The sequence below is a fragment of the Herbiconiux liangxiaofengii genome (assembly GCF_041927335.1).
Taxonomy (GTDB): Bacteria; Actinomycetota; Actinomycetes; order Actinomycetales; family Microbacteriaceae; genus Herbiconiux; species Herbiconiux liangxiaofengii.
In genome coordinates, this window is record NZ_JBHFHD010000015.1 from 55,314 (window position 1) to 168,513 (window position 113,200).

The 113,200-nt window shown below is 69.5% G+C and carries 109 protein-coding genes, 1 tRNA gene and 1 pseudogene (2 of these 111 only partly in view); 62 read left to right on the forward strand and 49 right to left on the reverse strand.

What is annotated here, in order from left to right; translation table 11 throughout:
- The 7 genes from gyrA to dnaA form a co-directional block, all read right to left on the reverse strand.
- A protein-coding gene (gene gyrA, locus ACEXOR_RS15650) for a DNA gyrase subunit A (protein WP_374850653.1) crosses the window boundary here: on the reverse strand, positions 1–1,877 show its 5' portion. The gene continues 649 nt to the left of window position 1, outside the view; the window shows 1,877 of its 2,526 coding nt (coding positions 1–1,877); it begins with the start codon at positions 1,875–1,877; its stop codon lies beyond the left edge, outside the window.
- A gap of 21 nt (positions 1,878–1,898) precedes the next feature.
- Entirely contained in the window at positions 1,899–3,872 is a 1,974-nt protein-coding gene (gene gyrB, locus ACEXOR_RS15655) for a DNA topoisomerase (ATP-hydrolyzing) subunit B (RefSeq protein ID WP_374850654.1), read from the reverse strand.
- Between the two features lie 136 nt (positions 3,873–4,008).
- Complete coding sequence (locus ACEXOR_RS15660) at positions 4,009–4,497, reverse strand: DciA family protein (protein ID WP_374850655.1); 489 nt, start codon at positions 4,495–4,497, stop codon at positions 4,009–4,011.
- A complete protein-coding gene (recF, locus tag ACEXOR_RS15665) occupies positions 4,494–5,663 on the reverse strand; it encodes a DNA replication/repair protein RecF (protein ID WP_374850656.1) in 1,170 nt (389 codons plus the stop codon). The genes ACEXOR_RS15660 and recF overlap by 4 nt, the downstream gene beginning before the upstream one ends.
- 16 nt (positions 5,664–5,679) lie before the next feature.
- Positions 5,680–6,567, reverse strand: coding sequence for a phosphogluconate dehydrogenase (NAD(+)-dependent, decarboxylating) (gene gnd / locus ACEXOR_RS15670; protein WP_374850657.1), 888 nt, complete (start codon positions 6,565–6,567; stop codon positions 5,680–5,682).
- A gap of 71 nt (positions 6,568–6,638) precedes the next feature.
- Positions 6,639–7,784 (reverse strand): DNA polymerase III subunit beta, encoded by a 1,146-nt coding sequence (gene dnaN / locus ACEXOR_RS15675; protein ID WP_374850658.1) that lies wholly within the window; start codon positions 7,782–7,784, stop codon positions 6,639–6,641.
- Between the two features lie 365 nt (positions 7,785–8,149).
- The gene (gene dnaA, locus ACEXOR_RS15680; protein ID WP_374850659.1) at positions 8,150–9,625 is read right to left on the reverse strand and encodes a chromosomal replication initiator protein DnaA; all 1,476 of its coding nucleotides are present in this window, start codon (positions 9,623–9,625) and stop codon (positions 8,150–8,152) included.
- 334 nt (positions 9,626–9,959) lie between these two features.
- Here dnaA and rpmH point away from each other — a divergent pair, with 334 nt between their 5' ends.
- From rpmH to rsmG, 6 genes are read left to right on the forward strand one after another with little or no spacing between them, the layout of a single operon-like run.
- A complete protein-coding gene (gene rpmH / locus ACEXOR_RS15685) occupies positions 9,960–10,097 on the forward strand; it encodes a 50S ribosomal protein L34 (protein ID WP_055810406.1) in 138 nt (45 codons plus the stop codon).
- A gap of 13 nt (positions 10,098–10,110) precedes the next feature.
- Positions 10,111–10,455 carry a ribonuclease P protein component gene (gene rnpA / locus ACEXOR_RS15690; protein WP_374850660.1) on the forward strand — a complete coding sequence of 115 codons (345 nt, stop codon included), beginning with the start codon at positions 10,111–10,113 and terminating at the stop codon, positions 10,453–10,455.
- Positions 10,455–10,763 (forward strand): membrane protein insertion efficiency factor YidD, encoded by a 309-nt coding sequence (gene yidD / locus ACEXOR_RS15695; RefSeq protein ID WP_374850775.1) that lies wholly within the window; start codon positions 10,455–10,457, stop codon positions 10,761–10,763. The genes rnpA and yidD overlap by 1 nt, the downstream gene beginning before the upstream one ends.
- Positions 10,764–10,777: 14 nt before the next feature.
- Positions 10,778–11,740, forward strand: coding sequence for a membrane protein insertase YidC (gene yidC, locus ACEXOR_RS15700; protein WP_374850777.1), 963 nt, complete (start codon positions 10,778–10,780; stop codon positions 11,738–11,740).
- Positions 11,737–12,318 (forward strand): Jag family protein, encoded by a 582-nt coding sequence (locus ACEXOR_RS15705; protein WP_374850661.1) that lies wholly within the window; start codon positions 11,737–11,739, stop codon positions 12,316–12,318. Before yidC ends, ACEXOR_RS15705 begins: the two co-directional genes overlap by 4 nt.
- 33 nt (positions 12,319–12,351) lie before the next feature.
- Positions 12,352–13,089, forward strand: coding sequence for a 16S rRNA (guanine(527)-N(7))-methyltransferase RsmG (rsmG, locus tag ACEXOR_RS15710; RefSeq protein WP_374850662.1), 738 nt, complete (start codon positions 12,352–12,354; stop codon positions 13,087–13,089).
- Between the two features lie 126 nt (positions 13,090–13,215).
- On the opposite strand, the gene ACEXOR_RS15715 is transcribed toward rsmG, so the two are convergent.
- The gene (locus ACEXOR_RS15715) at positions 13,216–13,674 is read right to left on the reverse strand and encodes an SH3 domain-containing protein (protein ID WP_374850663.1); all 459 of its coding nucleotides are present in this window, start codon (positions 13,672–13,674) and stop codon (positions 13,216–13,218) included.
- A gap of 146 nt (positions 13,675–13,820) precedes the next feature.
- Here ACEXOR_RS15715 and ACEXOR_RS15720 point away from each other — a divergent pair, with 146 nt between their 5' ends.
- Both ACEXOR_RS15720 and ACEXOR_RS15725 read left to right on the forward strand, forming a co-directional pair.
- Positions 13,821–14,735, forward strand: coding sequence for a ParA family protein (locus tag ACEXOR_RS15720; RefSeq protein WP_374850664.1), 915 nt, complete (start codon positions 13,821–13,823; stop codon positions 14,733–14,735).
- Positions 14,725–15,717, forward strand: a complete 993-nt coding sequence (locus tag ACEXOR_RS15725; RefSeq protein WP_374850665.1) for a ParB/RepB/Spo0J family partition protein — start codon at positions 14,725–14,727, stop codon at positions 15,715–15,717. The genes ACEXOR_RS15720 and ACEXOR_RS15725 overlap by 11 nt, the downstream gene beginning before the upstream one ends.
- A gap of 90 nt (positions 15,718–15,807) precedes the next feature.
- On the opposite strand, the gene ACEXOR_RS15730 is transcribed toward ACEXOR_RS15725, so the two are convergent.
- From ACEXOR_RS15730 to ACEXOR_RS15755, 6 genes are all read right to left on the reverse strand, one after another.
- Positions 15,808–16,779, reverse strand: a complete 972-nt coding sequence (locus ACEXOR_RS15730) for a D-alanine--D-alanine ligase family protein (protein ID WP_374850666.1) — start codon at positions 16,777–16,779, stop codon at positions 15,808–15,810.
- Positions 16,780–16,783: 4 nt separating this feature from the next.
- Positions 16,784–18,103 carry an aminotransferase-like domain-containing protein gene (locus tag ACEXOR_RS15735; protein WP_374850667.1) on the reverse strand — a complete coding sequence of 440 codons (1,320 nt, stop codon included), beginning with the start codon at positions 18,101–18,103 and terminating at the stop codon, positions 16,784–16,786.
- Positions 18,104–18,225: 122 nt separating this feature from the next.
- Positions 18,226–18,549 carry a thioredoxin gene (trxA, locus tag ACEXOR_RS15740; protein ID WP_374850668.1) on the reverse strand — a complete coding sequence of 108 codons (324 nt, stop codon included), beginning with the start codon at positions 18,547–18,549 and terminating at the stop codon, positions 18,226–18,228.
- 59 nt (positions 18,550–18,608) lie between these two features.
- Complete coding sequence (gene trxB / locus ACEXOR_RS15745) at positions 18,609–19,607, reverse strand: thioredoxin-disulfide reductase (protein WP_374850669.1); 999 nt, start codon at positions 19,605–19,607, stop codon at positions 18,609–18,611.
- A 134-nt stretch (positions 19,608–19,741) separates the two neighbouring features.
- Positions 19,742–21,364, reverse strand: a complete 1,623-nt coding sequence (gene murJ / locus ACEXOR_RS15750) for a murein biosynthesis integral membrane protein MurJ (protein ID WP_374850670.1) — start codon at positions 21,362–21,364, stop codon at positions 19,742–19,744.
- A complete protein-coding gene (locus tag ACEXOR_RS15755; RefSeq protein WP_374850671.1) occupies positions 21,361–23,502 on the reverse strand; it encodes a DUF6049 family protein in 2,142 nt (713 codons plus the stop codon). Before ACEXOR_RS15755 ends, murJ begins: the two co-directional genes overlap by 4 nt.
- A 117-nt stretch (positions 23,503–23,619) precedes the next feature.
- Here ACEXOR_RS15755 and ACEXOR_RS15760 point away from each other — a divergent pair, with 117 nt between their 5' ends.
- Positions 23,620–25,044 (forward strand): CCA tRNA nucleotidyltransferase, encoded by a 1,425-nt coding sequence (locus ACEXOR_RS15760; RefSeq protein ID WP_374850673.1) that lies wholly within the window; start codon positions 23,620–23,622, stop codon positions 25,042–25,044.
- 81 nt (positions 25,045–25,125) lie between these two features.
- Here ACEXOR_RS15760 and ACEXOR_RS15765 read toward each other — a convergent pair whose 3' ends face one another.
- Both ACEXOR_RS15765 and ACEXOR_RS15770 read right to left on the reverse strand, forming a co-directional pair.
- Positions 25,126–26,205, reverse strand: a complete 1,080-nt coding sequence (locus ACEXOR_RS15765; RefSeq protein ID WP_374850674.1) for an inositol-3-phosphate synthase — start codon at positions 26,203–26,205, stop codon at positions 25,126–25,128.
- 76 nt (positions 26,206–26,281) lie between these two features.
- Complete coding sequence (locus ACEXOR_RS15770; RefSeq protein ID WP_374850675.1) at positions 26,282–28,261, reverse strand: glycosyltransferase; 1,980 nt, start codon at positions 28,259–28,261, stop codon at positions 26,282–26,284.
- A 229-nt stretch (positions 28,262–28,490) separates the two neighbouring features.
- Here ACEXOR_RS15770 and rpsF point away from each other — a divergent pair.
- The 5 genes and pseudogenes from rpsF to dnaB form a co-directional block, all read left to right on the forward strand.
- Positions 28,491–28,835: pseudogene (gene rpsF, locus ACEXOR_RS15775) on the forward strand (30S ribosomal protein S6); the annotation flags it as partial.
- A 108-nt stretch (positions 28,836–28,943) separates the two neighbouring features.
- Positions 28,944–29,483: a single-stranded DNA-binding protein gene (locus tag ACEXOR_RS15780; RefSeq protein WP_374850676.1), complete on the forward strand. Its 540-nt coding sequence runs from the start codon at positions 28,944–28,946 to the stop codon at positions 29,481–29,483.
- Between the two features lie 33 nt (positions 29,484–29,516).
- Positions 29,517–29,780, forward strand: a complete 264-nt coding sequence (gene rpsR / locus ACEXOR_RS15785; RefSeq protein ID WP_022895757.1) for a 30S ribosomal protein S18 — start codon at positions 29,517–29,519, stop codon at positions 29,778–29,780.
- An 11-nt stretch (positions 29,781–29,791) separates the two neighbouring features.
- On the forward strand, positions 29,792–30,244 hold the full coding sequence (rplI, locus tag ACEXOR_RS15790; RefSeq protein ID WP_374850677.1) for a 50S ribosomal protein L9: 453 nt from the start codon (positions 29,792–29,794) through the stop codon (positions 30,242–30,244).
- 399 nt (positions 30,245–30,643) lie between these two features.
- On the forward strand, positions 30,644–32,017 hold the full coding sequence (dnaB, locus tag ACEXOR_RS15795; RefSeq protein ID WP_374850678.1) for a replicative DNA helicase: 1,374 nt from the start codon (positions 30,644–30,646) through the stop codon (positions 32,015–32,017).
- A gap of 19 nt (positions 32,018–32,036) precedes the next feature.
- On the opposite strand, the gene ACEXOR_RS15800 is transcribed toward dnaB, so the two are convergent.
- The gene (locus ACEXOR_RS15800; protein ID WP_374850679.1) at positions 32,037–32,540 is read right to left on the reverse strand and encodes a MarR family winged helix-turn-helix transcriptional regulator; all 504 of its coding nucleotides are present in this window, start codon (positions 32,538–32,540) and stop codon (positions 32,037–32,039) included.
- Between the two features lie 77 nt (positions 32,541–32,617).
- Here ACEXOR_RS15800 and ACEXOR_RS15805 point away from each other — a divergent pair, with 77 nt between their 5' ends.
- Genes ACEXOR_RS15805 through ACEXOR_RS15815 form a run of 3 tightly spaced genes read left to right on the forward strand, consistent with a single transcriptional unit; the run spans position 32,618 to position 35,596 of the window.
- Positions 32,618–34,726, forward strand: a complete 2,109-nt coding sequence (locus ACEXOR_RS15805; RefSeq protein ID WP_374850680.1) for an MMPL family transporter — start codon at positions 32,618–32,620, stop codon at positions 34,724–34,726.
- A gap of 34 nt (positions 34,727–34,760) precedes the next feature.
- Complete coding sequence (locus ACEXOR_RS15810) at positions 34,761–35,351, forward strand: hypothetical protein (RefSeq protein WP_374850681.1); 591 nt, start codon at positions 34,761–34,763, stop codon at positions 35,349–35,351.
- Positions 35,348–35,596 carry a hypothetical protein gene (locus ACEXOR_RS15815; protein WP_374850682.1) on the forward strand — a complete coding sequence of 83 codons (249 nt, stop codon included), beginning with the start codon at positions 35,348–35,350 and terminating at the stop codon, positions 35,594–35,596. Before ACEXOR_RS15810 ends, ACEXOR_RS15815 begins: the two co-directional genes overlap by 4 nt.
- A 12-nt stretch (positions 35,597–35,608) precedes the next feature.
- Here ACEXOR_RS15815 and purB read toward each other — a convergent pair whose 3' ends face one another.
- The 3 genes from purB to ACEXOR_RS15830 are packed head-to-tail and all read right to left on the reverse strand — an operon-like array spanning position 35,609 to position 37,998.
- Positions 35,609–37,003: an adenylosuccinate lyase gene (purB, locus tag ACEXOR_RS15820; RefSeq protein WP_374850683.1), complete on the reverse strand. Its 1,395-nt coding sequence runs from the start codon at positions 37,001–37,003 to the stop codon at positions 35,609–35,611.
- 35 nt (positions 37,004–37,038) lie between these two features.
- Positions 37,039–37,578: a low molecular weight protein-tyrosine-phosphatase gene (locus tag ACEXOR_RS15825; RefSeq protein WP_374850685.1), complete on the reverse strand. Its 540-nt coding sequence runs from the start codon at positions 37,576–37,578 to the stop codon at positions 37,039–37,041.
- A gap of 15 nt (positions 37,579–37,593) precedes the next feature.
- Positions 37,594–37,998, reverse strand: a complete 405-nt coding sequence (locus ACEXOR_RS15830; RefSeq protein WP_374850687.1) for a phage holin family protein — start codon at positions 37,996–37,998, stop codon at positions 37,594–37,596.
- A gap of 63 nt (positions 37,999–38,061) precedes the next feature.
- Here ACEXOR_RS15830 and ACEXOR_RS15835 point away from each other — a divergent pair, with 63 nt between their 5' ends.
- The 14 genes from ACEXOR_RS15835 (at position 38,062) to ACEXOR_RS15900 (ending at position 49,962) form a co-directional block, all read left to right on the forward strand.
- Positions 38,062–38,664 (forward strand): GNAT family N-acetyltransferase, encoded by a 603-nt coding sequence (locus ACEXOR_RS15835; protein ID WP_374850688.1) that lies wholly within the window; start codon positions 38,062–38,064, stop codon positions 38,662–38,664.
- Positions 38,665–38,689: 25 nt separating this feature from the next.
- Entirely contained in the window at positions 38,690–39,784 is a 1,095-nt protein-coding gene (locus ACEXOR_RS15840) for a histidinol-phosphate transaminase (protein ID WP_374850689.1), read from the forward strand.
- A complete protein-coding gene (locus tag ACEXOR_RS15845; RefSeq protein ID WP_374850690.1) occupies positions 39,781–40,929 on the forward strand; it encodes a thiamine pyrophosphate-dependent dehydrogenase E1 component subunit alpha in 1,149 nt (382 codons plus the stop codon). The genes ACEXOR_RS15840 and ACEXOR_RS15845 overlap by 4 nt, the downstream gene beginning before the upstream one ends.
- Complete coding sequence (locus ACEXOR_RS15850; RefSeq protein WP_374850691.1) at positions 40,926–41,945, forward strand: alpha-ketoacid dehydrogenase subunit beta; 1,020 nt, start codon at positions 40,926–40,928, stop codon at positions 41,943–41,945. The genes ACEXOR_RS15845 and ACEXOR_RS15850 overlap by 4 nt, the downstream gene beginning before the upstream one ends.
- Before the next feature lie 29 nt (positions 41,946–41,974).
- The gene (locus ACEXOR_RS15855; RefSeq protein WP_374850693.1) at positions 41,975–43,375 is read left to right on the forward strand and encodes a dihydrolipoamide acetyltransferase family protein; all 1,401 of its coding nucleotides are present in this window, start codon (positions 41,975–41,977) and stop codon (positions 43,373–43,375) included.
- Between the two features lie 36 nt (positions 43,376–43,411).
- Positions 43,412–44,350 carry a metal ABC transporter solute-binding protein, Zn/Mn family gene (locus ACEXOR_RS15860; protein WP_374850694.1) on the forward strand — a complete coding sequence of 313 codons (939 nt, stop codon included), beginning with the start codon at positions 43,412–43,414 and terminating at the stop codon, positions 44,348–44,350.
- A gap of 28 nt (positions 44,351–44,378) precedes the next feature.
- Positions 44,379–45,236 carry a metal ABC transporter ATP-binding protein gene (locus ACEXOR_RS15865; protein ID WP_374850696.1) on the forward strand — a complete coding sequence of 286 codons (858 nt, stop codon included), beginning with the start codon at positions 44,379–44,381 and terminating at the stop codon, positions 45,234–45,236.
- Positions 45,233–46,102, forward strand: coding sequence for a metal ABC transporter permease (locus tag ACEXOR_RS15870; protein ID WP_374850697.1), 870 nt, complete (start codon positions 45,233–45,235; stop codon positions 46,100–46,102). The genes ACEXOR_RS15865 and ACEXOR_RS15870 overlap by 4 nt, the downstream gene beginning before the upstream one ends.
- Positions 46,103–46,169: 67 nt before the next feature.
- The gene (locus ACEXOR_RS15875; RefSeq protein ID WP_374850698.1) at positions 46,170–46,556 is read left to right on the forward strand and encodes a Fur family transcriptional regulator; all 387 of its coding nucleotides are present in this window, start codon (positions 46,170–46,172) and stop codon (positions 46,554–46,556) included.
- 161 nt (positions 46,557–46,717) lie between these two features.
- Entirely contained in the window at positions 46,718–46,954 is a 237-nt protein-coding gene (gene rpmB, locus ACEXOR_RS15880) for a 50S ribosomal protein L28 (RefSeq protein WP_374850699.1), read from the forward strand.
- A complete protein-coding gene (gene rpmG / locus ACEXOR_RS15885; RefSeq protein ID WP_022897487.1) occupies positions 46,954–47,121 on the forward strand; it encodes a 50S ribosomal protein L33 in 168 nt (55 codons plus the stop codon). The genes rpmB and rpmG overlap by 1 nt, the downstream gene beginning before the upstream one ends.
- 4 nt (positions 47,122–47,125) lie before the next feature.
- Complete coding sequence (rpsN, locus tag ACEXOR_RS15890; RefSeq protein ID WP_066039862.1) at positions 47,126–47,431, forward strand: 30S ribosomal protein S14; 306 nt, start codon at positions 47,126–47,128, stop codon at positions 47,429–47,431.
- A 104-nt stretch (positions 47,432–47,535) separates the two neighbouring features.
- The gene (locus tag ACEXOR_RS15895) at positions 47,536–47,823 is read left to right on the forward strand and encodes an HU family DNA-binding protein (protein WP_022897485.1); all 288 of its coding nucleotides are present in this window, start codon (positions 47,536–47,538) and stop codon (positions 47,821–47,823) included.
- A 189-nt stretch (positions 47,824–48,012) separates the two neighbouring features.
- Complete coding sequence (locus ACEXOR_RS15900; RefSeq protein WP_374850700.1) at positions 48,013–49,962, forward strand: bifunctional copper resistance protein CopD/cytochrome c oxidase assembly protein; 1,950 nt, start codon at positions 48,013–48,015, stop codon at positions 49,960–49,962.
- A 29-nt stretch (positions 49,963–49,991) separates the two neighbouring features.
- On the opposite strand, the gene ACEXOR_RS15905 is transcribed toward ACEXOR_RS15900, so the two are convergent.
- Positions 49,992–51,023: a hypothetical protein gene (locus tag ACEXOR_RS15905; RefSeq protein ID WP_374850701.1), complete on the reverse strand. Its 1,032-nt coding sequence runs from the start codon at positions 51,021–51,023 to the stop codon at positions 49,992–49,994.
- A 56-nt stretch (positions 51,024–51,079) separates the two neighbouring features.
- On the opposite strand from ACEXOR_RS15905, the gene ACEXOR_RS15910 reads away from it, so the two are divergent.
- The 3 genes from ACEXOR_RS15910 to ACEXOR_RS15920 all read left to right on the forward strand — a co-directional run bounded on the left by ACEXOR_RS15910 (position 51,080) and on the right by ACEXOR_RS15920 (position 57,373).
- Positions 51,080–52,363 (forward strand): ATP-dependent DNA helicase, encoded by a 1,284-nt coding sequence (locus ACEXOR_RS15910; RefSeq protein ID WP_374850702.1) that lies wholly within the window; start codon positions 51,080–51,082, stop codon positions 52,361–52,363.
- A gap of 67 nt (positions 52,364–52,430) precedes the next feature.
- Positions 52,431–55,376 (forward strand): MMPL family transporter, encoded by a 2,946-nt coding sequence (locus tag ACEXOR_RS15915; RefSeq protein ID WP_374850703.1) that lies wholly within the window; start codon positions 52,431–52,433, stop codon positions 55,374–55,376.
- On the forward strand, positions 55,373–57,373 hold the full coding sequence (locus ACEXOR_RS15920; RefSeq protein ID WP_374850704.1) for a YhgE/Pip domain-containing protein: 2,001 nt from the start codon (positions 55,373–55,375) through the stop codon (positions 57,371–57,373). The genes ACEXOR_RS15915 and ACEXOR_RS15920 overlap by 4 nt, the downstream gene beginning before the upstream one ends.
- A gap of 15 nt (positions 57,374–57,388) precedes the next feature.
- On the opposite strand, the gene ACEXOR_RS15925 is transcribed toward ACEXOR_RS15920, so the two are convergent.
- The 7 genes from ACEXOR_RS15925 to ACEXOR_RS15955 form a co-directional block, all read right to left on the reverse strand.
- Positions 57,389–58,042 (reverse strand): biliverdin-producing heme oxygenase, encoded by a 654-nt coding sequence (locus tag ACEXOR_RS15925; RefSeq protein WP_374850705.1) that lies wholly within the window; start codon positions 58,040–58,042, stop codon positions 57,389–57,391.
- Between the two features lie 82 nt (positions 58,043–58,124).
- Positions 58,125–58,427 (reverse strand): DUF2470 domain-containing protein, encoded by a 303-nt coding sequence (locus ACEXOR_RS15930; protein ID WP_374850706.1) that lies wholly within the window; start codon positions 58,425–58,427, stop codon positions 58,125–58,127.
- 20 nt (positions 58,428–58,447) lie between these two features.
- Entirely contained in the window at positions 58,448–59,128 is a 681-nt protein-coding gene (locus tag ACEXOR_RS15935) for a dienelactone hydrolase family protein (RefSeq protein ID WP_374850707.1), read from the reverse strand.
- The gene (locus tag ACEXOR_RS15940) at positions 59,128–60,189 is read right to left on the reverse strand and encodes an MBL fold metallo-hydrolase (RefSeq protein WP_374850708.1); all 1,062 of its coding nucleotides are present in this window, start codon (positions 60,187–60,189) and stop codon (positions 59,128–59,130) included. The genes ACEXOR_RS15935 and ACEXOR_RS15940 overlap by 1 nt, the downstream gene beginning before the upstream one ends.
- Complete coding sequence (locus ACEXOR_RS15945; protein ID WP_374850709.1) at positions 60,186–61,148, reverse strand: nucleoside hydrolase; 963 nt, start codon at positions 61,146–61,148, stop codon at positions 60,186–60,188. The genes ACEXOR_RS15940 and ACEXOR_RS15945 overlap by 4 nt, the downstream gene beginning before the upstream one ends.
- 9 nt (positions 61,149–61,157) lie before the next feature.
- Positions 61,158–61,547 carry a DoxX family protein gene (locus ACEXOR_RS15950; RefSeq protein WP_374850710.1) on the reverse strand — a complete coding sequence of 130 codons (390 nt, stop codon included), beginning with the start codon at positions 61,545–61,547 and terminating at the stop codon, positions 61,158–61,160.
- 22 nt (positions 61,548–61,569) lie between these two features.
- Positions 61,570–61,640: transfer RNA gene (locus tag ACEXOR_RS15955), tRNA-Gly, on the reverse strand.
- Positions 61,641–61,686: 46 nt separating this feature from the next.
- On the opposite strand from ACEXOR_RS15955, the gene dcd reads away from it, so the two are divergent.
- Entirely contained in the window at positions 61,687–62,292 is a 606-nt protein-coding gene (dcd, locus tag ACEXOR_RS15960; RefSeq protein WP_374850711.1) for a dCTP deaminase, read from the forward strand.
- 90 nt (positions 62,293–62,382) lie between these two features.
- Here dcd and ACEXOR_RS15965 read toward each other — a convergent pair whose 3' ends face one another.
- Entirely contained in the window at positions 62,383–63,816 is a 1,434-nt protein-coding gene (locus ACEXOR_RS15965) for an alanine--tRNA ligase-related protein (RefSeq protein ID WP_374850712.1), read from the reverse strand.
- 21 nt (positions 63,817–63,837) lie between these two features.
- A complete protein-coding gene (gene idi, locus ACEXOR_RS15970) occupies positions 63,838–64,371 on the reverse strand; it encodes an isopentenyl-diphosphate Delta-isomerase (RefSeq protein ID WP_374850713.1) in 534 nt (177 codons plus the stop codon).
- Positions 64,372–64,417: 46 nt separating this feature from the next.
- Between idi and ACEXOR_RS15975 the strand changes: the two genes are divergently transcribed.
- The 8 genes from ACEXOR_RS15975 (at position 64,418) to ACEXOR_RS16010 (ending at position 71,963) form a co-directional block, all read left to right on the forward strand.
- Positions 64,418–65,488 (forward strand): polyprenyl synthetase family protein, encoded by a 1,071-nt coding sequence (locus ACEXOR_RS15975; RefSeq protein WP_374850715.1) that lies wholly within the window; start codon positions 64,418–64,420, stop codon positions 65,486–65,488.
- Positions 65,489–65,506: 18 nt separating this feature from the next.
- On the forward strand, positions 65,507–66,442 hold the full coding sequence (locus ACEXOR_RS15980) for a phytoene/squalene synthase family protein (protein ID WP_374850716.1): 936 nt from the start codon (positions 65,507–65,509) through the stop codon (positions 66,440–66,442).
- Positions 66,443–66,470: 28 nt separating this feature from the next.
- Positions 66,471–68,246 (forward strand): phytoene desaturase family protein, encoded by a 1,776-nt coding sequence (gene crtI / locus ACEXOR_RS15985; protein ID WP_374850717.1) that lies wholly within the window; start codon positions 66,471–66,473, stop codon positions 68,244–68,246.
- Between the two features lie 12 nt (positions 68,247–68,258).
- Entirely contained in the window at positions 68,259–68,582 is a 324-nt protein-coding gene (locus tag ACEXOR_RS15990; RefSeq protein WP_374850718.1) for a lycopene cyclase domain-containing protein, read from the forward strand.
- A complete protein-coding gene (locus ACEXOR_RS15995) occupies positions 68,579–68,917 on the forward strand; it encodes a lycopene cyclase domain-containing protein (protein ID WP_374850719.1) in 339 nt (112 codons plus the stop codon). The genes ACEXOR_RS15990 and ACEXOR_RS15995 overlap by 4 nt, the downstream gene beginning before the upstream one ends.
- On the forward strand, positions 68,914–69,774 hold the full coding sequence (locus ACEXOR_RS16000; protein WP_374850720.1) for a prenyltransferase: 861 nt from the start codon (positions 68,914–68,916) through the stop codon (positions 69,772–69,774). Before ACEXOR_RS15995 ends, ACEXOR_RS16000 begins: the two co-directional genes overlap by 4 nt.
- Before the next feature lie 40 nt (positions 69,775–69,814).
- A complete protein-coding gene (locus tag ACEXOR_RS16005; RefSeq protein WP_374850721.1) occupies positions 69,815–71,176 on the forward strand; it encodes an SGNH/GDSL hydrolase family protein in 1,362 nt (453 codons plus the stop codon).
- A 103-nt stretch (positions 71,177–71,279) separates the two neighbouring features.
- Positions 71,280–71,963: a DUF3800 domain-containing protein gene (locus ACEXOR_RS16010; RefSeq protein WP_374850722.1), complete on the forward strand. Its 684-nt coding sequence runs from the start codon at positions 71,280–71,282 to the stop codon at positions 71,961–71,963.
- Positions 71,964–72,043: 80 nt separating this feature from the next.
- Here the strand turns inward: ACEXOR_RS16010 and ACEXOR_RS16015 are convergent, their stop codons facing one another.
- The gene (locus ACEXOR_RS16015; protein WP_374850723.1) at positions 72,044–73,132 is read right to left on the reverse strand and encodes a helix-turn-helix transcriptional regulator; all 1,089 of its coding nucleotides are present in this window, start codon (positions 73,130–73,132) and stop codon (positions 72,044–72,046) included.
- Between the two features lie 107 nt (positions 73,133–73,239).
- On the opposite strand from ACEXOR_RS16015, the gene ACEXOR_RS16020 reads away from it, so the two are divergent.
- The 3 genes from ACEXOR_RS16020 to ACEXOR_RS16030 all read left to right on the forward strand — a co-directional run bounded on the left by ACEXOR_RS16020 (position 73,240) and on the right by ACEXOR_RS16030 (position 76,758).
- Positions 73,240–73,686, forward strand: a complete 447-nt coding sequence (locus ACEXOR_RS16020; protein ID WP_374850724.1) for a VOC family protein — start codon at positions 73,240–73,242, stop codon at positions 73,684–73,686.
- A gap of 73 nt (positions 73,687–73,759) precedes the next feature.
- Positions 73,760–75,109 carry an APC family permease gene (locus ACEXOR_RS16025; protein WP_374850725.1) on the forward strand — a complete coding sequence of 450 codons (1,350 nt, stop codon included), beginning with the start codon at positions 73,760–73,762 and terminating at the stop codon, positions 75,107–75,109.
- A gap of 293 nt (positions 75,110–75,402) precedes the next feature.
- The gene (locus ACEXOR_RS16030; protein WP_374850726.1) at positions 75,403–76,758 is read left to right on the forward strand and encodes an HNH endonuclease signature motif containing protein; all 1,356 of its coding nucleotides are present in this window, start codon (positions 75,403–75,405) and stop codon (positions 76,756–76,758) included.
- 247 nt (positions 76,759–77,005) lie between these two features.
- Here the strand turns inward: ACEXOR_RS16030 and ACEXOR_RS16035 are convergent, their stop codons facing one another.
- The 3 genes from ACEXOR_RS16035 to ACEXOR_RS16045 form a co-directional block, all read right to left on the reverse strand.
- Positions 77,006–78,721, reverse strand: coding sequence for a beta strand repeat-containing protein (locus ACEXOR_RS16035; RefSeq protein ID WP_374850727.1), 1,716 nt, complete (start codon positions 78,719–78,721; stop codon positions 77,006–77,008).
- Positions 78,722–78,812: 91 nt separating this feature from the next.
- Positions 78,813–80,147 (reverse strand): hypothetical protein, encoded by a 1,335-nt coding sequence (locus ACEXOR_RS16040; RefSeq protein ID WP_374850728.1) that lies wholly within the window; start codon positions 80,145–80,147, stop codon positions 78,813–78,815.
- Positions 80,148–80,482: 335 nt separating this feature from the next.
- Entirely contained in the window at positions 80,483–81,457 is a 975-nt protein-coding gene (locus tag ACEXOR_RS16045) for a sigma-70 family RNA polymerase sigma factor (RefSeq protein ID WP_374850729.1), read from the reverse strand.
- A 295-nt stretch (positions 81,458–81,752) separates the two neighbouring features.
- On the opposite strand from ACEXOR_RS16045, the gene ACEXOR_RS16050 reads away from it, so the two are divergent.
- From ACEXOR_RS16050 to crcB, 5 genes are all read left to right on the forward strand, one after another.
- Positions 81,753–82,445 (forward strand): hypothetical protein, encoded by a 693-nt coding sequence (locus ACEXOR_RS16050; RefSeq protein WP_374850731.1) that lies wholly within the window; start codon positions 81,753–81,755, stop codon positions 82,443–82,445.
- Positions 82,446–82,532: 87 nt separating this feature from the next.
- Positions 82,533–83,333 carry a YcnI family copper-binding membrane protein gene (locus ACEXOR_RS16055; protein ID WP_374850732.1) on the forward strand — a complete coding sequence of 267 codons (801 nt, stop codon included), beginning with the start codon at positions 82,533–82,535 and terminating at the stop codon, positions 83,331–83,333.
- On the forward strand, positions 83,330–84,025 hold the full coding sequence (locus tag ACEXOR_RS16060) for a copper resistance CopC family protein (RefSeq protein ID WP_374850734.1): 696 nt from the start codon (positions 83,330–83,332) through the stop codon (positions 84,023–84,025). The genes ACEXOR_RS16055 and ACEXOR_RS16060 overlap by 4 nt, the downstream gene beginning before the upstream one ends.
- 67 nt (positions 84,026–84,092) lie before the next feature.
- Positions 84,093–84,569, forward strand: a complete 477-nt coding sequence (locus tag ACEXOR_RS16065; protein ID WP_374850735.1) for a fluoride efflux transporter FluC — start codon at positions 84,093–84,095, stop codon at positions 84,567–84,569.
- Entirely contained in the window at positions 84,566–84,946 is a 381-nt protein-coding gene (gene crcB, locus ACEXOR_RS16070) for a fluoride efflux transporter CrcB (RefSeq protein ID WP_374850736.1), read from the forward strand. The genes ACEXOR_RS16065 and crcB overlap by 4 nt, the downstream gene beginning before the upstream one ends.
- A 30-nt stretch (positions 84,947–84,976) precedes the next feature.
- On the opposite strand, the gene ACEXOR_RS16075 is transcribed toward crcB, so the two are convergent.
- Positions 84,977–86,338: an MFS transporter gene (locus ACEXOR_RS16075; protein WP_374850779.1), complete on the reverse strand. Its 1,362-nt coding sequence runs from the start codon at positions 86,336–86,338 to the stop codon at positions 84,977–84,979.
- A gap of 179 nt (positions 86,339–86,517) precedes the next feature.
- Here ACEXOR_RS16075 and ACEXOR_RS16080 point away from each other — a divergent pair, with 179 nt between their 5' ends.
- The 7 genes from ACEXOR_RS16080 (at position 86,518) to ACEXOR_RS16110 (ending at position 93,863) form a co-directional block, all read left to right on the forward strand.
- The gene (locus tag ACEXOR_RS16080) at positions 86,518–87,858 is read left to right on the forward strand and encodes a S1C family serine protease (protein WP_374850737.1); all 1,341 of its coding nucleotides are present in this window, start codon (positions 86,518–86,520) and stop codon (positions 87,856–87,858) included.
- Positions 87,859–88,040: 182 nt separating this feature from the next.
- Positions 88,041–89,912 carry a molecular chaperone DnaK gene (gene dnaK, locus ACEXOR_RS16085; protein ID WP_374850738.1) on the forward strand — a complete coding sequence of 624 codons (1,872 nt, stop codon included), beginning with the start codon at positions 88,041–88,043 and terminating at the stop codon, positions 89,910–89,912.
- 3 nt (positions 89,913–89,915) lie between these two features.
- Complete coding sequence (locus ACEXOR_RS16090; protein WP_374850739.1) at positions 89,916–90,533, forward strand: nucleotide exchange factor GrpE; 618 nt, start codon at positions 89,916–89,918, stop codon at positions 90,531–90,533.
- The gene (locus ACEXOR_RS16095; protein WP_374850740.1) at positions 90,526–91,518 is read left to right on the forward strand and encodes a DnaJ C-terminal domain-containing protein; all 993 of its coding nucleotides are present in this window, start codon (positions 90,526–90,528) and stop codon (positions 91,516–91,518) included. The genes ACEXOR_RS16090 and ACEXOR_RS16095 overlap by 8 nt, the downstream gene beginning before the upstream one ends.
- Before the next feature lie 111 nt (positions 91,519–91,629).
- Positions 91,630–92,067 carry a heat shock protein transcriptional repressor HspR gene (locus ACEXOR_RS16100; protein WP_374850741.1) on the forward strand — a complete coding sequence of 146 codons (438 nt, stop codon included), beginning with the start codon at positions 91,630–91,632 and terminating at the stop codon, positions 92,065–92,067.
- Positions 92,068–92,112: 45 nt separating this feature from the next.
- Positions 92,113–92,670 (forward strand): hypothetical protein, encoded by a 558-nt coding sequence (locus ACEXOR_RS16105; RefSeq protein WP_374850742.1) that lies wholly within the window; start codon positions 92,113–92,115, stop codon positions 92,668–92,670.
- Between the two features lie 29 nt (positions 92,671–92,699).
- Entirely contained in the window at positions 92,700–93,863 is a 1,164-nt protein-coding gene (locus tag ACEXOR_RS16110) for a class I SAM-dependent methyltransferase (RefSeq protein ID WP_374850743.1), read from the forward strand.
- A 54-nt stretch (positions 93,864–93,917) separates the two neighbouring features.
- On the opposite strand, the gene mptB is transcribed toward ACEXOR_RS16110, so the two are convergent.
- The gene (gene mptB / locus ACEXOR_RS16115) at positions 93,918–95,426 is read right to left on the reverse strand and encodes a polyprenol phosphomannose-dependent alpha 1,6 mannosyltransferase MptB (RefSeq protein WP_374850744.1); all 1,509 of its coding nucleotides are present in this window, start codon (positions 95,424–95,426) and stop codon (positions 93,918–93,920) included.
- A gap of 174 nt (positions 95,427–95,600) precedes the next feature.
- Between mptB and ACEXOR_RS16120 the strand changes: the two genes are divergently transcribed.
- Positions 95,601–97,778, forward strand: a complete 2,178-nt coding sequence (locus ACEXOR_RS16120) for an ATP-dependent Clp protease ATP-binding subunit (protein WP_374850745.1) — start codon at positions 95,601–95,603, stop codon at positions 97,776–97,778.
- Positions 97,779–97,902: 124 nt separating this feature from the next.
- Here ACEXOR_RS16120 and ACEXOR_RS16125 read toward each other — a convergent pair whose 3' ends face one another.
- From ACEXOR_RS16125 to ACEXOR_RS16145, 5 genes are all read right to left on the reverse strand, one after another.
- Positions 97,903–98,511 (reverse strand): nitroreductase family protein, encoded by a 609-nt coding sequence (locus ACEXOR_RS16125; RefSeq protein WP_374850746.1) that lies wholly within the window; start codon positions 98,509–98,511, stop codon positions 97,903–97,905.
- A gap of 76 nt (positions 98,512–98,587) precedes the next feature.
- Complete coding sequence (locus ACEXOR_RS16130; RefSeq protein ID WP_374850748.1) at positions 98,588–99,850, reverse strand: DUF418 domain-containing protein; 1,263 nt, start codon at positions 99,848–99,850, stop codon at positions 98,588–98,590.
- Positions 99,851–99,916: 66 nt separating this feature from the next.
- The gene (locus ACEXOR_RS16135) at positions 99,917–100,618 is read right to left on the reverse strand and encodes a DedA family protein (RefSeq protein WP_374850749.1); all 702 of its coding nucleotides are present in this window, start codon (positions 100,616–100,618) and stop codon (positions 99,917–99,919) included.
- Positions 100,619–100,719: 101 nt separating this feature from the next.
- Positions 100,720–101,019 (reverse strand): metal-sensitive transcriptional regulator, encoded by a 300-nt coding sequence (locus ACEXOR_RS16140; protein ID WP_374850751.1) that lies wholly within the window; start codon positions 101,017–101,019, stop codon positions 100,720–100,722.
- A gap of 2 nt (positions 101,020–101,021) precedes the next feature.
- Positions 101,022–103,313 carry a heavy metal translocating P-type ATPase gene (locus ACEXOR_RS16145; RefSeq protein WP_374850752.1) on the reverse strand — a complete coding sequence of 764 codons (2,292 nt, stop codon included), beginning with the start codon at positions 103,311–103,313 and terminating at the stop codon, positions 101,022–101,024.
- 64 nt (positions 103,314–103,377) lie between these two features.
- Between ACEXOR_RS16145 and ACEXOR_RS16150 the strand changes: the two genes are divergently transcribed.
- The gene (locus ACEXOR_RS16150; RefSeq protein WP_374850754.1) at positions 103,378–103,947 is read left to right on the forward strand and encodes a hypothetical protein; all 570 of its coding nucleotides are present in this window, start codon (positions 103,378–103,380) and stop codon (positions 103,945–103,947) included.
- 24 nt (positions 103,948–103,971) lie between these two features.
- Here the strand turns inward: ACEXOR_RS16150 and ACEXOR_RS16155 are convergent, their stop codons facing one another.
- The 6 genes from ACEXOR_RS16155 to ACEXOR_RS16180 form a co-directional block, all read right to left on the reverse strand.
- Positions 103,972–105,027, reverse strand: a complete 1,056-nt coding sequence (locus tag ACEXOR_RS16155; protein WP_374850755.1) for a threonine aldolase family protein — start codon at positions 105,025–105,027, stop codon at positions 103,972–103,974.
- Between the two features lie 93 nt (positions 105,028–105,120).
- Positions 105,121–106,278, reverse strand: a complete 1,158-nt coding sequence (locus tag ACEXOR_RS16160) for an ABC transporter permease (protein ID WP_374850756.1) — start codon at positions 106,276–106,278, stop codon at positions 105,121–105,123.
- Positions 106,275–107,171, reverse strand: a complete 897-nt coding sequence (locus ACEXOR_RS16165; protein WP_374850757.1) for an ABC transporter ATP-binding protein — start codon at positions 107,169–107,171, stop codon at positions 106,275–106,277. Before ACEXOR_RS16165 ends, ACEXOR_RS16160 begins: the two co-directional genes overlap by 4 nt.
- Before the next feature lie 261 nt (positions 107,172–107,432).
- On the reverse strand, positions 107,433–108,128 hold the full coding sequence (locus tag ACEXOR_RS16170) for a response regulator (protein WP_374850758.1): 696 nt from the start codon (positions 108,126–108,128) through the stop codon (positions 107,433–107,435).
- Complete coding sequence (locus ACEXOR_RS16175) at positions 108,125–109,558, reverse strand: sensor histidine kinase (RefSeq protein WP_374850759.1); 1,434 nt, start codon at positions 109,556–109,558, stop codon at positions 108,125–108,127. Before ACEXOR_RS16175 ends, ACEXOR_RS16170 begins: the two co-directional genes overlap by 4 nt.
- A gap of 109 nt (positions 109,559–109,667) precedes the next feature.
- Positions 109,668–110,267: a TetR/AcrR family transcriptional regulator gene (locus ACEXOR_RS16180; protein ID WP_374850760.1), complete on the reverse strand. Its 600-nt coding sequence runs from the start codon at positions 110,265–110,267 to the stop codon at positions 109,668–109,670.
- Positions 110,268–110,439: 172 nt separating this feature from the next.
- Between ACEXOR_RS16180 and ACEXOR_RS16185 the strand changes: the two genes are divergently transcribed.
- Together ACEXOR_RS16185 and ACEXOR_RS16190 are read left to right on the forward strand one after the other, a co-directional pair.
- Entirely contained in the window at positions 110,440–111,195 is a 756-nt protein-coding gene (locus ACEXOR_RS16185; RefSeq protein WP_374850761.1) for an SDR family NAD(P)-dependent oxidoreductase, read from the forward strand.
- 116 nt (positions 111,196–111,311) lie between these two features.
- Positions 111,312–111,449, forward strand: coding sequence for a hypothetical protein (locus ACEXOR_RS16190; RefSeq protein ID WP_374850763.1), 138 nt, complete (start codon positions 111,312–111,314; stop codon positions 111,447–111,449).
- 6 nt (positions 111,450–111,455) lie between these two features.
- Here the strand turns inward: ACEXOR_RS16190 and ACEXOR_RS16195 are convergent, their stop codons facing one another.
- Both ACEXOR_RS16195 and ACEXOR_RS16200 read right to left on the reverse strand, forming a co-directional pair.
- A complete protein-coding gene (locus ACEXOR_RS16195; protein WP_374850764.1) occupies positions 111,456–112,166 on the reverse strand; it encodes an SDR family NAD(P)-dependent oxidoreductase in 711 nt (236 codons plus the stop codon).
- Positions 112,167–112,195: 29 nt separating this feature from the next.
- Positions 112,196–113,200: the 3' portion of a DUF6421 family protein gene (locus tag ACEXOR_RS16200; RefSeq protein WP_374850766.1), read on the reverse strand. It continues 420 nt past the right edge of the window; 1,005 of the gene's 1,425 nt are visible here — the last part of the coding sequence; its start codon lies off the right edge, out of view; it ends in the stop codon at positions 112,196–112,198.

The window sequence follows — 113,200 nt, forward strand, 5'->3', positions numbered from 1 at the left end:
TTGGTGGCGAGCACGAGGTACTGCGCCGCCTTGTAGTCGCGGATGTCGAGGATCTGAGTGATCTGCTCGTCGGGCGCGAGCGCCAGCAGGTTGGCCACGTGCTGGCCCTTGGCGTCGCGGCCGGCCTCCTGCAGCTCGTAGGCCTTCGCGCGGTACACCCGGCCCCGGTTGGTGAAGAACAGCAGCCAGTGGTGGGTGGTGGTCACGAAGAAGTGCTCCACCACGTCATCCGCCCGCAGCTGCGCGCCCTTCACACCCTTGCCGCCCCGGTGCTGGCTGCGGTAGTTGTCGCTCCGGGTGCGCTTGACGTAGCCGCCACGGGTGACCGTGACCACCATCTCCTCTTCGGGGATGAGGTCTTCGATGTTCATGTCGCCGTCGAAGCCGAACATGATCTCGGTGCGGCGGTCGTCGCCGAACTTGTCGACGATCTCGCCGAGCTCCTCGGTGATGATCTCGCGCTGCCGAACGGGGCTGCCGAGGATGACGTTGTACTCGTCGATCTTGAGCTGCAGCGCCTCGGCTTCCTCGTGGATCTTCTGGCGCTCCAGGGCGGCGAGACGGCGCAGCTGCAGTTCCAGGATGGCGCGCGACTGCAGCTCGTCGATCGAGAGCAGCTCCATCAGGCCGTCGCGGGCCTCCTCCACGGTGGGCGAGCGACGGATGAGCGCGATCACCTCGTCGAGCGCGTCGAGGGCCGCCAGGTAGCCGCGCAGGATGTGCATGCGGGCTTCGGCCTCGCGCAGGCGGAACCGCGTGCGCCGCACGATGACGCCGATCTGGTGCGCGACCCACTCCGTGATGAAGCCGTCCAGCGGCAGCGTGCGCGGGATGCCGTCGACGATCGCGAGCATGTTCGCGCCGAAGTTCTCCTGCAGCGAGGTGTGCTTGTAGAGGTTGTTCAGCACCACCTTGGCCACGGCGTCGCGCTTGAGCACGATCACCAGGCGCTGACCGGTGCGGCCCGAGGTCTCGTCGCGGATGTCGGCGATACCGGCGAGCCGGCCGTCTTTCACGAGGTCGGCGATCTTCACCGCGAGGTTGTCGGGGTTCACCTGGTACGGCAGCTCCGTCACCACGAGGCAGGTGCGGCCCTGCAGCTCCTCCACGTTCACGACGGCGCGCATCGTGATCGATCCGCGGCCGGTGCGGTACGCGTCATGGATGCCCTTGACGCCGAGGATCTGGGCGCCGGTGGGGAAGTCGGGGCCCTTGATTCGCTGCATCAGGGCTTCGAGGAGCTCCTCGCGCGTCGCATCCGGGTTCTGCAGGTACCAGATGGCGCCCGAGGCGACCTCACGCAGGTTGTGCGGCGGGATGTTGGTGGCCATGCCCACTGCGATGCCCACCGACCCGTTCACCAGCAGGTTCGGGAAGCGGCTCGGCAGCACGACGGGCTCGAGGGTGCGGCCGTCGTAGTTGTCCTGGAAGTCGACGGTCTCTTCCTGGATGTCGCGCACCATCTCGAGGGCGAGAGGCGCCATCTTCGTCTCGGTGTACCGCGGCGCCGCGGCGCCGTCGTTGCCGGCCGAGCCGAAGTTGCCCTGGCCGAGGGCGAGCGGATACCGCAGGCTCCAGGGCTGGATCAGCCGCACCAGGGCGTCGTAGATCGACGAGTCGCCGTGCGGGTGGAACTGGCCCATCACCTCGCCGACGACGCGCGCCGACTTGGAGAAGGCACGATCGGGGCGGTAACCGCCGTCGTACATCGCGTAGATCACGCGGCGGTGCACGGGCTTCAGGCCGTCTCTCACGTCGGGCAGGGCGCGCCCCACGATCACGCTCATCGCGTAGTCGAGGTAGGAGCGCTGCATCTCCAGTTGGAGGTCGACCTGCTCGATGCGGTCGCCGGCGGGCGGAGTTGTCTCGTCAGTCATGTGTCAGTCTCGATCTCGAGGTCAGATGTCCAGGAAACGCACGTCTTTGGCGTTCTTCTGGATGAAGTTGCGGCGGGACTCGACGTCTTCGCCCATCAGGGTGGAGAAGATCTCGTCGGCCGCGGCCGCGTCGTCGAGGGTGATCTGGCGGAGGGTGCGGGTGTCCGGGTCCATCGTGGTGTCCCAGAGCTCGCGGTAGTCCATCTCGCCGAGGCCCTTGTAGCGCTGGATGCCGTTCTCCTTGGGCATCCGCTTGCCGGCCGCCTGGCCGTCGACGAGGAGCGCGTCGCGCTCCGCATCCGTGTAGACGTACTCGTCGGGCGAGTTCGACCACTTCAGGCGATAGAGCGGCGGCATCGCGAGGTAGACGTAGCCGAGCTCGATCAGCGGCCGCATGTAGCGGAACACCAGGGTGAGCAACAGGGTGGTGATGTGCTGGCCGTCGACATCGGCATCCGCCATCAGCACGATCTTGTGGTACCGGGCCTTCTCGGGGTTGAAGTCCTCGCCGATGCCGGCGCCGAACGCGGTGATCATCGCCTGCACCTCCGCATTGCCGAGCGCGCGGTCGAGCCGGGCCTTCTCGACGTTCAGGATCTTTCCGCGCAAGGGCAGGATGGCCTGGGTCTCGGGGTTGCGGCCCTGGATGGCCGAACCGCCGGCCGAGTCGCCCTCCACGATGAAGATCTCGCTCTTCGCGGGGTCGCGGCTGGAGCAGTCCTTCAGCTTGCCGGGCATCCCACCGCCCTCGAGCAGGCCCTTGCGACGGGTCTGCTCACGGGCCTTGCGGGCGGCCAATCGGGCCTGCGAGGCCTGGATGGCCTTACGGATGATGTCGCGCGCCTGAACCGGGTTGCGATCGAACCAGTCGGTGAGCTCGGTGCCTACCACGCGCTGCACGAAGGCCTTCGCCTCGGTGTTGCCGAGCTTGGTCTTCGTCTGGCCTTCGAACTGCGGCTCGGCGAGCTTGATCGAGATCACGGCGGTGAGGCCTTCACGCACGTCGTCGCCGGAGAGGTTGTCGTCCTTCTCCTTGATGATGTTCTTCTCGCGCGCGTACTTGTTCACCAGCGTGGTGAGCGCGGCGCGGAAACCCTCTTCGTGGGTGCCGCCCTCGTGGGTGTTGATGGTGTTGGCGTAGGTGTGGACGCTCTCGGTGTAGCCCGTCGTCCACTGCATGGCCACTTCGAGCGCGATCTTGCGCTCGGTGTCCTCCTGCTCGAACGAGATGATCTCCTCGTTCACGAGATCGGCCTTCTTCGAGCGGTTGAGGTACTCGACGTAGTCCTTCAGGCCGTTCTCGTAGAGGTAGGTGACCGTGGTCTCCTCCTCCTCGCCCGACTCGCCGCCGCGCTCGTCGGTGAGCTTGATGGCGAGGCCCTTGTTCAGGAAGGCCATCTGCTGGAACCGCGCGCGGAGCGTCTCGTAGTCGAACTCGACGGTCTCGAAGATGTCGGTGCTCGGCCAGAACGTGATGCGCGTTCCGGTCTCGGTGGTCGACTCGCCCTTCTCCAGCGGAGCCTGCGGCACGCCGATCTTGTAGCTCTGCCGGTACACGCTGCCCTGGCGGCGCACCTCGACGTCGAGCTCGCGACTCAGCGCGTTGACGACGGATGAGCCCACGCCGTGCAGACCGCCCGAGACCGCATAGCCGCCACCGCCGAACTTTCCACCGGCGTGCAGAATCGTCAGCACCACCTCCACGGTCGACTTCTTCTCGACCGGGTGGATGTCGACGGGGATGCCGCGACCGTTGTCGGTGACGGTGATGCCGCCGTCTTTCCGCATGACGACTTCGATGTGCGTGGCGTAGCCGGCGAGTGCCTCGTCGACCGAGTTGTCGACGATCTCGTAGACCAGATGATGCAGACCGCGCGGACCCGTCGAGCCGATGTACATGCCGGGGCGCTTGCGCACCGCTTCGAGGCCCTCGAGAACCTGGATCTGGTCGGCGCCGTACTCGTTGTCAGGGTGGACCTTGTCCGATTCAGACATATGGAAATGGGCTCCTCAGTGTGTCGACCCAACGGCCGGGCAGACGACCCTTAATTCTATCAAATCGAGGATGGGAATAAAGCGTCAGACGCCCCGTAGACGAGATTTCTCTGAGGGCATGACCATATTTGCCTTCTCAACCGTAGGTATCGCGAGGGCCCCGCCCTGGAATCGATCTGGAGCCTCGTTTCCAGGATGGAGCGTGGGGGGCCTCAAACCGGATCGACTCGATGCCCGCTTCCGGAAACCTCTGGGCGATCGTCGTCATGATGAGCACCCGCATGTGCCGGAGCTGCGTGGCCCAGGCCGTCGAGTCGCACTGCACCGTGAGCACGGAGTCGGTGATGCCGATGGGCCGGCTGTGCTCCGCGGTCTCGGGCCCGGCGATCTCGGTCCAGGCGAGCAGCAGGTCGGACTTCGCCAGCGACGAGCTCCAGCCCAGCTCGTTCGACAGGCCCGACATCACGTCTCCGAGGCCTTTCGGATCGCGACCGACGCCGTAGGGCACGCTCGCCTCGTCGTCGCCGCGGTTCCGCGTCTTCTTCTCGCGCCAGCGCGCCGCCCGCGAGCTCGGATCGCCGAATGCCGCCTTGAGGCGGAGGTAGACGTCCTGCGACTCGGTCATGCCGCCGGCTCCACGATGGTGCCGGCCTCGATGCGCACGGTGTGGGCGGTGAGTTCGGCGGGGATATCCTCGAACACGGCGGCGGTGATCAAAACCTGCTCGTAGTCCTTCACCGCATCCGCCAATCGCCCCCGGCGGCGCTGGTCGAGTTCGGCGAACACGTCGTCGAGGATCACGACGGGATCGCCGGTCGACGAGTCGGCCCGCAGCAGTTCGGCACAGGCCAGCTTCAGGGCGAGGGCGAACGACCACGACTCGCCGTGGCTGGCGTACCCCTTGGCGGGCAACGCGTTCAGGCGGAAGAGCACGTCGTCGCGGTGGGGCCCGCAGAGCGTGATGCCGCGATCGCGCTCGGCCCGGGCGACGCGCTCCAGGGCCGCCCGGAACGCATCCGCCAGCTGCTCACGGCCGAGGTCGGCGGTGGGGGCACGGTCGGGCTGCTCGTCACCGTCGGCATCGGGATGCTCGGCCAGGACACTCAGCACCACGTCGAGCGTCGGCTCCTGATCCGAGCCCGCCACCGCCTGGTACGCCTCCCGCACGAACGGGCCGAGGGCCGCCACGATGGCGAGGCGCTCGAGCATGATCTCCGAGCCCAGCTCCACGAGCCGCTCGTTCCACAGCTCGAGCGTGCTCAGCTTGGCGTCCTTCAAGCCCGAGGCCCTGGCCGACTTGAGCAGCGCGTTGCGCTGCTTGAGCACGCGCTCGTAGTCGCTGAACACGCCCAGCAGGCGCGGGGTCTTCGCGCCGAGGAGCGCATCCACGAATCGACGCCGAGTGGAGGGTTCCCCTCGGATCAGCGCCAGGTCCTCGGGAGCGAACAGCACGGTCGAAATGTAGCGCGGCAGTTCGCGCGGCTTGATGGCTGCGCGGTTCACCTGCGCCCGGTTCGCGCCCGATCGATTGAGCTGCAGTTCGACGAGGAGTTCCCGGCCGTCGTGCTCCAACCGGGCCCGCACGATCGCGGCATCCTCACCCGCGCGGATGAGGGCCTGATCGGTCGAGACCCGGTGGGAGCCGAGCGTGCTGAGGTACGCCAGCGACTCGACGAGGTTGGTCTTGCCCTGCCCGTTCCGGCCCACGAACAGGTTCGCACCCGGTTCGAGCGCGACCTCCGCGGTGCGGTAGTTGCGGAAGTCGGTGAGGCTGAGGTGTCGAACGAACAAGACCGGTGGTGTCAGCTCAGTCGAGCTCTTTGACCGCGTGGCCGCCGAACTGGTTGCGCAGGGCGGCGACGGCCTTCATCGAGGGCGAGTCCTCCTGGCGCGAGACGAAGCGGGCGAAGATGGCCGCGCTGATGGCAGGCATGGGCACGGCGTTCTCGATGGCCTCTTCAAGGGTCCAGCGTCCCTCGCCCGAGTCCTGCACGTAGCCCTGGATGTCCTTGAACTCCGGGTCGGCCTCGAGGGCGCGCACGAGGAGGTCGAGCAGCCAGGAGCGCACGACCGTTCCGCGCTGCCAGGCCTTGAAGGTGCCCGTGACGTCTTTGATGATGTCCTTCTTGGCGTCGAGCAGCTCGTAGCCCTCGGCGTAGGCCTGCATCATCCCGTACTCGATGCCGTTGTGCACCATCTTGGCGTAGTGGCCGGCGCCGACCTCGCCCACGTGCACGAAGCCCTCGTCGCGCGGGCCCTCGGGGCGGAGTGCGTCGAAGACGGGCATGGCGCGCTCGACCATCTCGGTCGTGCCGCCCACCATCAGGCCGTAGCCGTTCTCGAGGCCCCAGACGCCGCCCGAGACTCCGACGTCCATGAACTGGATGCCCTTCGGGGTGAGCAGCTCGGAGTGCTTGAAGTCCTCGGTCCACTTGGAGTTGCCGCCGTCGATGATGAGGTCGCCCTCGTCGAGAACCGCAGCGAGGTCGTTGATGACCGAATCGGTGATCGCGCCGGCCGGCACCATCACCCACACCACGCGAGGGGCCGGCAGAGCGGCGGCGAGCGCGGCCAGGTCGGGCACGTCGCTCACGGCGGGGTTGGTGTCGTAGCCCACGACGCCAACGCCGCCCTTCTTCAGGCGGGCACGCATGTTGTTGCCCATCTTGCCGAGTCCGATGAGGCCGATCTCCATGGCCGTCTCCTTCTGTGTCTGCGGTGAAGCGTTCGTGGTGGTGGCTGTCTGAGCCGGATGCTGCGGCGCGATCAGCGCAGCAGCAGATTGGGCTGCAGCAGGTACTTGTAGTCGTCGGAACCCGGCTGGTCCTTCGACGACTGGCTCGTGATGAGCACCGGGCCCGGCTTGTTCGGGTTGTCGGTCTTGGTGAACGAGATGCGCACGAACTCCGAGTGCACCGCGCTCAGCCCGTCGAGCAGGAATTGGGGCTTCAGCGAGACGACCGTGTCGCTGCCGGTGAGCAGCGCGTCGATCGATTCGGAGGCCTGAGCCTGCTCCGAGCCGATGGCCTCGAGGGTGACGCCGTCGATCGTGAAGGTGAAGCGGAGCGCGGCCTCGCGCTCGAGTACGAGGCTCACGCGCTTGGTGGCCTCGATCAGGTCGGCGGTGTTGATCACCGCGTAGTTGTCGACGCTTTCGGGGAACAGGCGCTTCACCGGGGGGAAATTACCCTTGATGAGCAACGTGGTCACGGTCTTCTTGTCGCTCTTGAACGCGATGAGCTCACGGTCGTCGGAGTTGGTGATCGCCACGGAGATGGTGCCGGCGTTACCGAAGGTCTTGCCCACCTCCTGCAGGGTGCGAGCCGGAACGAGGGCGGTCGCCGTGGTGGTGCCCGAGTCGTTGGAATCCCAGTCGATGTTGCGCACGGCCACGCGGTAACGGTCGGTCGCCACGAGGGAGATGCTGTTCTCGCTCACCTCGAGCTGCACGCCGGTGATCACAGGCGTCACGTCGTCGCGCGAGGCGGCGACGGCCACCTGAGACACGGCCGCGGCGAACTGCTCGGCCGGCAGCAGGCCCGACTCCGCACCCACCTGGGGCAGCGTGGGGTATTCCTCCACGGGCATGCTCAGCAGGGTGAAGCGGGCCGAGCCGCAGCTCACCACGATGCGGGAGTCCTCGGTGCTGAAACGCACGGGGGCATTCGGGAGCCGGTTCGCGATGTCCGAGAGCAGGCGGCCCGACACCAGGATGACGCCCGGTTCTTCGACATCGGCGGTGATCTGCGTCTGTGCAGAGACCTCGTAGTCGAACGAGGAGAGCCGGAGCCCGTCATCCGTCGTCTCGATCAGCACACCGCTCAGGATGGGCAGCGTCGTGCGCTGAGGCAGCAGCTTCACCGCGAACGACACTGCTTCGCTGAAGACGTCTCGGTTTACTTGGAACTTCACGCAGTCACCTCTGTCGGCATAAGAGACCTGGGGTCGCTCAATGCTATCGGGATGGGGCGATGACGGCGGAGACCTGTGATTCGGCCCGGCTGCATCACAAGGTTGTGGGATGTGATTTTCATTAATGAAGGATTCTTAACAGTCTTAACGTCTGTGGATATGTGGATAAGTCTGTTTAAAGCGCGTGATGCAGGCGAACTACACGCATGTGACTTGTCAGCGGAGTGTGAATGACATGTTCATCGCAATGACCGCGGTCTGAACCGGATGCGAACGATTCCACACACGACCGCGATCGATCAACATCGTGGGGGCGGTTCTCCACACCCATTTCACAATCTGTGGAGAACTCGGCCAGGTCACCCTCAGGCGCTCTTGTAGCGCTGCTGGTGTTTGATGCGGTTGGAGATCTCGGTGACCTGGTTGTAGATCGACCGCTTCTCCGTCATGAGCTTGCCGATCTTGTTGTTGGCGTACATGACCGTGGTGTGGTCGCGGCCGCCGAAGAGCTGCCCGATCTTCGGCAGGGAGAGGCTCGTCATCTCCCGGCAGAGGTACATCGCGATCTGTCGCGCGGTGGCGATGGCCTGGGAGCGGCTCGAGCCGTACAGGTCGTCGACGGAGAGCTTGAAGTACTCCGCCGTGTGGTTGATGATGTCGACCGGCGCGATGACGTTGTCGTCGTCGAGGGTGATGAGGTCTTTCAAGACGGTCTGCACGAGCTGCATGTCGACCGGGGTGCGGTTCAGGCTCGCGAACGCGGTGACGCGGATGAGGGTGCCCTCGAGTTCGCGCACGTTGCTCGACACCTTGGTGGCCATGAACTCGAGGATGTCGTCGGGCACCCGCAGTCGCTCGCTCTGCGCCTTCTTGCGCAGAATGGCGATGCGCGTCTCGAGGTCGGGCGTCTGCACGTCGGTGATCAGGCCCCACTCGAAGCGGGTGCGCATCCGGTCTTCGAAGCCGGTGAGGTGCTTCGGCGGCAGGTCGGAGGTGATCACGACCTGCTTGTTGTGGTCGTGCAGGGTGTTGAAGGTGTGGAAGAAGGCTTCCTGCGTCTCCGCCTTGCCCTGCAGGAACTGGATGTCGTCGATCAGCAGCAGATCGATGTCGCGGTAGCGCGAGTGGAACGCAGCCCCCCGGTTGTTCGCGATCGAGTTGATGAAGTCGTTGGTGAACTCCTCGGAGCTGACGTACCTCACCCGCACGCCTGGATACAGGCTGATGGCGTAGTGGCCGATGGCATGCAGCAGGTGGGTCTTGCCCAGGCCGGAGTCGCCATAGATGAAGAGCGGGTTGTAGGCCTTGGCCGGCGCCTCGGCCACGGCGACCGCGGCGGCATGGGCGAAGCGGTTCGAGCCCCCGATCACGAAGTTGTCGAAGCTGTACTTCGGGTTCAGGCGCGTGTCGTTGTTCCGAGCCGGGCCGACGGTCTCCTGAACAGCAGGCGGGATCGACTCGGCGTACGCGGAGGTTCCGAGGGGGGTGCCCGCGGTGGCCGGGATGCCGGGAACCTCAGAGCCGGCGGTGGCGCCCGCGGTCTCGCTGTCGTTCTGCGGATAGTCGTCGACGTCGGGGTTCACCACCACCGAGAAGTTCGACACCGCGAGCCGCGCGTCGAGCCTGCCCAGGGCCGAGAGAAGGGAGGGGCGCACCCGCTGCTCGAGCATGTCGCGGGTGAAGTCGTTGGGCACTTCGAGGTAGAAGGAGCCGCCCAGAATCCCCTTCGGGACGACGAGACCGAGGAAACCCTTCAGTTGCGGGGTGATGCGCTCATCCGTCGACAGCGCTTCGAGAACCGTTCGCCAGTTCTCCTCTGTCGAAGCAGCACCGTTTGCCAAGGAAGACTCCTGTCGAACATCGTCATCAGGCCGAACCGTTGTGTTCGACGAGGCCACCGTTGCCGCCCGCTCGGCGCCCCCGCGGCGGCTGTTAGTAACTGTAGGCAACTAAGCTAGCTACTGCCACGATCAAGGGCAAGTTTGCTGTATTGACGGGTCGCGTGTCCTACACAGATTTTGTCCACAGGGTGGGGATAATTGATTCTTTGCCCGCTGCCATTTGACCCGCAGACTTCTAGGTCGTAGATTTAGTCAGTTGACTTGTGTGGTTTGTGCCACACCCCTTACTTCAGTCGGGCGATCACCAGGACGCCCGCCGCACCCGGAGATCATTATGAGCAAGCGAACCTTCCAGCCGAACAACCGTCGTCGCGCCAAGGTGCACGGCTTCCGTCTGCGCATGCGCACCCGTGCCGGCCGATCGATCCTGTCGGCTCGTCGCCGCAAGGGTCGTACCGAACTCTCCGCGTAGTCTCCCCACCGCGGTGCTGGCCAAGGGCAATCGCATCACGCAGGGCGGTGACTACCGCACCACTGTGCGACGCGGCAAGAAGTACGCGGGCCCGAGCACCGTCACCTACATTCGCGCATCCGATGATTCGTCGTCGGATGCGCGTTTCGGCTTCATCGTCGCAAAATCGGTCGGAGTCGCCGTGGTGCGCAACCGTGTGCGCCGCCGCCTCAAGGCAGCCTGCTTCGCTCTGCTGCCCTCGATTCCGGCCGGCACCGACATCGTGATCCGGGCTCTTCCCGAAGCTGCATCCCAGCCTTACGGCGTACTCTTCGAAGAACTATCGCGTTCTCTCACCAAAGGATCAGTACTCGCATGATGTCAGTGGTGACAGCGATAGTACTTCTCCCCCGCAATCTCGCGGTGCTCCTGCTTCGCGGCTACCGTGCGGTGATCTCTCCACTCTATGGAGACGTCTGCCGGTACTACCCGTCGTGCTCCTCCTACACGCTCCAGGCCATCCAGCAGCGAGGGCTCATCGTCGGTTCGGCGATGGGTGTCTATCGCATCGCGCGCTGCCACCCCTGGGCCAAGGGCGGCGTCGATGATGTGCCGCCCGTGCGCCGGCAGCGATACCGGCTCACGTCATTTGGTTTCGTCGTACCAGCTAGCCACGGAAAGGGCTAACGCCACCCATGGAAATCCCCTTCATCGATACCATCCTCTGGCCCATCAAATGGGTCGTGGAGCTGATCCTGGTCGCCTGGCACTGGCTGTGGACCGCCGTGGGCCTCGATCCGGCGGCCGGGCTCACGTGGGTGCTGTCGATCGTCGGTCTCGTGATCGTCGTGCGTGCCGCCCTCATCCCGATCTTCGTGCGTCAGATCAAGAGCCAGCGCAAGATGCTCGAGGTCGCGCCACAGCTCAAGAAGATCCAGGACAAGTACCGCGGCAAGAAAGACCAGTTCTCGCGGGAGGCGATGTCGCGCGAGACGATGGAGCTCTACCGCAAGACCGGCACCAACCCGCTCTCGTCGTGCCTGCCGTTGCTCCTGCAGATGCCCATCTTCTTCAGCCTCTTCTCGGTGCTGAACAACGCCCAGAAGGGTCAGGCCGGCGTCGGCCCGCTCAATGCCGACCTCGGCAAGCAGTTCGGTGACGCCACGCTCTTCGGAGTCGCTCCCCTGCACGACACGTTCATCGGCGCCTTCAACGCGGGTGGCCCGTGGGAGGTCATGCTCATCGCCGGCCTGATGGTGGTTCTGATGACGGCGTCGCAGTTCTACACGCAGCTGCAGATCATGGCGAAGAACCAGTCCCCCGAGGCCAAGGCGAGCCCGATGTACCGCCAGCAGCGGGTTCTGCTCTACATCCTGCCGCTGGTGTTCGTGTTCTCGGGCGTCGCGTTCCCGCTCGGTGTCATGTTCTACTGGCTCACCTCGAACTTCTGGACCATGGGTCAGCAGTTCCTCGTCATCCGCAACATGCCGACCCCGGGCTCTGAAGCGGCGAAGGCCCGCGAGGCCCGCCTGGCCAAGAAGGGCAAGCTCGAGCCCACCAAGGGTGCTCCGGCCATCGAGACGATCCCCGAGGCCCCGAAGACCACGCAACGTCAGCAGCCCGTGAGCAAGAACCGGGCCAAGAAGCAGGGTGACAAGAAATGAGCGATGTGACCGAGACGACTGAGGCACGGGTCGACGGCGACTCCCCCATCGAGCTGCCCCTCGAGGCGGGTGGCGTCACTGCTGCTTCCGATGTCGACCTCGACTCCGATTCCGCCTCGGCTGCTTCGTCGGTCGACGAAGGCGACGTGGCAGCCGACTACATCGAGGAACTCCTCGACATCTGCGACCTCGACGGAGACATCGACATCGAGGTGACCGACGGTCGCGCCTACATCTCGGTGAATGCCTCGGGCGACAGCAACCTGCGCATCCTGTCGAGCCCCGACACGGTGGCTGCGCTCCAGGAGCTCACGCGCCTCGCAGTGCAGACGAAGTCGGGCGAGTTCTCGCGACTCATCCTCGACGTCGGTGGCAGCCGGGAACGTCGTCAGCGTGAACTGGAGACGCTGGTCGACAGCGCTATCGCCCGGATCGAATCCGGTGAGGCTGCAGCACATCTCGAGCCCATGTCGTCATATGAGCGCAAGCTGGTGCACGACATCGTGGCCGACCGTGGGTTCACGTCGGAGTCCGAAGGTGAAGGACGAGACCGGCACACGGTCATCTCGCGCGGCTGACGCGGCAATGGGAATGTTTCACGTGAAACGTCGGTGGTCTACCGACAGGCCGGGCAACGCTTTCGGGTCGCTCATCGCCCTGGTGGAGCGTGCAGCATGACGACCGACCGAGGACAGTCCGCCGCCGGGGTTGAGCCCTCCGCCACTCCCCCACTGCCGGAGGCTGAGCCGCTCGTTGCGGCGCAGGTGTTCGGCGATCGTATCGACCTGGCACGGCTGTACACCGACGATCTCGTTCGCCGAGGAGAAGAGCTCGGTCTCATCGGGCCGGTCGAGCTGACCCGCATCTGGAGTCGCCACGTGGTGAATTGCGGTCTGGTGGCGCCCCTGCTTCGACCGGGCACTGTGGGCGACATCGGTAGCGGCGCCGGTCTCCCGGGGATCGTCTTGGCGATCGCCCGCCCCGACGTCGACTTCGTGCTGATCGAGCCGATGGAGCGCCGAATCTCGTGGCTTGAGGAGCAGAAGGCGCTCCTGGAGCTGTCGAACGTGACGGTGGTGCGCGCTCGGGCGGAGGAGTTCCCGAAGGGCCGACTCGACCAGATCACGGCGCGAGCGGTGAGTGCGTTCAGCAAGCTGGTTCCGATGACTGCTCCCCTCTTGCGCGCCGGCGGCGAGATGGTCTTGATGAAGGGTGCCGGAGCGGCCACCGAGGTCGCTGCGGCCGAGAAGGCGATCCGAAGGTACCGTCTGGTCGATGTCGAAGTGATCGAGCTGGGTACCGACCTCGGAGTCGACGTCACCCGGGTGATTCGCGCGCGAGTGCCGTGAGGGTTTCCGGCAACTAGGACGTTGGTCTGATGTCTCGGGTGGGGCTCCGGTGGGCAGGTCGGGAGAGGCTGGCGAATTAATAGTCGGTGTTCGCGGGGGGCAGTCCGATCCGTGACAGACGGTGCGTCATGCAGGGACCAGCACACAGTGAGGAATCCACCCCTCACTCCCATCAGTGTTTCGACACCAGGACCAGCCGCTGTGCGGATCATCTTCCAGGACGTCGACCTCTTCACCCGAGGACACCGGCAGCTCGGTCGTATCGTATCCGACGCGGACAGTACCAACCGAGCCATCGATATCGAGATGACGCCAGGGAACCCATCCCATCCCCTGCGCTGCTCTAACGAACACGAAGGCAGGCCATTCCGTATCACGTTCGCCAACCTGCACGACGTCGCCGGGACCGAGTTTCAGCGGGGCGCGCGCAGGAATCTCATGATCGGCAATCACCAGGCATCGCACAACGACGATTCTGCTACCAGCGATGTCTCTGCACCACCTCTGGGAGACATCCCTGCTCGAACCCGTCCCGAATCGCACGCGGGTCTCATCGACGGGTGCTCGCGGCCGGCTACTCACCATGTTGATCGTCCACACAACGTTCGGCAGCTCAGGAGTGGGAGCCTCATGGTCAGGAGTGTCAGCGTTGTTCGATACGATCGAAGTCGTCCGTTCGGGCTTCTCGCTCCCCCATGTTTCACGTGAAACATACCGACAGGATTTAGTGAATGACCAGTGATCCCACCGCCTTCGACGCGTCGACGCCGCTGGCCCGAGAACTGGCGAACCTCTCACAGCGCAAACGCGCCCTGGCCGAGCGTGAGTACCCACTCCCCCACCGCACCAGGGTTCTCACCGTTGCGAACCAGAAAGGCGGCGTGGGTAAGACCACCACGACCGTCAACCTGGCCGCCGCCCTGGCCCGTGAGGGCGCGCGAGTACTCGTGATCGATCTCGACCCCCAGGGCAATGCCTCAACCGCACTCGGGGTCGAGCACCGCGGCGACCAGGCGAGCGTCTATGACGTCATCGTGCACGACGGCTCGATGGCTGACATCGTTCAGCAGAGCCCGGAGTCCGAGAACCTCTTCTGCCTGCCGGCAACCATCCATCTTGCCGGCGCGGAGATCGAGCTCGTGCCCATGGTGGCTCGTGAGCAGCGTCTGCGTGGGGCACTCGACCGTTTCCTCGCCGAGATGGAGGAGGCCGGGGAGCCATTCCACTACGTCTTCATCGACTGTCCTCCGTCACTCGGCTTGCTCACCATCAATGCCTTCGTGGCCGCGCGTGAGGTCCTCATCCCGATCCAGTGCGAGTACTACGCGCTCGAGGGGCTGAGCCAGCTGCTCAACAACATCAGCTTGATCGAACGCCACCTGAATCCGACTCTCGCGGTCTCGACGATCCTGCTCACCATGTACGACGGTCGCACGAGGTTGGCCTTCCAGGTGGCCGAGGATGTCCGAAAACACTTCCCTGAGCAGACGCTCGCAGCGATCATCCCCCGATCGGTGCGCATCTCCGAGGCGCCGAGCTATGGTCAGACAGTCATCGGCTTCGATCCTGGTTCACCCGGATCGGTCTCGTACTTCGAGGCCGCCGCCGAAATCGCAGAAAGAGGAGCCCCGAACAGTGGCAACTAAGAAGAGAACCGGCCTCGGTCGCGGCATCGGCGCCTTGATCCCCACGGATGAGCCCCGGGTGGAAGGCTCACGTCCGGTGGACGTCTTCTTCGACGCACCGCGTCGGGATGCGGCGTCGGATGCGTCGGCGCTGGTTCCCGTGCCGGGCGCGCGTCTGGCGCAGCTCGACCCGGCGAGCATCGTGCCGAACGCGAAGCAGCCGCGTAGCGTGTTCGATGCCGCAGATCTCGCAGAGCTTGTTCACTCCGTCAAGGAGATCGGTGTTCTGCAGCCCATCGTGGTTCGTGAACTCCCCCGCGAACCGGGTGCCGAGCAGCAGTACGAGCTCGTCATGGGTGAGCGGCGACTCCGGGCCACCAAGGAGGCGGGCCTCGACACCATCCCCGCGGTGGTCAAGAACACCGCCGATGAGGACATGCTGCGCGATGCGCTCCTGGAGAACCTGCACCGTTCGCAGCTGAACCCGCTGGAAGAAGCCTCGGCGTATCAGCAGATGATCGAGGACTTCGGCATCACGCAGGACCAGCTGGCCGAGCGCATCGGTCGGTCACGCCCACAGATCACGAACACCCTGAGGCTCCTGCGTCTGCCTGAAGCGGTTCAGAACCGCGTGGCGTCGGGGGTGCTGAGCGCCGGACACGCTCGGGCCGTGCTTGCCGTCGGTGATGTCGATGCCATGACCAAGCTGGCCGACAAGATCGTGAACGAAGATCTGTCAGTGCGGGCGGCGGAGGCCTTGGCCTCGTCGGCTCCGAAGCAGGCACGCGCCAAGACCACGGCCGGCCAGAAGCGAGGGCACCTGGATGAGATCGGTGAGCGGTTGGGTGATCGTCTCAACACCAGGGTTCGAGTGAGCCTCGGCCGGTCGAAGGGTCAGATCGTGATCGACTTTGCCACCATCGAAGACCTGAACCGCATCCTCAGTGAGTTGGGTGAAGAGGGTTTCGGGGCGGCTCGGAAGCGCGGCCCGCACTTCGTCTGAGCGATAGAGCCCACCCGGACCGGGCGGTCTGGGCAAAACGAAGGGGACGACGTTTCACGTGAAACATCGTCCCCCTCGTCGTAGGAAGACCTACATCGTCGAAGCGGCCGCCTCGGCGATGGCGACCTCGCTCAGGGTCTCGTACACCGACCCGAGGGTCATGCCCGCGGCCAGGATGCCCTGCGGCACCATCGACGTCTCCGTCAGGCCGGGCAGCACGTTCACTTCGAGGAACCACGGGGTGCCGGCAGCATCGATCATGAGATCGACCCGGGAGATGTGGCGGAGGCCGAGCACCTCGTGAATTCGCAACGCCGCCTCGCCGGCAGCCTGCGCGGTCTCGTCATCCAGCCGGGCCGGCGTGAAGAAGCTGGTCTCGCCGGCGTTGTAGCGGGCCTCGAAGCCGTAGATGCCGGAGCGCGGCTCGATCTCGACGGCGGGGAGTACGACCGGCCCCTCCCCCAGATCGACGACGCCGATGGACACTTCGATGCCGCGGATGCGCTGCTCGATCAACGCGACCTCACCGTAGGTGTAGGCGTCGACCACTGCACGCGGAAGGTCGTCCGCAGACTCGATCACACCGACACCGAGCGCTGAACCGCCATGAGCCGGCTTGACCACGAGGTCGCTGCCGAGAGAGTCCACCACGCGCGAGAGAACCTCGGTGGCTCCCAGTTCGCGGAAGGTGTCCCGGGGCAACGTGATCGACGAGGGCGTGCGGAGGCCCGCTCGTTCCACCAACACCTTGGCGGTCGGCTTGTTCCAGGCCAGCCGCGCCGGATCGGACGTCGACCCCACGTACGGCACGCCGATGACGTCGAGCAACGCGCGGAGGGCGCCGTCTTCGCCGCTCGCACCGTGCAGAGCGGGCCACACGACATCCGGTCGCGTCTCGTCGAGGAACTGCAGGAGGTTTGCGTCAGGATCGCGGAGGACGACGGTGTGACCGCGTTCGGCCAGGCTGTCAGCCACTCGTCGGCCCGAGCGAAGCGAGACATCGCGTTCATGCGAGATGCCGCCTGCCAGCACGACGACGGTTCGAGGAGTCTTTTCGCTCATGAGCTCAATCCAGGTTCGGGGGCGGTGCTGAGAAGTTGCGGTCGCGCGTGGTGGGCAGCGAACCCGTGGCCGAGAACGTCTCGACCAGGTCGATCTCCCCGTTGATGACGGTCTGCAGACGACGGATGCCGGTGCGGATGGTCTCGGGGGTCGGGTAGCAGAACGACAACCTGATGTTGTTGTGCCCGCCGCCGTCGGCGTAGAACGCCGTGCCGGGCGTGTAGGCCACCAGTTCCTTCACGGCGCGCGGCAGCATCTGCTTCGAGTCGAGGTAGGGGGGAAGCGTGAGCCACACGTAGAAACCGCCGTTGGGGTCCGTCCACGTGAGGTTCGGCAGATAGTCGTTCAAAGCGCTGATCATCGCCTCTTTTCGCTCGCGGTAGACGCCGCGGAAGCGATCGACCTGAGCACGCCAGTCGATGGTGTCGAGATACTCCGAGATGATCATCTGATTGAACGAGCTGGGTGAGAGCACAGCTGCCTCATTGGCGAGGATGAGCTTCTCGCGGATGGCGTGCGGTGCCAACGCCCACCCCACCCGGAAGCCGGGCGCGAGCGTCTTGGAGAAGGTGCCGAGGTAGATCACGCCGTCCTGCTCCACCGAGCGCAGCGCGGGGGGCGGCGGCGCGTCGAAGTGCAGGAGGCCGTACGGATTGTCTTCGAGAACGAGGATGCCGTTCTCTTTCGCGATCTGGAGCACCTCGAGACGGCGCTCCCACGACATGGTGACGCCGGCCGGGTTCTGGAACGACGGGATCGTGTAGAGGAACTTGATCTTCTTGCCGGCGGCCCGCAGGCGCGCGATGTTCTCGCGCAACGACTCGGGGATCATTCCGTGCTCGTCCATCGCCACGTGATGGGTCTGCGCCTGGAACGACCGGAAGATCACCACGGCCGTGACGTAGCTCGGGCCCTCGGCCAGAACCACGTCTCCGGGGTCGAGGAAGAGTTTCGACACCAGCTCGAGCGCGTGCTGCGAACCGGTCGTCACCACGACATCGTCGGCGCTCGCCCTGATGCCCTCCATGGCCATCACGTCGAGGATCTGCTCTCGGAGCTTCGGTACGCCCTGACCGGAGCCGTACTGCAGCGCCACGGATCCGTGGTCGCGCATCACCCGGTTCATCGAGTCGATCACCAACTCCTGCGGCAGCGCGGAGACCGCCGGCATTCCGCCGGCGAGGGAGACCACCTCCGGACGGGATGCGACGGCGAACAACGCCCGCACCTCCGAGGCGGCCAGCCCGGCCGTGCGCTCGGCATAGTTGTCGTACCAGGGATCGAGGTTGTTACCCGATTGCTGTGGGGGGTTCTGGCTGCTCACTGACGTCCATTCCGACGTTGACCGAAATTCAATCGTATGACATGCAAAAGTGGCCCGTCGCGCGAACGCGGCGGGCCACTTGGTACGAACTGGCCGTCAGGCCGTTCGGGAGGCGGACGCGATCAGATGAACGCGGCCAGGTCGGCCTCGAGGGCCGCCTTCGGCTTGGCGCCGATGATGGTCTTGACGACCTCGCCGCCCTTGTAGACCTTGAGCGCCGGGATCGAGGTGATCTGGTACTTCATGGCCGTCTGCGGGTTGTCGTCGACGTTGAGCTTGACGATCTCGATCTTGTCGCCGTGCTCCGAGGCGATCTGGTCGAGGATCGGGGCGACGGCGCGACACGGGCCGCACCATTCGGCCCAGAAGTCGACCAGGATGGTCTTCTCGGAGTTCAGGACGTCGGCCTCGAAGCTGGCGTCGGACACGGCCTTGGCGTTGGACATTGTTCCTTCTTTCGTGTGGTTCGTGAGCCGGATGCCCGGGTAGGCGGGCCCGGACGGGTTCAGTCGGCTGCGACCAGGTCCTCGACCTCGGCGGCGACTGCGGCAGCAAGGTCGGCGTGCGACGCTCCCTCGACCTGGTCGAGTGACGCGAGGAACTGCTCGGCGTCGAGCGCCGCCACGGTGCCGGAGGCAGCGGCAGTGACAGCCTGGCGGTAGTGGGGGTCGATCACGTCACCGGCAGCGAAGACACCCGCGACGTTCGTCTTCGACGAGCGGCCTTCGACGGCGATGGTGCCATCGACCGTGAGCGCCAGCTGGCCGTGCACGAGGTGCACCCGCGGGTCGTTGCCGATGGCCACGAACAGACCCTGCACGGGCAGCTGCGACGTGGAGCCGTCGACGGTGTTGCGCAAGGTGAGGCCCTCGACGGCGGTCTCACCCGAGATGCCGACGACCTCGGAGTTCCAGACGAACTCGATCTTGTCGTTCGTGAACGCACGCTCCTGCATGATCTTCGAGGCGCGCAGCGTGTCTTTGCGGTGCACCACGTACACCTTCTCGGCGAAGCGCGTGAGGAAGGTGGCTTCCTCCATCGCGGAGTCGCCGCCACCCACCACGGCGATGGTCTTGGTCTTGAAGAAGAAGCCGTCGCACGTGGCGCACCACGACACTCCGCGGCCCGAGAGGCGCTCCTCGTCGGGCAGGCCGAGCTTGCGGTAGGCCGAACCGGTGGCGAAGATCAGCGAGCGAGCCTCGAAGGTGCCGCTGTACCCGGTGTCGACCCGCTTCACGTCGCCGTGCAGGTGAACCGCGGTCACGTCGTCGAGAACGACCTCGGTGCCGAACTTCTCGGCCTGCTCCTGCAGCTTGATCATGAGCTCAGGGCCCTGGATGCCCTCCGGGAAGCCCGGGAAGTTCTCGACCTCGGTGGTGTTCATCAGCTCGCCGCCGGCCTCGACGCTCGACGCGAGAAGAAGGGGCTTCAGGCCGGCTCGGGCGGCATAGATCGCCGCGGTGAATCCAGCGGGGCCGGAGCCGATGATGATGATCTCGCGCATGTGTTTCTGTCTCCTGTGAGATGGTCGCGGGCACACCGGTGGCGTGCGCGCTGACCGGTACAACACATCCTAACCGTCCGGTATTCCGGGGCGGCGGAGCCGTCAGGGGACTCCCTGAGAGCGCAGCCGGGCGCTCAGCGGCCCCGCGTGAGGCGGGCGCGAACGGGGCCCAGCGCATCCGCCAGTTCAGGCGAGCGCAGCAGCGCGAGACTGCCCAGGTAGACCAGCAGCATCGCAACGCCGAGCACGGCCATCGAGACGATCGGCGTGAGGAACCCGCCCGTGAGGAACTCGTCGCCCAGCGTGCTCCGGATGCCCCAGTAGACGAGAACCCCGGCCACGGCGGTGGGCAGCGCGGCCACGACGAACCGCCCGGTGCTCTTGAGCACCGTCGACCCGCCCACTCCCCCGAGCCGGCGCCGGATGATGACGGCGGCCACCACGGTCTGGACGGCAGTGGCCAGCGACAGGGCGAGGGCCAGCCCGATGGCGATCAGATCGTCGGGCAGCAACGCGCAGCACAGCGACAGCACCGTGAAGATCGAAGCCTGAAGAACCTGCAGGAAGAACGGCGTCTTCGTGTCGCTGAGCGAGTAGAACACGCGCTGCAGCACGAACAGCGCGCTGAACGGCACCAGGCCCACCAGGAAGGCGATCAGCACGTTGCCCATGGCCACGGTGTCGGCGAGATTGCCGGTGAACAGGCTCGTGAACGGGTAGGCGGTCACCATCAGCACCACGGTGCCGAGCACCATGAACAGGGTCGCGATGCGCAGCGCGGCCGACACATCCCGTCGCAACTCGGTGGTCTCGCCTCGGTTGGCGTGTCCGCTCATCTTGGTGAAGTAGGCCGTGACCAGCGACACGGTGATGAGCGAGTGCGGCAGCATGAAGATGAGCCAGGCCGCCTGGATGGCCGCGACCGACGCGGCGTCGCCCGAGGCGATGGCCGCCACGTTCGTCTCCACCAGGCCGGCCGCCTGGGTGACCAGCAGCATGCCGAAGGTCCACCCCGCGAGCTTGCCGGCGGCACCGAGGCCCACACCGCGCCAGCGGAAGTCGGGCCGGTAGCGGATGCCCGCCCGTCGCCAGAACAGGAAGAGCACGAGGGCCTGCGCCGCCACCGCGAGGGTGGTCGAGCCGCCGAGCAGGGCGATCTTGTCGGGCGACCAGTCGGTGACGAACCGCTCCCCGTTCGGGTCGTCACCGAAGAGCGTCATGAACACCACGAGGCCCGCGATCGACACCACGTTGTTCACCGCCGGTGCCCAGGTGAACGGGCCGAACACGTTCTTGGCGTTCAACACCTCGCCGAGAACCGTGTAGAGCCCGTAGAAGAAGATCTGCGGCAGGCACCAGTAGGCGAAGGCGATGGCGAGCGCCCGCTGCTCTCCCGACCAGCTGGCCGCCGAAACCGTCACCAGCACCGGCGCCAACAACGTGGCTGCGAGCGTCGTGACACCCAGGATCACCATCGTGATGGTGAGCAGCTTGTTGATGTAACCCTTGCCGCCGTCGCTGTGCAGCGTCGCTCGCACGATCTGCGGCACCAGCACCGCCGAGAGGGTCCCGCCCGCGATGATGGCGTAGATGTTGTTCGGCAGCTGATTGGCCACGGCGAACGCGTCGGCACTCGCGCTGCCCACGGCGCCGATCGTCTGCAGCAGCACGATCGTGCGCACGAATCCCATGGCGCGCGAGACGATCGTGCCCGAGGCGAGGAACGCGCTGGCGCGCCCGATGCTGGTGCTGGTCACGAGGTCTCCTCCGGCTGCCCCCGCTGCCGGCGACGGCGGAGGATGTTGCGGGTGAGTCCGGCACCGAACAGCAGCACGAGCACCCCGGCACCGATCACGGTTCCCCAGGTCTCCCAGTCGGCGCTCACGTTCACGGCCACGGGCGACGGATTCGAGATCAGCACCCCGGTGGTGCTGGTGAGCTGGAAGCTCAGCACGACCGATCCGTTCGCCACCGCCGTCACCGGGATCTGAGCACCCTTGCGCGAATTCGCCTCGACCGTCACGCCCACGTCGTTCTGAGCGATCAGCAGCCGGCCGTTCGAGGCCGTGACGTGCACGATCACCGACACCGGATACGGCAACTCGTTGCTGATGGTGAGCGGCAGCGGCGCCTGGCTCGAGAGCAGGTTGATGTCGGAGCCCTCGACGATCTGCACGGAGGCCAGCGTGGCGGCGGTATCGGTGCCCGAGGCATCGGAGGTCACGCTCCAGCCGCCCTCGTTGGCCACCCAGCTGTTCGAGAGCAGGGCCAGCAGATCGGCGCGGTGCCGGCCCGAGAGCAGGGCGGGTTCGACGAGCACCGAGGAGAACGCATCCACCTGCGCCGCCTCGCCGAGCAGTTTCGCGATCCGCGCCACCCGCTCCTCCGATTGCGGGGCGTCGACGATGGATACCGTGGTGGTGGGGGCCGTGTTCAGCAGCGTGGTGATGGAATCGGGGGCGCTCCAGGGCAGACCCTCGATCACACCCATCACCTGGTCGATGCTGGTGAGGTTCATCGCCGCGCGGTCGAGCACGGCGAGCACGGGGGCGGGTGACTCCGCGGTTCCACCGGCGGCCGAGGCGGCGACCGCGAGGGCGGCCGAGAGCTCGGCCACCGCCTCGCCGCGGCCGGTCTCAGAACCGGCGGCCACCGCATCCTGTACAGCCTGCGACACCGCGTGGTCGGCCACCAGCAGTGACTGCTCACCCGTGGTGGCGACGGCCGGAACCGCTCCGTTCCCCGTGGCGGCGACCTGCTGCGAATCGACGATGGTGGTGCTGTAGCCGGATGCGGCGAAGAACGGCAGGTCGGCCGCCGTCACCGAGCCGGCGCGCGGCCAGGCGACCGACGTGGCGGTGTAGTTCCACGCGGTGAGCTGCTCGAGGGTGGGGGTGGTCGCCGTTGCGGCGGTGGGCGACGGCGTAGGGGTGGGGCTCGCGGTGGCGGTCGGCTCGATGAGGTCGTCGACGTCGGTGAAATCGGCCGGGTCGAGCGCGTAGGCGAACGACGTGGGCTGCAGCACGGCCGGGGCCCCGGCCTGGCGCTCGCCGGAGATGTCGGAGTCGCCGTAGGTGAGCGGGATGATGGGGTTCGAGGCCGATTCGAGCCGCTCGAGCCACGCCACGGCCGACTCCGGCGCGGTCGAGCCCAGCGCCCGGATCGACACGATGATGCGCGGATCGACCGCGATGGTCACCGGCCGGCCCAGCACGGCGTCAAGTTCGCGGGTGAGCACGCCGGTGTCGTTGGTGAACGCCTCGAGCGCCGGCGCCTGGATGAGGCCGGTGGAGCTCGCCACCGAGGTGATGGGGGCCACCACCGTCACGTCGGCTCGCTGGGTGAGTGATCCGTCGTCGATCACCACGGTCGAGCGGGCGGAGGCCACGTCGGCGCCGTCGACCGTGAGGGTGGCCACGAGCCCGTGAGCGCCCGTGAGGCCCTGCGGCAGCTGGGCTGCGGGCACCACGACCTGCTGGGTCGAGGTCGCCGGAGCAGACACGGCGGATGACGCGACCGTGGCGATCGGGGTGGCCGCCGCCGGCGTGCTGCCGTCGAGCCAGGCCGTGAGCCCGGCCGAATCAGCGAGCTCGGTGCGGTCGATCGCCAGTGAGACGGTGCCCGCGCCGAGGCCGGAGCCGCCGGTGTCGGCGAGCTCGATCGACACCGTCAGGTCGCCGCCGGCCGTGAGAACCCCGTTCGCCGCGGGGGCGACCGAGACGGTGGCGCCCGCAGTGGCGGTGTCGACGGCGGAGGGTGCGGCTGGTGCCGGCGTCGCGCCCGAGAAGGTCGTGGCGGATGCTCCGATCGGGGTCGCGAGCATGGCACCGGCGAGCAGCGCGCTGGCTGCGATCGCGGGCGCAACTCGAGACAATCGACGCGCTGCTGGTTTCATAGGCCGAGTCGAGCGCGCTCGGTGGCGCTCGCATCCGTAGACCCGATTCTAGGAGAGTCGGCCTGGGAGATCGGGCAACCGGCTGGGCGGCACGGGGCGCGCCGCTAAAATAGCTCGGTGCAGTCGGTTCAGCAGTCCCTCGAGTTCCTGGCGACGCTCGCGGGCGACGGCCCCGTGGCGAAGCTCGCCGCCGCCTTCCGTGAGGCCGGGCATGAGCTCGCCCTCGTCGGCGGTCCCGTTCGCGACGCCTTCCTCGGCCGGTCGATCACCGACCTCGACTTCACCACCGACGCGCGGCCCGACGAGATCCTCGCCATCGTGACGCCCATCTCGCAGGCGCAGTGGGACGTGGGGCGGGCGTTCGGAACGATCGCGGCCCGCATCGACGGAGAGAGCGTGGAGATCACCACCTACCGCTCCGACGAGTACGACCACACCAGCCGCAAGCCCGCCGTGGAGTTCGGCGACTCGCTCGAGGGCGATCTTCTGCGACGCGACTTCACCGTGAACGCGATGGCGCTGCGGTTGCCCGAGCTGGTGCTCGTCGACCCCTCGGGCGGCATGGACGACCTCATCGCGGGGGTGCTTCGCACGCCCGGCGCCCCCGAGGTGTCGTTCGGCGACGACCCGCTGCGGATGCTGCGGGCCATCCGTTTCACCGCCCAGCTCGGCTTCACGGTGGCGGTCGACACCGCCGTGGCCATCACCGAGATGAAGGACTCGATCGGCATCGTGTCGATCGAGCGGGTGAACGACGAGCTGTCGAAGCTGCTGAAGACGGATGCGCCACGTCGCGGCGTGGAACTGCTCGTCGAGAGCGGGCTCGCCGAGCTGGTGCTCCCCGAGGTGCCCGCCCTGCAGCTCGAGCGCGACGAGCACCACCACCACAAAGACGTCTACGAGCACAGCCTCACCGTGCTCGACCAGGCCATCGACCTGGAGAAGTCGCGGGGGCGGCTGCGCTCCCCCGACCTCGTGGTGCGGCTCGCCGCGCTGCTGCACGACATCGGCAAGCCCGCGACCAAGCGCAACGAGCCCGGCGGCCAGGTGTCGTTCCACCACCACGACGTGGTGGGCGCCAAGCTCGCACGGAAGCGCCTGCGCGAGCTGCGTTTCGACAACGACACCATCGCGGCGGTCTCACGCCTGATCGAGCTGCACCTGAGGTTCTTCGGCTACACCGACGGAGCGTGGACCGACTCGGCCGTGCGACGCTACGTGCGCGACGCCGGCGACCAGCTCGAGCGCCTGCACATCCTGACCCGGGCCGACGTGACGACGCGCAACCGGCGCAAGGCCGACCAGCTGTCATTCGCCTACGACGACCTCGAGGCCCGCATCGCGGCGCTCGCCGAGCAGGAGGAGCTCGAGTCGGTGCGGCCCGATCTCGACGGCGAGCAGATCATGCGCATCCTCGATCTCAAGCCCGGCCGCGAGGTGGGGCAGGCGCGGGCGTTCCTGCTCGAACTGAGGCTCGACGAGGGCCCCCTGGGTGAGGACGAGGCCACCCGGCGTCTGCTCGAATGGCACGCCTCCCTCTGAGCCGCGCTCACGCCAGACCCGTCACTTTCGGCCCCAAAACGGGGATTTTGGGGCGAAAAGTGACGGATCTGGGGTTCGAGGTCAGGAGGCGGGGGTGTTGGCGGCGATGAACGCCTCGAGCTCGGTGCGCGCCACCTCGTCGGGCAGCTGACGCGGCGGCGACTTCATGAAGTAGGCCGCCGCGGGCTCGACGGGCCCGCCCAGCCCGGCGTCGAGCGCCACCTTCGCCGCGCGCACGGCGTCGATGATGACCCCGGCCGAGTTCGGCGAGTCCCACACCTCGAGCTTGTACTCCAGGCTCATCGGGGCGCCGCCGAAGCCGTGGCCCTCGAGGCGCACGAACGCGAACTTGCGGTCGTTCAGCCACGGCACGTGGTCGCTCGGGCCGATGTGCACGTCGCCCTCGGGCAGGTCGATGTCGATGTTCGAGGTGACCGACTGCGTCTTGGAGATCTTCTTGGAGTTCAGGCGGCGCCGCTCGAGCATGTTCTTGAAGTCCATGTTGCCGCCCACGTTGAGCTGGTACGTGTGGTCGAGCTGGATGCCGCGGCTCTCCAGCAACCGGGCGAGCACGCGGTGCGTGATGGTGGCGCCCACCTGGCTCTTGATGTCATCGCCCACGATCGGCAGGCCGGCGGCGGTGAACTTCGCGGCCCACTCGGGGTCGGAGGCGATGAACACGGGGATGGCGTTGACGAAGCCCACCCCGGCGTCCAGCGCCGCCTGCGCGTAGAACTTCGCGGCCTTCTCCGACCCCACGGGCAGGTAGCACACGAGCACGTCGGCGCCGGATTCGCGCAGGGCCGCGACCACGTCGACGGGCTCGGCGTCGGACTCCTCGATCATCTCGACGTAGTACTCGCCGAGCCCGTCGAGGGTGGGACCGCGCTGCACGGTGACACCGGTGGGGGCCACATCGGCGAACTTCAGGGTGTTGTTCTCGCTCGCCCAGATGGCGTCGGCGAGATCGGCGCCCACCTTCTCGGCGTCGACGTCGAAGGCGGCCACGAACTCGATGTCGCCCACGTGGTACTGACCGAAGCGCACGTGCATCAGGCCGGGCACCGCCTCGGTGTCATCCGCCTCGGCGTAGTACGTCACACCCTGGATGAGAGAGTTCGCGCAGTTGCCCACGCCCGCGATCGCGACCTTGATGCCCATTCCGTCAGCCTTTTTCTCTTGTGTCAAAACTCCACGATCTTATGCCCGCTGGGCTGGACGGAGCATGCGTGCGCCCTCACGGCAGCAGCCGGTACCGCTCGACGCCCGCCACGGGGTGGGTCTGACCCCCGCTCAGCGTGAACTCCGGCGGGTCTCCGGCGATGGTGAGCTGGGTGCGGTGAGCGGCCATCGCACGGGTCTTCGCGGCGAGAGCCTCAGAGTCGAGCGGCACTGCGAGCGTCGCGGCCGAGCCGGCTTCTCCCTCCACCCGCGGCTCCACGATCGCGAGGTAGGGCACCCCGAGCCGCCGGGCCGCCTCCACCCCCGCGTGGTGCATCCGCACGTGGTCGGGGTGGCCGTATCCGCCGAGCGCGTCGTAGCCCACCACCGCGGTGACCCCGTGCGGCGCCAGATTCCGGATGCCCGCGAGCACGTCGAGCACCACGTCCTCGAGAGGGGCGAGGCTCAGCGAGTCCGCGCCGGCCTCGGCGGTCGCCTCGGCGAATCCATCTTCTCCCCACTGCATTCCCGAATCGGAATACTGCCTAGGGGGCCGTCCGTCTGCGCGGGCCGACTCGGAGCCGAGGAAGTGCTGCGGCACCCCGCCGAGCTCGGCCAGCGCGGCGGCGAGCTCGTGCTCGCGGTGCGGGGCGAGCTCGGGTGTGCCCTCGAGCGGGTGCAGCTCGCCCGGCACGACCTCGCCGTACTCGCCGCGCGTTCCGGTGAGGAGCACCGGGGTGCGCCCGGCGGCGATCAGCGCGGCGAGGGTGCCTCCGGTGGAGATCGACTCGTCGTCGGGATGGGCGTGCAGGAAGACCGGGCGGTCACCGAACCCGGCCGTGGGATCGGCGGCGAGCGACCCGGTGAGCCGACCGAGTTCGAGAGCCGTCGCATCCCACCCCCGGGCGGCGCCGTGGGCGGCGGCCGAGGAGGAGAGCCGCTCGAGCGCCACCGGGTCGTTCAGCAGCGACTCGATGGCCTCGGCCCACGCCTCGGGGTCGCGCTCGGGCACGATCACCCCGCTGACCCCGTCGGCCACGGACTCGGCCAGCCCGCCGGCCGGCCCGGCGATCACCGGAGTACCGCTGGCGGCCGCCTCGAGCGCCACGAGCCCGAACGTCTCCGAGTGCGAGGGGATGAGCAGCAGCGCGGCCTCCCGCAGGAGTACGGCCGCCTGCTCCCGGGTGCGCTCGGGCAGGAACTCGATGTCGTCATCGAGCCCGAGCTCGGCGACCCGGCGGCGAAGCCCGTCGGCGTAGGCCTCGTGACCCGGGCTCGTGCCGCCGGCCACGACCAGCCGGGGCCGAACCCGGGATGGCGCACCCGACGGCAGCCCGCCCCGAATGACGCTGCGACCGATCACCCGCGCCACGGCCTCGATCGCGAGCTCGACCCCCTTCAGCGGCTGGATGCGGGCCAGCACCACGAGAGTGGGCCGCGCCGCCTTCTTCCCCACCCCGAACAGCCGGGTGTCGACGCCAGGGGCCACGACGCGCACCCGGTCGGCCGGAGCGCCGTAGGCCTCGAGCACGGCGGCGCGCTCGGCCCGGCTCAGCGTGACGGTGAGCTCGGAGGCCCGCACGAGCATCCGCTCGGTCGACAGCCTCAGCCCGGGCTCTGGGGTGTCACCCGGCGCGAGAGAGGAGTTCTTCAGAGCGGCCACCGTGTGCAGGCTCTGCACGTGCGGAACGCCCCACTCCTGGGCCACCGGCAGGGCGGCAGCACCCGACAACCAGTAGTGGGAGTACACGAGGTCGTAGGGGGGCAGCTCCCTCATCCGCTCGCCGAAGGCCGCGAGGTGGGCCGGCAGCTCGGCCTTGGCGACGGATGCGCGGGGCCCCGCGTCGAGGTGGCGCACGAGGGCGCCGCCCGGCGTGCGGGCGTCGGCGTCGCCCTCATCCCTCGACCGGGTGAGCAGCTCGACCTCATGACCGGCGGCGATGAGCGCGTCGGCGAGGCCCAGCAGCATCACGTTCATGCCGCCCGCGTCGGCCCGGCCGGGGGCATCCAGGGGCGAGGTGTGCAGCGAGACCAGGGCGATGCGGTGGTTCGTCACAGAAGAACCCTGACACAACCGCACCGAGGGCGCGCTCCCGCTGCCGTTCCGGAGGGCCGCCCGCGACCCTGGCCACCGAAGGCCTGCTCTGGTAGGGTGAGGAAGTCGTCCAGCTCCCAGTGGAACTCTCCACGCGGGGGCCGGACAGATGCAGAACCCTCCTGTCACAGACCGTCTGTGGCCGTTCTAGTCCGAAGGAGGTGGGTTTGTGACGCATCAGTACGAACTCATGGTGATCCTCGATCCTGAAATCGACGAGCGCACCGTGGCTCCGAGTCTCGACAAGTTCCTCAACGTCATCCGTACCGCGGGTGGCAGCGTCGACAAGGTCGACATCTGGGGCCGACGTCGCCTGGCTTACGAGATCAACAAGAAGACCGAAGGCATCTACGCCGTGGTGAACCTCACCGCGACCTCCGACGCCACCGTCGAGCTCGACCGTCAGCTGAAGCTCTCCGAAGCCGTCATGCGCACCAAGGTGCTGCGGGCCGAAGAGGGCATCGCGCAGGTCGCCGCCGCGTCGAAGCTCGCCGAGGAGAAGGCCGCCCGCAAGGCCGCCAACCCCAAGGCTGCCGCTCCGGCCGCTGCTGCACCGGCCGCTGCCGCTGCTCCGACCGCCGCCGTCAAGGCTGCGCCGGCTGCGAAGCCCGCTGCCAAGACCGAGGCCGGCGAGTAGTCGACCATGGCCGGCGAAACCGTCATCACCGTGGTGGGCAACCTCACGGCCGATCCTGAACTGCGCTACACGCAGAACGGGCTCGCGGTCGCGAACTTCACGATCGCTTCGACGCCTCGCACCTTCGACCGCGCGTCGAACGACTGGAAGGACGGCGAAGCGCTGTTCCTCCGGGCGTCGGTGTGGCGCGAGTTCGCCGAGCACGTCGCCGGGTCGCTCACGAAGGGCAGCCGCGTCGTCGCGACCGGCCGTCTGCGTCAGCGCTCCTACGAGACGAAAGAGGGCGAGAAGCGCACCTCGATCGAGCTCGAGGTCGACGAGATCGGTCCCTCGCTCCGGTACGCGACCGCCCAGGTGACGCGTGCGTCCAGTGGTGGCGCAGGTGGCGGCGGCGGTGGAGGCAACTTCAACGGCGGCTCGCGTGGCCAGTCGGCCGTCGAAGAGCCCTGGGCAGCCAGCGCGCCTTCGACCGCCTCCTCCAACGGAGGCGGCGGCAACGACGTCTGGAACACCCCCGGCAGCTACGCCGACGACACCCCCTTCTAAACTTCTCTTCTTTCAGAACAGGACAGTAAACCAATGGCTGGAAAGTCAAGCGGCGACCGCCGCAAGCCGCTCCGCGGCGCCAAGGGCGCGAAGAACGCGGCCCCGGCGAAGTCCATCCGCGTCGGAGTCATCGACTACAAAGACGTCGCGACCCTTCGCAAGTTCATCTCGGAGCGTGGAAAGATCCGCGCCCGCCGTATCACGGGAGTCTCCGTCCAGGAGCAGCGCCTCATCGCCCGTGCCGTCAAGAACGCCCGCGAGATGGCACTTCTGCCCTACGCCGGCTCAGGCCGTTAAGGAGCAGCAGCATGTCGAAACTCATTCTCACCCACGAGGTGACCGGTCTCGGTACTCCCGGTGACGTCGTCGAGGTCAAGAACGGCTTCGCCCGTAACTACCTCATCCCCAAGGGCTTCGCCGTGGCATGGAGCCGCGGTGGCGAGAAGCAGGTCGAGCAGATCAAAGCCGCTCGCACCGCTCGCGAGCTCGCAACCGTCGAAGAGGCCCAGCACCTCAAGCAGACGCTCGAGAACGCCGTCGTGAAGCTCACGGTCAAGGCGGGCCAGGGCGGACGCCTGTTCGGTTCGGTGAAGACCTCCGACATCGCCGACGCGGTGGCGGCGGCCGGCATCGGCAGCCTCGACAAGCGCAAGATCGAGATCCCCAACGCCATCAAGGTGACGGGCAACCACGAGGCCACCGTGCGACTGCGCGACGACCTCTCGGCGACGATCTCGCTCCAGGTGGTCGCTGCCAAGTAGCAGCATTCGAGAAGGGGTGTCGCGGGCCGAAAGGCTCGGACACCCCTTTTCCATGCCCGAATTCTCCCCATCTCTATGCACAGGAACACACCGGTTCGCTAACCCTCAAGCGGGAGTCGAAGGAAGTGTGGGTGTGGACGGTGTGGAAACTGGAAAGCCCAGGTCAGAGCGGCTTTTAAACGACCGGTCTCCAGGTTGTCCACACCTGAGTGCACAGGTAGTGCACATGGCGCCCGGCGTTTCGCGCAGATGTTCCACAGAGTTATCCACAGGCCGTGTTGATCCGCACCGAACCCGTTCCTAGTCTTGGGCAGCGCCCCACGGAACGACGATGTCGGTGGCTCGGCGTAGGAAAAGAACACAGTCACGGCCGCCTCGCGCGGCGGAAGCGGAGCAGCAGTGTCGATCGCCCATCTCGGTCTCGCCGGAGAAGAGCGCCAGGGCGCACCGCGTGCGGGAGAGCGCACCCCTCCGCACGACCTGCTCGCCGAGCAGAGCGCGCTGGGCGGCATGCTCCTGTCGAAGGACGCCGTGGCCGACGTGGTCGAGGTGATGCGGGCGGTCGACTTCTACATCCCGAAGCACGAGGTGATCTTCGAGGCCATCCTCAACCTGTACTCGCACGGAGAGCCGACCGACGTCATCGCGGTGACCGACGAGCTCACCAAGACCGGAGAGCTCACCCGCGCCGGTGGGGCCGACTACCTGCACACCCTCACGAGCCTCGTGCCCACGGCGGCGAACGCCGGGTACTACGCCCAGATCGTGAGCGAGAAGGCTGTGCTGCGCCGACTCGTCGAGGCGGGCACCCGCATCGTGCAGATGGGGTACGCCAGCGAAGGCGAGGTGACCGACCTGGTCAACAACGCCCAGGCCGAGGTGTACGCGGTCAACGGCGGCGTCGAGGCCGAAGACTACGTGCCTCTCACCGTCGCCGTCACCGCGGCGATCGACGAGATCGAGGCGGCCGCGGGCAAAGACGGGTCGATGACGGGCGTGCCCACGGGCTTCGCCGACCTCGACAACCTCACCAACGGCTTCCACCCGGGGCAGATGATCATCGTGGCCGCGCGTCCGGCGCTCGGTAAGTCGACGTTGGCGCTCGACTTCTGCCGCGCGGCGTCGATCAAGAACGACATGCCGTCGATCTTCTTCTCGCTCGAGATGGGGCGCTCGGAGATCGCGATGCGCCTGCTCTCGGCCGAGGCATCCGTACCGCTGCAGAGCATGCGCAAGGGCCGCATCGAGGGCCGCGACTGGACGACGCTGGCCTCCACCCGCGGCCGCATCAACGACGCGCCCTTCTACATCGACGACAGCCCGAACATGACCCTGGTCGAGATCCGTGCGAAGTGCCGTCGCCTGAAGCAGAAGGTGGGCCTGAAGCTCGTGGTCATCGACTACCTGCAGCTGATGACGAGCGGCAAGAAGGTGGAGAGCCGCCAGCAGGAGGTGTCGGAGTTCTCGCGAGCGCTGAAGCTCATGGCGAAGGAACTGCAGGTGCCGGTGATCGCCCTCTCGCAGCTGAACCGTGGCCCCGAGCAGCGGGCCGACAAGAAGCCGGCCATCAGCGACCTGCGCGAATCCGGTTCGCTCGAGCAGGATGCCGACATGGTCATCCTGCTGCACCGCGAGGGCGCCTACGAGAAAGACAACCCACGGGCGGGCGAGGCCGACTTCATCGTGGCCAAGCACCGCAACGGGCCCACGGCCACCATCACCGTGGGCTTCCACGGCCACTTCTCCCGCTTCGCGGACATGCCCCCCGCCTGATCGGCGTGGGCCGGGCCGCTCAGGGGGCCGTGACCGCCGCGCGGTAGACGTCGGCGACGCGGGCCAGGAAATCCGAGACCACCGTTCGCTCGGCCTCGCTGAGGTCGTCGACGATGCCCGCGATGCCGTGGATGATCGGCAGCAGCTCCTGCACCGTGCGGTCGACCGACGAGCGCGCGGGCACCACCACGATCTTGCGGCGGTCGTGCTCGTGCGGATGCCGCTCGGCGTGCCCGAGGGCGACCAGACGGTCGACCACGAGGGTCGAGGCCGCGGTGGTGACCTTCAAGCGCGTGGCGAGCTCGCTCGGCGTGAGCGGGCCCTCCTGGATGAGGTGCTCCATCGCCGTGAGGTCGGTCTGGTTCACGGTCAGCACCGAACCGAGGCGTCGCTCGAAGGCGCGCGAGAGGGCGTCGACGTCGCGCAGCTGCTGGGAGATCTGCGACACCATCGGCATGCCGCTCTCGGCCAGGTCGTCGCGCGACCACGGTGCCGTGCTCTCCGGGTTGCGGCCGTCTGTCATGAATGACATGCTAATCCCATAGGTAGCTAAGTTGCTTAGCGAATAGCCCCGCCACGCCGATTCCTAGGAGAGAGAGCATGCGAACAGTCGCGCGATTCGTCAGCGGACGAGGCACCGCCTGGGTGACTCTCGCCCTCACCGCCGTGGCGGTGACCCTGCTGTTCGCCCTGCTCCCGCAGAGCGAGAGCGACGCCTTCCCGCCCTCCGGGCTCCCCGACTCGAGCGAGTCGGCCCGGGTCTCGGCGCTCCTCGAGCAGTTCCCGGATGCCGACACCACCGCGGCGATCGTTGTCTACACGCGGGCCGGCGACGCCCTCACCCAGGCCGACCGCGAGGCTGTCACGGCAGCGGCGACGCGCCTCGCCGCAGACTCGCTCGCGCCCCAGGCGGTAGTGCCGCAGTTCAGCGACGACGGCACCGCCGCCCTCGTGGCCGTTCCGCTGGCGGCCGACCCCGACGGCGACGTCGGAGAACGGGCCGACGGACTGCGGGCCGAGGCGGGCGCCGACCTGCCCGACGGCCTCACGGCCCTGCTCAGCGGCCCGGTCGGCTTCCAGGCCGACATCTCCAACGCCTTCGCGGGAGCCGATTTCCGGCTGCTGCTGGTGACCGTGATCGTGGTCGCCATCCTGCTCATCGTCACCTACCGCTCCCCCGTGCTCTGGATCGTGCCGCTCGCCGTGGTGGGGCTCGCCGACGGCCTCGCGCGGGTGGTGATGACCAGCCTGGCCGAGCCGCTCGGCATCACCATCGACGCCTCGATCGGCGGCATCCTGTCGGTGCTGGTGTTCGGCGCCGGCACGAACTACGCACTCCTGCTGGTGGCCCGCTACCGCGAGGAGCTCACCCACGAGCCCGACCGCCACACCGCCATGCTCACGGCGTGGCGGAGCGCCGGGCCCGCCATCGCGGCCAGCGGCGGAACCGTGGCGCTGAGCCTGCTCACCCTGCTGCTGGCCGAGCTGGGCGGCAACCGCGCCCTGGGCTTGGCCTGCGCGGTGGGCGTGGTGGTCGCCATCCTGTTCGCCCTTCTGGTGCTGCCGGCAGCGCTCGTGGTGTGCGGTCGCGGGCTGTTCTGGCCGTTCGTGCCGCGGGCCGCCGGGCGAACGGATGCGGTCGCCGGGGGCGACCGTGCGCATCCCCACGCCTCGCCTCGCGCCGGCTTCTGGATGCGGCTCGGCCGCGGCGTCGCAAAACGACCGATGTCGGTCGCCCTCGTGGCCGTGCTGGGCATCGGCGTGCTGTCGCTCGGCCTGATCGGCGTGAAGGTGGGTCTCTCGCAGACCGACCAGCTCGTCGGCGAGCCCGACTCGGTGAAGGCCCAGTCGGTGATCGACGAGTCGTTCTCGGCGGGCTTGACCGCCCAGACGATCGTGCTCACCCCGGATGCGGTGACGTCCGACGCGGTGAGCCTCGCCGAGACCGTGCCCGGCGTCGAGGCGGTGCGGCCGGGCGAGAGCGCCGCCGGCGTCACCCGCCTCGACGTGACCCTCGCCGCCGAGCCGGAGAGCGACGGCGCCTTCGACACCGTGACGTCGCTCCGGGCCGCGTACGCCGATGCCGGAGGCGAGCTCGCCGACAGCCTGGTGGGCGGCAACGATGCCACGGCGCTCGACACGAACACGGCCGCGGCCGCGGATCAGGCCCTGATCATCCCGCTCATCCTCGCGATCGTGTTCGTCATCCTGGCGATGCTGCTGCGGTCGCTGGTGGCTCCGGTGCTGTTGATCGCGAGCGTGCTGGCCACCTTCTTCGCGAGCCTCGGCGCGTCGAACGTGCTGTTCCAGAACCTGCTGGGGTTCCCGGCCTTCGACTCGAACGTGGTGCTCTTCGCGTTCTTGTTCCTGGTGGCGCTCGGCGTCGACTACAACATCTTCCTCACCACCCGCGCCCGGGAGGAGGCCGCTCGGCACGGCACCCGGGAAGGAATGGTGCGCGCCCTCAGCTCCACCGGTGGCGTGATCACCAGTGCGGGCATCCTGCTGGCGGCGGTGTTCGCGGTGCTCGGGGTGCTGCCGGTGGTGGCGCTGACGCAGATCGGAGTGATCGTGTGCATCGGCGTGCTGTTGGACACTCTGGTGGTGCGCACCGTGCTCGTGCCCGCTCTCGTCTTCCTCACCGGCGACCGCTTCTGGTGGCCGTCGAACCCGGCACGACGGGCACTCAGCCGGGGCGCAATAAACTAGAGGCACATCTCCACCCGAATCGAGGCCCACGCCAGTGACCGATCCCCGCCGCAGCATCGCGCGGTCGCCCTACTGGGGTGTGCCGGTGGCGCGCGCCGTGCCGTTCATCGTGACGGCGCTGGTGATCACCTTCTCCTCGAACCACTCCGCCCAGGTGGGGTTGTTCGCCTACGGGGTGTTCGCCATCGTCTCCGGCCTGATCCTGGCCGTGCTGTCGTGGCGCACCGTCACCGATCGGGCCACTCGTGTGGTGTTCCTGGTGCACGGCATCTCGGGCGTGGTCTTCGGGGCCTTGGCGCTCGGGTTCAACGACGGCGGTCTGGGCTTCCTGCTCTTCTGCGCCACCATGAACTCCGCGATCGGCGGGTTCCTCGAGCTCTACGCGGGCCTGAAGGCGGGCAAGAACCCGGCCGGCCGCGACTGGGCCGTGGTGGGTGCGCTCACCGTGGCGTTCGCCCTGGTGCTGATCTTCTTCCCCACCGACCCGGTGTTCGCGGTCGGGATGCTCGGGGCGTACTGCGCCGTCGTGGGTCTCTTCCTCGTGATCGGTGGGCTGTCGCTGCGCTGGGGATCCGGCGCACCCGTGACGGCAACCGGGCCTGAACCCACCAGAAGGACATCGTGAACCAACCTACGAGGCGCGACCGGCTGAAGCCGGTCGAACTGATCGTGCTCTCCGCCGTGCTCTCCGTGTTCGTGGGGCTGGTGGTGCTGATGGCGACGCGCGAGTTCCTCCTCGCGGGGGTCTTCTTCGGCATCGCCTTCATCGTCACGCTGGTGGTGATGGCGATGTTCTCGCTCTCCATCAAGCCGAACGACCGCGAGCAGCACGAGATCGACGGCGACGACCAGGGGCCGGCCGGCCACTGACCGTGGCCGGGCCTACTCGGCCGGGGTGACGATGTGGTCGACCAGCCGTGACGCCAGGCCCGTGTACCCGGCGGGCGTGAGCGCGATCAGCCGCTCCTTGGCGGCCTCGCCGATGTCGAGGCCGCGCACGAACTCGATTAATTCGGCCTGGCCGATGCGGCGGCCGCGGGTGAGCTCCTTCAGCAGCGCGTACGGGTCGCTGATCTGCGAGCGCCCGGCCGTGATCTCGGCCCGCACCACGGTCTGGATCGCCTCGCCGAGCACCTCCCAGTTGGCGTCGAGGTCTCGGGCCAGCGCGTCGCTGCTGAGCGCGATCTGACCGAGCCCGCCGAGGATGTTGTCCAGGGCGAGCACCGAGTGGCCGAGCGCCACCCCGATGTTGCGCTGGGCGCTCGAGTCGGTGAGGTCGCGCTGCAGCCGCGAGGTCACCAGGGTCGCCGCGAGCGAGTCGAGCAGCGCGCTGGACAGCTCGAGGTTGGCCTCCGCGTTCTCGAACCGGATGGGGTTCACCTTGTGCGGCATGGTCGAGGAACCGGTGGCACCGGCCACCGGGATCTGGGTGAAGTAGCCGATGGAGATGTAGGTCCAGACATCCGTGCAGAAGTTGTGCAGGATGCGGTTCGCGTGGCTGATGCGCGAGTAGAGCTCGGCCTGCCAGTCGTGCGACTCGATCTGGGTGGTGAGGGGGTTGAACTCCAGGCCCAGCGAGCCCACGAACTCCGCGGCCACGGCCTGCCAGTCGGTGCCGGGATCGGCCACCAGGTCGGCCGCGAACGTGCCGGTGGCGCCACTGAACTTGCCGAGGTACTCGGTGCCCTCGATCTGCGCCTTCACCCGCTCGAGCCGGTGCACGGTGACGGCCAGCTCCTTGCCCATGGTGGTGGGCGTGGCCGGCTGGCCGTGGGTGTGGGCGAGCATCGGTTCGTCGCGGTAGAGCACCGCCTGGCGGCGCAGCTCCTCGATCACGCGGGTGAAGGCCGGCAGCCACACCTCGGTGACGGCCGAGCGGATGGTGAGGGCGTAGGAGAGGTTGTTGATGTCCTCGCTGGTGCAGCCGAAGTGCGTGAGCTCGGCGACGTCGGAGAGCTCGAGCTCGGCGAGCTTCTCGCGCACGTAGTACTCCACGGCCTTCACGTCGTGCCGGGTGGTGGCCTCGAGCTCGGCGATGCGATCGATGTCGGGCTGGCCGAACTGGGCGACGACGTCGCGGAGCTTCCGGGCGAGCTCGGGCCCGAGCGGGGTGGAGCCGAACATCGAGTGGTCGGTGAGGTGCAGCAGCCAGTCGATCTCCACGCGCACCCGGGCGCGGTTGAGGCCGGCCTCGGAGAGGTGCTCTCCGAGCGCGGTGACCGCGGGGCGGTAGCGGCCGTCGAGGGGGCTGATCGGCTGGGGAGGCAGGGAGGGCATGGCAGAACCGGGGCTTTCTTCGGGAGTAGGAGGCGTCAGGGGACGACGGGCTGGGCGGGGGCGGGCGGCCGGAAGGCGGGTTCCAGCTGGCGGAACAGCGCGCGCGAGGCGTGCTCGATCATGGCCAGCACCGAATCGAAGGTGGCGGCGTCGGAGTAGTAGGGGTCGGGAACGTCGGAGTGACCGGCGTAGTCGGAGTCGAAGCCGAGCAGCAGGCGCACCTTCTGCCGGTCGTCGTCGTTGCGGGCCCACGAGCGCAGCACCCGTTCGTGACTGCGGTCCAGCGCCACCACGAGGTCGAGGGAGTCGAACCACTCGGCGTCGAACTGCCGGGCGCGGTGGGCGCGGCCGTCGTAGCCTTTTGCCGCGAGCGAGGCGACGGTGCGCGGGTCGGCCTGTTCGCCGACGTGCCACTCCCCCGTGCCCGCCGAGGTGACGATCACGCGCTCGCCGAGCCCCGACTTCTCAACCAGGTCGCGCAGCACGATCTCGGCCATGGGTGACCGGCAGATGTTGCCGGTGCACACCACGCAGATGCGGAACGCCTGATCCTCAGGATCGTCGGAGTCGCGCATGACCCTATTCTCGCATCAGCGGTCGCGGCGGCCCGCGAGGGGCCGGAGGATCGCGCCGATGATGGCCGAGAGGATGGCGAGCACCAGCGCTCCCAGCACCGCCCACCAGAAGCTCTCCACCACGAGCCCGAAGCCGAACAGCTGCGAGACCCACTCCGCCAGGAGCAGCAGGAGCGCGTTCACGATGAGCGAGATGAGTCCGAGCGTGAGGATGTAGAGCGGGAAGGCCACGACCCGGATGACGCTGCCGATGATGCCGTTCACCACACCGAAGATGAGGGCGACGAACAGGTAGGTGAGCACCGTGGAGACGGCACCGTCGTCGTTGCCGAACGCATCGACCTTCACCCCCGCCACGATCAGGGTGGTGAGCCACAGGGCGATCGCGTTCGCGATCAGGGAGACCAGGAATCTGCGCATGACCCCCACTATCCCAGACCTCCCGGTTTCGCGGATAGGGCCGGAGGGGTGCAGAGTCGAGTCATGGTGAACCTGCCCTGGCTGCCGGAGTACCCGGTTCTGACCGAGCGTCTGGCCCTCCGTCCGCACCGGCAGAGCGACCTCGACGACCTGCTGCGCTACCACTGCGACCCGGAGGTGGTGCGCTACATCCCCTGGCCCGTGCGCACACGCGAGCAGACGGTCACGGCCCTCGACTCGCGCACCCGGCAGACCAGTGTCACCGAGCCCGGTCAGTGGCTGGTGCTCGCCATCCAGCTGCGCGACGACTCAGGTCTCGCCGAGGGCGGCCGGGTGATCGGCGAGGTGCTGCTGAAGTTCGACAGCGAACCGGATGCGCGGGGCGAGCTCGGCTACGCGATCGCCCGTGACGCGGAGGGTCGGGGATACGCCACCGAGGCCGCGCGGGCCGTGCTCGACCTGGCCTTCACCGACTTCGGACTGCACCGCGTGATCGCCCGGCTCGACGCCCGGAACGGTGCATCCGCTGCTCTGCTGGAGCGTCTGGGCCTGCGCCGGGAGGCTCATCACCTCGAGGACGAGTACTTCAAGGGCGAGTGGACCGACACCCTCGTGTACGCCGTTCTGAAGCACGAGTATCGCGCGGAGCATATTCCCGAGTCGTGATGCGGCCGAGAACTACACTGGACGGATGACCTCCGGCCCCGAGATCACCCCTGCCGTGCCCGTGCGCATGCGTCCGGAGATCCTCGCGCTGCCGGCCTATCGCCAGGGCAAGGCGGCGCCCACCGGGTTCAAGCTCTCCTCGAACGAGAATCCGTTCGACCCCCTGCCCGGCGTGCTCGACGCGGTCGACGCCGTCACGCGCCGGATGCACCGCTACCCGAACGCGGCGGCGCCGGAGATCACCGCGCGCCTCGCCGACGAGTGGGGCGTGGCGGAGGACGAGGTGATCGTCGCCGCCGGGTCGGTGGCCCTGCTGATGCAGTTCACGATGGCCGCCGCCGGTCACGGCGACGAGGTGGTCTTCTCCTGGCGCTCGTTCGAGGTGTACCCGTGGATGACGGTGCTGCCGGGCGCCACGGCCGTTCCCGTGCCGGCCACGGCAGACCACCGCCACGACCTCGACGCCATGGCCGCGGCGATCACCGATCGCACCAGACTCGTGCTCGTCTGCACGCCGAACAACCCCACCTCCACCATCGTGACGAAGGAGGAGTTCGCCGCCTTCATGGCGACGGTGCCGAGCGACGTGCTCGTCATCCTCGACGAGGCCTATGCCGAGTTCGTCACCGACCCGTCGGCGGTGAACGGCCGTGAGCTGGTGGGGCGCTACCCCAACCTCGTCGTCCTGCGCACGTTCTCCAAGGCCTACGGCCTGGCCGGGCTGCGCATCGGGTACGGCGTCGGGCCGGCCGCCGTGCTCGCGCCCGCGCGCACCACCATCGTGCCGCTCAGCCTCACCGACCACGCCCAGGTGGCCGCCCTCGCCTCGCTCGACCGCAGCGACGAGCTGCGGAAGCGGGTGGCGCATCTCGCCGCCCGGCGCGACGCCCTCTACGAATCGCTCCTGGAGCAGGGCTGGACGGGCATCCCGAAGCCGCACGGCAACTTCGTCTGGCTGCCGGTGGGCGAGCGCACCCCCGAGGCGCTCGAGATCTTCCAGCGGCACGGCATCATCGCCCGCGGCTACCTGCCCGACGGCGTGCGAGTGACCATCGGCGAGGAGGAATCCGTGCAGGATGTCCTCGACGCCTCCGAAGAGATTGCGAGAATGCTCGGATGACCGGCTCCATCGACCCCTCGGCCGTGCAGTTCCTCTCGGTCGAGGGCGCCTACGCCCCCACGGAGTCGGCCGAGGAGTACGCCCCGTACCTCGACCGGCTCACGAGCGATGACCTGCGGCGCTTCTACCGCAGCATGGTGACGGTGCGCCGCTTCGATGCCGAGGCCACCAACCTGCAGCGCCAGGGCCAGATGGCGCTCTGGCCGCCGAGCCACGGCCAGGAGGGCGCCCAGGTGGGTTCGGCGTACGCCGCCAGGCCGCACGACCACATCTTCCCGAGCTACCGCGAGCACGCCGTCGCCCTCGTGCGCGGGGTCGATCTGGTGGGCATCGTGGAGCTGATGCGCGGCAACACGCACGGCGGCTGGGATGTCACCGACCCCACGAACGGCAACTTCCACGGGTACTGCCTGGTGATCGGTTCGCACTCCCTGCACGCCACCGGCTACGCCATGGGCCTGCAGCGCGACGGTCTGGTGGGCACCGGCGACCCGTCGGTCGACAGTGCCGTGCTCTGCTACTTCGGCGACGGCTCGACGTCGCAGGGAGACGTGAGCGAGGCCTTCGTGTTCTCGGCGTCGAGCCAGACCCCGAACGTCTTCTTCCTGCAGAACAACCAGTGGGCCATCTCGGTGCCGGTGAGCGTGCAGTCGCGCGTGCCGCTGTACCTGCGCTCGCGCGGCTTCGGCATCCCGAGCGTGCAGATCGACGGCAACGACGTGCTCGCCAGCTACGCCGTGACCGCGAAGGCGCTCGACGACGCCCGGGCCGGGGGTGGCCCGCAGTTCATCGAGGCGCTCACGTACCGCATCGGCGCCCACACCACCTCCGACGACCCCAGCAAGTACCGCGAAGACGCGGAGCGGGAGTTCTGGGTGAAGCGCGACCCGATCGTGCGGTTCGAGAAGCATCTGCGCAGCCTCGGGGAGGGCGACGACTTCTTCGAGCAGACCCGCGTCGAGGCCGAGGACTTCGCCGCCGACGTGCGCCGCCGCACCCTCGTGCTCGAAGGGCCGCCGCTCGGCGAGATGTTCGACCACGTGTATTCCGAACCGCATCCCGCGATCACCGAGCAGAAGCTCTGGCTCGAGAGGTACGAGGCGTCGTTCGCCGAGACCGGCGCCGGGCAGGAGGAGCAGGCATGACCACCGTGAACCCGGCCGCACCGGCCGATCTCGACGCTCGCGTCGAGGAACTGCCGATGGCCAGAGCCCTGAACCTCGGACTCCGCCAGGCGCTCGCCGACGACCCCAAGGTGCTGCTGATGGGCGAGGACATCGGCCGCCTCGGCGGCGTCTTCCGCATCACCGAGGGGCTGCAGGCCGAGTTCGGCGCCACGCGCGTGGTCGACACGCCGCTGGCGGAATCGGGCATCATCGGCACGGCCATCGGCCTCGCGATGCGCGGCTACCGGCCGGTCTGCGAGATCCAGTTCGACGGCTTCATCTACCCCGGCTTCGACCAGATCACCAGCCAGCTCGCGAAGCTCACGAACCGCAGCGGCGGTGCCCTCTCGATGCCCGTGGTCATCCGGGTGCCCTACGGCGGACACATCGGGGCCATCGAACACCACCAGGAGAGCCCGGAGGCGTACTTCGCGCACACGGCGGGACTGCGCGTGGTGAGCCCGTCGACTCCGAACGACGCCTACTGGATGATCCAGGAGGCCATCCGCTCGAACGACCCCGTGATGTTCTTCGAGCCCAAGAGCCGTTACTGGCCGAAGGGCCCGGTGGACTTCACCGGCAGCGCGGCGCCCCTGCACGCCAGTCGCGTGGTGCGCACCGGAACCGACGTGACGCTGCTCGGCCACGGCGCCATGGTGAGCGTGCTGATGGCCGCCGCCGAACTCGCCCAGGGCGAGGGGGTGAGCGTGGAGGTGATCGACCTGCGGTCGCTCAGCCCCGTCGACTACGGCCCCATCGTCGACTCCGTCACCAAGACGGGCCGGCTCGTGGTGGCGCAGGAGGCCTCCGGCTTCGTCAGCGTCGGCTCCGAGATCGCGGCCACGGTGGCCGAGCGCACCTTCTACTCGTTGCAGGCCCCGGTGCTCCGGGTGTCGGGCTTCGACGTCCCCTTCCCCCCCGCCAAGCTCGAGACCGTCTTCCTGCCCGACGCCGACCGCGTCCTGGAAGCCGTCGACCGCGTGATGGCCTACTAGGCCCCGCGCCAGGCACCACAGGAGAATCCATGTCGTCGCACTTCAACCTCCCCGACGTCGGCGAGGGCCTGACCGAGGCGGAGATCGTCTCGTGGAAGGTCGCTCCCGGCGACACCATCCAGGTGAACCAGGTCATCGTCGAGATCGAGACCGCCAAGTCGCTCGTCGAGCTGCCGTCGCCCTTCGCGGGAACGGTCGAGGGCATCCTCGTGGCGGAGGGCGACACCGTCGAGGTGGGCACCCCGATCATCTCGGTGTCCAGCGGCCAGGTGTCCGGCACAGGTGCGCCCGCCGCCGGCGCTCCGGCTCCCACGACCCCGGTCGCGGCACCCATCCCCGTGGTGCCCGCCGCCGACCTGAGCGAGACCGAGTCGCTCGTGGCCACGGCGCAGAAGACCGCCACCGAGGAGAAGCCGGGCTCGGTGCTCGTGGGCTACGGCATCAAGGGCAGCGTGGCGAGCCGCCGCGGCTCCCGGCGCAGCACCCAGGCCATCCCCGCCATCGGGGAGAGCCCGGATGCGAAGACCCCGGCCACCCGGCCCGCCCGCGCGCAGCAGCCCATCCCCGGTCTGCCGGTGATCGCGAAGCCGCCCATCCGCAAGCTCGCCAAAGACCTGGGCGTCGATCTCAACGAGGTCACCCCCACCGGTCTGATCGGCGACGTCACGCGCGAGGACGTCATCCGGCACGCCGACCAGGCGAAGGTGTTCCACAACATCGAGACCCCGCAGTGGGCCCCCGATCGCGAGGAGCGCATCCCGGTGAAGGGCATGCGCAAGCAGATCGCCAAGGCGATGGTGGCGAGTGCGTTCACGGCACCGCACGTGAGCCTGTTCGTCGACGTCGACGCCACCCGCACGATGGACTACGTGAAGCGGCTGAAGGCGTCCCCCGACTTCGTGGGCGTGAAGATCTCCCCGCTGCTCATCATGGCGAAGGCCATCATCTGGGCCGTTCAGCGCAACCCCATGGTCAACTCGGCCTTCACCGAGAAGGAGATCATCGTGCGCAACTACGTGAACCTCGGCATCGCCGCGGCCACTCCGCGCGGCCTCCTCGTGCCGAACGTGAAAGACGCCCACGACATGTCGATGCGCCGGCTCGCCGAATCGCTCGAGCAGCTCACCATCACGGCCCGCGAGGGCCGCACCTCACCCGCCGACATGGCCGACGGCACCATCACCATCACCAACATCGGTGTGTTCGGGATGGACACGGGCACCCCGATCCTCAACCCGGGCGAGGTCGCCATCGTCGCCCTCGGCACCATCAAGCAGCGCCCCTGGGTGGTCGACGGCGAGGTGCGGCCGCGCTACGTCACCACCGTCGGCGCGAGCTTCGACCATCGGGTGGTCGACGGCGACGTGGCGAGCCGGTTCGTGGCCGACGTCGCCTCGATCCTCGAGGAGCCTGCGCTTCTCCTGGACTGATTTGGTATTGAAAATCATTATCAATAGACTCGGGGCGTGAAGAGAAAACTGCAGCTCGCCCCTGTCCTCGCCTCCGGCGTCGTGCTCGCCCTCGGTCTGGCCGGTTGCTCCTCAGGCAGCACGGCCGCCGACTCGGCCGGTTCCAGCTCGGCCGCATCCGACGGCATCAGCATCGTCGCCTCCACGAACGTGTACGGCAGCATCGCCGAGGCCGTCGCGGGTGACGCGGCCACCATCACGTCGATCATCGACGACCCCGACAAAGACCCGCACGAGTACCAGGCCGACGGGCAGAACCAGCTCTCGCTCTCGAAGGCCCAGATCGTGATCGAGAACGGCGGCGGCTACGACGACTTCATCGACACCATGCTCTCCGCAGCCGACAACCCGGATGCCGCCGTGCTCAACGTGGCCGAGATCTCCGGGTACGACCAGGAGCCGGCCGAGGGCGAGTTCAACGAGCACCTCTGGTACGACTTCCCCACGGTGAGCAAACTGGTCGACCAGCTCGTGACCGAGCTGTCCGCGCTCGACGCGGGCGACGCATCCGTGTTCGAGAAGAACGGCGAGAGCTTCAAGGCCAAGCTGTCCGACCTCGAGAGCTCGGAGGCGGCCATCTCCTCGGCCCACGCCGGAGCGGGTGTGGCCATCACCGAACCCGTGCCGCTCTACCTGCTCGACGCCGCGGGCCTGAAGAACCTCACCCCGGACGAGTTCAGCGAGGCGATCGAGGAGGACACCGACGTGCCGCCCACGGTGCTGCAGGACACTCTGGCGCTGTTCGACGACAAGTCGGTGAAGGTTCTGGTGTACAACGAGCAGACCGAGGGCCCGCAGACCGAGGCGGTGCTCGACGCGGCGAAGAAGAACGACATCCCGGTGGTGCCCGTCACCGAGACCCTGCCCGACGGCGACGACTACATCGGCTGGATGACCGCCAACCTCGACGCGGTCTCGGCTGCGCTCGGAAATTGACGGTTCTGGGCCGCGTTAGGGTGTGAACGTGACCGATCCGGTGCTGACGCTGCGTGATGCGGCCCTCTCTTTCGGGCCGCGCACGCTGTGGTCGGGCCTCGACCTCGACGTGCAGGCCGGCGAGTTCATCGCCGTGCTGGGGTCGAACGGCTCCGGCAAGTCGAGCCTGCTGAAGGTCATCCTCGGACAGCAGCGACTCTCCTCCGGCACGGTCTCCTTCCTGGGTTCGCCCGGCCGTCGGGGCGACCGCCGCATCGGCTACGTCCCCCAGCAGAAGCTCGCCGACGACGGCACTCCCCTGCGCGCCCGCGACCTCGTGGGGCTCGGGCTGTCGGGTCACCGCTGGGGCGTTCCCCTGCCCTCGGCCCGGCGCCGGCGCGAGGTCGACGAGCTGCTCGCGGCCGTCGGCGCCACCGAGTACGCCGGCGTCGGGGTCTCGACCCTCTCCGGCGGCGAGCAGCAGCGGGTGCGCATCGGCCAGGCCCTCGCCGGCGGCCCGCGCCTGCTGCTCTGCGACGAGCCGCTGCTCTCGCTCGACCTCACCCATCAGCGGGCGGTCAGCGAGCTGATCGACCAGCAGCGGCGCGAACGCGACTTCGGGGTGCTGTTCGTGACCCACGACATCAATCCGATCCTCGACATGGTCGACCGGGTGCTCTACATCGCCGGCGGCGGCTTCCGCATCGGCACCCCCGACGAGGTGCTGCGCTCCGAGGTGCTGAGCGAGCTCTACGGGTCGCAGGTCGACGTCATCCGCACCCAGGGTCGCGTGATCGTGGTGGGCACTCCCGACGGTGCGCACGGGCACCCCGACGACCAGCTCGCCCACCACGACGAGCACCCGCATCCCTCCCCCGGGGCCGGACTGCCGGGAGCGTCGTCGTGAGCGGCGATCTGTGGGGCGAGATCTTCAACTTCGCCAACTACGGCGAGCTCGTGGTGCTGCTGCGCAACTCGATCATCGCGGGTGCCGTGCTGGGCGTCGTGGGCGGGCTGATCGGCGTGTTCGTGATGTCGCGCGACATGGCGTTCGCGGTGCACGGCATCAGCGAGCTGTCGTTCGCGGGGGCCGCGGCGGGGCTGTTGCTGGGCATCGGTGTGGTGGAGGGTTCCATCATCGGCTCGCTGGTGGCCTCGCTGATCATCGGACTGCTGGGCTCGCGGGCGCGTGACCGCAACTCCATCATCGCCGTGCTGATGCCGTTCGGCCTGGGGTTGGGCATCCTGTGCCTGTCGTTGTACCCGGGCAGATCGGCGAACAAGTTCGGCCTGCTCACCGGCCAGATCGTGGCCGTCGACGACCCGAGGCTGAACTCGCTGATCGCCATCTCGATCGTGGTGGTGGTGGGCCTGATGCTCATCTGGCGGCCGCTCACCTTCGCCAGCGTCGACGCCGACGTGGCCTCGGCCCGCGGGGTGCCCGTGCGCGGCCTCTCGATCGCGTTCATGCTGCTGCTCGGTCTGGCCGTGGCGGTGTCGGTGCAGATCGTGGGATCGCTGCTGGTGCTGTCCATCCTCGTCACACCGGCCGCGGCCGCTCTGCGGCTGTCGTCGTCGCCCGTGGTGGTGCCGTTGCTGAGCACCCTGTTCGCCGTGCTGTCGCTCGTGGGCGGCATCATGCTCGCGCTCGGCGCATCCGTGCCGATCAGCCCGTACGTCACCACCATCTCGTTCGCGATCTACGTGGTGTGCCGGGCCGTCTCGTGGGGCAGGGCGCGACGGGGGCACTCGGGCCGGGCGGTGACGGCGTGAACGTGGTGAACACCGCCGGAGTTCAGGATGCGCGGCTAATCTGGGGTGTGGGAAAGGCGGTGCGGTCGTGAAGCGGAACACCTGGCAACGTGAGGCGGTGCGCGGTGCGCTCGACACGCAGATGGGCTTCGTGAGCGCCCAGAGCCTGCACTCGTCGCTGAAGAACTCCGGCTCGCACATCGGGCTCGCCACCGTGTACCGCGCCCTGGCCGATCTCGCCCAGGAGGGCGAAGCCGACTCGCTGCAGTCGCCGGACGGCGAGTCGCTCTACCGCGCCTGCTCCCTGGCGCACCACCACCACCTGATCTGCCGCAGCTGCGGCCTCACGGTGGAGATCGAGGCCGACGAGGTGGAGTCCTGGGCGCAGAAGACGGCGACCCTGCACGGCTTCAGCCGCCCCGAGCACGTCGTCGACATCTTCGGCTTCTGCTCGGCCTGCGTGCCCACCCCCTGACCCGAAGGTTGTTCCGGGGGCCGGAGTGGTCTAAGGTAGTCAGGTTGGGTGGAATCCTCCGCCCATTGTGGGTCGCGCGCAGTCCGAGAGAACGATGCACGGCTCGCCGACAAGTCATCTTGGGTGAAGCACTCGCTTCACGGTAACCAACGGAGGAAACAATGGCAGCAGTGTGCCAGGTGACTGGAGCCGTTCCCGGCTTCGGTCACAACATCTCGCACTCGCACCGGCGCACCAAGCGCCGCTTCGACCCGAACGTGCAGAAGAAGACGTACTACGTCCCCTCGCTCCGTCGCAACGTCACGCTGACGCTGTCGGCTAAGGGCATCAAGGTCATCGATGCCCGTGGCATCGAGGCCGTCGTGAAAGACGTCATGGCTCGGGGGATCAAGCTCTAATGGCTAAGCAGCAGGACGTCCGTCCCATCATCAAGCTCCGCTCGACGGCGGGCACCGGTTACACCTACGTGACCAAGAAGAACCGTCGCAACGACCCCGACCGTCTCGTGCTCAAGAAGTACGACCCCGTCATCCGCAAGCACGTCGACTTCCGAGAGGAGCGGTAACCACATGGCCAAGAAGAGCAAGATCGCCCGCAACGAACAGCGCAAGGTCATCGTGGAGCGGTACGCCGCGAAGCGCCTCGAGCTGAAGAAGGCTCTCGTGAGCCCCACCTCCACCGACGAGGAGCGCGAGGCCGCCCGCCTGGGGCTGCAGAAGCTGCCCCGCAACGCCTCGCCGATCCGCGTGCGCAACCGCGACGCCGTCGACGGCCGCCCCCGCGGTAACCTCTCCAAGTTCGGAATCTCGCGTGTGCGCTTCCGTGACATGGCTCACCGTGGCGAGTTGCCGGGCATTACGAAGTCCAGCTGGTAAATTACCCACGGTCGTACCGACCAACCGCACTGGCCCTGGTGGCCGGGACCGTTCTACGCAAACTGCTACTCCGGTAGCGAAAAGGTCCGAGGAGGACACCTTAAATGGCTGACAAGTCACTCAACAAGACCGAGCTCGTCGCAGCCGTCGCCGCCGCTTCCGGCCAGACGCAGGCTTCCGTCAACGAGGTCCTCGACGCTCTCTTCTCGACGCTGGCCGACTCGGTCGCCTCGGGAACCAAGGTCACCATCCCGGGTTGGCTCGCCGTCGAGCGCACCTCGCGTGCCGCTCGCACCGGCCGCAACCCGCAGACCGGCGCCACCATCGAGATCCCGGCCGGTCACTCGGTCAAGATCTCGGCGGGCTCGAAGCTGAAGGCTGCTGCCAAGTAGTTTGCATTCGGTGGGCCGCACTTTCGGGTGACGGCCATCCGCTCGAAAGGGCGACGACTTCGGTCGTCGCCCTTTTTCGCGTTCCCGGTACGCACGGCCCGGCAGCTGGCACCGGATGCCGGTTGCCCCGCTTTCGACCAAGGCCCAGGCGGGCCCGCGTACAGTAGACGGGTGCTGAGAGTCGTGAGGGTGACCGGCCCCGCCGTGCTGGTGGCGGCCTCGTTCGTCGCACTCCTCGTGGCCCTGGCCGTGGGCGGTGGGGCCGCCCCGCAGCTCCTGGAAGACCCGGGCACCGTGGTGCGCTACGGCCTCCCCATCTCGTCGATGCTCGTGAACCTCGGGGCGGCGGGCATGATCGGCGCCATCGGCCTCGTGCTGTTCGCCATTCCGCCGTCGAGCCCGGCCTGGAACCGATCGCTCGACGTGGCGGCCGGATCGGCCGCCCTCTTCACCGTGGCCGCCGCGCTGACGGCGTTCTTCAACTACCTCAGCGTCACCGCCCGCGCCCTCAGCTTCGACGACACGTTCAGCCAGGGGCTCGGGCAGTTCCTCACCCAGATCGCCCTCGGCCAGGCGTGGTTGCAGACCACGTTGCTCGGCGCCGTGGTGACCGTTCTCTGTTTCGCGGTGCGCAATCACACCGCGCTCGTGCTCGTGGGCCTCGCATCCGTCGTCTGTCTCGTGCCGATGGCCCAGCAGGGTCACGCCGCCGGCACCGACGGCCACGACGTCGCCATCACCGCTCTGGGACTGCACCTCATCTTCGCGGCCGCGTGGCTCGGCGGGCTCGTGGTGATCGCGCTGCTCAGCCGACAGCTCAGCACTCCGGTGCTCGTCGACGTGGTGGCCCGGTATTCCAGCGTCGCGCTGGTGTGTTTCGTGGTGGTGGCCGCGTCGGGCTACGTGAGCGCCGAACTGCGCGTGGGTTCGCTGGACCGGCTGCTCACGCCCTACGGCGTTCTCGTGCTGGTGAAGGTCGGAGCGCTGCTGGCGCTCGGCGTGGTGGGTGCCGTGCACCGCCGGTTCGTGATCGGAAAGCTCGGAAGCACGGAGCGGCGGCGGCACTTCTGGTGGCTGATGGTGGCCGAGCTCGGCTTCATGGGCATCGCCACCGGGTTCGCCGCGGCGCTCGCCCGCACCGCGACCCCGGTTCCCGAGACCGCGCCGGCCGCGCCGACGGCCGCGCAGATCCTCACGGGCGAGCCGCTGCCGCCGGAGCTCACGGTGTCGAACTTCCTCACCCAGTGGAACTTCGACCTCATCTGGGTGCTGGTGTGCGCCTTCGCCGTCTACTTCTACGTGGCCGGCGTGGTGCGGTTGCATCGACGCGGCGACCGGTGGCCCTGGTATCGCACGGTGCTCTGGATCGCGGGCATCCTGCTGCTGTTCTACGTGACCAACGGCGGCCTGAACGTGTACGAGAAGTACCTGTTCAGCGTGCACATGTTCGGCCACATGACCCTGAGCATGATGGTTCCGCTGCTGCTCGTGCCCGCCGCCCCCGTCACCCTGCTGCTGCGCGCCGTGAAGAAGCGCAGCGACGGCAGCCGCGGCATGCGCGAGTGGGTGCTGCTCGCCGTGCACTCCAAGGTGGCCACGGTGATCGCCAATCCGGTGGTGGCCGGGGTGCTCTTCGCCACGAGCCTCGTGACCTTCTACTACACGCCGCTGTTCCGTTGGGCCACCGAGGACCACATCGGGCACGAGTGGATGATCGTGCACTTCCTGATCGTGGGCTACCTGTTCGTGCAGGCGCTGATCGGCGTCGACCCGGTGCCCTACAAGCTGCCGTACCCCTTCCGCCTGCTGCTTCTGCTGGCCACCATGGCGTTCCACGCCTTCTTCGGCCTGGCGCTGATGGAGGGTACCGGGCTGCTGCTCGCCGACTGGTTCGGCGCCACGGGCCGCGACTGGGGGCCGAGTGCCCTGCAGGACCAGCAGAACGGCGGCGGCGTGGCCTGGAGCATCGGTGAGATACCGACGTTCATCCTCGCCCTGGTGGTGGCGGTGCAGTGGAGCCGGGTCGACAAGAAGGAGACCACGCGTCGCGACCGCAACGCCGACCGCACCAACGAGGCCGAGCTCGGCGAGTACAACGCGATGCTCGAGCGCCTGGCCGAGAAGGACGACGCGCGCTGACGCTCAGGTCGTCGTCGCGTCGCGGGCTGTCAGCCGCGGGGTGAGAACTGCACCGAACCGTCGGCCTCGATGGCCAGCGCGAACGTGACGTCGTAGGGGATCGAGCGGTCGATGGTCGACACCGTGCCGTCGAAGAGCGAGCGGATGCTCACCTGCACCCGGGCAGTGCCGGTCGCGTTCGGAACGACCCAGCTGTCCTGCCCGGCGATGATGGTGAGGGCCGGGAAGGCCTCGATCGACCAGGCCGGTTCGGAGTCGATGCGGTCGTCGACCTCGAGGCCGAACGGGCAGCCCGGCGGGTAGAGCAGCGTCTCGGTGGCGCACTCGCGCAGGAAGTCGTGCACCGTGGTCTGCACGTCGTCGAGGAAGGTGGTGGTGGGCTGCACGTCGACCACCGCGCTCACGGCGCTGCCGGTGCTCGTGGCCGCGAGCGAGGTGGGGTACGCCCCGAGGTAGTGCGAGGAGTGGCCGAGCACCGTGAGGCTCGGCACCAGCACGTCATAGCTCCGGCTCGCATGGAAGGCGCCGGGGTCGCCGGCCGAGACCTGCACGGTTCCGGCCGTGAAGGTGCTGGCGTGAGACACGGTCACGGTGGCCCGCGCCGTCGGCGACCGCAGGAACTCCCACTCGGGAAACAGCAGCCAGCTCGTGCCGGTCTGCTGCACGTCGAACTCGGTCTGCCCGTCGATCGACTGGTCGCCGGTGCCCGTGAGCGTGTAGGAGTAGACGATGCGGTGCCGGCCGGGCAGGATCTCGGTGTCGCTCACCTCGGTGATGCGGCTCATGGTGCCGAGCGCATCCGGGGTGACGAGCGCCGCCTCGCCGATGCCGGCCTCGTCGCCGCTGGCCAGTTCGACCCCGGGGGTGGCGAGAACCGCCGGCACGTCGTGCTCGGCGAGGGCGTCGAGGTAGATGCGCACGAAGGTGCTGGCGCTGAACAGTTCGCGGTTCAGGATGCCGACGGCCGAGACGAACGCGGCCACGGTGAGCAGCAGCAGTCCCACCCAGACGATGATGGATCGGTGCAGCCTCTCGTTCTGCTGCACACCCGCCCTGTCCATGTGCACAGTTTAGGCGGGAGCCGGGTCGCCGCCCCGGGCGGCGGTAGATTGGAGGGATGGCACGCCCCACCCTCTCCGCCGAGCAGCAGCGCGTGTTCGAGCTGATCGAGGGCACCCGCAAGCACGTGTTCGTGACCGGGCGGGCCGGTACGGGCAAGTCGACGCTGCTCAACCACCTCTCCTGGAACACGGAGAAGCAGCTCGTCATCTCGGCTCCCACGGGGGTTGCCGCACTCAATGTGGGCGGGCAGACCATCCACTCGCTGTTCCGGCTGCCCATCGGCGTGGTCGCCGACAGCGAGATCGAGCAGAACGCCGAGGTGCGCAAGCTCCTCAACACCATCGACACCCTGGTGATCGACGAGGTCTCGATGGTGAACGCCGATCTGATGGATGCGATGGATCGCAGTCTGCGTCAGGCCCGCAGCCGCAAGGCCGAGCCGTTCGGCGGCGTGCAGGTGGTGCTCTTCGGCGACCCCTACCAGCTGGCACCCGTGCCGGGCGACGGTGAGGAGCGCGCCTACTTCGCCGACCACTACCGCTCGATGTGGTTCTTCGACGCCAAGGTGTGGGAGGAGACCGAGCTCGAGATCGTGGAGCTCACCGAGATCCACCGGCAGCACGACGACGAGTTCAAGTTCATGCTGAACGCCGTGCGCTTCGGCATGGTGACGAAGGAGATCGCCGACGCGCTGAACAGCACGGGCGCACGCTCCCCCGCTCCCGACACGGCCATCACCCTCGCCACCCGCAACGACTCGGTGAACCGCATCAACCAGACGGCGCTCGGTCGGCTGCCGGGCCGGGTGCTCAGTGCGAAGGCCGAGATCAGCGGTGACTTCGGGGGCCGCGCCTATCCCGCCGACCTCAATCTCGAGCTCAAGGTGGGGGCGCAGGTGATGTTCCTGCGCAACGACGCCGAGCAGCGCTGGGTGAACGGCACCGTGGGCACCGTGACCAAGATCGCCTCGACGGTGTGGGTGGAGGTCGACGGCGAGGTGCACGAGGTCGACCCGGTGGCCTGGGAGAAGCACCGCTACTCCTACGCCCCCGAGTCGAAGAAGCTCACCAAGGAGGTGATCGGCGAGTTCACCCAGTTCCCGCTGCGGCTGGCCTGGGCGGTCACCATTCACAAGTCGCAGGGCCAGACCTACGACGAGGCGGTCGTCGACCTCGGCTCCCGCGTGTTCAGCCCCGGGCAGACCTACGTGGCACTCTCACGCCTCACCTCGCTCCAGGGTCTGTATCTCACCCGCCCGCTGCGGCCGAGCGACATCATCGTCGACAGCGCCGTTCAGGCCTTCATGGGTCGTCGGAGAACCCCGGCAGCACCCCTGTAAGGGGGCGGCCCGTGGCCCCTGCGGGAGGGGTCGGTGTCGATAACCTTCTCGAGGAAGAGGGGGTTCCATGGCTACGCTGCTGTACCGCATCGGCCGGTTCGCCGCGCGACGGAGCATCACCGTCATCGTGGGCTGGATCGTGCTGCTCGTCGTGATCGTCGGAGGCGGCCAGCTGCTGAAGGGCACCTTCGCCGCGTCGTTCGAGATTCCGGGCACCGAATCTCAGCAGGCGATCGACATGCTCGACCAGCGTTTTCCGCAGGCAGCGGGTGGATCGGTGCGGGTGATCTACCAGGCGCCCGACGGCACGCCGATCACCGACTTCGAGTCGCAGATCGCCGCCGCCGACGCCGCCCTGCGCGCGGTGCCCACCGTGTCGACCGTGGCGGGGCCCTTCGACGACGGCGTCACAGGCCAGGTCTCGACCACGGGCGAGTACTCCGGCGAGCTGGCCTTCAGCACGGTGCAGCTGTCGGTGGCGAGTTCCGCGCTGACGGAGGCCGACGGCGAGGCGATCAAGGCCGCGGCCGAGACGGCGTCCGCCGACTCGTCGGGCCTCACCGTGGCCTTCTCCGGCCTCACCGACGTGAGCGAATCGGCGGCCGACACCGAGCTGATCGGCCTGGCGGTGGCCTTCGTGGTGCTGCTGATCACCTTCGGCTCGCTGCTGGCGGCGGGCATGCCGCTCATCACCGCGGTGATCGGGGTGGCGATCGCCTACTCGCTGATCGTGCTGTCGACCGGGTTCGCCAGCGTCTCCTCCACCGCTCCCCTGCTGGCGACGATGCTCGGGCTCGCGGTGGGAATCGACTACGCCCTGTTCATCGTCTCCCGCCATCGGGCCCAGGTCATCCGGGGCATGGATCCGAAGGAGTCCGCCGCGGTGGCCACGGCGACCGCTGGCAGCGCCGTGGTCTTCGCCGGTCTCACGGTGGTGATCGCGCTGCTCGGTCTCTCGGTGGTGCAGATCCCGTTCCTCACCGTGATGGGGCTCGGTGCCGCTCTCTCGGTGGTGGTGGCCGTGCTCGTCGCACTCACCCTGCTGCCCGCCATCCTGGGCCTCGTCGGAAGACGGCTGGTGGCCCGGCCGCGCTCGCGAGCCGCCAGGCGTGAGCTCGCCGCGGAGGGCACCCACCGCACGCTCGGTGCGCGATGGGTGACCATCGTCACCGCGAAACCGGTGATCACCGTGGCGGTGGTGGTGATCGGCCTCGTGATCGTGGCGCTGCCGGTCGGCTCCATGCGGCTGACGCTTCCGGATGCGGGCTACAACCCGGAGGGCTCGGTGTCACGCACCGGCTACGACCTGCTGAGTGAGGGCTTCGGCCCCGGCTTCAACGGCCCGCTGCTGGTGACCGCCGACATCTCCTCGACGCTGAAGATCCCCGAGGCACGCACGGCGCTGCAGGACCGGTTCGCCGGGCTGGCGGACGTGGAGTCGGTGAGCCCGGCCATCCCGAATCAGACGGCCGACATGCTGATCGTGTCGATCATCCCCGACTCGGCGCCCGACAGCGAGGCCACGCGGAACCTCGTCACGAGCATCCGTTCGATGGCGCCGGCGTTCAGCGAGGCCAACGGGTTCAGCTACCAGGTGACGGGGCAGACCGCCCTCGGCATCGACGTGTCGGAGCGGCTGGCCGGGGCGCTGGTGCCCTACGGCATCGTGGTGGTGGGGCTGTGCATCGTGCTGCTCACGATCGTGTTCCGCTCGCTCGCGGTGCCCGTGTCGGCCACCATCGGGTACCTGCTGTCGGTCTTCGCGTCGTTCGGCATCGTGACGGCCGTGTTCGAGTGGGGCTGGCTCGCCGACGTGCTCGGGGTGGCCAAGGTGGGGCCGGTGATCAGCTTCTTCCCCATCCTGTTGATGGCCGTGCTGTTCGGCCTGGCCATGGACTACCAGGTGTTCCTGGTGTCGCGGATGCGGGAGGAATTCGTGAAGACCGGCGACCCGCACACCGCGGTGCGGCACGGCTTCATCGGCGCGGCACGGGTGGTGACGGCGGCGGCGCTGATCATGTTCGCGGTGTTCGCCTCGTTCGTGCCCGGCGGCGGAGCCGTGCTGCAGCCGATCGCACTCGGACTGGCCGCGGGTGTGTTCATCGACGCGTTCCTGGTGCGCATGACGTTCATCCCGGCCCTGATGATCCTGCTCGGGCGCTGGGGGTGGGCGCTGCCGGCGGCTCTGGGCCGGGTGCTGCCGAACGTCGACCTCGAGGGCGAGGGGGTGCGCGAGCTGCTCGAAGCCACCGACTGGCGGCCGCTGGATGACGCGGGCCGGCCGTTCGCCGTGGCCGCCTCGGGCGCGGTGGTGGCGGGCGCTCGGGCAGAAGGGTTCGAGCTGAGGGCCGAAGCGGGGTCGCTCGTGGTGGTGACCGGAGCCGCGGAGACGCATCCGGAGGCCGTGGTGGCTGCGTTCGCGGGGCGGCAGCAGCTGCTGGGCGGGTACCTGCGGGTGCTCGATGAGGCCCTGCCGTTTCACGCGGGGGCGTTGCGGCGGAGCTCGGTGCTGGTGCTGCGGGCGTCGGATGCGGGCCGGGCTTCGGTGTCGGGCCGGGCCTCGGATGCCGGCCGGGCTTCGGTGTCGGGCCGCACCGAGGGCGTGCTCGAGCGGCTGCAGCAGGAGCTCGAGCTCGAACTGGGCGGGTTGTGGGGCACCGGAGCCGCCGCCGAGTGGCTCGGTCAGGTCGCCGCAGCCACGGCCAGCGGGGCGCGGCTCGTGGCCGTCGACGCGACGGGCGTGCCGACCGGGCTGCTGCAACGGGCCCTGGCCGTGATCGATCAGGTGCTGCCGCTCGCCACCACCCTCGTGGTCGCCCACCACGGTGCACGGCTGGAGGCCGGAGCCCGGCCGGTTCGCGTGGTGCAGCTCGTTCCGGCCGCGCCCGGGCTGGAGCTCACCGCGCACCTGCCGGCGCGAGAGCTCGTAGCGGTCGGCGCTGAAGAAGACGACGCCGGTGCTCCCGATTCCGATCCGTCCGACCCGAACCCCCGAGAAGAGGTCACCGCATGACGAGCCTGGGCTCCCTCGTGCGCCGGAATGACACCGGCAGCCCGTCACCGATCGGCCGCCGCGTCGCGGTGGTGCTCGCCGTGCTCACTCCGTTGCTGATAGCCGGTGTCGCGGTGACCGCCCTGCAGTCGCCCGCCGCATCCGATTCGGCATCGCCGGCGTCGCCCGGCGACTCCCCCGCCACGGGGCCGCTGCTGCCGGCGGCGGTGGTGAACAACGACGCCGCCGTGACGGTGAAGGGCGCCGACGGCACCGACACCCCGGTGCTGATCGGCAAGCTGCTGACCACCGATCTCGCCGACGGCACCTCGGGCCACGGTTTCAGCTGGACGGTCACCGACGCCGACACGGCCTCGGCCGGGCTGGCCTCCGGCACGTTCTCGGCGGTGGTGACCATCCCCTCCGACTTCACCGCCTCGTACCTCTCGGTCTCCTCGGCCGACCCCGTTCAGGCGACGCTGCAGGTTCAGACGAACGCCGCCACCGGCTACGCCACCGAGCTGCTCGCGACCGCGCTCTCGACCGACCTGCAGTCGGCCGTGGCCGACCAGTCGACGAACGGTTTCGTCACCAAGACGCTCGGCGCCTTCACGACGCTCAACACCGACCTCGGCAAGGCCGCCGATGCCTCCACCCAGATCAGCGGGTTCTTGGGCCAGTCGGTCGACGGCACCAACACGCTCGCCGACGGACTGACCACTCTGGCCGATGAGGGCGGTGCACCCGTGACCACCGTGGCGCAGGCGCTCTCCGGGGGGCTCGACGCCGTGGTGGTGGCCACCGCCGATCTGCCGGTCTACGCCGACGGCCTCGCGGTGGGTTCCCGCGGCATCACCGACGGGATCGGCCTGCTCAAGACCCGTCTCGCCGACGAGACGGCGAAGAGCTACGACATCGACCAGCGGCAGAAAGACCTCGAGGCCGGCATCGCCACGCTCCGCGCGGATGTGCCGACCCTCTCGACCGACCAGGTGCAGCAGCGTCTCGACGCCCTGCAGCTCGAAGCCGCCGGCATCCGGGTCAGCTCGTTCACCGTGACGCTCGGGCTCGGGGTGGATGCGCTCGGCGTGAGCGCGCTGGAGAGCGTGTCGGGCGCGCTGAGCGGGGCGCAGGCCGAGTTCGCCGCCGACATCCCGGCGCTCACCAGCGGTCTCTCGGATGCCGCGAAGGGCGCGGCCGTCGTGGCCGAGGGCACGGCGGGCATCACCACCGGAATCCGGCAGGCGGCGGGAGGCGCGAGCGAGCTGGCCGGCGGACTGCAGAAGATCCAGTCGGCGCAGAGCGCGGTGGCCGGGGGGCTGAGCCAGGCGGTGACCTCCATCCCGACCTACACCGACGACCAGCAGACGCAGCTCGCGACCGTGGTGACCACCCCGATCGTGACCCAGCAGAGCACGACGTCAGCGCTCCCCTCCCCCGCGGCGGCGATCGCCGCGGTGGCCGTGCCGCTGGCCCTGTGGATCGGGGCGTTCGCCGTCTACCTGCTGCTGGCACCGTTCACCCGCGCGGCGATCGTGTCGACCGCGTCGACGGCCTCGGTGGTGCTGCGCTCGCTCCGGCCGGCTGTCGTGCTGGCCGTGGCGCAGGCCGCGGTGGTGGCGGTGGTGCTCTTCGCGGTGGGTGCGCAGCCCGCTCACCTGGCCGCGAGCATCCTGTTCTCGCTGCTCGCCTCGGTGGCGTTCGTCACGCTGCACCAAGGGCTGGTGGCCCTGTTCGGGCAGGCCGGCCGGCTGCTCTCGCTCGCCCTCGTGGTGGTGCAGCTCGCGGCGGCGGCCGTGATCATCCCGAACGGCATCAGTTCGCCCGTGTACTCCGGGCTCGCCACCGTGCTGCCGCTGGCGCAGGCCGTCACGGGCCTGCAGGCGCTGATCGCGGGCGGATCGCTCTCGACCGCGGTGCAGGCGGGCGCGGTGCTGGTGGTGTTCGCCCTGATCGGGCTGGCGCTCAGCCTCGTGGCGGTCTCCCGACAGCGGGGCCGCGACGCCATCCCGGCCTGAGCGGGGTGGGGGCGGTCAGGCGACCTGGGCTGCCTTCGCGTCGGCGAGGTCGAGGAACAGCTCCGTGTTGAACCGGTAGGCCACGAGCACCTCGTCGATCACGCGCTCGCGCTCCTTCGGGCTCCAGTCGACCGCGTCGAGCTGGGTGCGGTAGACCTCCTTGAACTCCTTCGGCTTCGCGATGTCGCCGAAGAGGTAGAAGCCCACGCCGTTGGTCTCGAAGCCGAACTGGCGCTGCATGAGCGTGCGGATGATCTGGCCGCCCGACAGGTCGCCGAGATAGCGCGTGTAGTGGTGGGCGATGAACCCGCCGTTCCAGGTGGCCGCCACCTCGTTGATGCGGCGCACGTAGCGCGCGGTGGTGGGGAGCGGGTCGATCCGGTCGTGCCAGTCGTCGCCGATCAAGAACCGCAGGTCTTCGACGATGGCGGGCAGCCGGGTGAGCTTGGGCGAGATGAACGCCGCCGCCACCGGGTCGCTCTTCATGCGATCCGCCGCCGCTTCGAGGGCCTCGTAGATGAAGAAGTGCTGCGCCACGAGAGCGATGTAGTCATCGCGCGAGCCCTTGCCACTCATCAGGTCGGTCATGAAACCGGCGCCCTCGCTGTCAGAATGTCCGGTCCAGGTGCGCTCCCGGAGCGCTTGCGAGAAGGGGATCACTGCAGCCATGTGCTCATTCCAAGCGGTCGTCAGGTTAGGTTAGGTTGCCCTAACTCTAGCGGTACACCCCTGTCAGAAGTCCAGTGATCGGCTAGGAATGCGGCCTGGGTTCGACTCCGAGCACCGCGCAGGCCTCGTCGTAGAGCGCCACGATCTCACGCCGAACCTCGCCGCGTTCGGTGATGCGGCCGGCCGGCCAGGCGACGGATGCGCGGGTCGTCGCACCCCCGGAGGTCACGTTCCACACTCCCCCGTCGCCGTCCAGGCCCACCATCTCGGCGCGCTCGGCACCGGGATCGACGAAGGCGCGGGCGATCAGCAGGTTGTCGTCGGAGTGGTCGCCGTTCATGTGGCGGAGGATCGCCTCGACGATCTCAGGAGCGAAAGCGGTCATGGCAGGCAAGGCTAGCGCGGTCAGTCGAGCAGCTGTGCCTGCAAGAAGTACGTCGACCGGGCGAAGGCGAGGGCGGCGGCGTTCTTGTCGAGCAGGTCCAGCAGGGTGGCGTTGGCGAACCCCTCCCGGGCGGCATAGCGGTGCTGCGTCACCGGGGTGCCGTGCTCCTTGAGGCGGCCGACGAAGTCATCCGGGTCGACTCCCCCGGTCCAGTCCCCGTCGTCGCTGCGATGCAGCAGCACGGAGCACGGGATGACGCCGCCCTCGTCGTCGCCCAGCAGCGCGTAGTAGGCGACCACCGCATCCGCCGCCCCGCTCTGGGCCACGCGCAACGCGAACCGTCCGCCGAGACCGAGGCCGATCAGGCCCACGCGCACCGAGTCGCCGGCCGGGCCGGCCGAGTCGGGTGCCGGGCCGTCGGGAGTCCGGGCCAGGGCGACGGCGTCGTCGAGCGCGGCCATCGCGAAGCCGGGGTCGAGTGCCGCCTGCAGCTCGGCCGCACCGGCCTCGTCGACGGTGGCGACCCCGCCGAAGAGGTCGGGCAGCACGACGAAGAAGCCCTGGCCGGCCAGCGCCCGGCCGTAGGCCTCGAGATAGGGCAACCGGCCGTAGGCGTCGTGCACGATCACGATGCCCGGGCGGCCGGGTTCGCCGAACTGCAGCGGCCAGCCGGGGGAGGGGATCTCGATGAACTCGGGCATCAGGGCCTCGCCGTCGGGTGAGTCACGCGCAGGTGGTCGATGTGCATGGCGGTCTGGGCGAGGGCGGAGAACCGGTGGAACGGCCGCAGCGCCGACCAGCCGGCAGGCCAGCGGATGCGCTCTGCGACCTGCCAGACCGTCGCCTCCGGATCGGCGTCCAGCACCGCCGCGACCTCGGCCGAACGCCGCAGATGGTGCGCGCGGGTGACCCGGATGCGCTCGCCGAGGCCCGTGAACCGGAACCCGTGGCCGGGCAGCACCTCGTAGGCGGCGGGGTCGCCGGCCGGTGCCGACCCCAGTTGTTCGAGGGCATCGAGCGAGGCGAGGTGGTCGCCGACGGGGTCGTCGGCCGGCCCACCGAGCCCGATTCCGCCGAAGATCGACGGCAGCAGATGGTCTCCGGTGAACACGAGCCGCCCGCCGCGATCGACGACCGCGATGTGGCCCGGCGTGTGCCCGGGGGTGTGGATGACCTCGAGCGAGCGGCCGGGGATGGCCAGCAGGTCGCCGTGCTGCACGAGCGCATCCGCCTGAGATGCCGACGCGGTGGCTTCGACGGACATGCCTTCAAGGGCATCGAGGAAGGCCTGGGGTACACCCCAGGCGATGAGAGACGCCCGCCGGTCGGTATCGGTGCGGGTGCGCTCCGCCTCGGCCAGGAGATCGATCGATCGTTGTTCGGCGGCGTGCAGCACCACCCTCGCCCCGGACTCATCCCGCAGCCAGTCGGCGAGACCCAGGTGGTCACGGTGCAGGTGCGTCGACACGCTGCTGACCACCCGATCGAGCCCGGCGTCGAGCTCGGCGAGCAGATCGAGCAGGCGGCGACGGTTCTCCGGGGAGTCCCAACCCGGGTCGATCACGTGTATGCCCCCATCGGCATCTACGATCAGGTAGCTCAGGGTGTACCGGGGCGAATGCCGGGAGGGCAAGGACTGGGGCAGCACCAGCAGCCAGCTCCGGATGCGCGCTGCCGGCGGCAGCCCCTCACCGCTCGTCTCGGCCCGGTACTCCGCCTCGCTCACGGCGATGATCGACTCCGGCGCCTCGGGCCCGCTCACGGCAGGCGGCTGATCGTCTCGAGGAAGAGCTCGGCGTAGCGGTGGCGGTCGACATCCAGGGCCACGTCGACCCAGTGGGCGGTGGCCGCACCCGTCGCGTGCACGGCGTCCTCGCCCATTCGGCGCCGGCGGTCGACCACGGTCTGCCCGCGGCTGGCGCCCTCCAGCTCGATCCGCACCGGGAGACGTTCGACCCGGAGTGCTCCGGGGTCGACCAGAGCGCAGACCGCGCCGGCATCCCCGATGTGCCCGCCGAAGGAGCCAGGGTCATCCGTCGACTCCGGATCGGCCATCTGGTAGTGCAGTAGAGCGCCGGCCAGTCGGCCCGAACCGCTCTCGCCCTCGACGAGAGCGGTCGCCCTGGCCTCGTCGACCGTGACCTGGTTGAACACGTCGAGGCCGTACATGAAGGTGGGCACGCCGGAGTCGATCACCACGGCGGCCGCCTCGGGGTCGTGCCAGACGTTGAACTCCGCAACCGCCGTGGCGTTGCCGCCCGACGCCGAGCCGCCCATGAACAGCACGCGCTCGATCTTCGGCACGACCTCCGGGTACAGCCTGAGCAGCAGAGCGAGGTTGGTCTGGGGCGCAAGGGCCACGATGGTGACGGGCCGGTCGGAGGCCAGCAGGAGGTCGCGGGCGAGATCGACGGCGGGACGCGCATCCGGAACCCGCTTCGACACGGGCAGACCGAGGTCGCCCAGACCGTCGGAGCCGTGCACATGGGAGGCCCGGGAGGCCTCGATGAGCGGCCGCCGCGCGCCGGCCGCCACCGGGAGGTCGGGTGCTCCGGCGATGTCGAGCACCTTCAAGGTGTTCGCCAGCACGTTCTCGAGCGATGTATTGCCGGCGACGCATGTGATGCCCACGAGGTCGATCTCGGGATGGGCCACGGCGAAGAGGATGGCCAGGGCGTCGTCGACCCCCGTGTCGACGTCGAGCAGAACGCGGTGGGTCACGCCCTCAACCTAGCGCGGAGTGCGCGTCGACCAGAGAGCCCACGCCACGAGCACGGGCTGGAACACCAGGCGCACCGCACGCTTGCGGTCGGTGTCGAGGCCGAAGGCGCTGCGGCCGTGCAACCACTGCGACACGTTGCCCGGGAAGATCGCGGTGAAGAACACCGCGGCGACGTTTCCGACGGCCCGCTTGTGGCGGGGGAGGGCGATGAGGGAGGCGCCGAGAGCGATCTCGGCCACGCCCGAGGCGAGCACGACGGTGTCGATGTCGACCGGAACGAACTCGGGCACCTGGGCCTGGAAGTCTTTACGGGCGAACGTGAGGTGACTGGTGCCGGCGAAGACGAGGGCGGCACCGAGAGCCACGCGGGCGACGGTTCGGAAAACGGAGGATGCCATGCCTCAATGATGCGCTCCCGAGAGCGGATGACGGGAATCGAACCCGCGCTATCAGCTTGGGAAGCTGAAGTTCTACCATTGAACTACATCCGCGAAACGCTCGTATCGAGCGATGGCGACCAGTCTATACACTGACTGCGTGCTCCTCTCCGACCGCGACATCCGCACCCAGCTCCGCGAGAACCGCGTCAGTCTCGAGCCCTACGACCCCTCGATGGTGCAGCCCTCGTCGGTCGACGTGCGGCTCGACCGGTACTTCCGGCTGTTCGACAACCACAAGTACCCGTTCATCGACCCGGCGGCCGACCAGCCAGAGCTCACCAGGCTCATCGAAGCCAAGCCGGATGAGCCGTTCATCCTGCACCCCGGCGAGTTCGTGCTCGGCGCCACCTTCGAGCGTGTGAGCCTGCCCGACGACCTGGCCGCGCGGCTCGAGGGCAAGAGTTCGCTCGGCCGGCTGGGGCTGCTCACCCACTCGACCGCCGGGTTCATCGACCCCGGTTTCTCGGGGCACGTCACGCTCGAGCTCAGCAACGTCGCCACCCTGCCGATCAAGCTCTGGCCGGGCATGAAGATCGGCCAGCTCTGCTTCTTCCAGCTCTCCAGCCCGGCCGAGAAGCCCTACGGCTCGGCGGAGTACAGCTCGCGCTACCAGGGCCAGCGCGGCCCCACGGCCTCGCGCTCGCACCTGAACTTCCACCGCACCGACGTGTCGAGCGTCACCGACGGCAGCCTCGGCGGCTGACGCGCGCCGACCCGTCGCAAACAGCCCTTTGAGGGCCGTTCAGGGGCGGATTGCGACGGCTCGACGGGCGGGCGGGGTGGGCGGGCGTGGTCAGGGGGCGGGGGTGCCGCCGGGGAGGCCGGCCGCGCCGAGACGGGTGGCCCCGCGCGACCGGGCGCGCTGCTCCTCGAGGGCGGCGCCGAACTCGGCCTCCCAGTCGTCGGCCACCGCGATGCCGAGGCGTCGGGCCTCCTCCACCGAGAGCTCCTTCGGGAAACCGTGCGTGTCCGAGAGCCGGAACACGTCGCCACCGGTGAGCGTCTGCCCCTCGTAGAGTGCCAGCGCTGCCAGCCCACCCTCCAGCGTGCGGCGGAAGGAGTTCTCCTCCTTCACCAGCACGGCCACGACCTCGTCGCGTGAGGCCGCGACCTCGGGGTAGTCGGCGGCGTAGAGGTCGGCGATCACCGGCACCACCTCGGCGAAGAAGTTCTCGGCGAGGCCGAGCGAGAGGGCCAGGCGGATGGCGCGGCGGAGCAGTCGCCGCATCACGTAGCCCTGCTCCTTGTTCGAGGGCCGCACGCCGTCGACCGCCAGGAAGGTGGCGCCGCGCAGGTGGTCGGCGATGATGCGCATGGCGGCCGTCTCGTCGTCGTAGCTCCGGCCGGTCAGCTCCTCCAGCTTCGCCACGATCGGCCACAGCAGCGAGATGCGGAACACGTCGTCCGACCCGAGCGACGCCGCGGCGATGCGCTCCAGGCCGCCGCCGAAGTCGACGTTTCGGCGGGCCAGCTCCTCGAACGACCCGTCGTCCAGGCGCCGGTACTGCATGAACACCTGGTTGCCGATCTCCATGAACTGGCCGCCGTCGCTGGCCGGATGGGCGAGGCCGTAGGCGGCATCCTGATGCTCGGGGCCGAAGTCGTAGAACACCTCGCTGTCGGGCCCGCACGGGTCGCCGATGGGGGTCGCCTCGAGCGAGCCGCCGCGCGACCACCAGTTCTCGCCGCCGTCATAGAAGAAGATGCGCTCGCCGGGCTTCACACCGCGCGCGTCGCCGTCGGCCTGCGAGCCGATCTCGGCGATGCCGTTCGAGACACCGTGCTCGGCGAACACGGCCGCCCAGATCGAGGCCGCCTCGTCGTCGCGCGGGATGCCGTTGGCCGGGTCGCCGATGAAGCAGGTGACGTAGAGGTTCTCGGGGTCAAGGCCCACGATGTCGACCAGGAAGGTGAAGAACTGCCTGATCTGCGTCTCTTTGAAGTAGTCGCCGAGCGACCAGTTGCCGAGCATCTCGAAGAACGTGGTGTGCCGGTTGTCGCCCACGTCGTCGATGTCCTGCGCCCGCACGCACGGCTGGGAGTCGACGAGCCGGTTGCCGGCCGGGTGCTCCTGACCGAGCAGGTAGGGCAGCAGCGACTGCATTCCGCTGCCGTTGAACAGGGTGCTGGTGTCGCCGCGCGGCACGAGAGGCGCCCGCTGGATGACCGCGTGGCCGTTCTGCTCCAGGAAGGCGAGGTAGGAGTTTCGGATCTCGTGGGCGTCCATGCTCACAGCATCCCATAGCCGCTACCGCGCGGTCACGGCCTGCAATTGGGGGAGCTGCAGCGTCAGCCACGGGCTGAACGCCCAGGGCGTGAGGGCCACCGCGGTGCCGAGCTCGTCGGCGTCGGCCCAGTGCCACTCCGCCACCTCGTCGGGGTTCGGGCGCACCGGCGAGGCTGCGCGGGCGGTGTACACCGGGCAGATCTCGTTCTCCACGATTCCGGATGCGTCGACCGCCCGATAGCGGAAGTCGGGCAGGGCGAGTTCGAGACCCGAGATCTCGAGACCGAGCTCCTTCGCAGCCCGCCGCACCACCGCATCCGTCATCTGCTCGCCCGGAGCCGGATGCCCGCAGAACGAATTCGTCCAGACGCCGGGCCAGGTGAGCTTGCCGAGCGCGCGGCGGGTGACGAGCACGCGGCCGGCGTCGTCGAACACGTGGCAGGAGAAGGCGAGGTGCAGGGGAGTGGTCTCGGAGTGCACGGCGCTCTTGTCGGCCGTGCCGATGGCGAGTCCGTCGTCGGAGAGCAGCACGACCCGCTCGATCTCTTCGGTCATTTCGCTATTCTCCTTTATTACAAGACAACCATGTAAAGTCGACGCTGTGGATACGCACGACCTGATCGCGGTGTCGGAGCGCCGGCAGCAGCACGTCGACCGCGTTCTGGCCGGTTTCTTCAGTGACTCCCACTATCGCGCCCGGTCTCTCGGGGCACCCTACGCCGCCCTCTGGCAGACGCTGGAGCGCAACACGATCGGCGGCAAGCGCTTCCGTCCGCGCATGGTGATGGCGGCCTATGAGGCGCTCGGCGGCACCGATCTCGACGCGGCCGCTCACGTGGGGGCGGCGTTCGAACTGCTGCACACGGCCCTCATCGTGCACGACGACGTGATCGACCGCGACTTCGTGCGACGGGGCGGCCCGAACGTGTCGGGCAGCTATCGCGACATCGCGACCACGGCGGGCATCCCGTTGCCCACCGCCGAGCACCGGGGGATGTCGGTGGCGGTGATCGCCGGCGACCTCGCCCTGTTCAACGCGTACCGCCTGATCGACCGATCGGGCGTCGACGGCATCCTGCGCACCCGGCTGCACGACATCCTCGACGAGGCGATGTTCGTCTCCGCCGCCGGCGAGCTCTACGACGTGGACTTCTCGATCCGGCCCGAACCGCCGAGCGTCGACGAGATCGTGGAGATGGAGCGGTTGAAGACCGCCGGCTACTCGTTCGAGGGCCCGCTGCAGGCCGGAGCCGTGCTGGCCGGCGCGCCGGCCGACGCGGTGGAGGCTCTCGGCCGCTTCGGCCGCGACATCGGCATCGCCTACCAGGTGGTCGACGACCTGCTCGGCGTGTTCGGCGACGAGGGCGACACCGGCAAGACCACGCTCGGCGACCTGCGGGAGGGCAAGCGCACGGTGCTGCTCGCGCACGCGGTGACCAGACCCGAGTGGATGACGGTGGAGCAGGTGTTCGGCACGCCCGACCTCACCGCCGCCGACGGAGACCGCATCCGCGCCGTTCTCGAAGCCACCGGATCGCGGAGTTTCGCCGAGTCGCTGGCCAGCGACTTCGCCAACCGCGCCTGGGAATCGCTCACCCACGATGCGCTGCCCGACGCCGTCCGCGAGGAGTTCCGGCCCGTGGTCGCCTCCGTGCTCGGCCGGGTACGCTGAGGCCATGATGGGTGGCCGATGACGACCGATCGAGTGAACCGCGTCGGCGCCGCTCAAGGCGGCGGCGGGCAGGAGCCCACCGGGGCGAGCCTCTATGACCAGGTGGCGATGGAGACGGCCTCCGTGGTCATCCGGCGCTACTCCACCTCGTTCGGCCTCGCGTCGCGACTGCTCTCGCCCGCCGTTCGGCAGGACGTGGAGAACATCTACGCCCTCGTGCGCCTGGCCGACGAGGTGGTCGACGGGGTGGCGGCCTCGGCCGAGCTCAGCGCGGCGGAGATCACCGATCGCATCGACGCGCTCGAGCGCGAGACCTGCGAGGCGCTGAAGTGCGGCTACAGCACCAACCTCATCGTGCACGCCTTCGGCATCACCGCGCGGCGGGCGGGTTTCGGCGAGGAGCTCACGGAGCCCTTCTTCCGCTCGATGCGGGCCGACATCTCGGCCACCAGGCACACCCCGGAGTCGTTCGTCGACTACGTCTACGGCTCGGCCGAGGTGGTGGGGCTGATGTGCCTGGCCGCCTTCCTGCGCGGTGAGACCGTGCCGGCCGACCGCCTGCAGGTGCTCGTCGACGGCGGGCGGCACCTGGGTGCCGCGTTCCAGAAGATCAACTTCCTGCGCGACCTCGCCGCCGACTTCGGGGCCCTCGGGCGGAGTTACTTCCCGGGCATCGACGTGAACACCTTCACCGAGACGGAGAAGGCACGCATCATCGCCGACATCGACGACGATCTGCGCATCGCGCGGGCCAGCCTGCCGCTCCTGCCCGCCTCCAGCCGTCGCGCCGTCGCGCTGGCCCAGGCGCTGTTCGAGGAGCTCACCGACCGTCTTCGCGCCACACCGGCGGCCGTGCTGGCGACCGCGCGCATCCGGGTGCCGAATCCCGTGAAGGCGAGGCTGGCCCTGGGGGCCGCGGTGGGGCGGCTGCCCAGGGAGCGCGTGACACGATGAGCAGGGCTGACGAAGGAGACTCGATCACGTGACGACGGCGAAGACAGCATTGGTGATCGGCGGCGGAATCAGCGGTCTCGCCAGTGCGGCGCTCCTGGCCCGCGACGGCTATGCCGTGACGCTGCTGGAGAAGAACGACCAGCTCGGCGGCCGCGCCGGGGTGTGGGAGAAAGACGGCTTCCGGTTCGACACCGGGCCGTCGTGGTACCTCATGCCCGAGGTGTTCGACCACTTCTTCAAGCTGCTCGGCACCTCGGCCGAGGCCGAGCTCGATCTCGTGAAGCTCGACCCCGGGTATCGCGTGTACTTCGAGGACGAGTTCGAGCCCATCGACCTCAGGGCCGACCGCGCCGCCAACCTCGAGCTGTTCGAGTCGATCGAGCCGGGGTCGGGCGTGCGCATGGCCGGCTACCTCGACTCCGCCGAGCAGACCTACGAGCTGGCGAAGGAGTACTTCCTCTACTCCAGCTTCGAGAAGCTCGGCCCGGTGTTCACAGCCGGCCCGGTGCTGAAGCGACTGCCCCGACTGGTTCGCCTGCTCACCGAGCCCCTGGCCAGTTTCGCCGGCCACACCGTGAAAGACCCGCGGCTCGTGCAGGTGCTCGGCTACCCCGCCGTCTTCCTCGGCAGCTCGCCGTATGCCGCTCCGAGCATGTATCACCTGATGAGCCATCTCGACCTCGACGAGGGCGTGCTGTACCCGAAGGGCGGAATCGCCGCGGTGATCGAGGCGATCGAGCGGCTGGCGCGCGCCGAGGGCGTGCAGATCGTCACCGGCGCCGACGTGACGCGCATCGTGATGGCGGCAGACGGCACCGCGGCACCTGCCCCCCAGCCGGTCGACGCCTACGACTACGAGACCACCATGTACGACACCGACGTGATCGACCGCGACGCGCTGGCCCGCCTGCTGGCCGGCGAAGAGCCGGGGGCCGCCACCGGCTCCCCTGCAGCCGCGACCGCGACGTCGACGGATGCGGCGGACTCCGCAGGTGGCGCGGCCGCGCCCACCGCCGGCCGCCCGCAGGTGGGCGGCGTGCACTACACCGACACCGAGGGCCGGGCGCACTCGCTCGAGGGCGACATCGTGGTGTCGACCGCCGACCTCTGGCACACCGAGACGGCTCTGCTGCTGCCCGAGCTGCAGACCTACCCCGAGAGCTACTGGGACAAGCGCACGGCCGGCCCGAGCGCGCTGCTGGTGCTGCTCGGCGTCGAGGGCGAGCTGTCCCAGCTCGACCACCACACCCTCTTCTTCACGAAGGACTGGAAGTCGAACTTCGGCAAGATCTTCGACGACCTCGAGATCCCCGAGCCGGCCTCGCTCTACGTCTGCAAGCCCAGCGCCACCGACTCCGACGTCGCTCCCGAGGGCCACGAGAACCTCTTCGTGCTCGTGCCGCTCCCGGCCGACCCGTCGATCGGTGCCGGCGGAGTCGACGGAGCGGGCGACCCGCGCGTCGAGGAGCTCGCCGACACCGTGATCGAGCAGATCGCCACCTGGGCCGGCATCCCCGACCTGGCGTCGCGGGTGACCGTGCGCCGCACCATCGGCCCGGCCGACTTCGAGAACACGCTGAACTCGTGGCGCGGCACCGCGCTCGGCCCGGCCCACACGCTGCGCCAGAGCGCGATGTTCCGCTCGCGCAACGTGAGCGCCAAGGTCGACGGTCTCTACTACGCGGGCGGTTCCACCACCCCGGGCATCGGTCTTCCGATGTGCCTGATCAGCGCCGAGCTGGTGCTCAAGCGCCTGCACGGAGTGACCACCACGACGGCTCTGCCCGAGCCGCTCTCGCTCTGAGTCGCGTGGGCCATGGGCATCCTGTATCTCGTCGCCCTGCTGGTGTCGCTCACCGGCATGGTGGTGCTCGACCGGCGGTTCGGGCTGTTCTTCTTCGACCGGCCGGGCCGGGCCGCCGTGGTGCTCGTGACGGGTGTGCTGTTCTTCGTGGTGTGGGACCTGCTGGGCATCGGCCTGGGCATCTTCTTCCGCGGCGAGACGTCGTTCATGACGGGCCTGCAGCTCGCTCCCGAGCTGCCGCTGGAGGAGATCTTCTTCTTGACGCTGCTGTGCTACCTCACGATGAACGTGTTCCGCGGCGCGCAGCTGCTGCTCGCCAGGCGGGCGGCGGCGTGACGTACTGGGCGCTCAACGCGGTGTTCCTCGGGGTGGTGGCGGTGGTGGGCCTCACCGCGATCGTGGTGCTGCGGCGCCGGCCGACGGATGCGCGGGGCGGCCGGCTGGGCGCGTTCGGCCTCACGCTGGCCGTGCTGCTGCTGCTCACCGCCGTGTTCGACAACGTGATGATCGGGGTGGGGCTGGTGGGCTACGACGAGACGCGCATCTCGGGGGCGTTCATCGGCATCGCGCCGCTGGAGGACTTCGCCTACGCCGTGGCCGCCGTAGTGCTGCTGCCCGCGCTGTGGCTGCTGCTCGGCGCGCGGCGGACGGATGCAGGAGGCCGGTCGTGATCACACAGCTGCTCGTGTCGTCGCGCCCGCTCTCGTGGGTGAACACCGCCTTCCCGTTCGCGGCGGGCTACCTCATGGTCACCCGCGAGGTCGACCTGGTGTTCGTGCTGGGCACCCTCTACTTCCTGATTCCCTACAACCTCGCCATGTACGGCATCAACGACGTGTTCGACTACGAGTCCGATCTGCGCAACCCGCGCAAGGGCGGCGTGGAGGGTGCGGTGCTCGACCGCTCGCTGCACAAGGTCACGCTGTGGGCCGTGGTGATCACGAACGTGCCGTTCCTGATCTACCTGGTGGCGGTGGGGTCACCGCTGTCGTGGCTCGTGCTGGCCGTGAGCATCTTCGCCGTGATCGCCTACAGCGCGAAGGGGCTGCGGTTCAAGGAGCGGCCCTTCCTCGACTCGCTCACGTCGTCGACGCACTTCGTGAGCCCGGCGGTCTACGGCCTCGTTCTGGCCGGTGCCGTGTTCACGCCGGCCCTCTGGGCCGTGCTCGGCGCCTTCTTCCTCTGGGGCATCGCCAGCCACGCCTTCGGTGCCGTGCAAGACATCGTGGCCGATCGCGAGGGCGGCATCTCCTCGATCGCCACCGTGATCGGCGGGCGGGCCACGGTGCGCTTCGCCTTCGCGTGCTACGTGCTCGCCGGGGTGCTGCTGCTGTTCAGCGCGTGGCCCGGGCCCATCGCGGCGGTGCTCGCCCTGCCCTACGCGCTCAGCGTGCTGCCGTACTGGTCGGTGCGCGACGAGGATGCCGAGACCGCCAACACGGGCTGGAAGCGGTTTCTCTGGTTCAACTTCTTCAGCGGGTTCGTGGTGACCATGCTGCTGATCTGGACCTGGTTCCTCACGACCTGACCCGCGCATCCGGTGCCGGCGTTCTGCCTACACTCGAGTGATGGAACACCCATCGGCCCGCGACCGCCTTCGCGGCGAGCGGCGCACGAGGGCTCTGCTCGCCGTCGCGGCCGTGAGTGCCGCCGTGGCGATCGTGGCCACCGGGGTGTCGGTGTGGGCGGTCACGACCGAGCCGGTGGCCGCACCCACGGTCGCGGCGGAGGGGCCGGGCCCGTCGGGGCTCACCCTGCACCGTCAGGCCGGCAGCCCGGAGCGCACCGTCGACTACAGCTTCGGGCACACCATCGGCAGCACGGTGCCGAGCCCCGACGCGCGGTTGGATGCGAGCATGCGGGTGCCGTTCGAGCTGGGCGCGGCGGCCACGGCCTTCCGGGTGCACCTGCGCAATTGGCGGTTCGACACCGAGGAGGTGTTCACGGCGCCGGTCACCGTGACGGGGCTGGCCGTCGGCGCCCAGGAGCCCGCAGCGCCCGGGGGAGAGGCGGCCTCGGCCGACGCGGACGGGGTGGGCCCGCCGGCCATAACGAGCCTCACGGGCAGTCTCTCGAGCGGCGCCGTGGCCATCGCGGACACGAGGAACCTGCCCGCCGAAGGGCTCGTGACCGACTGGATCCTGCCGGAGCAGCTCGAGCTCGAGGCGCACACGAGCTACCTCCTGGCCGTCGGATTCACGACGCCGGCCGGGTCGACGCTGGCGACCACTCCGGGGCTGTCGTGGATCGACGCGGATGCCGGGTCGGGGCGCGCGGCCGATGCGGGCGTGGTGGGCACGCCGCGATCGTCGAGCTACTTCGACGTCTGGATCGAGTACCGGGTGGCGGCCGAGGTGCCCGTGCTGGTGAGCGTCGGGCACTCCCTCAACGCGCCGGGCAGCTACGACGAGACGGCGTTCCCCACGCGGGGGCAGCAGACGGCGTGGCCGCAGCAGTGGGCGCTGTCGAACGACGCCGCGGCGATCACCTTCGCCTCCCCGGGGGCCCAGACGCCCGTGTTCACCCCCACCGCCCAGAAGTGGAACGAGTACGGCGACATCGACCCTGACGTCGTGACGCTGTGGACGGCCTCGAACGACATCGCGCACGGTCGGCCGCTCGGTGACATCCAGCGCGACTGGTCGGCCATCCTCTCGCGCGTGCGGCAGCTCTGGCCGGAGGCGCGGGTGTACGCGATGACCGAACCGCCGCGCGGCCTCACCGGCGGCGCTGAGCAGACGCGACTGGACTGGAACGCGTGGCTCGCGCTGGTGCCGCCGGGGGTGGATCGCGTGATCGACGCCGACTACGCGCTGCGCGACCCGGCTTCGCCATCTCGGTTGCGGGCTGACGTCGACGCCGACGGCATCCACTTCAGCGCCCGCGGGCACTCGCTGATCGCGGGCTTGGTACCGGTGCCGCGCCGCTAAGGCGCCGTCGCGGCCTCTGCTACGGTCTTCTCGGGGCGGCAAGGGAAGGCTTCGACAGTGATGCCGTGCGCGGGAGGCTTCGATGCCTCGCAACCTTGATCGAATGATCTACGTCGATGACTCCGGTCATCCGCAGTCGGGCACAGCCGTCTACGGCTGGATCGAGTTCTCTCCCGATCACTGGGCCGGGGTGCTGAAGGCGTGGCTCGACACCCGCAAGATGCTCTGGCGGGAATTCGGAGTCCCCGTCGTGCGTGAACTCCATACGACCGACTACGTCAACGGACGCGGCCGCATCGCGAAACGGGTGCCCGACCGGCACGTTCACGACGGCCAGGAGCACTGGAAGGATTTCGGTCGCGAAGTAGCCACGGTTTGCCTTGATACGCTGCGATCCATCGAAGGTCTCACCGTCGGTGCCGTCTGGCGGACGGGCGCGGCGGCAGACCTCGGGCGAACCCGGCAGGAAGCGTACGCCGCACTGGTCACCCGGTTCGAGGCCGAGCTCACCGATACGAACTCGCTGGCGATCGTGTTCATGGACGGCGACGGCAGCGACACCTCGTACCGATCCACCCACCGGGGGCTTAGCCTTGCCAGCCGCAACGTCGTCGAAGACGCCGTGCACCTCGAATCGCGTACCTCGCAACTCGTCCAGATGGCCGACCTGGTCGCCTGGAGCGCCAATGCCTTCGTCGATCACTACCCGAAGAACGAGTTCGCGCGCGATTGGTACACGACACATCTCTCCGAGCGCGACAGGCATCGGGTTCCTCAGATGATCTGACGGGTTAAACAGCTAGACCCCCTGATCCACAAGTGCGGGGGGGTCTGCGGAACCGAGTCTACCGCGTAACCCGCGGACGTCTACTCCGGAGTTGCAGCGGCGGCTCGGGCGCGGGCGGACTGGGCGGCGAAGGCCGCGCGCAGGGCCGCCGGTTGCACGTCCTGCAGGTCGGCGTCGAAGCGGAGCATGGTGGCGGCCAGTGCCGCCCATGACCAGGCGCCGAGCCGGATGCGGGTGCGCCCGTCGGGCAGCTCCTCCGCCAGGCCGTCGCCCGCGAACGGCGCCACGTCGCGGATCGGCAGCGACACGACGGCCTCGCCCACGCACGCCCAGGCGTCGACGGCCGACGAGCCCTTGAAGCGGGCGGAGAGGAAGCTGCCCGCGTCGCTCCCGGGCACCGTGCGCGGCACGAACCCGCGGCCGTTGTGCGTGAGCGGGTGCAGGCGGTCGACCCGGTACGTGCGCCAGTCGTCGTGCTCGGGGGAGAAGCCGATGAGGTACCAGCGGCCGGAGTGCAGCACGAGGTGATGGGGCTCGACGCGACGCGGGGCGCGGGGTGCCCGCCCATCCGTGGGGCTGCCGGGTGGAGGCGTGGAGGGGGAGTCGTAGTCGAAGCGCACCTCCTCGTGCGCGCGGACGGCGGCGGAGAGCCGGAGCAGTACGCCTGCGTCGGCCTGCGGGTGGGAGGCATCAGCCCCCGGCGAGGCAATGCCCGGCGCGACGGTGCCGGGCGCGACAATGCCCGGCGCGACGGTGCCGGGCCCGCCGGAGTGCGACACCGTGAGCTCGAGGTGCTCGATGCGGTGCGCGAGCCGCGAAGGCAGCAGGCCGGTGACGAGGGTGAGCGCGCGCTCCGCGTCGTGCTCGATGCCGAGGCCGAGCGACGCCGCGGAGCGCAGGGCGATGGCGAGCGCCACGGCCTGCTCGTCGTCGAAGAGCAGGGGCGGCAGTTCGGAGCCGGCGCGCAGGCGGTAGCCGCCATCCGGACCCCGCGTGGCGGCGATGGCGTAGTCGAGCTCGCGCAGGCGGTCGATGTCGCGCCGAACGGTGCGCTCACTCACCTCGAGCCGGTCGGCCAGGATGCGCGCCGGCCAGTCGCGCCGCGATTGCAGCAGCGACAGCAGCGAGAGCAGGCGCTGCGAGGTGGTGGGGGCGGCGTTCGTGGGCATGAGTCAATGATGCCGCCGGTAGCGGCCGATCCCTGTCCGCATCACCCGGAAGGGTCGACGTATCGGAGCCGGAAGCGGTTCGGCTCCTTCGACCGAGAGAAGACCTCATGTCTGTCACCACCGTCACCCACCTCAACTTCACCGGCCAGGCCCGGGCGGCCCTCGAGTTCTATGCGGGGGTCGTCGGCGGCGAGGCCGTCGTTCGCACGTACGCCGACTTCGGCATGCCGGCGGGGCTCCCGGATGCCGACAAGGTGGTCTGGGGTCAGGTGGTCGCCGGGAGCGGGTTCACCGTGATGGCCTACGACATCCCGGGCGCGTCACCCGCCGCCGGCACCCCCGAGGTGCGCCGCGAGAACGGGCTCACCGTCACCGACCAGCCCTTCTTCATCTCGCTGCAGGGTGCGTCGTTGCAGGAGTTGACGGCGATCTGGGAGGGCCTCGCCGAGGGCGCGACCGTGGTGGAGCCGCTCGCCGCCTCGGACTTCTCGGCCGGGTTCGGGATGCTCACCGACCGGTTCGGGGTGACCTGGGCGGTGAGCGTGTTCGGCTGAGGTGCGGTGGTCGGCGGCTCGGGTGAGGGGTAGGCAGGCGTAGGCGTTCACGTCGGTTCGGTACTCTCACCGGGTGACTGAGCCCGCCGCCGAACCGGCACCCGACGCCGTGGGCGCGGGGGCGGCAGCGAGCAACGCGGGCGGCGCCTCGCTCGACCGGCGGCTCGGTCTCGGCGACGCCGTGGTGATCGGGCTGGCCGCCATGATCGGCGCGGGAATCTTCTCCGCCCTGGCCCCGGCCGCCGGTGCCGCCGGGCCGCTCCTGCTCGTCGCCCTGCTCGTGGCCGCGGTCGTCGCGTTCGCGAACGCCGCCTCATCGGCGCAGCTCGCCGCTCAGTACCCCTCTGCCGGGGGAACCTACGTCTACGGCCGCGAACGCCTGGGGGAGTGGTGGGGCTTCGCCGCGGGGTGGTGCTTCGTGATCGGCAAGACCGCGAGCTGCGCGGCGATGGCGCTCGCGTTCGCCGCATACGCGGTTCCGCCCGAGTGGGCCAAGCCCGTCGCGGCGCTCGCCGTGGTGGCGCTCGTGGTCGTGAACTCCTTCGGCATCACGCGCACGGCCCGGCTCGCCCGGGTGCTCGTGACGGCCGTGCTGGTGGTGCTCGCCGTGGTGGCCGCCTCGGGCGCGGTGCCGCTGCTCGTGACCGGTGCGGCTTCAGGGGCCGGCGCATCCGTCGCCCACCCCGGGCCCGACGACGTGGGCCTCTACGGGGTGCTTCAGGGTGCAGGGCTGCTGTTCTTCGCCTTCGCGGGCTATGCGCGCATCGCCACGCTCGGCGAGGAGGTGCGTGAGCCGGCCCGCACGATTCCGCGGGCGATCGCCGTCTCGTTCGCCATCGCGCTGGTGCTGTACGCGGTGATCGCGGGAGTCGCTCTGGGTGCGCTGACCCCCGCGGGGCTGGCGGCATCCGTCGACCCGCTCGCAGCCACCGTCACGGCCAACGGCTGGCCGTGGGCGGCACCGCTGGTTCGGGTGGGCGCTGCGCTGGCGTGCCTGGGGGCGCTGCTGGCCCTCGTGGCCGGAGTGGGGCGAACCACGCTCGCGATGGCGCGCGAGGGTGACCTGCCGCGGGCGCTGGCAGCGGTGCATCCGCGCTACCGCGTGCCGCGTCGGGCCGAGCTGGTGCTGGGGGTGGTGGTGGTGCTGCTCGTGCTGACGGTCGATCTGCGGGGCGCGATCGGCTTCTCGTCGTTCGGGGTGCTGCTGTACTACTTCGTGGCGAACGTCGCGGCGTTCACCCAGACGCCGGATGCCCGGCGGTACCCGAGATGGCTGGCGCTCGTCGGGGTGGCAGGCTGCGTGGTGCTGGTGGTGACGCTGCCGGTGGGGGCTGTGTTGGCGGGGGTGGTCGTGGTGGGGGCGGGGCTCGTGGGGCGGGCGGTGGTGCTCGGGGTGCGGCGGCAGCGGCGGGGCGCGGCCTGAGCTGAGATTGCGGGAGCCCGATCGCGGTCTCGAAATCGGCGGGTGATCTCTCGAACGCAACCGCATCCATCTCGGGCAAGCGCGGAGCGCGCGGCAGTCCCGGTCGGGTCTCGGGAGCCTGGTGTTCCGGGTGTGGTGTGCTGCCGCGCGCTTCGCGCTTGCCCTCGATGACCGTGGCCGGGTCGGGCGGATGTCGGCCGGTTGTGGTAGCGCGGGAACGACGGAGAATCATTGTCTGATCTGGTGTTTTGATTGATTCTCGGGTGCCGCTGCGATACAATTGAGGCACGCTCATGAACCAGTCTGTTGCTTTCACCCCCGTTCCGTCCGATCCCACCGCTGGTGGGACTCGGGAGTCGATGCTGCGCGGCATCGGAGCGGATGCGGACGAGGTCGCGATCATCCAACGCGAGCAGGCGATGTTGGATGCGCGGGCGGTGGTTCGGTTGGCGGCGGCGGCACGGAAAGCGAACTGGGTCGCCGGGTTGCCGGGTGGGTCGTTGCAGCATGCGCGTCGGTCGTTGGTCGCGGAGGTCGCAACCACGTTGCGCATTCCGGAACGCACCGCCGCGCAGCGAATCGATGACGCGGAGATGCTGTGCGACTTCCTGCCCGCCACCCTCGAGGCGTTGGGGCGGGGTGAGATCACGTATCGGCATGCGCAGGCGGTGGTGCGGCAGGCCCGCACCCTCCCCGAAGAGGCTCGCGCCGAGTTCGAAACTATTGCCCTGGTGAACGCGGAGTCCCAGACCCCCACCCAACTGTCCACCCATGCCCGGAACCTGCGGGAGAGGATGCATCCGGACTCGATCGATACCCGCCACCGCGAAGCCCGAGACGAACGGGGCGTGTGGGTGGAGAAGGAACTCGACGGCATGGCCACGCTGGTGTGTCACCTGCCCGCCGTGTCAGCACTCGCGATCGACGACACGTTGGACCAGCTCGCCCGGTCGCTTCGCGCACCCGACGAAGCCCGCACTCACGCGCAGCTCCGCGCCGACAGCCTCACCGACCTCCTCCTGGATCGGGACGGCGAAACCGCCACCCGAGCCCGGGGGATCACGGCGAACATCGCCGTCACCGTCCCCGTCCTCACCCTCCTGGGTCGCTCGGATGAGGCGGGGGAGCTGCAGGGGTATGGGCCGATCGATACCGACACCGCCCGCCGCCTGGTCGCCGGGGCGCCGTCGGTTCTGCGGATCCTGACCGACCCGGCCACCGGCACCCGATTCACGGTCGGCCGGGAACGCTACAAAGTCCCGGCCGATCTTCGTGCGGCGGTGATCATGGATGACCAGACCTGCCGGTTTCCGGGCTGCACCCGAGACGCCGCCCGATGCGATCTGGACCACACCGTCGATTGGGCCAACGGTGGTCACACCAGCCTGGACAACCTCGCCGCGCTATGCCGAAGGCATCACACGCTGAAACACCAAACCGACTGGCAAGTCACCGGCGGGGAGGGCCGAGCGTTGCACTGGACGTCACCCTCCGGTGCCCGCCACACCACCACACCACCCGACCAGCTGCTCACCCATGCCTCGGCGCCCACGGCGCACGCACCTGGCCGCCGAGAGGCACCTGCTTCACAGCGGTCGACGCGCATCCCGGGAATCAGCCGACCCCTCCCCGACACCCCACCCTTCTAGGTGGGGCCAGATTCCGCTCGGGCACCGGACCAACTGCCCGCGAACGCCATCTGATCACGTCGGCGAGCTCAGGCCGCGCAGCGGTGCGGCGGTGTATCTCGCGTTCGGTCTCGGCAGGCCTACCTCGGGCGCTCCGTGGGCAGGCCGAAGCGGGGCACCGTGGTGGGGCGCCCCGCTCAGCTTCTGTGCCGGGTGTTCCGAGGTGAGCAGGTACCGATGGGGTTCCTGCTCGGTGCCTATCCGGTGGTCACTCGGTGCGAGCCGATCGGCGGGCGATCAGGCTCAGGGCGAGGCCCGCCAGCAGCAGCAGTGCGAGCCCGGCGATCAGCGGAAGCGGGGTCGCTCCCGTGAGGGCCAGCGTGCCGTCAGCGGTGACGCTTCCGGCACCGACTGCGGTGCGGGTGGAGCCGGCCACCACGGTGGTGCCGGGGGTGGTGGTGCCGGTGCCGGGCGTCGCCGGGGCTCCGGGATCAGCCGGGGTGCCGGGCGTTCCCGGGGTGCCGGGGGTTCCGGGCGTTCCCGGGGTGCCGGGGGTTCCGGGCGTTCCCGGGGTGCCGGGGGTGCCGGGCGTGCCGGGGGTCACCGTGGTGTCGGAGCCATCCGTGGTGCAGTCGCCGATCACGCAGACCGCGTTGCCACCGACGGTGATCGGGAGGCCGATCACCGGGATGACCTGGTTGCCGCCGCCGACGGAGTCGCCTCCGTCGGTCACCGGGCCGCCGATCGTGCCGCCGGTGCCGGTGGTGACGTCGGAGTCGGTCGACTCGGCGTCACCGATGACCGTGATTCCGTTGCCGCCGGCCGTGACGGGGACGCCGATCACCGGGATGACCTGGTTGCCACCGGCGATGCCGTCGGATCCGTCTGTGGTGGCCGGTGCGCCGGTTCCGGTGGTGCCGGTGGTGCCGGTGATGTCGGATCCGTCGGAGGTGGCGTCACCGATGACCGTGATTCCGTTGCCGCCGGCCGTGACGGGGACGCCGATCACCGGGATGACCTGGTTGCCACCGGCGATGGAGCCGGAGCCGTCCGTCTCCGGTGCGCCGACCGAGCCGCCCGCGGTTCCGGTGGTGACGTCGGAGTCGCTGGACTCCGCGTCGCCGATGACCGCGATGCCGTTGCCACCGACGGTGATCGGGACTCCGATGACCGGGGCGATCTGATTGCCACCCAGAACGCTGTCGGAGCCGTCGGTCTCCGGCGTGCCGGTGCCGGTGCCGGTGGGCGTGGTGCCCGCCGGGCTGCCGGTGCCGGTGGTGACGTCGGATCCGTCAGAGCTGGCGTCGCCGATCACGGCGATGCCGTTGCCGCCGATGGTCACCGGGGCCGACACATCGATGGGCAGCTGGTTGCCGCCCGCGATGCTGTCGTCACCCGAGGTGGTTCCGCCGTCGGCCGCCGACGAGCCGCCGTCGGTCGTTGCGGTCGACGATCCCGTCGACGACGAATCGCCGATCACCGAGATGCCGTTGCCGCCGATGGTGATCGGCACGTCGACGTCGATCGGAATCTGGTTGCCGCCGGCGACGCTCTCTTCGCCCGAGGTCTCCGCCGGAGCCGGAGCCGGGGCCGGTGCATCCGTCGTCTCCGACTCGGAACCCGTCGACGACGAGTCGCCGATGACGGAGACGCCGTTGCCGCCCACCGTGATGGGGATGTCGACATCGATCACCGCCTGGTTGCCGCCCAGCAGCGAATCGGCGCCATCCGTCGACACCGCCACCGGAGCCGCCGACTCGGCCGGAGCCGAGGTCGACGAACCCGACGACGACGAGTCGCCGACGATCGAGATGCCGTTGCCCGACAGATCGATCGGAAGATCGACCTGCACGATGGCCTGGTTGCCGGCGGCGATCGCGTCGCTGCCGTCTGTTTCTGCGGCGTTCGCGACGCCGGCACCGATGACACACAGGCCACCGGTCACGAGAACTGTCCACAGTCCTCGGGATACGAACGTGTTCATGAGAAAACCTCTCCACAATTTGAATGAGTGAATGCGCTCCCCGAGCAGGGGAGACGTCGAACCGTGCCCGCACCGTGCGGGAGGGGTTCACTCAGTCAGGAGAGATGTCGGTGTCGAACACCGGGGAGCCGGGCAGATCATCGTCTGCCGCCAGGCCGCAAAGAGCGGTCGCGACCGTCGCGGAGAACGCCGCGTCGGTGAGGTCCGAGCCCAGTGCCGCACCGCCCCCGGCAGAGCCTGCGCTCCCAGAGGAGCTCGAGGAGGGGGCGGGAAGGGCGCCGCCGACGCCGCCGAACGGTGCGGGTGCACCGGGGGCGTGGCCGAGAGGCGAGTCCGAGGGGGTGGCGACGGATGCCGGTGCACCGGTTTCCCCGGCGGAGACGTCAGCCGAACCCGCGCCCGACCCGGTCTCCGACGAGAAGGCGAGCGGCCAGTATCCGGCACCGGCCGCGCTCGTGGCGACGTCTGCTGCGCGCAGCGACGACGTGTCGCCTCGAGGGCTGCCCACCGCATCGCCGGGGAGGGTCGCACCGGCCGGGGCGGAGTCGTCACCGGCACCGCCGGGTGCCGGGAGGGCGGGCTGCGGAAGCGTCGGCAGGCCGGGAACGGGAAGCCCAGAGCCTCCGTCGGTACCGCCCGCCACACCATCGCCGACGCCCGTGACGACGGGAACCACGGGGGCGATCACACCATCCGTCACCGTGTCGACCACGGGGGCCACGTCGGCTACCGCGTCGCCGACCGAACCGAGGGCTTCATCGACGGCACCGGCGACCGGACCGGTCAGGCCGCCCACAGGCGAGTCGCCGAGTGCCGGAGCGAGAACGGTCAGGCCACCCACCACGCCGTCGACAGCGCCGGCGACCGGCTCGACGACCGAGCTCACCGAAGCCGAGCCGAGAGCGCCGTCGACAGCGCCGGCCAGATCGGTGGTCACGGCCGGAACGATGTCGACGACCACGGGAACGGCTCCGGCTGCAGTGTCGACGACGGCAGCCACGGGCTCGGTGACGGGAGCTGGGAGCACGTCGCCCACCGGGGCGACGGCGCTCTCCGTCACGGTCTGCACGACGTCGGCGACCGGCGGCAGCACTGCCTCCGTCACGGGCGCCGCTGCGGCCGGAACCGTGGGGTCGACCACCGAGGTGGCGACGTCGACCGTGCTCGCCACGGCATCCGCCGCCGCGCCGCCCAGCGATCCCACGGTGTCAGCGGCCGAACCGAGCAGGTCAGTGGTCGATCCGAGCAGCGAGGCATCCGACGAGGCATCCGACGACGGTTGCGGCGCCTCGCCGGCAGAGGCGGTGCCTGCGCCGAAGAGGAGTCCGGCCGCGACCCAGGCTCCGGCGAGCCCGGCGGCGCCGAGCCCGATCCGGAGGGCGCGGGACTGGGAGGTGTGCGTGGATCGCTCGTCGGCGGACTCCATTGCACCCACCTCCCCTGGCTTCATTCGTCGGCTGTCTTCGACTGTCGGCTGGCTTTGGTCATCAGCTGGCTCCGACCGTCGGCCGGGGTCGCTGAAGCTGGTTGGAGACCAACTTTCTCCGCCGACGGCACGCCGTCAAGGAGCTCGCGCTCCCGATTGTGCTACCGGTGTTGATCTCAGTGCGGCCTCAGTAGTCGTCTCAGTAGTGCCCTTCAGTAGTCGAGCGCGACCAGGGCACCGACCTCCGGAGGAGGGAGCCGATCCGGAAACGACAGAACGCCCGCCCCCGAAGGGGCGGGCGTTCAGACCAGGAAGGAAGGAGAGCGGAGAACCGATCAGGCGATCAGGTAGTCGTGCAGCGACTCGTCGCGCAGCATTCCGAGCGCCCGGCGCTGGATCTGACGCGCACGCTCGCGGGACACCCCGAGCACGTCGCCGATCTGGTCGAACGACATCGGGTCTTCACCGTCGAGCCCGAAGCGCATGCACACCACGCGGGCCTCGCGAGGGGGCAGCGTGGCGAGCGCCACCGACAGGTCGTGGTGCTGCAGCGACGCAGCAGCGGCGTCGAACGGCTGAGCCTGGGTGGTGTCTTCGATCAGGTCGCCGAGCTCGGCGTCGTCGTCGCCCACCGGCGTGTGGATGGAGACGGTGTCGCGACCGTGGCGGATGAGCTCCTGCACCTTGGCGGGCGGCAGGTCGACTGCCGCGGCCACCTCGTCGATGGAGGGCTCGCGGCCGAGCTCGATCATCAGCCGGCGCTGCATACGGGTGATCGAGGAGATCTTCTCCGAGGTGTGCACGGGGATGCGGATGATGCGTCCGCTGTCGGCCAGCGCGCGGTTGATGGACTGCTTGATCCACCAGGAGCCGTACGTCGAGAACTTGAAGCCGGCCTGGTAGTCGAACTTCTCGACCGCACGCACGAGGCCGATGTTGCCTTCCTGGATCAGGTCGAGGAAGGGCAGTCCACGCTCGAGGTAGCGCTTCGCGATCGACACCACGAGGCGCAGGTTCGCCTGGATGAGCTGACGCTTCGCCGCCTGGCCGTCACGGGCGAGCCACTGCAGCTCCCGCTTGTAGCCCGCATCCAGCAGCGGGTTCTCGGCGAGCTTGGCGTCGGCGAGAACGCCCACCTCGATGCGGCGGCCGAGGTCGACCTCGTCCTCGGCGGTGAGGAGGGCGGTGCGCCCGATCTGCCGGAGGTAGTCCTTCACGGGGTCTTCTGACGCTCCACGGATGTCGGTGAGTCGAGCGCGTGGCTCGGACTCGTCGAGCTCTGGTGTGGTCGTGACTGGTGAGCGTGACATGTTCATCTCCGTATCTCCTTCGACTACTCCACGTGCAGCGCTACAGCTCGTGATCGTGCGTGTCGCACTGGACTTTCCTGGTGGTATCGGCAGGCTATCCCCGCGATGCATGTGCCCCCTAATGGGGTCGAGGGGGGTTGACAACCGCACTTTTTCCTGTCAAGTATCTAGTTCGTCTAACTTCTCGTCTGTCAGATGTTAAGTCAAGTGGTTATCCGGAAGGCGTTGTCGCGTCGCCTACCATTGACCTGGTGGCGCGACCCTCGCGCGGGAGAGACAAGCGGGAGACAGGCCGATGAGCAGCAGGACGACGCGCGTCGTTCGTGGCCTCTCGGCTGCCGCCGTCGCCGTGTTCCTGGCCGCGTTCTCGCACGTCGTGGCGGGCGGCGGCGCACCCGGACAGGCGGGCGCAGCTCTCGCCCTCGCGTTCTCGGCCCTGGTCTGCATCGGCCTGAGCGGCCGCACCCTGTCGGTACCGCGGTTGGCCGGCGCAGTGCTGATCAGCCAATTCGCCTTCCACCTGCTCTTCGAGGTCGGCTCGGGTGAGGGGTCGGGGCTCACCGTGGCCGTTCAGCATCACCAGGGTCACTCGCTCACCACCCTGGTTCCGGATGCGGTCACCGGCTCGGCCGATCAACTCGCCACCGTCGCCTCCCACTCCCACCTCGCGGGCCTGATGTGGATCTCGCACGCCGTGGCCGCCGTGGTGACGATCGCGCTGCTCGCTCGCGGCGAGCTCGTGCTTCGCCGGCTGCTGGCGCTCAGCCGCACCCGGCTGGAGGTGTCGCTCGGCCGGCTCATCCGTCGATCGATCGCGACGCTGTCGCTGATCGGTACCGTGCAGGTCGTCGAGAATTCATCTGCGCGTCACCGCCGCCGGGTCTTCGGCGAGCGGGTCGCCCCGGTCATCCGCGAGTGGATGCTCGCTCTCGGCAGCCTCGGGCACCGGGGGCCGCCGCGGCTGATCGCCGCGCATCCGACTCCCTGATCCTGTCGCCCTGAAGGCGTGGGGGGGAGCGGACGCGCGCCTCCGCACCCATACCCCTTCAACTGACGACCGACAGGAATCGGACCAATGACCTCCACCAACCCCTCTTTCCGCCGCGCCCGCACGCTGGGCACCGCGCTCGCCGTGCTCGGCGGAGCCGCTCTCGTGCTCGCCGCACCCCTCGCCGCGAACGCCCACGTGCGCGTCGACCCTGGCCAGGCGACGCCCGGCAGCTACACCACCCTCACCTTCAAGGTGCCCAACGAGTCGGCAACGGCCAGCACCACCTCGCTCACCGTCGACCTGCCCACCGACACCCCGTTCACCAGCGTGAGCTATCAGCCCGTACCGGGATGGACCACCACGGTTCAGCGGGCCGCCCTGCCCGAGCCGATCACCGTGGGCGACGCCACCATCACCGAGGCCCCGGTGTCGGTCACCTGGACCGCGACCGGCAGCGGCGTGGGCGACGGCGAGTTCCAGCTCTTCCCCATCTCCGTCGGCCCCGTTCCCGACACCGGCAGCATCGAGCTGCCCGCGCACCAGGGCTACTCCGACGGCTCCGTGGTCGACTGGAACGAACCGACGCCCGCCGACGGCACCGAGCCCGAGCATCCCGCTCCCACCCTGTACGTGACGGATGCGCCTCCGGCCGACGAGCACGGCTCGATGACGGCGGCCGCCGGTGACACCGCGGCCAGCTCGGGGTCGGCGTCGGGCGACGCCGCAAGCGCGTCCGCGTCCTCGTCCTCGTCCTCGGGCGACGACGTCTCGGGTGCGCTCGGGCTCGGCTTCGGCATCGGGGGCTTCGCACTCGGGGCGGTCGCCCTGGTGCTCGCGTCGCTCGCGTTCGTGCGCCGGCGCCCGAGCGGGAGCGACGCCCGATGAAGGGTTCTCGGCAGAACGGCACCCGCCAGGTGGGCCGCGTGCTCGCCGCCGTGGTGCTCGCGGCGGGACTCGGTCTCGGGGGCGCGCTGGCCGGAGGGTCGGCCGCATCCGCCCACGACTTCCTCGTCTCGACGAACCCGGCGGCCGACGCGGTGGTGAGCGACTCCCTCAGCGAGGTGTCGCTCACCTTCAACGAGCCGCCGCTCACCGAGCTCGGGGCGGGGATCGCCATCGAGGTGCACGACGCCTCGGGAGCGAACGTGGCATCGGGCGACGTGTCGATCGTCGACAGCACCCTGAGCATCGCGGTGGCGCCGACGGCCGTGGGAACACACACGGTCATCTGGCAGACGGTGTCCTCCGACGGGCATCCGGTGTCGGGGGAGTACACCTTCGACTACGAAGGCCCGGTGGCTGCCGCTGCGCCCACTGACGTGCCGGCGGTCACGCCGACCGTCACCATGACGCCGAGCCCCACCGCGACGACCGGATCGGGCGGTGACCCGGCCACGGAGTCGGCCGCCTCCACTCCGGCCAGCCCCACCCCGGCCGCCGGTTCCGGCAGCGCCTCGGCGGCCCCGTTGGTGCTCGTCGGGCTCGGCTCGGCGGTGCTCGTGCTGATCGTGGTGGCCGTGGTGGTGCTGCTCGTGCTGCGCCGCCGCGGCGGTGCGCAGGGTTCCGACGCGTCGTAACCCCAGTCGGCGCGCGACGCTCCGACCGTCGGGAGAACTCTCGGCGGTCGGGGCTACCCTGAGCCCTGTGACCGCATCGACCCGACCCGATCATCTGCGTGCGGGCCCGATCGCGCTCGTCGCGGTGGGCGGTGCGTTCGGTACGGCTGTCCGGGCGGGCATCACGCTGGTCGTGCATCCGGTGGGCGGTTTTCCCGTGGCGATCTTCGGCATCAACCTGGTGGGCGCCTTCGTGCTCGGTCTGCTGCTGCAAGCGCTCGTGGCGCGCGGAGACGACACCGGCCGGCGCCGGCAGCTGCGACTGCTCGTGGGCACCGGTGTGCTCGGCGGGTTCACCACCTACAGTGCGCTGTCGGCCGACAGCGCGGTGCTGCTCTCCTCCGGTGGCCTCGCACTGGCGCTTGCCTACGGCGTCGCCACCGTGGTGCTCGGCGGGCTGGCCAGCTGGGCGGGCATCCTTCTCGGGGGCCGGCGCTCATCCGGTGCCGGTGCCGGCGCCTTGCCGATCGACCCCGACACCGACGCCCAGGACGGCCGCTCGTGACCCCGCTGCTGTTCGTGGCGGTGGCGGCGGCCGGCGGAGCGGGTTCGGCGCTGCGTTTCGTGGTGGACGGCGTGGTGCGGGCGCGCATCCGGTCGAGCTACCCGGTGGGGGTGACGGTCATCAACGTGACCGGGTCGTTCCTGCTCGGGCTGGTGACCGGGCTGGCGCTGGCGCAGCTCGTGTCGCCCGAGTGGCAACTCGTGCTCGGCACCGGACTGCTCGGCGGATACACCACCTTCAGCACCGCCAGTTTCGAGACCGTGCGGCTGCTGCAGGGCGGCCGGGTCACCGCCGCCGTGCTGAACGGCTTCGGGATGCTCGTGGCCTCGGTGGCGCTCGCGGCCCTGGGGCTCTGGCTCGGCACCCGCGCCGCCTGAGCCCCGGTGCGCAGGGGCGGCCCCGACGACCTACTTCTCGCGGGACTTCACGGGCAGCAACAGCATCAGGCCCACCAGCAGCACCAGCGCGATGCCGATGATGCCCCAGTACTGCACGTTGGTGCCGGGCGCGCTCACCGCGGCGCCGATGCCGATGAACAGTGTGAACATCGCCGGCGCCAGGAACGACGCCGCCCGCCCCGTGGTGGCGTAGAGCCCGAAGATCTCGCCCTCGCGACCGGCCGGGATGCGCCGGGAGAGGAACGACCGGCTCGCCGACTGCGCCGGGCCCACGAAGGCGCAGAGTGCGAGCCCGAAGGTCCAGAACACGGTCTGGCCGCCGTCGTGCAGGCCGAACACGAAGGCCGCGCACACGATCAGCCCCACCAGCGCCGTGACGATGACGGGTTTCGGCCCGAAGCGGTCGTCGAGCAGCCCCACCAGGATGGTGGACACCCCCGCCACCACGTTCGCCGCGATGGCGAACACGATCACCTGGCCCGGGCTGAAGCCGAAGGAGCCCGCGGCGAGCACGCCGCCGAAGGTGAACACGCCCGTCAGGCCGTCGCGGAAGACGGCGCTCGCGATCAGGAAGTACGCCGTCTGGCGCTCCTCGCGGAAGAGCGAGCGGATGTGCCGGAACAGGATTCGGTACGACTCGACGATGCCCACCCGCGGCTCGGCGACCCGCGCATCCGTCACCGGCCGGTTCTCGGGCACCGACAGCAGCACCGGCAGGGCGAACAGCCCGAACCAGATGGCCGACACCAGCACCGTCACCCGAACCGGCAGCCCGTCAGTCGACGGCACGCCGAACAGCGCGGTGCCGCCGATCGGCTCGATGAACCCGAAGTACACGAACAGCAGCAGCACGATGCCGCCCACGTAGCCGAGCCCCCAGCCGAGCCCCGACACCTTGCCCACGGTGGCCCGCGTCGACACCTGGGAGAGCATGGCGTTGTAGTTCACCGACGCGAACTCGAAGAAGATCGTGCCCACGGCGAGCAGGATGAGGCCGAGCCAGAGGTACGAGGCGTCCGGCGCCACGAAGAACATCAGCGCCGACAGCAGCACCACGATGTAGGTGTTCACGGCCAGCCAGAGCTTGCGGCGCCCGCGCCGGTCGGAGCGCTGCCCCGTGATGGGGGCGAACACCGCCACCAGAACGCCGGCGATGGTCATGGCCACGCCGAGCTGCGCCGAGGTGGCGGTCTCGTCGCCGAACGAGTCGCTGGTGAGGTACACGGTGAACACGAACGTGGTGATCACGGCGTTGAACGACGCCGATCCCCAGTCCCAGAGGCCCCACGCCAGCACGTGGCGGGCCTTCGGCCGGGGCGCACCGCCCGCAGCGGCAGGGGTCGACTGGGTCTGCGGGGCGCCGTCGGTCATGCGATCACCGTACTGCCGACGGGTGAACAGGCGGTTCCGCGACCCGCGCGGGATGCCGGCCCGACCGGCACGGGTCATAGGGAGCTCTTAGGGCCAGCCAAGCGGGCATTCGGCTGACGCGCGTGGAATGGAGCCATCGACCCCCGCTCCACCCCTCCCGACCGCGAACCGAGGACACCATGACCGACCAGCAGCCCCTCAATCCCTCCACCCAGCCCGCCGCCCAGCCCACCGTCACCTACACCCAGGTGCATCCGGATGGCCCGCGCCGCACGCGTCGCGGGCGCGCCACCCGCACGGCGCTCATCGCCGGGGCGGCGGCCTTCGGTCTGGCGTCGGTGCTCGGGGTCGGCGCCGCCGCCTACACGGCGAGCTACGCCGCCACCTCGGTGGCCGAGGTCGCGCTGGGCGGCCACTCGACCGTGGTCGAGGACTGGGGGCAGGTACCCGGGTCCACCGGCGGCTCAGGCACCGGCAGCTCCTCGACCGGCGGGACCGGCACCGGGGTGCTCCCCGGCCGCGGCTCGGGCACCGGCAGCTCTCCTTACGGCAGCGGCTCCGGCAGCGGCTCCGGCAGCACCGGCACCCGCACGAGCACCCAGAGCTCGGCCGTCGCGGCCAGCGCGGCGCAGACCGCGGGCGTGGTCACCATCGTCTCCGACTTGAGCTACCAGGGCGCTCAGTCGGCCGGCACCGGCATCATCCTGAGCTCCGATGGCATGATCCTCACCAACAACCACGTCATCGAGGGTTCCACGAGCATCGAGGTGACGGTGGAGTCGACCGGCGCGAGCTACACCGCCACGGTGGTGGGAACCGACGCCACGCACGACATCGCGGTGCTGCAGCTCTCCGACGCGTCGGGGCTCACCACGGCGTCGCTCGACGAATCCGACTCCGTCGCCGTGGGCGATGCCGTGACGGCGGTCGGCAACGCCGAGGGAACCGGCGACCTGGTCGCCGCATCCGGAACCGTCACCGCGCTCGAGCAGACCATCACCACCCAGAGCGAGTACGGGGTCTCGGGCGAGACGTTGAACGGCCTGATCCAGGTCGACGCCCGGATCGTGTCGGGCGACTCGGGCGGACCGCTCGTCGACGCCGAGGGCGAGGTGGTGGGCATCGACACCGCCGCCTCCTCCGGCAGCGCCCAGGTGACGGGCTTCGCCATCCCCATCTCGGATGCGCTCGACATCGTCGCCCAGATCGAGGCGGGCGCCGACACCCAGTACATCGAGATCGGCTACCCGGGCTTCCTCGGCATCGGGGTGGCCGAGACGGGCACCGGGTCGGGTGCGGGAGTCGCTTCGGTGATCGAGGGCACTCCGGCCGCGGGGGCCGGGCTCGTGGCGGGTGACGTCATCACCGCCGTGAACGGCACGCCCATCACCGGTGCCGCCGAGCTCACCTCGGTGCTGGGCGCCATGGAACCGGGCGAGACGGTCTCGCTGAACTGGACCACCGCATCCGGAACCGCCGGCTCGGCCGACGTGACGCTGATCGCGGGCCCCGCGGCCTGAGGCCCGCGCTCGCCGCCTCGCGACGGGGAATACTGTGCACGGGCTGAGAGTTGAGCCACACAGACTCAAGTTTCAACCCCCCGACTTGACCTGAGTTGGGCGGAGTGGAAAACTTGAGCACAAGAGGCTCAAGCCTCGGCAGACTTCAGATCCACGCATCTCGATAGAAGGAGAACAGCCACATGGCTCGTGCAGTAGGAATCGACCTCGGAACCACCAACTCGGTGGTCGCCGTTCTCGAGGGTGGAGAACCCACCGTCATCGCCAACGCGGAGGGCTTCCGCACCACGCCCTCCGTCGTCGCGTTCACCAAAGACGGCGAGGTGCTGGTCGGCGAGACCGCCAAGCGCCAGGCCGTCACCAACGTCGACCGCACCATCTCCAGCGTGAAGCGCCACATCGGCACCGACTGGAAGGCCGACATCGACGGCAAGAAGCTCACCCCGCAGGAGATCTCGGCCCGCATCCTGGCCAAGCTCAAGCGCGACGCCGAGTCGTACCTGGGCGACACCGTGACGGATGCCGTCATCACCGTTCCCGCGTACTTCAACGACTCCGAGCGTCAGGCCACGAAGGAGGCCGGCGAGATCGCGGGCCTGAACGTGCTGCGCATCATCAACGAGCCCACCGCGGCGGCGCTCGCCTACGGCCTCGACAAGGGCAAGGAGGACGAGCTCATCCTCGTCTTCGACCTCGGTGGCGGTACCTTCGACGTCTCCCTCCTCGAGGTGGGCAAGGACGACGACTTCAGCACCATCCAGGTGCGCTCCACCTCGGGCGACAACCGCCTCGGCGGCGACGACTGGGACCAGCGGATCGTCGACTACCTGATCAAGAACTTCAAAGACACCACCGGTGTCGACGTCTCGAAGGACAAGATCGCCCTGCAGCGCCTCAAGGAGGCCGCCGAGCAGGCCAAGAAGGAGCTCTCGTCGGGCATGTCGGCCAGCATCACGCTGCCCTACCTCTCGCTCACCGAGAACGGCCCGGCCAACCTCGACGCCACCCTCACCCGCGCGAAGTTCGAGGAGCTGACGAGCGACCTGCTCGCCCGCACCGAGAAGCCCTTCAAAGACGTCATCGCCGAGGCCGGCGTGTCGGTCAACGACATCGCCCACGTGGTGCTCGTCGGTGGATCGACGCGTATGCCCGCCGTGGTGGAGCTCGTCAAGAAGCTCACTGGTGGCAAAGACCCGAACAAGGGCGTGAACCCGGATGAGGTCGTCGCCGTCGGCGCCGCCCTGCAGGCCGGCGTGCTGAAGGGCGAGCGCAAAGACGTCCTGCTCATCGACGTCACCCCCCTGTCTCTCGGCATCGAGACCAAGGGCGGCATCATGACCAAGCTCATCGAGCGCAACACGGCCATCCCCACCAAGCGGTCGGAGACCTTCACCACCGCCGACGACAACCAGCCGTCGGTGGCCATCCAGGTGTTCCAGGGCGAGCGCGAGTTCACCCGCGACAACAAGAACCTGGGCACCTTCGAGCTCACCGGAATCGCTCCGGCCCCCCGCGGCATCCCGCAGGTGGAGGTCACCTTCGACATCGACGCGAACGGCATCGTGCACGTCTCGGCGAAGGACAAGGGCACCGGCAAGGAGCAGTCGATGACCATCACGGGCGGTTCGTCGCTGCCCAAGGAGGACATCGAGCGCATGGTGCGTGAGGCCGAGGAGCACGCCGCCGAAGACAAGGCGCGCCGCGAGGCCGCCGAGGTGCGCAACCAGGCCGAGACGCTCGCGTACTCGACCGACAAGCTCATCAAGGACAACGCCGACAAGCTGCCGGAGGACGTCAAGACCGAGGTGCAGGCCGACGTCGACGCGCTGAAGACCGCTCTCGCGGGAGAGGACGACGCCGCCGTGAAGACGGCGTTCGACAAGCTCAACGAGAGCCAGCAGAAGCTCGGCCAGGCCATCTATGCTTCTGCACAGGCCGACGCCTCGGCGCCTGCCGGCGAGCAGGGGGAGCCGACCGAGTCGACGTCGAACAACGACGACGACGTGGTCGACGCCGAGGTCGTCGAAGACGAAGACGAGCCGAAGGGCAAGTAATCCATGACTGACGACAACCACAACGGTCACCCGTCCGACCCCGAGTCGGCCGACGCCGAGGTTCGTCAGCCTGCGGAGGAGGGGGCGGCCGCCGAGGGCGGCGCCCCCGACCCCACGTTCATCCAGGCTGAGGGACCGGACATCGAGACCTCGCTCTCCGACGCGGATCTCTCGTTCCTCTCGGGGCAGAGCTCGTCCGACGAGCTCGCTGCCGAGCGGCTCGCCGACCTGCAGCGCGTGACGGCGGAGTACGCCAACTACCGCAAGCGCACCGAGGCCAACCGCGAGGTGGAGAAGGAGCGCGCCGTCGGCGACGTGGTGAAGCATCTCATCCCGGTGCTCGACGACCTCGACCGTGCGGCCAAGCACGGCGACCTGGAGGAGGGTGGCCCGTTCACGGCCATCGCCACCAAGCTGCGCACCAGCGTGGAGCGCGTGGGGCTGAAGCCCTTCGCCGCCGCCGGCGAGGAGTTCGACCCTCAGATCCACGAGGCGATCTTCCAGCAGCCCACCGACGACGTCACCGTTGCCACGATCGCCGACGTGGTCGAGTCGGGGTACTACCTCGGCTCCACGCTGCTGCGCGCCGCCAAGGTCGTGGTGGCGGTGCCGAATGGCTAGCCAGGACTGGTTCGACAAGGATTTCTACAAGACGCTCGGGGTCTCGAAGGAGATCTCCGACGCCGACCTGAAGAAGGCCTATCGCAAGCTCGCGCGGCAGTACCACCCCGATTCGAACCAGGGTGATGCGGCGGCCGAGGCCCGGTTCAAGGAGATCAGCGAGGCCTACTCGGTGCTCTCCGACGCCGAGCAGCGCAAGGAGTACGACCAGATCCGCGCCATGGGTTCCGGCGCCCGCTTCACGGCGGGCGGCGGGGGCCAGGCCGGCGGCTTCGAAGACGTCTTCGGTGGCATGTTCGGCGGCGGTGGCGGTGGCGGTGCCCGCGGGCAGAGCTACAGCTACCAGCAGGCGCCGGGCGGCTTCGACGACATCCTCGGTGGCATGTTCGGGCGCGGCGGCGGCCGGGCCGGCTTCGGCGGTGCGTACGGTCCCACCCGGGGCCGCGACGTCACCGCCCGCACCACCATCGACTTCGTCACCGCCGTGAAAGGCGACACCATCAAGCTGCAGACAGCGGATGGCAAGCCGATCACGGTGAAGATCCCGGCGGGCGTGGCCGATCAGCAGAAGATCAAGCTGCGCGGCAAGGGCGAGCCCTCGCCCGACGGCGGCGAACCCGGCGACATCGTTCTCACGGTGTCGGTGCGCAAGCATCCGGTGTTCGAGCGCGACGGGCTGAACCTCAGGGTGAACGTGCCGGTCACGTTCGTCGAGGCGACGCTCGGGGCCACCATCGAGGTGCCGACGCTCGGCGGCTCACCCGTGAAGCTCAAGGTCGCGGCGGGAACTCCGTCGGGCCGGGTGCTGCGGGTGAAGGGCCGCGGGGTGGAGACCTCGAAGGGCACGGGCGACCTGCTCGCCGTGGTTCAGGTGGCGGTGCCCTCGCACCTGTCGCCCGCTCAGCGCGAGGCGCTCGAGGCGTTCCGCGCGGTCGAACCGCCCGAGAACCCGCGACTGGAACTGCTCGAGAAGGCTCGCGAGTAGATCCCCCACCCCCGCGACTCGTCCCGAATCGGGCCGCGACACGGCGTGTCGCACCGATTCGGGACGAGTCACGGGGGCTAATTCGTACGTGACCAGTGAGAGGGGAACAGGATGGACGAGGTCGACGAGAACTCGCCGCTGTTCGCCATCGCGGTCGCGGCCGAGCTCGCGGGCATGCACCCGCAGACGCTTCGCCAGTACGACCGCATCGGGCTCGTGAGCCCCACCCGCACGGCGGGCAAGTCGCGGCGCTACTCGATGCGCGACGTGGTGCAGCTGCGCGAGGTGGCCCGGCTGTCGTCGGAGGGGGTCTCCCTCGAGGGCATCGCGCGCATCCTGCAGCTCGAGAACCAGGTGGCCGCCCTCACCGACCGCGTGCGCGAGCTCGAGGGCGCCCTCGCCGACGAGCTGCTCAACCGGCCCGGCCGCCGCGTGTTCGCCGCCGGGGTGGCGGGCGAGGTCATCTCGCTCAAGCACGGCACGCGCACGCAGCGCCGCACGGAGCTCGTGGTCTGGCGCCCCGAACTCGGCCCCGCCGGCGACCGCTGACGATTACTCATTGACCCCCGGGCCGGATGGCCGGAGGGTGGAGGGATGACGAGATCATCCGGGCCGGCACGGTCGGTGAGCCGCGCGCAGGCGGGAGCCGGCGCCCTGGCGGGGCTGGTGCAGGGCATCGGCCTGGCCGCGCTGGTGGTGGCGTTCGCCTGGTACCTGCTCGGCGGGTGGGCCCCGTCGCAGCAGACCCCGTCGCAGCAGACCCTGGGCGGATGGCTCCTGGTGGCGGTCTCGGTGCTCGTGCTGGCGGGAGCGTGGTTCGCGGGCGTCGCGGTGCTGCGGCGTCGAGGGATGCAGCGGGCCCGGAGCATCGTGTCGTGGTCGCTTGCCCTGTCGAGTGTCGCGGTGACGGTGCTGGCGTTGCTCGCCGGGTGGGTGGCGATCGTGATCGGGCTCTTCTCGGCCCTCGTGCTGTGGACCGGGGAGTACGCGGAGACGGTCGCCGTCACAGCCGTGGTGATCGTGGCTGCACTGGCGTTGCTCGTCGGCACGGCGACCTGCTCGCTGTTCACGGTCGCGTTCGCGAACCGGCTGCCGACGGAGTCCGGCCCGGCCGGGCCTCCGGCGCCGCCGTCGGATGCACCGCGACTGTGAGGGTGGGGCGCAGCGCGTAACGTTGGGGGGTGCCTGAGTTCTCGTTCGACGCCCTCCGCCGCTACCCCGACGTCGAGGCCGACAACCTGTTCGCAGCCGACGCCAGCGATCGCCTCATCCTCGACGAGGCACTCGGCGCACTCGAGGCGGTGCGCGGGCTCGACGGGCCCGATGCCGCCGGCCGCGGCCGCGTCGTGGTGATCGGCGACGGCTACGGGGCCCTCACCCTGGGCGCCGCAGCCGTGCTCGATCTGCACGGCATCCGGGTGCACCAGGATTCGCGGGCCGGCGAGCTCGCCCTGGCCGAGAATGCCCGGCGCGCATCCGACATCGACCTCACCGGCCGCTTCGTCAACCTGCCGTTGGGCCGCGAACTGCTCGAGGGTGCGCGGGTCGTGCTGCTCCAGCTGCCCCGCTCGCTCGCCGAGCTCGACGACGTCACCCGGGCCATCGCCGCCTACGCCGACCCCGAGGTGGTGGTGTTCGCCGGCGGCCGGGTGAAGCACATGACCCCCGGCATGAACGACGTGCTCGCCGAGTCGTTCGACCGCGTCACCGCCACCCTCGCGAGGCAGAAGTCGCGTGTGCTGGTGGCGACGATGCCTCGGGAGGGCGTGACGCCGGCGCCGGTGCGCAGGGAGTTCCACGCCGAGCCCGAGCCGGGCCTCGAGGTCTGCGCCACCGGGGGAGCGTTCGCGGGCACGAAGATCGACATCGGCACGCGATTCCTGCTCGGCAGCCTCGACGCCATGAAACCGGATGCCCGCACCGCCGTCGACCTCGGCTGTGGAACGGGCGTGCTGAGCGCGTACCTCGCCCGGGCGCGCCCCGACCTGCGGGTGATCGCCACCGACCAGTCGGCCGCGGCCGTGGAATCGGCGCGGCAGACCATGGAGGTCAACGGCATCCGGAACGTGGAGGTGGTGCAGGACGACGCGCTCGCCGGGTTCGACGACGGAAGTGCCGAACTGGTGCTGCTGAACCCCCCGTTCCACCAGGGTTCGACCGTGCACGCCGGCATCGCGCTGAAGTTGTTCCAGGCCGCGGGCCGGGTGTTGGCGCCGGGTGGCGAGCTCTGGACGGTGTTCAACTCGCACCTCGCCTACCGTGCCGCGTTGCAGCGGGCCGTGGGAGTTACGCGTCAGGTCGACCGCAACGCCAAGTTCACGGTGATGGTCTCCACCAAGCGTTGAGTGCGGGCCGGCACGGCCGCGCCCGAGCGGGTCAGGCCGGTTCTGTTCGGCGGATCAGGCCGGTTCGGCGATGCGGAAGCCGAGCACCGCGCGCCGGCGGCGCACCAGCATCTCGCTGCCCACCAGCACCGCGGCGGCACCGATCAGGGCCACGCCGATCACGATCACCGGGATGCGCGTGTCCGTCTCGAGCCGCGGGATGAGGTCGAGCGGCTCGGCCAGCCCGATCAGCATGAAGAACACGGTGGAGTAGACCACGGTGCGGATGCTCCAGAGCTTCTCGGCACCGTTCAGCGCGAGCAGGGTGAGCAGCCACAGGCCGTACCAGGGGTGCACCACGGGCGACGCGAGCACGACGGCCGCGAACACGCCGAGCAGCAGGCGCAGCGGATCGAGCTGGCGCCGGGCGATCACGAGGTAGGCCGCAAGGGCGCAGCCGGCCGCGAGCAGGGCGGTCTTCACCAGCTGCTGCGCCAGCTCGCCGTCGAGACCGACGCCCGAGAACAGGCCGCCGACACTGATTCCCAGCACGCTGGCCGGCGCGTACCACGACGAGATCGAGACGGGGGTGGCGAGGGCGGCGATCCAGCCCATGCCGATGCCCAGACTCCAGCCCACGAGGGCGAGCGAACCCAGCGCGATGCCGGCCACGGCGGCCCAGCGGCGGATGATCGCGCCCCAGCCGGCGGCAGACCCCGCCCAGATGAGCCCGATGATGGGCAGGGCCAACAGAGCGATGGGCTTTATGCCGATGGCGACGGCGATGAACACGGTGCCCAGGATGGGCCGGTCTTTCAGCGCGTAGTACACGCCGCCCACGATGAAGGCGAGCATGATCGAGTCGTTGTGACCGGCGGCCACGAAGTTCATGATGACGAGCGGGCTGGCGGCCACGATCCAGAGCACGCCCGCCTCGTTCAGGCCCCGCAGCCGGGCGATGCGCCAGGCGTAGTAGGCGAGCATGGCCAGCCCCGCGGCGGCCAGCAGGCGGAAGGCGAACACGGCCACCTCGGTGGGCAGCGCATCCGTCGACTGAACCACGACGCGCTCGAGCCACACGAACACCGGGCCGTAGGGCGTGTTGGTGTCGGCCCAGAGCGGGTCGACTCCGATGCCGTACCAGCCGGGCAGCTCGGCCATGCCCGTGGTGTACGGGTTGAGGCCGGCGCCCATCAGGCGGCCCTGGCCGACGTAGGCGAACATGTCGCGGCTGAACAGCGGCAGCGACACCAGCAGAGGGGCGCTCCAGGCGGCGGCCGAGGCCACGACCTCGCTGAGGGATGCGCGCCGCGAGGCGGTGTGGTCGACCGAGCGGGCGCCGCGCCGTTCGAGCATCGACATACCCAGGGCGATCCAGGCCACCAGGAGCATGAGGGCGCCGAAGACCACGAGCAGGCCGCTCACGGCGACGCCGCCGCGGGAGTTGCGGATGAACTCGAGCAGAGCCCAGCCGTGCAGCGTCGAGTCAGGACCGAGCCAGCCCACGCCGAAGGATCCGAGGGCGATGCCGATGGATCCGGAGAGTCCGAGAAGGAATCGGACACCGGGAGGAAGGACGCGCACGGTCTCGTTTCTACCATGCCAGTTTGAACGTGGGCCGAACCTTACATCACGGAAGCGCAACGGCGTCCGTGGGAATGCTGGTGTGCCGATGAGCGTTCTGGTAAGTTGAGTCACATCGACTCAAGTTTTTTATCCATCTGTCACGAATCTGAAGAAGGAAGACGAGCGAGAGACATGGCAACGAACCAGGGAGCCCCGAACACCGACGAGCAGAAGAGCGCTCTCGAGCAGTACGGCGTCAACCTGACCGAGATCGCGGCGAGCGGCAAGCTCGACCCCGTGATCGGGCGCGACGCCGAGATCCGGCGGGTGAGCCAGGTGCTCACCCGCCGCACCAAGAACAACCCCGTGCTCATCGGCGAACCGGGCGTGGGCAAGACCGCGGTGGTGGAGGGCCTCGCCCAGCGCATCGTGGCCGGCGACGTGGCCGACTCGCTGAAGGGCAAGCAGTTGGTGTCGCTGGACCTGGCCGCCCTCGTGGCCGGGGCGAAGTACCGCGGCGAGTTCGAGGAGCGGCTGAAGGCCGTGCTGAAGGAGATCAACGACGCCGACGGCCAGATCATCACCTTCATCGACGAGCTGCACACCCTGATGGGCGCCGGCGGTGGCGAGGGGTCGGTGGCGGCGTCGAACATGCTGAAGCCGATGCTCGCGCGCGGCGAGCTGCGGCTCATCGGCGCCACGACCCTCGACGAGTACCGCGAGTTCATCGAGCGCGACGCGGCCATGGAGCGCCGTTTCCAGCAGGTGTTCGTGGGTGAGCCCTCGGTGGAGGACACCATCGCGATCCTGCGCGGCCTGAAGGAGCGGTACGAGGCGCACCACAAGGTGTCGATCGCCGATTCGGCCCTCGTTGCGGCGGCCGCGCTGTCGAACCGCTACATCCCGGGCCGGCAGCTGCCCGACAAGGCCATCGACCTGATCGACGAGGCAGCCTCGCGGCTGCGCATGGAGATCGACTCGGCGCCGGTGGAGATCGACGAACTGCGCCGATCGGTCGACCGCCTGAAGCTCGAGGAGCTCGCGCTGAAGAAGGAGAAGGACGACGCCTCCCGCGAGCGGCTGGCCGCCCTCCGCGCCACCCTCGCCGAGCGTTCGGCGACCCTCGCCGGGCTGCAGGAGCGGTGGGACCGCGAGCGTTCCGCCCTCAACCGCGTGGGTGAGCTGAAGGAGAAGCTCGACAACGCGCGCATGCGGGCCGAGCGGGCCCAGCGCGAGGGCAACCTCGAGCAGGCGTCGCGCCTGCTGTACGGCGAGATCCCGGTGCTCGAGCGCTCCCTCGCCGAGGCCGAGGCCGCGGAGGTCGACGCCGACGGCGGCGAGCGCATGGTGAACGACCAGGTGGGCTCCGACGACATCGCGGCCGTGATCGCCGCGTGGACGGGCATCCCCGTCGACCGGCTCACCCAGGGCGAGACCGACCGGTTGCTCGCGCTCGAGTCGGAGCTCGCCCGGCGCCTGATCGGCCAGCGCGAGGCGGTCTCGGCCGTCGCCGACGCCGTTCGGCGCTCGCGGGCCGGCATCGCCGACGAAGACCGGCCGACCGGTTCGTTCCTCTTCCTCGGGCCCACGGGCGTGGGCAAGACGGAGCTGGCCAAGGCGCTCGCCGACTTCCTGTTCGACGATGAGAAGGCACTCGTGCGCATCGACATGTCGGAGTACGGCGAGAAGCACTCGGTGGCCCGGCTGCTCGGCGCCCCTCCCGGCTACATCGGCTACGAGCAGGGCGGCCAGCTCACCGAGGCGGTGCGGCGCCGGCCCTACTCGGTCATCCTGATGGACGAGGTGGAGAAGGCCCACCCCGAGGTGTTCGACGTGCTGCTGCAGGTGCTCGACGACGGGCGGCTCACCGACGGCCAGGGCCGCACGGTCGACTTCCGCAACACCATCCTCATCCTCACGTCGAACCTGGGCTCGCAGTACCTCGTCGACCCGGCGCTGCCGGCCGCGGCGGCCAAGGAGCTCGTGCTGGACGCGGTGCGGGCGGCCTTCAAGCCCGAGTTCGTGAACCGGCTCGACGACATCGTGGTGTTCTCGGCCCTGTCCGAAGACGACCTGGCCCAGATCGTGTCGCTGTACGTCGACCGGCTGTCGCGTCGGCTGGCCTCGCGCCGGCTGGCGCTCGCGGTGACTCCGGATGCGCGGGCCTGGTTGGCCTCGCACGGGTACGACCCCGTCTACGGGGCTCGGCCGCTGCGCCGCCTGATGCAGCACGAGATCGACGACCGGCTGGCGCGGGCGCTGCTCGCGGGGTCGGTGCGCGACGGCGACACCGTGCGGGTCGACGTGGCGGCCTCGGGCGAGGGTCTGACGGTGGAGGCGGCCCCGGTCGACGAGGTCCTGCCGAGGTAGCGACGGGGTTCGGGGTCGGAAACGGCGAACGACGGAGGGTCGGCCCGAACTGGGGCCGACCCTCCGTCGTTGCGTGCCGGGGCCGGGGCTGGGGTTGCCCCCGCCGGGTGGGCTGCGCCGGGGGTCAGGCGTTGGCGAGGAGGAGCTCGTCGAGGGGGAGGCGGGTGCGCGGTGCGAGCTCGCGGGCGCGGAGGGAGTCGTCGGGCAGGGCGTCGGGCGAGGCCAGGGTGCCGAGGGCCGTGACCGTCAGGGGCACGAGGGAGTCGGCGAGGTCGAAGGCCTGTGCGAGGGCGGCAGCGTCGAATCCGCCCATCTGGTGCACGTGCAGTCCGTCGTGGTGGGCCTGCACGCTCAGGTGGGCGATGGCCTGGCCGAGGTCGTACTCCGCCCAGCGGCGTGGCTTGCCGTCGGCGTCGGTCACCTCGGCGATGCCCACCACGAACGCTCCGGCCGAACCGGCCCAGACGGAGTTGAAGCCCATCAGGGTGCCGGCGATGAGGTCGAACGCCTCGGATCCGCGGCGGGCCACGATGAAGCGGGCGGGCTGCGAGTTCGCGGCCGAGGGGGCCCAGCGGGCGGCCTCGAGCGCAGCGGTGAGGGCCGACTCGTCGATCGGGCGGGCCGCCTCGAAGGAGCGCGGGCTCCAGCGCTCGGCGAGCGTGGGGAGGATGGGCGCGCTGGTCTCGGCGGCGCGATCGAAGGCCGGCCGGGCGCTGTCGGTGGTGAGGGTCATGGGGTGTCCGTTCGTCGAGGTGGTTGTGGCCGGTGCACCCCGTCGTGCACGGTATCCGGACTGTGGTCCGGATGAGTCATCTCAACTTCGCGGAACGCGTCCCTATTCCCAGCCGTCCGGCGCTCCGCCCCGCCCAGGTCACCGCGGTCTCCAGGGGGCCGCGTCGCCCGAGCACCGCCAGCAGACATCCGATCAGCAGTGCGAGCACCACGTTCGCCGCGAAGAACCCGGGGCTCGACAGGTACCACGGGTCGTCCAGCGACACGTACTCCACGTAGCTCAGCTCGCTGTACGGCTTGCCCAGGGCCGCGAGCGTCACCACCCCCACCACCAGCACGTGCACGGTGTACACGGTGAGGGGCGCTGCCCCGGCGGCCGTCACCGGGGTCAGGATGCGCCGCGCGGCGGGCCCGAGCAGCGAACCCAGCAGCACCAGCAGCCCGATCGTCACGACGGCGAACCCGCTGGTGAGGAGGAGGTCGGCGGTGGTGCCCTGGTGCGGGCCCGACCCGATGAGGCTGAGCCAGGTGCCGGGCAGCGGTCGGCCGGAGCCCCCCTCGACGAGTTGCCGCCGGGCCCCGTTCTCGCCGATGCCGAGCGCCTTCGCGTAGGCGTGCACTCCGCCGAGCACCTGCTGCGTGAGCACCGCCAGCCCGATGCCGGCGAGCCAGATCGCGGCGCCGAGACCGACGAGGCGCAGGCACAGTCGACGCAGCAGAACGGCCGATCGGGCGACCAGCAGCGCACGCCCCACCAGCATTCCCACCAGTCCGTAGACCACCCAGGCGGCAGCCGGATAGGTGCCGGTGAACAGCAGCTGCCGCAGCAGGGCGAGCGGGTCGGCGAACGAGAGCCAGCTCGGGTTCGTCGGCGCCGCATCCGTGGCCCCGGTCAGACCGCCCACCGCCCAGCAGGCCACCGGACCCAGCACCACGAGCATCCCCGCCGCGACGGCGAGTGCCCAGCGAGGCCACGTGACGACGAGCGCGAGCATCCAGAACAGCACGCCGTAGTAGGCGAGGATGACGAGGATCGGGTTGGCCAGGAGCCCCACCGTCAGGCCGATCACCACGAGGGCGAGACCGCGACCGACGAGCATCCACCTGGCCGTCGCGGGCCGGGCCGACGCGACCGCCCGGCGTGTGGCGAGCACCGCACCCACGCCCGCCAGCACGGCGAACAGAGCCGAGGCGCGGCCCTCGAACTGTTCCGAGATCCACACCTTCTCTCCGTTGAGGAGGTCGCTCGAGAGCCACACGTGCGTCGCCATCATGCCGACGATGGCCACGAACCGGGCGAGATCGAGCCCCAGGATGCGGTCGGTCGGCGGGGTGGGCACGCCCCAGCTTCTCAGATGCCGGTCAGAACACGGACCGGCGCGGCTCGCATCCGGTCGGGAGGTCGGTCAGATCGGCCCGTCGGTGCGACCGGCGCGGTGCTTGCGCACCCGCTTCAGCACGAACACTGCCACCGCGATCACGACCGCGGCGATCACCGCGTACTGCAGCACCCCGGCGTAGTCCTCCACCACGTGCCACTGCTCGCCGAGCCAGAACCCGGCCAGGATGAACGCGGTGTTCCAGATGGCCGAGCCCGCAGTGGTGAGCAGGGCGAACTGCCACAGCGGCATCCGTTCGATGCCCGCGGGGATGGAGATGAAGCTGCGGAACAGCGGCAGCATGCGCCCGAAGAACACCGCCTTCGGGCCGTGCCGCCGGAACCAGGCCTCGGTGCGGTCGACGTCGTCGACGTCGACCAGGGGCAGGCGGCGGACGATGGCCCGCATGCGGTCGCGACCGAGCCACGCGCCCAGGCCGTAGAGCGCGAGCGCGCCCACCAGGGAGCCGAGGGTGGTGAACAGGATGGCGGCCACCAGGTCGAGGTCGCCGCGACTGGCCGCGAACCCGGCGAGCGGCAGGATGACCTCGCTCGGGATGGGCGGGAAGAGGTTCTCGACGGCCACCGCGAGGCCGGCGCCCGGGGCGCCGAGGGTGTCCATGAGGCCCACCACCCAGTCGCCGATGGGGCCGAGGCCGGAGTCGGCCGCGTCGGTGGGGGCTGCTTCCGAGAGGTCGAGGGACAGTGGGTCGGCGTACGCCAGGCTCATGCGACAACCCTAGGGGGGCCTGCCTGGAGCATCCCTGTGGCGGCCGGCGGTAGCCCGTGGTGGCCGTCGACCCGCTCGTTCGGCGGCCAGTCCCGCGCCCGCTACGACTTCACGAGCCGCGCGATCGCCGCCGTCGCCTCTTTGAGTTTGGCCTCCGCCACGTCGCCGCCCTCGGCCACCGCCTCCACCACGCAGTGGCCGAGATGGTCTTCCAGGAGGCCCAGGGCCACCGACTCCAGAGCGCTCGTCATCGCCGAGATCTGGGTGAGGATGTCGATGCAGTACTTCTCCTCGTCGACCATGTTCTGCAGGCCGCGGGCCTGACCCTCGATGCGCTTGAGGCGCTTGAGATAGGCGTCCTTCTGGGTGATGTAGCCGTGGTGGGCGTGTTCGGCCGACATGGTCAGGCTCCGATCCGGGTGGGGGCGGTGGGGGTGGGGGCGGATGCCGGCGCGGTCGTCGAGACGGCGGCACGGGCATCCGGTCGCAGGTCGAGGCGGCGCAGCAGCTGCGCGTTCAGGGCCACGATGATGGTGGAGAGCGACATCAGCACGGCACCCACCGACATCGGCAGCACGAAGCCGATCGGCGCGAGCACGCCCGCCGCCAGCGGAACCGACAGCAGGTTGTAGCCCGCGGCCCACCAGAGGTTCTGGGTCATCTTGCGGTACCCGGCCTTCGAGAGGCGGATGACCGAGAGAACCGCACGCGGGTCGTCGCTGGCCAGGATGACGCCGGCCGAGGCGATGGCGACGTCGGTTCCGGCGCCGATCGCGATGCCCACATCGGCCCGCGCCAGGGCGGGGGCGTCGTTGACGCCGTCTCCCACCATCGCCACGCGTCGGCCCTCGGACTGCAGGCCGGCCACCGCGGCCGACTTGTCTTCGGGGCGCACGCCGGCATAGAACCGTTCGATGCCCAGTTCGGCGGCCACCGCGCGGGCCACGGGTTCGGCGTCGCCGGTTATCATGACCACCTCGATGTTCTGGCGGCGCAGCTCGTCGACGGCCTGGCGCGACTCGGGGCGCACCTCGTCGGCCAGGGTGATGCGGCCGACGACCTCGTGGTCGCGGAGGACGTGCAGGACGGTCTCTGCGGTCGGGGCTGCCCCGGCGGCGGCCAGGGGGTGCACTCCGTGCTGCTCGAGCAGGCGTGGGCCGCCCACGTGCACGACGGAGTCGCCGACGCGGGCGCTCACCCCCACCGCGGCCGACGACTCGAATCCGGTGGCTGCGGGCACGGCCAGGCCGCGCATCCGGGCCGCGTCGACGATCGCCCGGGCCAGCGGGTGCTCACTGTCGCCCTCGGTGGCCGCGGCCAGGGCCAGCACGTCGTCGGAGCTGAGGGGTGCTGCGCCGCCTCTTGCGCCGCCGGCTGCGCCTTCTGCTGCGACGACGGAGGTGACCGCGGGGGCGCCCCTGGTGAGCGTGCCCGTCTTGTCGAAGACCACCGTGTCGACCGTGCGCATCGTCTCGAGGGCGAGCCGGTCTTTCACCAGGATGCCGGCCTTCGCGGCGCGCTCGGTGGCGATGGAGACCACCAGTGGGATGGCGAGGCCCAGCGCGTGCGGGCAGGCGATGACCAGCACGGTGATGGTGCGGATGACGGCGTCGTCGGGGCTGCCCACGAGCGTCCACACCACGGCGGTGATGACCGCCGAGCCGAGCGCGAACCAGAACAGCCAGCCCGCGGCCACGTCGGCGATGCGCTGAGCGCGGGAGCTCGAGTTCTGCGCCTCGGTGACCAGGCGCTGGATTCCCGCCAGCGCCGTGTCGTCGCCGATGGCGGTGACCCGGATGCGCAGAGCCGTGTCGGTGGCGACGGTGCCGGCGACCACGTGAGCCCCAGGGCCCCGGGAGACGGGCCGGGACTCGCCGGTGATCATCGACTCGTCGACGTCGGCGGTGCCCTCGACCACCTCGCCGTCGGCGGGCACGCGGCCGCCGGGGCGCACGATCACCAGGTCGCCGACGCGGAGGTCGGCGGGGGAGACGGTGGTGGTGGTCGTTGTGCTTGTGCTGGCGACTGTGCCTGTGCCGGCGTCGATGCGCTCGGCCTCGTCGGGCAGCAGGGCGGCGAGGGAGTCCAGCGCCGAGGTGGTCTGAGCGAGGGAGCGCATCTCGATCCAGTGGCCGAGGAGCATGATCACGATCAGCAGGGCGAGCTCCCACCAGAAGTCGAGCTGGTGGTCGAGGAGGCCCAGGGTGGCTCCCCAGCTCGCCACGAAGGCCACCGAGATGGCGAGCGCGATGAGCAGCATCATGCCGGGTTGCCTGGCGCGCAGCTCGTCGACGCCGCCGGTGAGGAAGGGTCGGCCGCCGATCACGAACATCACGGTGCCGAACACGGGCGAGATCCAGGTGACGGGGCCGTCGGCCGGGAGGTCGTAGCCGAGGATCATGGCGAACATCGAGCTGAACGCCACCACGGGCACGGCCACCACGAGCATCACCCAGAACAGCCGCCGGAACACGGCGACGTGGCCGCTGTGGTCGTGGCCTGCGTGTCCGCCGTGGCCGGCGTGGTCGTGGTTCGCGTGGCCGTGGCCGGCGTGCATGTCGTGACCTGCGTGCGCGTCGTGGCCCGCGTGCATGTCATGACCTGCGTGTCCCGCGTGCGCGTCGTGGCTCGCGTGATCGTGCCCGCTGTGGGCGGAGTGGTCGTGGCCGTCGTGCTCAGCGTGCTCGGGCGTCATGCGGCAAGCATATACCCCCTGGGGGTACCGAGCAGCCGTGGGTGCCCGGTGATACCGTGTGCGTGTGACCCACGAGGAGGCCGTGCCGCGCGAGCGGCGCGACGCCGCCTCGATGCGCATCGCCGGGGTGATCGTGGTGGGCATGTGCGCCGCCGTCTGGTGGCCGGCCTTCACGCTCGGCGCGTGGGGTGACTTCTTCTTCGACCAGCTGCTCACGATCTGGGCGGCGGCGACCGGCGCGTTCTTCGTGGTCGCGTTCTACGGACGGGGCCGCGGACGATGGTGGCGGGCTGCCGCCCTGCTCGCGCCGAGCGGTTACCTGGCCGCGAGTTTCGCGGTGCAGCCCGGGTCCGACGACCTCGCCTCGCTCCTCGTCGCCCTTCTCGCCGTCGCGGTCGCCCTGCTCGCGGTACCCACGACCGTGTGGGTGCTCGCCCGGATGATCTGGCCCGAGGTCGCCGAAGACGTCACGCCCCGACTCCGATGGTTCGTCATCGGCGTGGTGGCGCTGGTAGCGGTGGCGTCATTCTTCCTGGGTGCCAACCAGTCGAGGTTCCTGACGTGCGAGGAGTTCACCGTGAGCGGCAACTCCGAGCCCCTCGGGTGCACCCCCGAAGCCGACTTCGGCGACTGACCTGCGGGTCGCTGCGCCCCCTGATCAGGCCGACGCGAGGAGGTCGGCCAGGGCCGATGCGAAGGCGTCGACGTCGTCGGCGGTGGTGTCGAAGGAGCACATCCAGCGCACCTCGCCGGTGGCCGGGTTCCAGTCGTAGAACCGGAACACCTCGCGCAGCCGGTCGGCCACTCCGGGCGGCACGATCGCGAACACCGCGTTCGACTGGGTCTCCTGCGTCACCGTGACACCCGGCAGCCCCTCGACCGCCGCACGCAACCGCGCCGCCATGGCGTTGGCGTGCGTGGCCGACCGCAGCCACAGGTCTGAGCCGTACAGCGCGATCAGCTGCGCCGACACGAACCGCATCTTGCTGGCCAGCTGCATGTCGAGCTTGCGGAGGAAGGGGATGCCGGTGACCGCATCCGGATTCAGCACCACCACGGCCTCGCCGTAGAGCAGGCCGTTCTTGGTGCCGCCGAGCGAGACCACGTCGACCCCCGCATCCGTCGTGAATGCACGCAGCGGAGCGCCCAGCGAGGCCGCCGCGTTGGAGATGCGCGAACCGTCGAGGTGAACGGTCATGCCGCGGGCGTGGGCGTGCTCGGTGATGGCGGCGATCTCGTCGATCGTGTAGGCCGTGCCGAGCTCGGTGGTCTGCGTGATGGAGACGGCGAGCGGCTGCGCGCGGTGCTCGTCGCCCCAGCCCCAGGCCTCCACGTCGATGAGCTCGGGGGTGAGCTTGCCGTCGGGCGTGGGCACGGTGAGCAGCTTCAGGCCGGCCACGCGCTCGGGCGCCGCGTTCTCGTCGGTGTGGATGTGTGCGGTGGTGGAGCACACCACCGCACCCCAGCGCGGCAGCATCGACTGCAGGCCCACGACGTTGGCCCCGGTTCCGTTGAAGACCGGGAAGGCTTCGGCGCGGTCGCCGAACTGCTGGGCGATGACCTTCTGCAGCTCGGCCGTGTAGACGTCGCCGCCGTAGGCGACCTGGTGCCCGCCGTTGGCGCGGGCGATGGCCTCGAGCACCTCGGGGTGGGCCCCGGCGTAGTTGTCGGAGGCGAAGCCGCGGGAGGTGAGGTCGTGCAGGGGTTCGGTCACCCCTCGATTCTGCCAAACATCGAGCGGGCTCCGGCACGACCGGGCGCACTGCCCGCCCCCATCCGGAGCCCGCCGCGTGTGGCCCGCGTGGCGTCAGCCCCGCAGCGCCTCGCCGAGCTTCACGCGCGGACCGGTGCGCAGCAGCGAGTTCGCGTAGATGCGCGAACCCAGCACCACCACGACCGCGGTGGTCGCCAGCAGGATGACGAGCGACACCAGCGGCTCCCACCACTCGGCGTCGCCGAGGAACAGTCGCAGCGGCATGCCGATCGGCGCCGAGAACGGGATGTACGACATCCAGGTCATCACCGTCTCGTTCGAGTTAAAGAAGATGACCAGGAAGTAGGGGATCATCACGAGCATCGTCACCGGCGAGGTGACCGAGCCCACGTCCTCCTGGCGCGAGACCAGGGCGGCGCTCGCCGAGTAGAGCGCGGCGATCAGCACGAAGCCGAAGATGAAGAACACCACGAACCAGGCGATCGCGGGCCCGAGCAGCCCGAGCAGCGCCGACTGGCCCGTGATGGCGAGGCCCAGCACGGCCGCCGCCCCCACCAGGGCCGTCTGGCCGAACGCCAGGATGCTGTTGCCGATCACCTTGCCCGCCAGCAGCTCGCGGGCGGTGATGGTGGACAGCAGGATCTCGACCACGCGCGTCTGCTTCTCCTCCACCACGCTCTGCGCGATCGTGGAGCCGAAGGTGACCGCGGCCATGAAGAACGCCACCCCGAACGCGATGCCCACGATGTAGGCGAGCAGCCCGTCGGAGTCGCCGGGCTCCAGCAGCGCCACCGGCGGTGCCTGGCTGAGCAGCGAGACGATGCTCGTGGGGGTGTCGCTCAGGGCCACCACCTCGATGTCGAGTCCGGCTCCGGATGCGGGGGTCGCCCCGGCCGCGGGCGTCGCGCCCTCGATGCTGCCGGCCGGCACGATGGCAGCGTCGACGTCTCCGTCGCGCACGAGTTGCTCGGCCTCGTCGACGGATGCCGCCTGCGTGACCTCGAGCTGCTCGCCGAGAGCGGCCGCCACGGCGGCGGTGGGCGGCACCACGGCCACTTTGGGAGCGCTCGCGTTGGCCGACAGGATGCCGCTCACCACGATGGACGCGAGCACAGCGACCAGCAGGATCGCGGCAGAGATGAGGAACGCCTTGCTGCGCAGCCGCATGCCGATCTCGCGGGATGCGACGAGCCGGGTGGCCTGCACCGGTGAGATCGCGGAGGGGCGCTTGCGGGTGGTGGTGGCGGTCATCGCACGACCTCCTTGAAGATCTGGGAGAGGGTGGGCACAACGGGGGTGAAGCGGCGCACGGGGCCGGTGTCGAGGGCGCGGCGCAGAACGGCCTGGGCCGCATCCTGGCCCTGGTCGCCGTGCTCGACCTCGAACACGGCGAAGTCGCCGTCGAGCTCGACCACGCGCACGCCGGGCATCTCGCGCACCCAGCCGGCGTCGTGGGAGAGGTCGATCTCGTAGCGCGCCTCGGCGTGCTGGGTTCGAAGCTCGTCGCGCGAGCCCTGCGCGCGGATACGGCCGCCGGCGATCACCACGAGGTCGTCGCAGATGCGCTCGACGATGTCGAGCTGGTGCGAGGAGAACAGCACCGGCACTCCCGTGGCCGCGTGCTCGACGAGCACGGACTGCACGGTCTCGACGGCCATCGGGTCGAGCCCCGAGAAGGGCTCGTCGAGCACGAGCACGCTCGGATCGTGCACGAGGGCCGCGGCGATCTGGGCGCGCTGCTGGTTTCCGAGCGAGAGGCTCTCGACGGTCGCGTCGGCGCGGTCGGCGAGGCCGAGACGGTCGAGCAGGTCGGTGGTGCTCTTCGTGGCGGCGGACTCCTTCATGCCGTGCAGGCGGCCGAGGTACACGATCTGCTCCGCGACCTTCATCTTGGGGTAGAGGCCGCGCTCCTCGGGCATGTAGCCGAACAGTGCGCGGTCGGCCGGGGTGAGGCGGGTGCCGTCGAGGGTCACGGTGCCGCTGTCGCTCGCGAGCACGCCGAGGATGATGCGCATCGTGGTGGTCTTGCCGGCGCCGTTGCCGCCGACGAAGCCGGTCATGCGGCCGTCGCCGACGGTGAAGCTCACGCCGTCGAGCACGCGCCGGCCGCCGAACGAGCGGGAGACGTCTTCGATCTCGAGCATGGGGGCCCTTCTGGTGGGAGGTGGGGTGGTGTTCTCAGGCTAGGGATCGCGTGCCTTCGGGGGTATCGGCCGTGCGGATGGTTGCGACCGCGGTGCCTCCCCCGAGCGGCGGATGCGCGTGCCGCGCGGCGGCCCGCGGTGCGGTGGGTGGGCCGCCGCGGGGTGGGTGGGATGCGGCGCGATGCGCGGCGGGATGGGTGGGATGCGGCGCGATTCGCGGGGGTGGGTGACGGGATGCGCGGGCGTCGGCGGGCGTGTGGCTCAGGGGCGGCCGGGCACGGCGATTCCGTTCTCGTAGGCGAAGACGACCGCCTGGATGCGGTCTCGGAGGCTCAGCTTCTGCAGGATCTTCGAGACATGCGTCTTCACCGTGGCCTCGCCGAGGTACAGCTGCTGTGCGATCTCGGCGTTGGAGCGGCCGGCCGCCAGCAGCTCGAGCACCTCGCGTTCGCGCTCGGTGAGCGACTGCAACTCGGGGGCGGCGGCGACGGCCGGCGCCGGGCCCGTGGCCGAGGGCGGTTCGCCCGACCGGCGGGCGAAGCTCTCGATCACCCGTCGGGTGACGTCGGGCGAGAGCAGGGCGTCTCCGCGCGCCACGACCTTCACTGCGTCGATCAGGCTCTCGGGCGAGGAGTTCTTGAGCACGAACCCGCTGGCGCCGGCCTCGAGGGCGGCGAAGAGGTAGTCGTCGCGGTCGAAGGTGGTGAGGATGAGGATGCCCGAGGCCGTCCCGGCCTGCAGCAGCTGCCGGGTGGCGTCGAGCCCGTCGAGTTCGGGCATCTGCACGTCCATGCAGATGACGTCGGGGGCGAGCGTGCGGCCGAGTTCGACGGCCTCGCGGCCCGTTCGGGCCTCGCCCACGACCTCGATGCCGTCCTCGGACTCGAGGATGATGCGTAGACCGACCCGAACGAGGTCTTGGTCGTCGGCCAGAAGCACCCGGATGATCTCGCTCATGCGATCACCCCCGGTGCCGTGCCCGGTGCCGTCGTGTCCTGCGTCGTGCCCGGTGTCGCCGGATCGGCGGTCGGCACCCGCGACGGCGTCGCGCCGGCGACGCCCGACGGGGCCAGCGGCAGTCGTGCCCGCACGCGGTACCCCCCGCGCGGCTTCGGGCCCAGTTCGAGCTCGCCGCCCGCCGCGGCCACACGCTCCCGCATGCCGATCTGGCCGAGGCGCGACCCGCCAGGCGCTGCAGCGGCCACCCGGCCCGAATCGGCGGCGCCGGGCGCCGACGCGCCGCTCGAGCCGGCACCCGCGCCGGTGTCGCTCACCTCGATCTCGACGGCGTCGGCCAGGTAGCGCACCCGCACGTCGGCGGTGGCGCGCGGCCCCGCGTGCTTGCGCACGTTCGTGAGCGACTCCTGCGCGATGCGGTACACCGTGAGCCCCATGGCGGCCGGCACGCGGCGTTCGGCGCCCACCACCGAGAACGTCACCGGCAGGCCGGCCGCGTTCGCCTCCTCGACGAGCTCGGCGAGCTGCGCGACGCCCCGGGTGGAGGCGGTGGTCGACGGCGCATCACCTCGCTCGCGCAGTGCGCCGAGCATGCGCTGCAGCTCGTCGACCGCCTCGCGCGCGTTCTGCTCGATCACCGAGAGCGCCTCCAGCGCGCGCGGATCGGCCGCCGGACGTGCCTGGTCTCGCTCGAGCACCCGCCGGGCGGCGCCGGCCTGCAACCCCATCACGGAGACATGATGTGCCACCACGTCGTGCAGTTCGCGCGCGATGCGCGAGCGCTCGAGCTCGACGGCCTGGCGGCTGCTCACCTCCCGCTCCTGTTCGAGCTCGAGGGTGCGCTGCTGGAGGGACTCCCGCTGGCGGGCCGACGCCCAGGCCGCATTGCCGAACACCCAGGCGCCGCCGAAGTAGAGCAGGTTGGTGACGAGGCTGATCAGGCCGATCGCCATGAACTGCGACAGCACGCCGTCGCGTGAGTAGGCGGGCGACAGCGCGGGGTTCAAGGCCTGGAAGACGATCACCCCGGCGAGCCAGAGCAGCATCCCCCCGGTGATGACGGCGCGCAGCCACGTGGCCAGCAGCCGGTTGCGACCCCACGCGCCCAGCGTGTACAGGGCCACGAACAGGCAGATGTTGTTGAAGAGCTGCTCGTAGACACCGGAGTACTGCCCCACCACGAACACCACGGCCACCACGACGACCACGAGTTCGGGCCATCGACGACGAAACGCCAGGGGTGCCGCGACCAGCACCGAGAAGATGGCGGCGCCCCACCACGGGGCGTGGGAAGCCTCGATCGAGGCGCGCGAGAACAGCACCCAGCTCAACCAGGTGGCGAGCACGAGCACGGCGGCGGCCACGGCGTCGCGCCGGTACCCGGCGGCGCCCGGTCTCGGTCGTCGCCAGTCGTCGGATGCGGAGGTCATAAGGCAACGCTAGCGAGAGGGCGCCGTGAGGCCATCCGTCGCTCGGGTGATGTGCACGGATCATGCTGCCCTGAGACCGTGCAGGAGTAGTCGCGCAGACCACGCACCCCTACGGGGCCAGTGGGAACCACTCCGGCACCAACCGCCGATAGCTCCGCACGAACGCCCCCGGATCGCGCGGCTCCGGCGTCTCGAGCCACGCCGCGATGGCGCCCACACTGCCGTTGGCCACGTACGGTCCCACCATGGCCGCGAGCAGCGGATCCGCGGACTCCTCGGCGGAATCCGCGAACAGGGCGTGCTGCTGCAGCAGTTGCCGGTTCGACTGCTCGAAGTGGGCCGCGAGCATGGGCCGCAGGCTCGACTCCCCGCTGTGCCCGTCGCGGTCGTGCGACAGCCCTCGTTCGTAGATGGCGGCGTGCGACTCCACGTTCTCGAGCACGGCGAGGGTGGCGGCCGCGATCGCCTCCGCGGCGCCCGCGCGCGGGACCTCCGCGAGGTACCGGTCGCGGATGGCATCGAGCTCCTCCCGCAGCACGCTCTCCAGGAGGGCCAGGGGTGAGGCGGCGTGCGCGTAGAACGTCGACCGGTTCACCCCGGCCGCCGCCGCGATGTCGGATGCCCGCACCTCGTCGATCGGCCGCTCCGAGGCGAGGCGCAGCACGGCCTCGGCGAGCTTCCCGCGGCTGCGGCGGTGGCGTGCATCCATTCGGCGATTCTCTCCGATCTGCGTGACCCGCGTGACCCGATGGCGTGCACGGGTGAATCCGAGCGACTCGACGGTCTATCCGTTGCGCTGCACCGGGAATACAATTATCCAACAAACGTTGGATATCAACGCATGCACACGCATGGATGATTTCGAAGGAGAAGTGAGCATCATGGCCACATACGACGTCGCCGGACGGTCTGCGATCGTGACGGGAGCGGGCTCGGGAATCGGCCGAGCAGTCGCACTGGAGCTGGCGAGGAGCGGGGCATCCGTTCTCGTCAGCGACGTGCGCGAGGAGCCGGCCCAAGCCGTCGTCGCCGAGATCCGCGCTGCGGGCGGCACCGCAGAGGCGCTCGTGGGCGACGTGAGCGACCCCGAGTTCGCCGCCGCGAGCGTGGTGGCCGCCGAGAAGCTCGCGCCCCTCGGCATCGCCGTGAACAACGCCGGCATCGGGGGCGAGGCCGCCACCGTGGGCGACTACTCGCTGGAGAGCTGGCAGAAGGTCATCGAGATCAACCTGAACGCCGTGTTCTACGGGCTCAAGGCGCAGCTGCCGGCCATGGCGAAGAACGGCGGCGGCGCGATCGTGAACATGGCGTCGGTGCTGGGCTCGGTCGGCATCCCGATGTCGTCGGCCTACGTGACGGCCAAGCACGGCCTCGTGGGCCTGACGAAGAACGCGGCTCTCGAGTACGGAGCCCAGAAGGTGCGCGTCAACGCGGTGGGCCCCGGCTTCATCCACACCCCGCTGGTCGACGCGAACCTGTCGGCCGAGGCTCAGGATGCGCTGGCCGCGAAGCACGCGCTCGGCCGGCTGGGCACGGCCGAGGAGGTCGCAGCGATCGTGTCGTTCCTCGTCAGCGACGCCGCCTCGTTCGTGACGGGCAGCTACCACCTCGTCGACGGCGGCTACGCGGCGCAGTAGCGGGCGGGCGGGCCGCCGGCGCGCGGCTGGCAATACGCCTGGGTGGAGGGGCCACGGGCCGGGAGGCAATAGCCTTCGAGGATCGAGCCGATCGCGGCTCGCGACGGAGGTACACCATGGCCGAGAAATCCCAGCGCAAGGCCGTCGCGAAGCCGGCAGCCCGCACTCTCAAGGAGAAGCGCGCCGACAAGAAGATCAAGAGCGACCGCGCCGACCACTCGGCCGACGCGGTGTCGAACGCCAAGAAGAAGTAGCGCGCGTCAGGCCAGAACGATCCGGGCGCCGTTCAGTTCTGCGGCCGGAGCGTTCCACAGGCCGACGACCGCCGCTGCGAGGTCGGCGACGTCGGTGAAGCCGTCGAACGGCTTCTCGGGGTCGGCCGCGCGCATCCGGTCGTCGACCAGGGCTTTCACGGCGAAGATCGTCGCTGCCGCCCGGTCGGGGGCGTCTGTCGCGAACCCGGCGGCCACCGATCGCAGCCACGACTCCGAGGCGGCCTTGGCCGCGGTGTAGTCGGCTCCGGATGCGGTGGGCGCCCCGGTCGACACCGACGACACGAACACGGCCCGGCCCGCCGTCGACGCCACGAGCGCGGGGTAGAAGGCCCGCAACGTGGCGCGCAGGGTGCGGAACGACCGCTCCATGGCCGACCAGCCGTCATCCGTCTGGCCCACGATGCCGCGCCCGCCGACCCAGCCGCCCACGAGGTGCACCACCCCGTCGACGCCCGCGCCGCCGCCGCTCAGCCGCTCGGCCAGCTCCGACACCGCTGCGCTGTCGCTCAGGTCGCACATCTCGACACGGACGCCGGGCACCCGCTCGGCGAGTGCGTCGAGCCGCCCCGCATCCGACCCCACGGCCACCACCTCGGCACCGGCGGCCACGAGGGCCGCGCACACGGCCGCCCCCGACTCGCTCGTCGCCCCGGTGACGACCACGCGTCGCCCCGCCACACCCGCTGCATCACTCATACGTCGATCCTCGCCCCTCTGCCCCCGCGTCAGCTGCGGGCCGTGATGCCCTCGGTGGAGGTGATGACGTCGCGCATCTTCTTCTCGAGCGCTTCGTAGAACATCGAGAGCGGGAACTCGTCGTCGAGCACGGCGTCGGTGAGCCCGCGCGGCGGCCCGTCCAGCGGCAGTGCCTTCGGCCCCTCGGCCCACACCGAGGCGGGGTTCGGGGTGACCGTCGACGTGATCAGCTCGTACGCCGCCAGCCAGTGCGCCGTCTTCGGCCGGTCGATCGAGCGCCAGTACAGCTCGTCGATCGCGTCGCCGAGCGTCGTCACCGCATCGGCCACCTCTGGCCAGTCGATGGTGAGGCGTGTGTCGGTCCAGTGCAGCACGCCGCGCTGGTGCAGCCAGGCGAACAGCAGCTGGCCGCCGAGGCCGTCGTAGTTGCGCACCCGCGATCCGGTGATGGCGAAGCGGAAGATGCGGTCGAACAGCACCGCGTACTGCACCAGCGTGGCGTGCTCGAGCAGCGTCGCGTCGGTCGGCGACAACGCGTGCTCCGAGCCGGCGAGCCCGCGCTCGATCTTCACGGCCTCGCGGAACGCGGTGAGGTCGCACCGCAGCTCCTCCAGCGAGTAGAGGAAGAACGGCATGCGCTGCTTGATCATGAACGGGTCGAACGGCAGGTCGCCGCGCATGTGGGTGCGGTCGTGGATGAGGTCCCACATCACGAAGGTGCGCTCGGTGAGCTCCTGGTCGTCGAGCAGTCGCGCCGCGTCGGCGGGCAGCTCGAGCCGGGTGATCTCGGCGGCGGCCCGCACCACGCGGCGGAACCGGGCGGCCTCCCGGTCGGCGAAGATGCCACCCCAGGTGTACGCCGGGATGCTCGACGTGGCCACCGACTCGGGGAACAGCACGGCCGAGTTGGTGTCGTACCCCGCCGTGAAGTCGATGAACCGGATGGGCAGGAACAGCGCGTTCGAGTACTCCCCGGCCTCCAGCTCGGCGATGAACGTGGGCCAGATCACCTCGATCAGCACCGCCTCCACGTG

Coding starts and splice junctions, on each gene's coding strand:
- gyrB (WP_374850654.1), bottom strand. CDS start 3,872: ATGTCTGAATCGGACAAGGTCCACCCTGACAACGAGTACGGCGCCGAC.
- ACEXOR_RS15660 (WP_374850655.1), bottom strand. CDS start 4,497: ATGACCGAGTCGCAGGACGTCTACCTCCGCCTCAAGGCGGCATTCGGC.
- gnd (WP_374850657.1), bottom strand. CDS start 6,567: ATGGAGATCGGCCTCATCGGACTCGGCAAGATGGGCAACAACATGCGT.
- rpmH (WP_055810406.1), top strand. CDS start 9,960: ATGAGCAAGCGAACCTTCCAGCCGAACAACCGTCGTCGCGCCAAGGTG.
- yidD (WP_374850775.1), top strand. CDS start 10,455: ATGTCAGTGGTGACAGCGATAGTACTTCTCCCCCGCAATCTCGCGGTG.
- ACEXOR_RS15705 (WP_374850661.1), top strand. CDS start 11,737: ATGAGCGATGTGACCGAGACGACTGAGGCACGGGTCGACGGCGACTCC.
- ACEXOR_RS15715 (WP_374850663.1), bottom strand. CDS start 13,674: ATGGTGAGTAGCCGGCCGCGAGCACCCGTCGATGAGACCCGCGTGCGA.
- ACEXOR_RS15720 (WP_374850664.1), top strand. CDS start 13,821: ATGACCAGTGATCCCACCGCCTTCGACGCGTCGACGCCGCTGGCCCGA.
- ACEXOR_RS15730 (WP_374850666.1), bottom strand. CDS start 16,779: ATGAGCGAAAAGACTCCTCGAACCGTCGTCGTGCTGGCAGGCGGCATC.
- trxA (WP_374850668.1), bottom strand. CDS start 18,549: ATGTCCAACGCCAAGGCCGTGTCCGACGCCAGCTTCGAGGCCGACGTC.
- trxB (WP_374850669.1), bottom strand. CDS start 19,607: ATGCGCGAGATCATCATCATCGGCTCCGGCCCCGCTGGATTCACCGCG.
- ACEXOR_RS15755 (WP_374850671.1), bottom strand. CDS start 23,502: ATGAAACCAGCAGCGCGTCGATTGTCTCGAGTTGCGCCCGCGATCGCA.
- ACEXOR_RS15765 (WP_374850674.1), bottom strand. CDS start 26,205: ATGGGCATCAAGGTCGCGATCGCGGGCGTGGGCAACTGCGCGAACTCT.
- ACEXOR_RS15780 (WP_374850676.1), top strand. CDS start 28,944: ATGGCCGGCGAAACCGTCATCACCGTGGTGGGCAACCTCACGGCCGAT.
- rpsR (WP_022895757.1), top strand. CDS start 29,517: ATGGCTGGAAAGTCAAGCGGCGACCGCCGCAAGCCGCTCCGCGGCGCC.
- rplI (WP_374850677.1), top strand. CDS start 29,792: ATGTCGAAACTCATTCTCACCCACGAGGTGACCGGTCTCGGTACTCCC.
- ACEXOR_RS15800 (WP_374850679.1), bottom strand. CDS start 32,540: ATGACAGACGGCCGCAACCCGGAGAGCACGGCACCGTGGTCGCGCGAC.
- ACEXOR_RS15805 (WP_374850680.1), top strand. CDS start 32,618: ATGCGAACAGTCGCGCGATTCGTCAGCGGACGAGGCACCGCCTGGGTG.
- purB (WP_374850683.1), bottom strand. CDS start 37,003: ATGCCCTCCCTGCCTCCCCAGCCGATCAGCCCCCTCGACGGCCGCTAC.
- ACEXOR_RS15825 (WP_374850685.1), bottom strand. CDS start 37,578: ATGCGCGACTCCGACGATCCTGAGGATCAGGCGTTCCGCATCTGCGTG.
- ACEXOR_RS15830 (WP_374850687.1), bottom strand. CDS start 37,998: ATGCGCAGATTCCTGGTCTCCCTGATCGCGAACGCGATCGCCCTGTGG.
- ACEXOR_RS15835 (WP_374850688.1), top strand. CDS start 38,062: ATGGTGAACCTGCCCTGGCTGCCGGAGTACCCGGTTCTGACCGAGCGT.
- ACEXOR_RS15840 (WP_374850689.1), top strand. CDS start 38,690: ATGACCTCCGGCCCCGAGATCACCCCTGCCGTGCCCGTGCGCATGCGT.
- ACEXOR_RS15845 (WP_374850690.1), top strand. CDS start 39,781: ATGACCGGCTCCATCGACCCCTCGGCCGTGCAGTTCCTCTCGGTCGAG.
- ACEXOR_RS15850 (WP_374850691.1), top strand. CDS start 40,926: ATGACCACCGTGAACCCGGCCGCACCGGCCGATCTCGACGCTCGCGTC.
- ACEXOR_RS15855 (WP_374850693.1), top strand. CDS start 41,975: ATGTCGTCGCACTTCAACCTCCCCGACGTCGGCGAGGGCCTGACCGAG.
- rpmB (WP_374850699.1), top strand. CDS start 46,718: ATGGCAGCAGTGTGCCAGGTGACTGGAGCCGTTCCCGGCTTCGGTCAC.
- rpmG (WP_022897487.1), top strand. CDS start 46,954: ATGGCTAAGCAGCAGGACGTCCGTCCCATCATCAAGCTCCGCTCGACG.
- rpsN (WP_066039862.1), top strand. CDS start 47,126: ATGGCCAAGAAGAGCAAGATCGCCCGCAACGAACAGCGCAAGGTCATC.
- ACEXOR_RS15895 (WP_022897485.1), top strand. CDS start 47,536: ATGGCTGACAAGTCACTCAACAAGACCGAGCTCGTCGCAGCCGTCGCC.
- ACEXOR_RS15905 (WP_374850701.1), bottom strand. CDS start 51,023: ATGGACAGGGCGGGTGTGCAGCAGAACGAGAGGCTGCACCGATCCATC.
- ACEXOR_RS15910 (WP_374850702.1), top strand. CDS start 51,080: ATGGCACGCCCCACCCTCTCCGCCGAGCAGCAGCGCGTGTTCGAGCTG.
- ACEXOR_RS15915 (WP_374850703.1), top strand. CDS start 52,431: ATGGCTACGCTGCTGTACCGCATCGGCCGGTTCGCCGCGCGACGGAGC.
- ACEXOR_RS15920 (WP_374850704.1), top strand. CDS start 55,373: ATGACGAGCCTGGGCTCCCTCGTGCGCCGGAATGACACCGGCAGCCCG.
- ACEXOR_RS15925 (WP_374850705.1), bottom strand. CDS start 58,042: ATGGCTGCAGTGATCCCCTTCTCGCAAGCGCTCCGGGAGCGCACCTGG.
- ACEXOR_RS15930 (WP_374850706.1), bottom strand. CDS start 58,427: ATGACCGCTTTCGCTCCTGAGATCGTCGAGGCGATCCTCCGCCACATG.
- ACEXOR_RS15935 (WP_374850707.1), bottom strand. CDS start 59,128: ATGCCCGAGTTCATCGAGATCCCCTCCCCCGGCTGGCCGCTGCAGTTC.
- ACEXOR_RS15950 (WP_374850710.1), bottom strand. CDS start 61,547: ATGGCATCCTCCGTTTTCCGAACCGTCGCCCGCGTGGCTCTCGGTGCC.
- ACEXOR_RS15965 (WP_374850712.1), bottom strand. CDS start 63,816: ATGGACGCCCACGAGATCCGAAACTCCTACCTCGCCTTCCTGGAGCAG.
- idi (WP_374850713.1), bottom strand. CDS start 64,371: ATGACCGAAGAGATCGAGCGGGTCGTGCTGCTCTCCGACGACGGACTC.
- ACEXOR_RS15980 (WP_374850716.1), top strand. CDS start 65,507: ATGACGACCGATCGAGTGAACCGCGTCGGCGCCGCTCAAGGCGGCGGC.
- ACEXOR_RS15990 (WP_374850718.1), top strand. CDS start 68,259: ATGGGCATCCTGTATCTCGTCGCCCTGCTGGTGTCGCTCACCGGCATG.
- ACEXOR_RS16005 (WP_374850721.1), top strand. CDS start 69,815: ATGGAACACCCATCGGCCCGCGACCGCCTTCGCGGCGAGCGGCGCACG.
- ACEXOR_RS16010 (WP_374850722.1), top strand. CDS start 71,280: ATGATCTACGTCGATGACTCCGGTCATCCGCAGTCGGGCACAGCCGTC.
- ACEXOR_RS16015 (WP_374850723.1), bottom strand. CDS start 73,132: ATGCCCACGAACGCCGCCCCCACCACCTCGCAGCGCCTGCTCTCGCTG.
- ACEXOR_RS16020 (WP_374850724.1), top strand. CDS start 73,240: ATGTCTGTCACCACCGTCACCCACCTCAACTTCACCGGCCAGGCCCGG.
- ACEXOR_RS16030 (WP_374850726.1), top strand. CDS start 75,403: ATGAACCAGTCTGTTGCTTTCACCCCCGTTCCGTCCGATCCCACCGCT.
- ACEXOR_RS16035 (WP_374850727.1), bottom strand. CDS start 78,721: ATGAACACGTTCGTATCCCGAGGACTGTGGACAGTTCTCGTGACCGGT.
- ACEXOR_RS16040 (WP_374850728.1), bottom strand. CDS start 80,147: ATGGAGTCCGCCGACGAGCGATCCACGCACACCTCCCAGTCCCGCGCC.
- ACEXOR_RS16045 (WP_374850729.1), bottom strand. CDS start 81,457: ATGTCACGCTCACCAGTCACGACCACACCAGAGCTCGACGAGTCCGAG.
- ACEXOR_RS16050 (WP_374850731.1), top strand. CDS start 81,753: ATGAGCAGCAGGACGACGCGCGTCGTTCGTGGCCTCTCGGCTGCCGCC.
- ACEXOR_RS16055 (WP_374850732.1), top strand. CDS start 82,533: ATGACCTCCACCAACCCCTCTTTCCGCCGCGCCCGCACGCTGGGCACC.
- ACEXOR_RS16060 (WP_374850734.1), top strand. CDS start 83,330: ATGAAGGGTTCTCGGCAGAACGGCACCCGCCAGGTGGGCCGCGTGCTC.
- ACEXOR_RS16075 (WP_374850779.1), bottom strand. CDS start 86,338: ATGACCGACGGCGCCCCGCAGACCCAGTCGACCCCTGCCGCTGCGGGC.
- ACEXOR_RS16080 (WP_374850737.1), top strand. CDS start 86,518: ATGACCGACCAGCAGCCCCTCAATCCCTCCACCCAGCCCGCCGCCCAG.
- dnaK (WP_374850738.1), top strand. CDS start 88,041: ATGGCTCGTGCAGTAGGAATCGACCTCGGAACCACCAACTCGGTGGTC.
- ACEXOR_RS16090 (WP_374850739.1), top strand. CDS start 89,916: ATGACTGACGACAACCACAACGGTCACCCGTCCGACCCCGAGTCGGCC.
- ACEXOR_RS16095 (WP_374850740.1), top strand. CDS start 90,526: ATGGCTAGCCAGGACTGGTTCGACAAGGATTTCTACAAGACGCTCGGG.
- ACEXOR_RS16100 (WP_374850741.1), top strand. CDS start 91,630: ATGGACGAGGTCGACGAGAACTCGCCGCTGTTCGCCATCGCGGTCGCG.
- ACEXOR_RS16105 (WP_374850742.1), top strand. CDS start 92,113: ATGACGAGATCATCCGGGCCGGCACGGTCGGTGAGCCGCGCGCAGGCG.
- ACEXOR_RS16120 (WP_374850745.1), top strand. CDS start 95,601: ATGGCAACGAACCAGGGAGCCCCGAACACCGACGAGCAGAAGAGCGCT.
- ACEXOR_RS16125 (WP_374850746.1), bottom strand. CDS start 98,511: ATGACCCTCACCACCGACAGCGCCCGGCCGGCCTTCGATCGCGCCGCC.
- ACEXOR_RS16135 (WP_374850749.1), bottom strand. CDS start 100,618: ATGAGCCTGGCGTACGCCGACCCACTGTCCCTCGACCTCTCGGAAGCA.
- ACEXOR_RS16140 (WP_374850751.1), bottom strand. CDS start 101,019: ATGTCGGCCGAACACGCCCACCACGGCTACATCACCCAGAAGGACGCC.
- ACEXOR_RS16145 (WP_374850752.1), bottom strand. CDS start 103,313: ATGACGCCCGAGCACGCTGAGCACGACGGCCACGACCACTCCGCCCAC.
- ACEXOR_RS16160 (WP_374850756.1), bottom strand. CDS start 106,278: ATGACCGCCACCACCACCCGCAAGCGCCCCTCCGCGATCTCACCGGTG.
- ACEXOR_RS16165 (WP_374850757.1), bottom strand. CDS start 107,171: ATGCTCGAGATCGAAGACGTCTCCCGCTCGTTCGGCGGCCGGCGCGTG.
- ACEXOR_RS16170 (WP_374850758.1), bottom strand. CDS start 108,128: ATGAGCGAGATCATCCGGGTGCTTCTGGCCGACGACCAAGACCTCGTT.
- ACEXOR_RS16175 (WP_374850759.1), bottom strand. CDS start 109,558: ATGACCTCCGCATCCGACGACTGGCGACGACCGAGACCGGGCGCCGCC.
- ACEXOR_RS16180 (WP_374850760.1), bottom strand. CDS start 110,267: ATGGATGCACGCCACCGCCGCAGCCGCGGGAAGCTCGCCGAGGCCGTG.
- ACEXOR_RS16185 (WP_374850761.1), top strand. CDS start 110,440: ATGGCCACATACGACGTCGCCGGACGGTCTGCGATCGTGACGGGAGCG.
- ACEXOR_RS16190 (WP_374850763.1), top strand. CDS start 111,312: ATGGCCGAGAAATCCCAGCGCAAGGCCGTCGCGAAGCCGGCAGCCCGC.
- ACEXOR_RS16195 (WP_374850764.1), bottom strand. CDS start 112,166: ATGAGTGATGCAGCGGGTGTGGCGGGGCGACGCGTGGTCGTCACCGGG.